Raw genomic sequence first — 80,922 nt, 5'->3', positions numbered from 1 at the left:
CGATCTTCCTTCTGAATATCGAAGCTTACGTTCTCGAAGATCTGTCTGCCCTCGTAGGTCTGCCCGATCGCCTTCACTTCGCATAGCTTGTCGGGAAAGCGCAACCTCTCGTAGATGTCGGTAATCAGCACGTTAACGGGATGAGGCTCTACCCGCTTCTTGTTATCCGCCAGCTTCCGCGAGAGACGGTCTTTCGAACCGGACTTCCGGCTCGCGCGATCGTCGATCGCCTCGGATTCCATGAGCAGCAGCTCTTCCTCCCACTCGAATTGGCGATCCAGCTCCTTCTTGCGCATCTTCTTCTTACGGACGTAATCGGTGTAGTTGCCTTCGTATTCCTGGAAATGATAGTTCTCGATCTCGATCGTGCGCGTGACGACCTTGTCGATGAATTGCCGGTCATGCGACACCAGAATCAGGGCTCCCTTGAATCGGTACAACCACTGTTCCAGCCATGCGATCCCTTCCATATCCAAGTAATTCGTAGGCTCGTCGAGCAGAACGACATCGGGCAGCTCGATTAGCATCTTCGCGAGCGCCGCGCGGTTACGCCATCCCCCGGACAACTCATCGATGGGCTGATTGCGAGATCTCTCATTGAACCCTAGCTTCGTAAGCACCGTGTTGATCTCGATGGAAACGTTCCAGCCATCGAGATGATCCATCTGTTCAAATAACTCCGCTTGCCTTGCTAGCAGCGCATTCATCTCACTATCGTCGGTCACCACACCAAGCTTATCCCCGACTTCCTGTAACTCTTGTTCAATAAGGGCAACCTGCTTAAAGCATGCTTCTAGTTCTTGTTGAACGGACAAGCTTCCGCTGAGCTCCGAGAACTGAGAGAAATACCCGATTCTCACCTGAGGATCTATTTCCACTTTACCGGACGTCGGCTCTTCCTTGCCCATGATGAGCTTAAATACCGTCGACTTGCCGGAGCCGTTCCGTCCGATGAGGCCGATCCGTTCCCCTTGCATCACTCGAAAATAAATGTCGCGAAAGATCATGGACTCTTCATACTTCTTCGTGACGTTCTCCAACCGTATTACGCTCATGGCTATCACCTTTCTCGCTCCAACACTCTGAAGTAATTATACCACCCTGGCCCCGCAGATACTTCCTCCCCCGTAACCAAAAGACACTGAGGTTCTGTTCCTCAGTGTCTTTTTAGAAGGTTGTAATCTAAAGTAACTTAATCAGCTTTTCTAGCTCATCAACCCATCCTTTTGCAAGTTCAAAATCAGTATCTTTTAAAGCCAATTGTATTTTCATTTCAACTGCCTTTTTCTTTTGTTCCATTTCTAAATAGTCTTTATCAAAATGACTAGCATAAACCATCTGTCTAAATTTTCGCATACTCATTTTTCTGATCGTCTTATCCTCAATGATTAAAACATAATCCATACCGTTTACAACGGAATAGAAATCATGGGAAATCATGAGAATCGCACCTTTATAGTCTTCAATGGCTTTTTCCAACGCGATTTGTGTATAGGTGTCTAAATGACTTGTCGGTTCATCAAGAAGCAATACGTTTGCTCTACTGGCAGAAACCTTAGCCAATTGAAGGATGTTTTTTTCTCCGCCAGATAAAGATTTTATCTTCTGACTAACGATTTCTCCTTCAAAACCATAGTTTGAAAGATACAATCTGACCTCATCATACGTGTTAAATCCCGCATCAATGAATTCTTCTAATATTGTATTGGAATCATTTAACATTTCACCTTGAAGCTGAGATAAATAAGCCACTTTAGCGTCGGCATTTATTTCAATTGAATCATGATTATTGCTAAAGATTTCTCGAAGTAAAGTCGTTTTTCCGGTACCGTTTGGACCGATAATGGCCACTTTATCCGTCGTTTTTATCTCAAAGTTAACCTTGTCTAAAAGCAGCTCGTCAAAAGCAACACTATAATCATGGACCTTTACAACAATAGCGTCTTCCATTTCATTATCCATACCGAAACGGATATTCGGTTGCTTAATCTCAACGAAGGGCGCTTTAATTCTACGCGCTTCCAACCTCTCTTGAAAACTAACTCTAGCTTTTAACGCTCTACCTCTAGAGGCATCTGCATTATAAGTTGCAATAGTCCTTAGATTATTGATGATTTTCTCGTTTCTTTCACTCTCCTCCTGTTCGGCGAATGCGAGTTCTTGCAACTCGATTTTTGTCTGAAGTAAGGAGAAGTTATACTCCATATACCGCCCATCGAACTCTTGGATCTCCTTATTCTCAAGGTGTATAATTTTGTTAAAGCAATGATTCAATAAATATCGGTTGTGCGTAACAACCAGCAGCATTCCTTTGTAGGAATTAATCAGTTTTTTAAGCGCGTTTAGGTTTTCGAAGTCTAAAAATACATCCGGTTCGTCCATAATCATGAAGTCGGAACGATTAAGCATTTCCTTCATCACTTGAATAAGCTTGAATTCCCCACCGCTCAGGTCGGATACCTTATGATCTCTTCGCTTCATGAGGTTTGCTAGATTTAGCTGCTTATGAATGTTGCTTTCAAAATCATCCCCGCCCATTGCAGCAAATGCGTCTAAAGCGAATTGATACTTTTCCAATAACGGTTCTATATCCGATGAAGTTTCCATTTCCGTGCAAATCGATTGAATTTCATTTTGAATCTTTATACATCGTTCTCCTATATATTCAAACACTGTTTTTTCTTTAGTGTTGTCTAGTTCTGAGAACTGACTTACATATCCAATTGTGCAATCGGGGTCCATTTCTAATTTGCCATCGAAAAGATATCTTTCCGGGTCCATCAGTATATCAATCAATGTACTTTTCCCACTGCCGCTTGTTCCAATAAAAGCGCAATGTTGATCTTCTTCTAACGTAAATGAAATGTTGTTGTACAGTTCTTTTTGCGGAAACGAGAAGGATAAGCGTTCAACTTTTATCATCGTATTACCCTTTCTTTATAACTGAAATAGTGAGTATTATCAGTAGATGTTTGCAACATAAGTTTCAAGTTTGCCGTTGTTAGCGTAACACCGTTTACAACCAAACTCAATCCATTTGTATCCCCTCTGATTCCTGAATTCCCCTGCGCTCCATCGGTAGCATAAAGACCGTACTCGACGAGATTTTAAAAAGTCTCCAAGTATCTTACATTTTTTCGGCTTCCATACCATTTAACCACACCTTGCAAAAGAGATTTGTTCTAATACTACAATAGAAAGGCACCCGATTGGATGCCTTCTCTGTGGTGAATAAATGTTGATGCGATGCCCCCTTACCCCTTCGTTCCCTCTTCCATGCTCTTCTCGAGTTTCTTCGGGTTAGGCGGCAAAAACCGCTTACTTTCCAGCATTGGATCGCCGTCTGTGACGGCGGCCAGCCTCGCCGCTATGTCCGCGAGCATCGTCCTTGGATGGCGCACTGTTGACTTTGACTCGGTCCACCGCGACAGTCGCCGGTTCCGGCTTCGTAATTGTCATCGGGTAAGGATGATCGGTAATAACTGGGATTCTCTGCTTCGTCAACTTCTCGATTTCCTTCAGATAAGGAATCTCCTCGTTCTCGCAGAACGAAATCGCGATCCCACTTAAGCCCGCACGCCCAGTACGGCCGATCCGATGTACGTAAGTCTCCGCTATATTTGGCAAATTAAAGTTAATAACGTGCGATAGTTCCTCAATGTCGATGCCTCGTGCCGCAATGTCTGTCGCCACCAGCAAGCGTGTCGCACCGCTTTTGAAGTTATTCAGCGCCTCTTGTCGGGCATTCTGGGACTTGTCGCCATGAATCGCTTGCGCAGTAATCTTCACTTTCGTCAAGCCTCGCACTATCCGGTCCGCACCGTGCTTCGTACGGGTGAACACGATAGCGCTCGCGATCGACTTATCCTGTAGCAGATCGATCAACAGCGACAGTTTATTCGGCTTGTCCACATAATAGAGGACCTGCTTAATCCGCTCCGCCGTTGAGGAAACAGGAGTAATCTCAATTTTCACCGGATTCTTCAGCAAAGTGTTAACCAAAGATGTGATCTCAGACGGCATAGTCGCAGAGAAGAATAACGTCTGCCGCTTGGAGGGTAGCTTGGCAATGATTCGCTTCATATCATGAATGAATCCCATATCAAGCATCCGATCGGCTTCGTCCAACACCAGAATCTGCACGTGACGAAGGTCAACGAACCCTTGGTTCATCAGGTCGATCAACCGTCCCGGTGTTGCAATCAGAATGTCCGTGCCTTGCTCCAACAACTGCTCCTGAGCCCTCTGCGTGACACCACCCACGATCACGCCGCAGCGCACATTCGTGAAACATCCGTAAGATTTGGCATTGTCGGAAATCTGAATAGCCAACTCACGCGTAGGCGTCAGGATCAGTGAGCGTATAACGCGCTTACCTTTCGGGCGCCCCTGCTGTGTACTCAGCAGTTGGATGATCGGCAGCAAGAAGGCCGCTGTCTTGCCGGTCCCTGTCTGGGCGCAGCCAAACAAGTCACGGCCTGCCAGCACCGGGGGAATTGCCTGCTCTTGAATAGGCGTGGGCTGCGAATAATTTTCCTTAGCTATTGCTTTAATAATAGGGGGAATCAACTGCAATTGTTCAAACGTCATACGATCTCCTTCTTCAAGAACCAGTCTATACGCAGGTTTCTATACCAGTATTATACCCTAGAAAAGGAGTAGAACTGCACTTCCACTGAAATAGTGAAAACATTTGATAACCTGATCAACAATAAGACGGCAGAGTGGGGGCGATTTCGACATTGGCCGAAAAAAAGGTATCGATTGGCCTAACAATTAAATTCCGTCCGCATGTAGCTGGCAAAAAAATCGCATTACTTATGATACGGTTCAGCATACCATCTCTAAGGCGAAATTTTTTCGCCGCGATGTCAAACAGGGGTGTTCCATCTGTTTATGGGACACCCCTGTAGTTTATTATCATTATCTTCCAGCAGAAAGCATTAAAGTGTGGATATCACTTCTTTATGATACAATACTATTGTCGAGAGACAAGGAAGGAAATGAGATTAATGTCGATACTACAAGACGAGCAAGTAAATATAATCAATGAAAATCTGCAGGCAAAACTAGTACCTTCACCATTTGTATTGAATGGTCCTTCTGATCAACACAGCTTTCATAAAACACTTATTGATATGCAACTTCATAACCCTCAAAATAATAAAGATGAGACCTTCTTAAAAAGATTATCATTAATAGATACTGTTGATGGTGTTAAAACTGCTCAAAGCAACCTGGAAGCTCCGAAAAAAATCGCCAAAAGCTGGTCCTCTAATTACGGTACTCATGGCTGGCACAGATACGTTGGACGGTTTCCTCCTCACTTAATTCGTGCACTTCTAAATTACTTTCAAGCCGATTCGGATGATGTCGTCCTTGATCCTTTTTCTGGAAGTGGCACCACTTTAGTGGAATGTAGATTATTAGGTATACCTGCAATTGGAGTTGAAATATGTCCTCTTTCTGCACTAATTTCAAGGGCAAAAAGTCAATTTACAATAGAATTAGCCAATGCAATACCAAACTTAATTAATACCTACAAAGACTTTTATAATTCCAAATGGAATGATTTTTTAAATCAAAGGACATTTGACTTAATTTCTTACGAGGAGATTATTCTACGGGAAGGAAATATAATAGAGCCATTTGCCAACTTTGAAAAATGGTTTATTAAAGAAGCATTGCTTGGAACTTCCATAACCATCGAGTTTGCAAAAACACTTGAAGGCCAAATTCGTGATTTACTACTCGTTGCTCTCTCATCCAAGATGAGAAGTATCGGAAATATGGATGTTGATGTGGTTCGTGCTGAATATAGTAAAGAACCTCGCACAAATGTAAAGGTTTTTGACCTTGTTCACAAGCAACTTTTAAAAATGAGTAAGTCGATCATTGATTCCTTTAATACTCACAAGGGATTAATTAAGACACAACCAACAAATGTCATTGAACAAGATATTCTCAAAGTGACCGAAATCGAAGAAAATTCAATATCGCACATCATTACTTCACCTCCATATGGTGTTGAGGCGATTAGTTATCTTAGAACTCATCTACTTTCATATCGTGTTCTTGCTCATTTTTTAGGAACTGACCCTTATAAGTTTGGCGACAATGTAATCGGTTCAGAATTTTTACCTAAAGAAGCACCGAATGTCTCTCATTTTAATGTAGCTGACCTTAGCACCACGTATCTTAATTTCTTTAATTCATTATTGAATGGGGATCTTCCCAAGAAATTAGAATTACGAACTTATATGATGATGAAATTTTTCGAAGATATTAGCATCGTAACATCCCGTTTGGGTCGATGGTTAAAAGTTAACGGAAAAATTGCTTTCATTATTGGTAATAACAAAATAGGTGACACTATTATTCCAACACATGAGATTATTACCGAGATTTTTGGTGCCTATGGTTTAATTTTAGAAAAAACAATTAGTCACAAGCTGAAGACAAATAATAGTAACTCCCAAGTACCTTGGCAGGATCGGATTATTGAAAATGAGTATTTATTAATTTTTCACAAAACAGGGGAAACACGATGAGGGTCACTGAAGGCTTTATTCATGTGAGTATGCGAGATTTTCTTAAAAAGAACGGTTGGACATTGATCGCTGGACAATATCCTGGTGGAAGTGATGATGAACTAACTGCTCTTAATGTTATGGATCCAACTTTGGCACGTGATCAAAGTCCTGATCCACGAAGGCATAGTTATGGCAAATTAGTCCCTGACCTAATAGCCTATAAAGATGGTTCACTACTTGTCGTAGAGGCTAAACCAAAATTTTCGTTAGAAGATCAACAAAAATTGATTTACCTATTGTCAGAACGAAGGAACGATTTTATTTCCTCATTGGAGAAATTTGCAAAGGAGAGGAATTTTCCAGTGCTCTTACCAATTGGAAATTTACGATTTATACCTACTTTAGCCTTCTCAGCATCAGTGAAAAAATATCCAAAAGAGCCTGGTTTCCTGTACATCAGAGTTTCTGGATTAGATCAAGCTTATTTAGAATAATAGGGAGTTTTTAGGATGATCGAAAGTGAAAGTTTGCTAACACTAAGGACAAACATTAGCGAAGTAGATTGGGAGTTCGCTTCAGACGATACACAATATCTTACTCATAATATTCATCGATATTCGGGAAAATTTATACCACAGATAGCAAGGACAGCTATTGAACTACTTACAATACCGGGAGATACAGTATTAGATCCCTATATGGGCTCTGGTACTACACTTATTGAATCAACACTCCTTTCACGAAAGTCTGTCGGTGTTGATTTAAATCCATTAGCAGTACTCATATCAAAAACAAAAGTTACACCAATAGCTGAGCATAAATTAACGGATCTTAAGCAGCATTTCTTAGTTTTATGTGAAAGTCTCGATTTGTACTTTAATCCAACACTATTTATTCCACCCATTCCTAATATTGAAGAATTAATTGTATCTGCGAAGCAAGATCATCGATACAATAATCCATGGTATACCAAGTGGTTTCAAAATCCCGTATTAATTCAGCTACTCGTATTAAAGAGAGAAATCGAATCCCTTAGTGATCAGGATTTAATTGACTTAGCAACTGTTGCCTTTAGTGATATTCTAAGAAGATCAAGCAACGCTCATACTGGATATCCGAATGTAATGTATGATAAAAATGCTAAGGAACGCGCGCTGCCAGCAAAAGTGTTTTATGATTCACTAGTTGATGTGATAAATAAGGTTAGTACATTAACACAACAAGAATTTTTTGATGCAAAACCAGTAATAATACATGGCGATGCCCGTTGCCTACCTATACAAGATAATTCCATTGATGCTGTCATATCTCATCCCCCCTATATTGGGGCAATACCGTACGCAGAGTATGGCTCATTAAGTTTGGGGTGGTTAGGACATGATTGGAAATCATTAGACGAAGCTTTGACTGGAGGAAAGAGGCAATCAAGTAAGGTTGTACCTAGATTTGAAGAGGGATACTACGAAATGTTATCCGAATCTTTCCGTGTTTTGAAGCCTGGAAAATCAATATTTTTGATGGTAGGTAACCCCGTGGTTCGTGGAGAAATAGTAAAGCTGGATGAAATGACGGAAAAATTTGCTGAAACTTTAGGTTTCGAACTTATTGAAAAGGCAACACGTAAGGGTGTTAATAGAAGAGCAAATAAGATGGGAGATGAAGTTTTATTCTTTTTCAAAAAACCTCAGGGCTAAACTCCCTGAGGTTTTTGAATTTGCTCAAATAACCATTTTACTTGATCGATAGGTACCATCCCATGATATTCAGTTTCTCCGGAATCCTCCATTCTATCTGCTCCTGTTACCGCAACACCAAAAACCTCTCCATTTCTTAATAAACCAGGCCCACCACTATTTCCAGCGATAATTGGTCCACTTATCAAAATTCTTCTGACTGTTGATACCATCCTAAACCCACTTATTGCACTCATAACTATAGTACCAGTATCACCAGGTCTATAATTTGGAAATCCGGCTACAAATACTTCATTAAAATGATTCAATTCAGCATCCCAGCAAGGGTCAAAACCTTTAATATGTTCCAGTTCAGGTATCTCAAGGATTGCTAAGTCTAGTACATCATTTGAAGCAACAGTTTTAATATTGTATTTTTTGGAAATATTTTTTTTAGTAAAAGCTTTAGTTCTATCACTTAATACATGTGCACATGTTACAAATCCAATACCATTAAGTTTAAATGCAGTCCCTTGTTTCGTTTGATTATCACATTCTAAAATAACGATACTATCTAAAATATCAACTGGGAATAATATAGGCTTCTCAAATCCAGTTCCCTCATTAACTTTAAGTAACTTCGTTTGTCTCCATCGACCAGTCTGATCTTCTCCACCTTCTACTATTTCGTCCCTGTATAACTCAAAGACAAACGAACAAAAGTTACATCGTAATAAGTGGTACTCGGCAAACATGTCATAGTTATGCCCTGTTTCCTCATCAGTTATATAGTCGGTTTCAACATAATCGATCGTATCCATTAGTTTGGGTTTATGGTCTCTTTTACAACTGGGACAAGTAATAACAGTATCAAAACAGGCACTCCCTGTACTCACCATCTATAATTTCCCTCTTACAACAAAGTCATCTTTAAATAGGATGCCATCAGCTACAGTTTTATAGATCCGAACATCTTTTCTTTCTTTTCCGCTATATGCAACTACATTCCACATTTCCTTTGTAATATTAGGAAAGCGGAGTATTAAACACGTTTTGCCTTGACTTTTAGCTATATAAAGATATCTATATAGTAATGCCATTCCCGTATATGGATCTGATCGTACATATGTCATCCCAACATGATACAGTACAATTTGATCATATGGAAAACTTGGTGTATCAATTCCTGTAGATTTAAAAAAGGTCTTGGTGTCTGAAATGGTAACTGAGTCTGGTGGATTGTCATATTGCTCTGGCTTTGTTACTTTATTTTTTATAAATTCTTTTCGCTCTAAAAGTTGTTGTGCCTGAAACTTAGATTCAATAATAGCTTTATGTACATCTTTAGGTCCTAACTTAATAAAAAACTCAAAAAACATTTTCAAATACTCCCGCACTCGATTATCTTTCGAGGGATCTTGTAATATTTCACTCTTGCTATCAACCGGCCAATTAATCGTCGTGATAGCAGAATTATTGATATCCTGCATAATATCCAGGGCTTTAAAAAGACGTAAGTTCATATACCGAGGTCCTTCTGTAGCTCCACCGTGTTTTCTTGCTACGTAAGGCCCAAAATAAACTAGTGGAACCCTTGCCTCTGCGGCCGCAGCTAACCTGGCAAACCTTTGACCGACATTATGGCCACTTGGTACCTCTATGGTTCTTTCTAAGACTAAAATTGGGTTACCATCAAAAGTTAGAATAATGTCAGGCCTATCATACTTTAGAACACCTTGTAATTTTGTATTTCTAATTGTTGCTCCTGTTATTGCCTCTAACGACGCTTCACTCAAATATGGGTGTAAAGATTTGAACCAAATTCCTTCTTGTATGTCGTCAAAGTAAATCTTTAATGATTTTTTAAATTCAATAATAACATCCATTTGAAAGCTCCTAAAAAATATATTTTGTATACCACTAGTGCAACAATCCCAAGAAAATATTACTTATTTCTTATTTTTCAATATATCAATTCCTTGATGAAATATCCATAAAAACCAGCTAGGGACATAAATATCTCATGTGAAGTAACTGAAAGCATATTGTTTAATAGAGCGAATTACCGGAATATCTGTGATAGCAATAAGAGTTGTTGCCTTATCCGCAAAGTCTTTAATTGATGAACCTAGGATATAGCCGTAGTCATCTGCGAAAATATATCTATCATGAAAGTCTTTTGATTTAACTATGCTTATGCTGCCTCGTTGAGCTCTAAATTTCTCAGCAACAAGTGGAGCATCTCCCTGCATTTTTGAAGTTAATATTTTAATACTTACAGAGATTTCAACGCATTCGAGCATTAGAAAAAGTGAGTCATCAATGTAATTGTCGATAATTATCAATTCCTTCTTCGCACTTGCAAAAATCCCCTTAATAGTCTTGTAGGCATCATATTGCTTACCCTTTTCATAAAACTGAACTTGTTCTTCTAATTCTTCTTTTAAGTTGTATTTAAGCGATTCCCATGTTTGGTCAAACCAAAGTTGCTCATGCATTTCAAGGCTTCTCCACTCCGGATTCTTAAGCCCTTCCTGAAGCGTTACTTGGTCATAATGCTCATCGATATCTTTATAATAAATTTGTACCTTATCTTTAATAACATCAAAACCGATATCTTGTAAAAATTCGTTCTCGATTGTTGATACCAGCTCTTCTATTTGGTTAGTAATGCTGTTGTAGCCGAATTCATGAATTAGAAATAAGTAAGGGACTTGTCCCCTTATAAAAAACTTAAAATGAGCGAACCCGAACCTGTTGCCGAATCCAACCTTATCTTGCTCAATAAACATTTCTTTCTCTATAAATATTCCTTTCCGGCTCTCGGAACTCAAACCGTAACTAGATTTAAATAGGTTGCTAAGTATGTAATGCTTTGAACTGACTCCCCACATTTTTTGGTAACTTGCTAATTTGAAATAAGACCTTGCAAAGTAATCCATATTCCTTATCAATTCCTCATTCGATAACTGGCTCAATATAATATCGCTGCCAGAATAGCGGCTACATATGATTTCCGCCAGTTGCTTAAGCTCAGCTAAGCTTACATCTTCATAATTTATTCGAATTTTTGATAGAATGGTATCAAAAGTTTGCTGATAATTGTTTGTCATATCTTCACCCGCGTTACCCTCGTCTAGGTATTATCTCCCAGTATTGTACCAGTTTTCATAGACAGATTTCTACAAGCAGTTAAAAGTTTACCTTGTCAATCAAGGTTCAACACTAAATATTTTTTCGCTGAAAAATATACAAATTCAATCGAATTAAGGCCCCTCCGTTTAGGAAGGGGCATTTATCGTTTCCTTCCGTAAAACGGATTACTACGATATATCAGGATTCATATTACAAGTAACATGGGGGCCCTGTGACAGTAAAAGATAGGAAGATCGTAGCTACGCATCAAGCTGATAGGCCTATCCCAGGCCCACTCACTTAATTGCACGGGGACTTGCCTTGATTAACGAATGTAACTACATTTTCCGTTTTGTCATAAAGCTTAGGCATATATCATGAATATGGATTCATGCGAGAGGAGAGGATTTGGTAAAAAAAATACAATGGTTAATCGCTTTATTAGTTTTCAAATTCTTGGGAAGGGAGCCTGCAACATTGAAATCAGGGAAACGAAACGGTTACCGAAATTTTAACGAAGACGAACTGGAACTCATTTTTATCGAAGTATTGGAGGGCAGCGGTACGCTGAAAGAAAGGGCAGCGAAGATGGCACGCAGGCTGGGGAATCGCTCCTACACGAACATGCTCAGCAGAATGCGAAAGATCGAGGAGGACATTAAGAAAGATACGTTGGCAACAGGCGGACACGTTTTGGAGCATCAGCCTGCGACAAACGGGAGCGTCCGACAAACAAAACAGATTGACTGCCGATCATGGGAAGATCTGCTCCTTCAAAAACTCAGAGAGACGTTTGATCGAAACGGAGATATATTCGGATCTACCGACTCTCACGGTAACGTGTGGGTCATGTGTGTAACGGCAATCCCGTACCATGCATCAAAAACGTCATTTCTTCCTGTCTCCCTTCAAGCCCCCTCTCAATGTACATTTCGAACGCTGAATGACCGTAACCCCACCCATTTCGCCCGAGTCCTACTTCGCACGACTGATCCGCGAAACGGGACAAGCCCTTTTGTAGACGGAAGCGATTTTTGTTTCCACATTGATGAAGAAGGCCAAATTGCGGAGTTCGTTTGGGAGGAGACCTGCTTCGAGGATGGACCGAAGTTTCATGGTGGCGACGTCCCAAGTGCGCTAACTTGGGCCACGGAGATGTCTGTTCCGCTCTACGTCCAATTCCACGACCCGTTCCTCACTCCCGAGCAAAATGAGGAGATAAACGGTCATAGAGACGAGGCAACCCCGCCCTTGACTGAGCAACAATCAGAGGATGACAAGCTTAAGGACGACGATATAGAAAATTGGATATAATAATCATTTCCTTGGAGTGAACAATCAATGACCCTAACGATTACGGAAAAAGAAAAGCGTACTCTTGCAGCATTTGTTACCGAACGGCTCGATGAAGTCATGCGCCTGTTTCCCTTTGCCAAATATCCGACCGAACCGCTGAATGAGTGGCGACGGATTTTCTGCGATCCGGGAGCGATTCCCCTTGAAGCGGTCCGGCAAGCGCTCGCCTGGCACTTCGGAGGGTGGCAACGAAAGGACCTCGCCCTTACCCACCGAAAAGTCATCACGGAAGTCACCAAAGCCTGGCCTGAGTTCGTCAGCATTGCCGACCAGAAACCTGAGCAATTGTTCGGCTTTTGGCAGACCAAGCTGACCGACTGGAATCACGGTTTCGGCGCAGCGGCTTTCTTTCTACACCTTCAACAACCGGTCTCGTTCGAAATAGCGGATCGGCATCGAATAGAAGCCATGTATGATCTGCTGGGAGCAATTAGCCAAGAAGAAAAGGCCCTCCCTGATCTTACCTTCGACAACCTTTTGAACTACACAAATTTCTTCCGCTCCCTTCTCCCCAAACTATCTTACGGCGACGATTCCCCCGTTCTGCTCGACCGATTTCTTAAGGCGCTCGGCAATCGACACGCGTACAAATTTGTGCCTGCTGACTATAAATCGACGGAACCGACTATTCGCTCCTTTTCCTGGGATGCCGCCATCTCGAACCGCTTCCGTCTGGATCAAATCGTCCATCGTTCCAATGTCGATATTCTGTTCGCCTGTTTTTTACTGACGTTGGAATCCGAGAAGCTCTCACATGAGGGTTTGACGATCGCCGAAGTCATCGATCGGCTGCCACTCGGTACCGGTGGGCTTTGCAACCCTGCGAGTTTCAATTATGCTTTGGTCGCGCTCTTCGGCGGGCAAAAACAGCGTGACTACTGGGTTTTCCAAAAACCAGAACTTAGCCATTCCTTTACCGCTCAAGCCAACCAATCCACGCGAAACATGCGCTTCTACCTCTCCCATGCTTCGGAAAAGCTCTCCGTCAATCCCAAGTACGTAAAAGAGGTCAATTGACCGTATAAATAATGAAAAATTTCGAAGCATACCTCCCTGAACGAGCGGGAATAAGAATTGCTCGTCCAGGTAGACACATCCCATCAGTTACTCGCCGCGACTTGGCGATTTCTCCACTCTTTCGGTGAGGCGATCCACAATTATATTGTCCGGCGTGTAATGATTGCCGTATACACCGTCGAGCGCAGTATGAAGACGAGCTACTGGACGTCAGACTCGCACTTCTTCCATTCGCATTTTCCCACAAAACCGCTCCTACTGCGGGAACAAAGCATTAGAGTAGACGTAGACGTCTGCGTCGATGTCGACAACTACGCAGATATTGATTCAGACATTCCGTCACCTGAAACATACAAAGGAGTGTTGTAAGCATGAGTAGATCGTTCAGCCTTTCCGAAGCTGCAAAGAAAGCGAAAGAACAGAGAAATATTTGGTCCTTCGAATACCAGAACGCCGACGCTCGGAAAGAGGCGATAGCAATCGAACCATCCAATACGGAAGATTTCACTGACGGCCAAGAAACAGCGGAGCCGGAACGGTTGAGCGATGACGACAGTGTCTGCGTTCTTGCCGCAACCTCTAAACCACGAGTGGCCAAGCCGGTCAAAGGACCAGGTACAGCCCAAGGACCAAAACCCGTACTACGCCCTAAGTCAACATCCGCACCCATGCAACAAACGGCCGAACTGGCAGTCGAAAGGCAACAGTTCTGCCAAGCTAGTACCACTGAAAGTTCAGACCCAGTCGCCAGACCGCTAGAGCGAAAAACGCAGCCTTTCAACGAGCGGTACGAGCGGATCACGACGTACCTGGAGAAGCCGCTGTTCCGACGCGTTCACGACCTGCACCAGCGCGGCGAAATCGCCAAGATCGCCGGGATCTTCAACGCTGCCGTCCGGGATTATCTCGATCGGTACTACCCAGACAAAGACAAGTAATTATAAAACGATAAAACGACCCGATTCCGTCATGGATCGGGTCGTTCATTTCATTTTCCTTTTCTCGGCATCGATAGTCGCCATAATGTCTTTCGCCATTTTGCGGACAAGCTCGATTTCTTCCATGCTCCGCTCCTCCAAAAATGCTCCAAGCAGGCGAATAACATCCCGCTTGCCCTCGAGCCCCTTACCAGCTTCCAGCTCACCAAAGCGAAACGCATCGATTGGCTCGGCATTTAGAGCCGTCATGATCTTTTCCAACGTTTCCAGAGCGATGTTCCGCTCTCCTCGTTCCACTCCGGCCAAGTATGTATCTATCATGTCTGCCCGTTCCGCAAGGGCAGCTTGGGTAAGTCCCCTTTCCTTGCGCATTTGCCGCAGACGTTTCCCTACGAGGACCTTTAGCTTCGACATCACATCACCTATCCTTCTCATTCTTATGGTAGAGAAGGATACTTGCACTCTACAGGATATCTAATATTCATAAATTGTTGTTTCTGAACTTATATGTTTTGTATAATCGATGTAGGTCCTAAGGATTACCAGAGAACTACTCAATTTGACCGCAGTTATTCCTTTTAGAACAATGGGGTGATTGTATCTAGCATTGGAGTTGCATTTCTGCATCACGAAATCGAATAAATTCAAATAAGGGGTTACAAAGATGATCCTACTGTACTTCCCAGGCTTCGTGCTGTCGGTTCTACTTCTGCTCGTCGGCCTCGTCAAGCCATCTCTTGTGTTACGCTGGGGAAGCAAACGGACTCGCGGGCGCTCATCGCTGCTGTACGGCATAGCCGCAATCACTTTTGCCACAGCAATGGTTGTAGTGACGCCGGACTCCCCTTCCTCCGGGCAATCGTCTGCCACGAAGCTCGCGCCGGATGAGCCGACCAAGCCCATTAACGAGAAACAGCCTTCGCCACCGGCTGATCTACCGGCCAACGGCAAAGAGTCGGCAAATCCCAAAACCGTCCGCATTGAGCTTGCCGAGCGTCATCGCTCCCAGCCCACGTTTTACGAAGGCGAAGTCAATCAGCAAGGCCAGCCTCACGGCAATGGAACCATTACCTACACGACGACGGACATGAACAAAGAGACTCGCGCCATCACCGAAAAAACACATGTGCTTTACAAAGGCCAGTTCACGAACGGCATTTACGACGGGATAGGCACCCTGTATCGCGACACTTCGGGAGCCGTCGAATTCAGCGGCGTGTTCCGAAACGGAGAAAAGACTCTCTATCCGTTCGAGAACGAGTTTTACTACGACAAGGGGAAAATCTCGTTCTACGGCGATCCTGCCAAAACGAAGGCTGGGAAAACGATGAAAGTTTTCTACTTAGGTGGCAATCTGTACTATTCCGGCGCATGGGAAAATAAGCAGCCCAACGGCAAGGGCACCCTATACTACAACATCTTTCCCGAGCAAAAGCAGGCCGAAGGAACTTTCAAAAATGGCAGTCTAAATGGAAAAGGAAAGATGTTTCACGAAAACGGACAAGTATGGAGAGAAGGCTCTTTCTCCGCAGGCCAGTTGGACGGTTCAGGGAAAACGTATCACAGCAATGGAAATTTGGAATCCGAAGGAACCTTCAAAGAGGGGAAGCTGCATGGGAAAGGAAAAACGTATCACGAGAACGGCAATCTGGATGGCGACGCCTCTTACGAGGAAGGAAAGCCGATAGGCAAGGCAAAAATTTACCATAAGAACGGCAAACTCGCCTTCGAGGGCACTTTCGATCAAGGCATGTTCAAGCCGCACGGTATCTACGGCAACGGCATCCTGTACCATGAAAACGGCAAGATCATGTACAAGGGCGAGTTCAAGGCAAGCAAGTATCACGGCAAGGGTACACTTTACAACGATTCCGGCGACGTGATCCAGGAGGGCCAATGGAACGAGGGGCAGTTTGTCGGCGGCTAACTCCGCTCCCCCCTTTCCGGAAATGAAGAAGTCATACCATAGACCATAGAGAAGGAGTCATTCCCATGAAAAAACTGACAACCATTCTGGCCAGCGCCTTTTTCGCTACGGCCTTTTTCGCTAACGTCTCGTTCGCCAGCGACCTCAACATGCGCGTCGAGGGGCAGCCTGTTCAATTCCAATACGGAAGCCCGTTCATCGACAATGGCAGCAGCCTCGTACCGCTCCGCGACCTGCTCGTCTCCCTCGGCGTGAGCAACGACGACAAGAGCATTGTCTGGAACGGTGACGAGCAAAGCGTCACGGCCATCAAGGGTGACAAGACAGTCAAGCTCAGCGTGGGGGCCAAAGCCATCTTTCTGAACGGTGAAATGTACAGGGAACTGGACGTTCCGGCTCAAAACGTCGACGGGCGCGTCTACCTTCCGGCCCGCGCCGTGGCCGAGGCGTTCGGCTACTTCGTCGATTTCGATGGCAACACTCGGACGATTCTCGTTCAGGAAGTCCCGTTCGGCGGCGGTGTCAAAGCCGACGATTTCGTCGATCCCGTCGTGGCGGGCAAGTCCCTCGCCAACATTGAAACGGCCCTGAACGCATTTGCCGGGTTCTCCCTGCCTGCCGCCAGCAAAGACGCGCTGGAACGGAACGCTGCCGCATTCTTCGCCCCGGATCGCTCCCCGCTCTCGCTGGACGAACTCGACACCTACGTGTCCGAAAGCGATCTGGCGAAAAATCCGGCGAAGTACGCTGGCGATATTCTCGCCTACTCCTCCGTCACGCTCGATACCGTCCGCGAGATGGAGATAGACAACGGGGAAGTCGTGACCGGAGCAGTCGGCCACACGGGAGGCACGTACAGCCAGTTGCTTGAGAAGTGGCAGGACAGCACTTACTTTCAGATTTTCTACGCCGGTTCGACCGACGTTTCGAAAGGCGATAAGGCCACAGTCAAGGGTATCGTAGTCGGCGAGACGACGATCGAGCTGACCAACGCCCAAGGTGCACGCTTCGTTCAACCCATGTACGTCATGGTGGCGGGCAACCTGTTGACCACGGGGGCAGAGTACGATTACCGAATGGAGCGATCCCGTCAAAATCCCGGTGAGATCGTCATCCCGGAACTGGATAACCAGCCGACCCACGCGCAAAAAGCGCTCAACCAACTGTCCGTCAATCTCAAGGGCGGAAAACTGGAAATCATCGACGAGCTATCCAGCGACTTAGAAATCTTGGAACTCAAGATCATGGACTACGCATACAAACTATCTAAACCGATTCGCATACCGAGCAAATACGACGGCGGGCTAGCGATCGAATTGTCTGCGTTCGTCGATGGCAAAGGCAATGCTTTCGTGCCGCAGTCTGGCGAAGGTTATTTCATCAAAGTCGCCACGAACGCCGGTGAGATCGCCCGATTTGAAAGTCATGATCCGAACTCGCAGTCCAAGGCTGACGAGAGGGTGCTGCAAGCGCTGAACGATCTGTTGGGTGGAGCCAAGTTCGATAGCGGCAAACTGGTGCTGGAGTTCCCGACGACACAAACCTTTAAAATCCAAAAAGTTACAATCGACTCGTCGTACACCTACACACCGGCAAAACCGATCGACGTCTCGCCAGCGAGCCCAAAAGTCGAGATTCCGCTGAGCGAGGTCCGCAACGCGTTTGGGCAAGCCTTCGTCCCGAAAAAGGAGGGCCAATGGAGCCTGACCCATGGCGTGACGATCTCGACCAACTACGGCGACGTCAAGAAAAGCGCCAGCGACGAGACGAAGAGTACGACGCCCGCTTGCCCGAACTGCCAACAGCAGGTCGGGGGCGGCAGCCTTTCCCCTACTTCCGGGACGAGTGACTCCAACACCCGCCTGAACACAGCCGACCCGAATCCATTCGTTACCAAAGATCAAGTTGACGATTCGGGATCAAGGCTTAACGCGACTGATCCGAGCAACTTTCTCAGGGAAGATCAGCCCGATGACGCAGCTTCAAGGCTGAATGTAGCTTTTCCTGACTAACAGCGTCTGACCCGCTGTTGTAATTATATAATGAACTTCTGTTCAATTATTACATTGACAAACATTGTCCCGACGGACGATGTTTCTTTTTTTGTGATTTCAATTTACATCCACGTTACTCCTTTTTGGTCTCTCCTCGACTGGGAAAAACGATATACTGTAGATAAGATTCCATAACAACTTACAAGGAGATTCATTCTATGAGTCGCGGAAAAAAAACACACTTTTCGGATGCAAATTTGGAAGAATTGCTGAAAGATCTGAATTGGGGAAAGAGCAGCTTTGAGAACCGCTTCAAAAGATTTTGCGATGCTTACGGATTTGAGTACGAGGGCTATAATATGTTCAAAAAGGACCCCGAAGATCCTAACAGTGAATATGAATTTAGCTGGCAGTGGTACCCTCTGCTGCAATGTTTATTGAAGACACTTCCGTTACATCCCTTTTTTCGAGCAAATACCCAGGAACAGAATATAACCACAACCACTATTACACAGTATTACGAAATCTTGCTGGATGAAATAGAATTGTTGCCAAACCATCTGAAGTATGAAATTATGTCTCACCCTGCATATCAAAGTGCTCTGAAAGAAAAGTTTGCGTCAAAGCACTTAGCGGACAAAATTGCGGAATTTATCTCAGCTATATCTATAATTACAAATCAAGAACGTCCAGACATTATGATTGAACTCATTCGAAAGCTGGATGAGTGGATCTATTCAGCTTTTAAAAATAACTACTCGCTATCAATGGCCAGGCAAAGTTTTCATGAACATAATGCCGATCTAATTAATGAAATGATAGATCGTGATAATGAAAGAAAACCCTCTTCTAGACTAGATAACGAAAATGTCCGCCAAGAAGCACACACCAGCGAAAAAAATAAAAGGGTATACTTCAATCAGTCCCAGCTAGATTCTCTTCTTGCTTTAATCCTGGACCGTCAGCTCGTGCAAGATAAGTTGCCTAAGCCAAAGAGCAATATGACACCTAAAGAAAAAAGCATGCGAAGAAAAAAACAGGAACACATAAAAGAGAAAAAAGAACTCGTTTATTTGGATATTGGTCAACTGCTTAAGACACTCGATGAGTACGAACTTAATATAAAAAACGATGATGAATTTTTTTCTTTTCGTGAGGCCTATAATCTCTACCTGCAAAAATCGTCACAGTTTACAGAGAATTATATGAACCAAATTGACACCATCGTTGCAAATATTAAACAGTGCAAGTATCTCAATAATACTGCAGAAGAAAAAATTAAAGCAGTCAAAAAAACATTTGAAACGATGACTACCGAGCAGAAAGAAACAGCAAAACAGCAGTATATCGCTAATCGCCGGGCTGAGTTACAGACCATTATTGAACGATGTCAAAAGGAAATATCCGCTTTAGATACGGAAGACTCCCCTATGTACGAAATTTCAAGGAATCAAAAACAAGCGGATATTGAGTATGTTCGCTTTTGTGAAACCGTAAGGGAGCACTCATCACAATTTGCCCCAGCTTCACAATCTTTTCTTGGCCAACTTATTGCCCCTGCCTTCCATTTTTCGAATGACAAACCCAAGGACCTGTAGAGCACATTTACTGTGCTCTTCTTTTGTCCCACTGTTCAAATAAACAACTTCACTGATTCCTCACATCGCTCATGATTCAATCCGCCCAATGTTTTTTAAAATGTTGGGTCGTAAATGCCCAGCGCCAAGCCCTCGTCTAAAATGAAGTCATGGCCCACTCGGCAGGCTGCTCCCAAAAACGGGACTCATTCCGCCCAACGTTTTTTTGAATGTTGGATCGTAAATGCCCGGCGCTAGGATCTCGTCTAAAATGAAGTCATGGCCCACTCGGCAGGCTGCTCCCGAAAGTGGGACTCATTCCGCCCAATGTTTTTTTGAATGTTGGGTCGTAAATGCCCGGTGCTAGGATCTCGTCTAAAATGGAGTCATGCCCCGCTCGACTGGCTGCTCCCGAAAGTGGGACTCATTCCGCCCAATGTTTTTTTGAATGTTGGGTCGTAAATGCCCGGTGCTAGGATCTCGTCTAAAATGGAGTCATGCCCCGCTCGACTGGCTGCTCCGCCGAGCACAAATAAATTCGGCAAGCGTGTACTCCTTGGGGAGCATCCGTTCGAGTACGCAAAGCATTCCAATCGCTCCTTAAAACTTCATAGCGTTGTTTATGATTCGGGCAGTACATACGAGCGGTTGAGTAGACTTATTTTTCCTACTATTCACATGCGTTTAATCAAATTTAGGTGGTGCATAAATGATACGAAATCGCTCTCCCCCAATTTTCCGCCAGTACCAACGTCGCGCATCATAACATCGGAATGGCAACGATCTTGCCAAGAAAGGGGTATACATGGAAACCAGCAGCAACAATCAAAGCAACGATCTCCCGCAGGATGCTCCAGAGCAACAGAAATTCGACGATTTCGTTCCGCTGAGGGTCGAGTACCAAAGCAAACGCTCGTCCGGAGTAAGCTCGTTCACCGCTGTCAACACAAATAAATTCGGCAAGCGTGTACTCCTTGGGGAGCATCTGTTCGAGCACATCGGCTCTCCAGCCCGCGTCCAAATCACTTTTAATTCGGTCGGGATCTGCATTAGCGAAGCTCTTCCGAGTGGCGGGACGCCTTTCGTTATACGAAAAGCTGGCAAGCGGCCTTGCGTGTATTCCGTCCAGCTGGTCGACACGCTTACGGCGATGTTCAAACTGAGCTTCGATGGCCGGAGCAGCATTTCTTTTTACGAAGTCGATTGCTTCAGCAAAGACGGCGTGCCAACGGCCTTTGTTCCGCTTAGACAAGCGGAACAGCAGCTGGAGGCTAAGCCCGCTTCTAATGAACAGGAGCAAGAGCCAGAGATTTCGTCTAAGGATCAGGAAACGGATCTTTGAAGTCTCTTCTCCCCTTGTGGGACTCGGTTCTCGGTTCTACCGGTGTACGTGGTCCTCCGCAAAAAGCTATCGTGCAATACGCAATGCCAAAGATGCGGGAGGCAACACGCATCATAAGAGAAAAAAGCCAGGCGTGAGAGCCCGGCAATAAAAGTGAATAGGCGGCGTTCAGGCATTACCTGAACGGTCCTGCCATTTATCTTAACATAACCGAAACATTCGGAACTATCATAAATTTACGGAGGTCTTGTACATGCCACCCATTAAAAGAATTCAACCTGTTCAGAAAACCTTAGAGCAGCCGCCTAAAATCGTCAATCAATCTCTCTCACTTGTACGCCCGGTTCAGGATTACCTAAAAGATGATCGCTACCTATCCGAAATCGCCGATGCTCAAGTCGTTGAGATCAACGGCAAGCCAATGCTACGGCTCGGAACGAAAATTGCGGATGAGGACGGTTACGAGCAAGCCGAAACTTTCCTACTCAAGCCCGATTTCCGTCATCAGTCGACCTCCTTTTACAAGCTTCTTGAAATAACCGGCTGCATGCCAGATCGTGGAAAAGCCCTCGCTGTCGACTCTCTCATCGGTCAGCAGGTGATGCTTTCGCTCAAAACTGTAACTAAAAACGGCAACATCTATACAAACATCGATGACGTCGAACCCGTACCAGATGAGGAAGGCGATGTTGATGTAGACGTAGATGTAGATGTAAATGTAGATGTTAATGTCGACGACTCCGAAGATTGATTTTCCAAACGGTCCGCCTTCTCGAGGGCGGAACCGTCTAAATTACTCTTTTCAGGAGGCGATTCTACTGACGACCCAACACAATAAAATCCGGCAAGCTGCGTTGCAGTATGCTCGATTAGGCCTCCGCGTCATTCCTTTATGTTCCTATGACCATAAAGGAATGAGCGAAAGGCATCGTCAATCATGTCCCAATCCGGGAAAGGTACCGCTGCTCGGAAATTGGACGAACAAAGCAAGCGACGTCCCTGGTACTGTCGACCAATGGTTTGACAAATACAGAACGGCCAATGTTGGTGTCCTTACCGGCGTGGCAGGCGGCATCGTCGCCATCGATGTTGACGGTGATTACGGACATAAGCGGCTTGTTGAAATCTCAAGCGGGGAGATACCTGCAACCTGGGAATTCACCACTCCGGGAGGCGGGCACCGCTACCTTTTTCTTGCTCCTGAATATACACCTTTAAGAAAGTATTCGGATGCGCTTCCCGGTACAGACCATCAGGAGATCGCTTTTCTCGGCGACCACCATCAGACCGTCATGCCCCCATCACAGCACAAGAACGGTGGCACGTACGAATGGGTCGAGGGACGTAGTCCCGACGATATCGAAATCGCCCCCGCACCGGATTGGATGATTCTAAAGATGTCCCTCGCCGCTGCCGCAATTGGACTTTTCGACGAGGATGACACGAATCCTTCGCCGTACGATAGACCTGATCAGCCCGAGAAACATCATCTGGACAGTGGACAAAAACCGATTAATCTCAGGCCAGAGTCCATTTCGAGTAAGCCAAGAGCCGACAGTATTTCGAGCACTCTCAAAACCAACTCGGAAAGCGAGAAAGCGAGGATTCTGAGGGACAAATGTTCAAAAGTGGCGGAAGCTTGGAAGCTGCAGAGCGGCGTTGGGTGCGACTGGCATACGTGGTTTCGCACGGCTTCCCTTCTCGTCAAAGCCGGAGCACTTGACGATGCGTTGGCCTTCTCCGAGCTCTCCCGCAAGCACAACGAATACAGCCGCTCCGAAATCGAGGGCATGACCCGAAAAGCGTTCGGACCTACGCGCTGCACTACGCTCGGCTGTGACGCGGAGCAGATCAAGAAATGCTTCGGCAAATTCAAGAAAAACGACAATAATGAAATCACGAACAGCCCGGTCGCCTTCCTCAAGGCTGAAAAATCGGCATATTCAAACGATATCGCCGAACTTGTGGAGAAGTTCACCAGCTACCGCGTGCGCTTTGGGGCGATCGGAGAAGTGGGAACCAATAAGGAAGGCGAAGAAACATTTAAGCCATTCGCCAATTTTGTTCCGGTTCCTTTGGAGGACGTGTGCCTCGACGACGGAGCTACCCAAGAGCGCTGCTTCGTGATTTCCGGTCGGCTGCTTGACGACGATAGCGAACTTCCTCCGCGTCGGGTAAGCCATCTAGATTTCCATGAACCGACCAAATGGGTCATACACTGGGGACTGAGACCAACCATTTTTCCCGGCAACCAAAATAAGGAAAGGGTGCGTCATACCGTGCAACTACTATCGCATGGCGTTAAGAATAGTGTCGTTTACACACACTTGGGATACCGCAAAATCGGGGGCGAGTGGAGATACCTCCATGCCGGGGGATGCTCAGACGACGACAGCGTGAAGGTCGAAGCGGATTCCAGGCTCAGACGGTACGTCCTTCCCTCCAAAGAGAAGGATCCCATCGTTGCCATTCAAAGATGCTTTTCCCTTCTTGGAATCGCAAGCGAGCGCGTGACGCTGCCCCTGCTCGCCACGATGTTCCTGGCTCCTCTTTGCGAAATTTTGAGAAAAATCGGACTGGAGCCCGCCTTCGTAGTTTGGCTTTTCGGCCAAACGGGAGCGAGAAAGTCCACGATCGCGGCGCTGTTCATGTGCCTGTTCGGAAACTTTTCCGCGAAGAGCCCACCAGCCTCTTACAAAGATACGGCCCTTTCGCTCGAAAGAAGGGGTTTCGCCTGCAAGGACAGCGTCCTCTGGATCGACGACTTCCACCCGACGCAGAACCCGCTCGACGCCCGAAAGATGGAACAGACGGCCCAGTCGCACATTCGGTCGTACGGCGATCGTGTTGGGAGAGGAAGGCTCGATCCTAACGCAAAGCTGAAGGCGGACTACCCCCCGAAAGGACTTGCGCTTGACACAGGAGAACAGCTTCCTGACGGTCACTCCAGCAACGCCCGTCTTCTCGGGATCGAGTTGCTGCCCGAGGACGTGAATCTAGACAAGCTCACGGAAGCCCAAAGACTAGCACCTCAACTCGCTGAGGCAATGCTCGGCTACACCCGCTGGCTCGGAAATCGGATGTCTGACGTCGATTTCGACCGGCATCTCGAGGAACGGTTCTTCGCTCTGAGAAGCGAAGCGGAATCCTCCCGGTCGCACGGAAGGATTGCCGAGACGGTCGCGTGGCTCCGCTTGGGCCTGGAGTGCCTGCTCGACTACGCTGTCAGCGTCGGCGCTGTGACGCCCGAGGAAAAGGAAGTCCGTCTCATGGACGGCTGGCGAATCTTGCTCTCGCTCGCGGACGGACAGAACGATACCGTCCGGGAGTCGATGCCGGTCACGCAGTTCTTGGATACCGTCTCGGAACTGCTGCAAAACGGGACCATTCACGTCCAGGTCTTGGATAGCCGTTTCGAGTCCGAGGAAGATAGCTTGAGACGCACAGGGAAGCATGTCGGCTGGCGTGACGAGCATTTCTACTACTTCCTTCCGAAAGTCCTGTACAACGAAGTCAGCTCATTCCTCGCCAATCAGCACGAGCACATCCCCCTCAAAATGTCGGCACTCTGGAAGCAGCTCGACGTGGAAGGAGCACTCACAACGGAAACGTACCTGGAGAACGGTGCAGAGAAAGTCAAAAGGGTTCGGCGCAAAACCATCGGGGGTGTGAGGGTTCCAGCGCTCTGGGTCAAGAAAGAATGTGTCTCCGAACCGGATGAGTCCGAGGCGCGAAGGCGCGACGTAAGAAGCCGTGCTGCCATCAGGCAGACTGAGGCCGGGGACCTTTTTGACCAGGGCTGAAGGGGCTGAATCCCCCTTCGCACCCCCCTCTTCAACACCTCGGGGGACCGCAACAGACGATGAAACATAAAGGAAAAAGAAAACATAACCCCCCACCCCCCCTGACTTGTTTTGAAAACCTCGTGTGTGGCCATACCAGCCGGATGTGAGCCGACTCCGACCCAGGTGTCCATTTTGGGGGTGGGGGGATGGGGTTGGGGGACTCCGGGACAGGCGAGGAAACCGGATTTATACATTTTTCGGGAATATATCATGATCTTGATGTCTATCGAATTCTAGAGAGGAGCAAGATTCATGAACATTCTTCAGTCCAAAGCTGACCTGCTTGCAATCGATTCGAATGTTTACCCGGAGCCGTTACGTCGTTTCGCAAGCGAACTTCTCCAGTCAATTGATTATGAGGTTGACCCCGAGGAGCAGGAAGAATTTCTACTCCGAAACCCCATCATTCTATGCGAGCCGGGTGATAATATTACCGCTTTGTTGGAAGCAAGCCCGTTTGGCTACGAGTACATCGAGCGGCTTGATCTTGAAGGCGTAACAGTTTTTCGGGCCGGTGTACTTCTCGATAATGAATGGTTTGTCCAATATCTGATTCCTGAAGAGGCGATCGACGCCGAAATAGCAAGATGGTTGGATGAACATGCTTCGGCTGGAGGTGCTGTTCGATGAGTAAGAAAGACGCTGCAAAACGCATCGAGATCGTCTCCCTTCGGATGGTAAAGGAAAGGACATCTCTTCTCTACCCGAACCGTATGATCCGAACGCCGGAAGACGCCGCAAACTTGTTCCGGCAATTCATCGGCGATTGCGATAGGGAATCGTTTTGCATCCTTTGCCTAAATACAAAAAACGAGCCGACCGCGTTGCACCAAGTATCGACCGGTACACTAAACGCTTCGCTGGTGCATCCACGCGAGACTTATAAGCTCGCTATTCTCGCAAACTCGGCCTCGATCATCGCCGCCCATAATCATCCTTCCGGAGAAGCTACTCCGAGTCCGGAAGACGTTGAGATTACGGAGCGGCTTCGTGACAGCGGAGCGTTGTTGGGAATCGACTTTTTGGATCATCTCGTCATCGGTGATAACAATTTCGTGAGCATGAAAGAACGGGGGCTGATGTAGGTGTTCCCGAGGCATTCACGTTACGTCTCGCATCTAGCAAACGAAACTCTTCCTCCCGACATCCAGTCGATTCTCTGGTCCATCGTTGACCGGGATTTAGCAGAAGGACGAGAGCTTGACTACTTGCAAGTATTTACACTGTCAATCGTCCGTATCGAAAGCTACACCTACCAGCGCATCCGGCAGAAGCAAGAGAAGCCGGAGCGTAAGAGGATACACGATATTTCCGGAGTCAAGGTGCCCCTCTCCGGCGTCACAGTCTGGATCATCGACAGCGACACATACTGCACCATGCTGCTGCCGGAAGATTATTGAGGCGATGCATATGAAAAAAGCAATCATCGCATTCATAATGGCAACTACCCAGCTTATTCTTGAAATCATCGACCATCGAAAAAAGAAAAAATGAAGGAGCGATCATTTTATGAATAATACTTCAAACACTGAAGCACGCTTAACACTTGCTCTCGACCTGCTCAGCGACATGATCTTGAAGCACTTGGCCAAACAGGCGAGCCCAGAACTACGGGAAGTCACGCTCTCCATCATGGAAAAGGAGACGGAAGATCAGCTCGACTTTGAAATGACGAGCGAGTTGCTCGGCACGACTCACTTCCAGGTTCGTACCATAGCATGATTCCGATCTCTAACAAACGCGCTGCGCTGTATATTCGGGTAAGCCTTGAGGAGCAAACGCGGCACGGTTTTAGCGTCGAGGGACAATTAGTCGAACTCAGGCAATATTGTAAAGCCAACAATCTCGATATCCATGATGTTTACATCGACGGCGGAGCTTCCGGCAGCAAAACAGCCGGACGTCCCGAACTTGGGAGAATTCTAACTGACGCAGATCAAGGAAAATTTGATCTGGTACTTATTTGGCGGGTTAGCCGACTTTCTCGAAACTTTACTGATCTGCTTAACATCGTCGAGCATTTAAACCGCAGCAAGGTGAAGCTCTGCAGTCTTAACGAGCATTTCGATACGGGTACTGCGCTCGGACAATTCATCCTCCAGATGATCGGTGCTGCAGCAGAGCTTGAACGGGTCAACATTACGGATAATCTTCGCATCGCCATGAATCAAAGAAGTAAGCTCGGTATCTGGAACGCAGGAAACAACGTTCTTGGCTACCGCTGGACCCGTGATCCTAATACGAACAATGGTCAAGTAGAAGTTGTGCCGGAGGAAGCCAATCTGGTCAACCACATTTTTGAGTGGTACGCATCTGGTGACTTGGGATTTAAAGCCATCTCCAATCGCCTAAACCGTGCCGGACATCGTACGAAGCTGGGCAATCCTTTCAGCATTCATGCCGTTAGAAACATTCTGAACAACTGCAATTACATCGGAATGGTACGCTTCTGCAGGAGCGAAAATATCCGCACAAAAGGGGCTGTTCAAGTCGGTTGGGCGAAGGGGGACCACGCAGCGATCGTCGATCTGGAACTGTGGAATTTTGTCCAGAATCTCCTCTCCGAACGGTTTGCGCCGCCATTGCGAAAGATTGACCGCGCCTTTCCGCTTGCAGGCCTGCTCAAATGCCCGCGCTGCGGCAAGAGCATGGTCCCTTGGCACACCGATCGAAAACGTAAAGACGGCACAAGCCATACGAACTACTATTATCTTTGCTCCACTTACAACTCCAAAGGAACAGCAGGATGTCGCCCCAATGTCGTTAGGGCCGATAAGGCGGAGCAATGGTTTTTCGAGCAGATTCGAATACTGCTTTCCGCGCCAGAAACGTTTGAGAAGATCGTCGCGGCGACAAACGCGAAGCAACAAAGCGACACAACGCCTTCATTGGAGGAAGTTCGGCAAGTTGAAAAGCTGCTGAAAGAACTTGCTCAGCAGAAGGAAGAACTGTTTCGTTCGTTTGAATCAGGGCGTATATCGAAAGAAGAGTTCACTTCCGCCATTATTCATACAAAACAGCAATTAATGGAAACGCAAGCGGCTAAAGAACGTATGGATGATGCACTTGCCGCTTCTGAAAGGGCCGTTGTAAATCCTGATCATGTCCGGGCTGCCCTTTCTCGTTTGCGTCAAGTCTTCGATTCGAGTTCAGAGAAACAGCAAAATCGGTTACTCCGGCTTCTGGTTGACAAGATTACGATGCCGGTAGATCGCGATATCCAGCGTGCAACGATTCACAGCACGAACGCCTTATTGAATTTACAAATCCCAACTTTAACGGAGGTTAATTAACCTATGAATCCAAACCGTAATCATCTTGATAGACCCATCGTTGTAGCCCTATACATTCGAGTAAGTACGGAAGAACAAGCCGAGTATGTCTATTCCATCGACGCCCAAAAGCAGGCGCTCCGTCAATACTGTGAGGAGACGAACCGTGTTGTCTATGAGGTATATTGCGATTGTGGCAAAAACGGGACTAGACCGGAAAAGCGGGATGCACTTCAACGTCTTCTTTGCGATGCACAGAATGGGTTATTTCAAGAAGTCATCGTGTGGAAAATAAACCGCTTGGCTCGCCGCGCTTTCGATCTGCTAAAAATCGTAAACAAACTGACCGACCACCAAGTCGGGTTCCGTTCCATTACGGAGAGTCATTTCGACACGACGACGAGCATCGGAAAGTTCAGCCTTCAAATGCTGGGTGCTCTTGCCGATCTGGAACGTCAACAATGCTTCATGAACCGGAGGTCAAAATGCTAGCAGCAAACCAGCTCAATCGTCCCATTGTCGTAGCTCTCTACATTCGGGTAAGTACAGCCGAGCAAGCCGAGCTTGGGTACTCTATTGGTGCCCAGGAGCAGGCTCTCCGTCAATACTGTGGGGCGACGAACCGCGTTATCTACGATGTCTACTGTGATGCGGGTATTACCGGAACCAGTATGACAAAAAGACTCGCCCTTCAGCGTATGATGAGCGATGCCAAAAAGGGACTTTTTAGCGAAGTAATCGTGTGGAAGATCAATCGCCTAGCTCGCCGCAATATCGACCTGCTCCAGATTGTTGAGGAACTTTCAGATCATCAAGTAGGCTTCCGCTCACTAACGGAAAGCATGTTTGATACTACAACGAATTTTGGAAAGTTCGGGCTTCAAATAATGGGTGCGATTAGCGAGCTCGACCGCAACAACATCTTGGAAAATGCTCAGATGGGACTAAAGCAACGGGCTCGTACAGGCAAGCATAACACGAGAGCGCCGCTGGGCTACCGGGTAGTCATTCTATCTCAAAGCGGGCGAAAGCGGAATACGAAAATGGAGGTCGTCCCGGAAGAAGCTGCGATTGTTCGAAGAATCTTCGAGCATTACGCATCCGGTCACGGGCTTCGTTCCATCGCTAATTCCCTGAACCGAGACGGCCATCGAACCAAGAAGGGAAATCCCTTCACCATCTGCGCTGTCAGCGACATTCTCGACAACGCCTTTTACGTCGGGAAAGTCACTTACCTTAAACATTTGGATTGGAGCAAGAAGCGGCGAAAGGGTAAGAACGCGAACCCCATCGTCTCCGACGGAATGCATGAGCCGATCGTTCCCCATGAACTTTGGGAGAAGGCGCGATTTCTGCGGCAGCAAAAGTCTGTCGTCTCAGAAAAACGGTTCCACGGAGACTTGCTTTTAACTGGACTACTCCGCTGCCCCTCATGCGGCTCGGCCATGACTGGAAGCAGAACGAACAACAAAGACAAGAACGGCAACCCGGTTCCACGCTTTTACTACTCGTGTTCAAAAATGCGCAGTTCTGGAGCGGTAGTGTGCCGTGCTAACAGCATCCGCAAAGATGTCGCGGAAGACTATCTATTTGTGAGGCTCAAGGAAGTGCTTGCAAAGCCGCACATCTTGAGAGGAATAGTTAAGGGAATCAATGAGCGGAAGGAGAGCAGCTTAAAGCCGCTTCAGGAGGAGCTGTCCTCTGTTAATGCGGGAATCGAGGAGATAAAGGCGAAGAAGAATCGGCTGATCGAACTTTATGAAATGGACGACTTCGACAGCGCGTTTGTATCCGAGAGGATCAAGAAACTTGATTCCGACTTTGATCAGCTGTGCTCACGGAAGGCTGAAATCGGGTATTTGCTGAGCGGAGATCACTCCGAATCTGTTCCCTACAAGACCGTCCATTCGCTCATCGAACGATTCGAACACCTGCTAAGGTATTCCAATCCCGATCAGCGAAAGACACTGCTTCATCTAATCATTAGCAAGATCACGGTCACAAAAGATAAGAAGATCGAAAAAATCGAAATGATCTTCGACGAAAAGACAAAACACCATTTTTTAAACGCAGCCCCTTCTGCCCCTAACACGGCGGAAGGGGCTTTTCCATTTTCGGACGGAAAAGCCCCACGACTTGAGCAAGCTCTGACAATCACGATTTAATCCAGCCGGATCAGTCAAAAAAGGGCGGGAGCATTTCTCGCTTTCGTCCTTCCTCTACCGGATATTCGATTTGGAGGCACACGAAAATGAATGGTTTCTACAAAGAGACAATTTCGCCGCGATCGTTCATCCTCGCGAAGTGTATCCGTGCCGCCATCAAACGTTCCTCGGCTTCCGCAGCTTATGTCCATAATCATCCTAGCGGCGCCCCCACTCCTTCGCATGAAGACATTGCGCTTACAAAACGTCTTTCCGAAGTAGGATCAATCATTGGAATCGATATCCTCGACCATGTAATAATCGGCCATGATCGGTACTGCAGCTTGAAGGAGCAAGGACTGTTCTAACATTCAAAGTGTTACGTCTTTTATCGAATTAACTGGTCTCTTCTTCGCATCAATGATAACGAGTTAATCTTCAGAAGAATTCTATAGTGAATTAGAATAGGTACGAAGGAATTGAATAGCCTTATGTCGAATGTATGTTCTTATTAAATATCAATTCGTGGTGGCGGTGATTTCAATAAAAAATAATCTTTTATTTTGTGAATACGATATGAGCGCGGTTATAGCGAATCAGGAAAAACAGATTCGTGAGGGAATCTCATCATACGATCCTAATAAACTCTTGAATACTCCTGACGAAGATTTAATTGACTACTTCTACAACAAATTAAATATCAATCCCCTTATTTTACATGAGGACCAGATAACCGTGGACCAGAAAGAAAATCGAATTGATGTTAGCCGAGAACATTCTCGTTTTATCTACGATAGAAGCCGTCCAGTATATATGACAGGAACTGAAATCATTCTTGAGGTACCATTTAGCGGAGATTCTGTCCTCTTTAAGTGTAGACCATCCACTTTTAACTTTAATCCTCCTCCAGGAGAAGTACATGGACAAACCTTGTATATATCTGTACAAACCTTAGACCACAACTCGGATTCAATAAAAAAGGAACTGGAAAGCAGACTTCGTTCTGTACAAGAATACATTTCTTGGATTTCAGACGATATTCACCCATGGGATAAATCCATACGACAGAAAATTAATACTTGGATATCTGCAAGAAAAACTAAGCTCCTAAAAGACCGTGGGCTTGCGGCCTCACTCGGATTTCCCATGAAACCTAAGGAAAGTGCGTATTTGACTTTTGCAGCTCCGGATGTTAGAAAAAAATTACCGGTCAGCCAACCTCCTGCAAGCTCAAAACCATATATGCCAGAACCTGTTCTAGGATCGGATGATTACGAGCACATTCTAGGAATAATATGTAAAACTGCGTCAATGCTTGAGAGAAGCCCGCACACATTCCGAAATATGGGGGAAGAGCAACTTAGAGATCAATTTCTAGTTCCTTTAAATAGTCACTATGAAGGTCAAGCGACAGGAGAAACATTCAATTTTAATGGTAAAACAGACATTTTAATACGAGCCCAAGAAAAAAATATTTTTGTTGCAGAATGCAAAATATGGAGGGGCCAGAAATATCTTAGTGATGCCGTCGATCAACTTTTAGGATATTCCACGTGGAGAGATACAAAGACAGCACTGATTATTTTCAACAGGAACAAGGAACTAACCAATGTTTTAAATAAAATTCCCGTTACTCTTAAAAGCCATCCAAACTTCAAGCGAGAATTGCAGATTGCCGAAGAAACTTCGTTCAAATATGTTTTTAACCACAGAGATGACTCAAGTCGAGAATTAATGTTGACAGTTTTAGTATTTGAAGTTCCTCAGTAGACCTTCCATTCCCCGACCAGAGTAGAGGTGATCTCTTATGCCAAATATGAACTGGGCTGTACTTAACTCATTACAACTTGGAAGGTATGCTGAATATTTCGCCAAGATGGAGTTCGCATCGCATGGACTCGAGGTATTTTCCTCAGAGGTCGACGATCGAGGAATAGACTTCATAGTAAAAGACAAAATGGGGCGATTCTCAGAAATTCAGGTCAAGTCATTAAGGGGAACCGGATACGTTTTTGCTCAGAAAAGCAAGTTCAATATTAGCAATCCTAACCTGTACATGGCCCTCCTGATTTTCAAAGAAGGCCAAATGCCTGATTTCTTCTTGTTACCGTCTGAAGCTTGGAAAGTACCGAATGAGGTTTTTGTTGACCGAAATTATGACAAGCCAGGACAAACAAGCAAACCCGAATACGGAATTAACATTTCAAACAAAAACTATGAAATCTTGGAGATCTTCAAATTTGAAGAGTCCATCAAAGACTTCCTACTGGCCCCCTAGAATTCAATGGCGTTTGAGGAACACGCATCAATTTCACGTCGAAACAACGCCCATAAGCCCGCCTGCGCAATAATCTTCCCCCGAGGTGGCCCGACCTCCACCCTGCCCTTCGGGGGCACGTTTCCGCGCCCAGCAAGAGTTTAATACCAAAAATTTCGCCTCACTTATGATACGGTTCCCCCCGCATAATCTTAAACCCCCGATAAACCTGCTCCACCAGCACCAGCCGAATCAGCTGATGCGGGAACGTGATCCGCCCGAACGACAGCTTCTGGTCGGCCCGCTTCAGCACGTCGTCGGACAGGCCGTTGGACCCGCCGATGAGGAAGGTGACGTGGCTCTTGCCGTAGGTGCCGAGGCGCTCCAGCTGCGCCGACAGCTCCTCTGACGTCCACAGATGGCCGTCGATGGCCATGGCGATAACGTGGGTGTCGGCCTTCAGCGCCGCCAGGATGCGCTCGCCCTCCTTCTGCTTCACCTGCTGCTCCTCCGCCTCGCTCATCCGCTCGGGCGCCTTCTCCTCGGCGACCTCGGTGATGGTCAGCTTCGCGTAGGCGCTGAGCCGTTTGGCGTATTCGGCTATCCCGTCAGTCCAATATTTCTCCTTCAGCTTGCCGACCGCAATAATATGGATGTTCATCCTGCACCGTCCCTCATCTCGATTCAATCCAATCGCCAAACAAAAAAGAAGGGAGCCCCCACAGGCCCCCCGCTACAGCTCATATCACCAAAAATTGCGGTTTGTTCCCGCACCGTTCGCAGGTAGCCGGAGGCTCCCAGGCGGTAAAGCTCACTTTGTTCAAGTCGTAGATATCCGGCGCTTCCTCGTACTCGTCGACGAACATATCGATCGCCAGCTCTACGTGTTCCTTGCATACGACAAACATGAATCAGTCCTCTTTCTTTTCGCCCAGTTGGACCGTTACGGTCGCTTTTTTACCGCCGCGATAGTACGTCACCTTGATCGGGTCGCCGATCTTCTTGTCTCCGTATAAGTATTGGCGCAGCATCACGTTGTTCGAGATCGGCTTGCCGTCCAGCTCCGTGATGACGTCGTGCGTCGCCAGTCCCGCTTCCTTCGCAGGGCCTACCGCATCGATGACGATAATCCCATTTTTGACCGAATCCGGGAGTTTTAAAACTTCGATTCCCTTGAAAGCCCGAAGCGGCTCGCTAGTAATGCCGATGTACGGCCGCTTCACCTTGCCGTACTCGATCAGGCTGTTGATTGTTTCCTTGGCGGAGTTGATCGGGATCGCAAAACCGAGCCCTTCGACGCCCTTCTCAGCCACCTTCATGCTGTTGATGCCGACCAGCTTGCCCTCCAGATTAATGAGCGCGCCGCCGCTGTTGCCCTGGTTAATGGCCGCATCCGTCTGGATCACGTCCATCTCCCAATCGTAGTTGCCGTCTCCGGCGAACGAGATCGGGATCTTCTGATGCGGCGAGCTGATGACGCCGACAGTCGTCGTCTGCGCGAAGCGCAGGCCGAGCGGGCTGCCGATAGCGATGGCCGTCTGGCCCGCCTTCAGCTTATCCGAATCGCCGAATTCGGCGAATACCTTAAGTCCTGCCGCGTCGATCTCGATCACCGCCAGATCGGTAATCATATCTTTGCCCGTCATCTTCGCTTTCCGGTGCTCGCCATTGGCCAATATCACTTCAATCTGCGTAGCCGATTGGACCACGTGGTTGTTCGTTACGATGTAAGCTTTATCTCCGTTTTTCTGGAACAATACGCCGGAGCCGATCCCCAGGCTCTGAGCATCGCCGGCGCCTTCTTCCTTGATCGCGCTTATAATGCTCACTACCGCCGGCTTTACCTGCTCCACCGCGCGGACGACCTGGTCTTCCTTCATCTGATAGCTGTCCCCGGTCGCTAGAACCGGTACGGCCGCCGGCTGCCCCGGCTCATCCCGGTGCGTGCCCAGCCCGATTAAGAGCGAAGCCAGCATAATCGCTGCTGCGCCTCCCGTTACCGCAAATAACGCCACTCTTCCATCCTTGCTCCTCGACACGGCGGGAACGGCGGAACCGTTGTGCGTCCAGCGGCTTTTACGGGGCAGCTTCGTTGTGTAGAAGTCGTCATCAAACAAGCTCATGCCCGTTTCTCCTCTCGGAAGACTTCGCTCTCTATTTTCACTCATTTTTCTGGCTGAAAAAAAGAGGAATGTTTTCGCGTCTAGCGGCCTATACTACCTATAAGAACCGCTCCCTCCATTTTACTAGATTTGCAGCGAAAGTTCGAGCCGGATTCACTGGAAAAGGAGAGAAATGTTTATGAACCGTATTCGTTCCCATCTGGATGAAGTGAACCTCATCGCCAAGCTTGCCGATCTGAAGGAAGAGCATTACCGCAACACGCTGCTCGTCACCGCACTGATGGATCTGCTCATCGAGAAAGGCGTTCTGTCCCGCAGCGAGATCGAAGCCCGAATGGCCGCCGTCGATCAGATTATGAGTCAGGACCCAGCCTATCCCATTTCGTAGCCCGGTCGAAATACGTGTCCTTCAGCTCGACTTTCCGCTCGTCGGCCTGAATGCCGCGCTCCTCTAATATGTTATTCACGGTCAGTTTGGCCAAATCCATCAAGTTATGATCGCGGCTCAAATGGGCGAGATACACCGTCTCCGTCTTCCCGGTCAAAATGTCGCACAGCGCTTCGCCCGCCGCTTCATTGGACAAGTGTCCGGTATCGCCGAGAATGCGCCGCTTGATGTTCCACGGGTATTTGCCCATCCGCAGCATTTCGATGTCATGGTTCGATTCCAGGATGATCGCATCGGAGTCGGCGATCTTCTCCTTCACCTTACTGCTCACATAGCCGAGGTCGGTTGCGAGACTCAGCTTGGTGTCTCCGTCGTGGAAACAGTAACCGACCGGCTCGGCCGCATCGTGCGAGATCGGATAAGACTCGACCTGCAGCCCGCCGAACTCGACGACGCTTCCGGTCTCCATGACCTTGATTTTCTCTTCCGCCAGCGCGCCTAGATGCTTATTCAGCGCTTCCCACGTCTTCTCGTTGGCGTACACCGGCAAGTCGTGCTTGCGCGCCAGCGCGCCGACTCCTTTAATATGGTCGGAATGCTCGTGGGTGATCAAGATCGCGTCCAGCTCCGAGCCCTTCACGCCCCGCTCTTCCATCAGCTGCTCGATCTTCTTGGCGCTGAGGCCCGCGTCGACGAGCACCTTCGTTCCTTCATGATCCACCAGCAGCGAATTGCCTGTAGAGCCGCTTGCCAGTACTGTATAGCGTAATGTCATTGCCAGTTCCCCTCTTGTTCCCGTTCTTCAGTTCCCGCACCCGTTCTTATGGCTTGCTCGCATCCGTTCGCGGCGCATTCTCCACATCCCCGCGGAACCCGTGCACATAATACATATCTCCGTTGTCCAGCGCTACGCGCCACGTCGGGAACGTCGGCAGCGTCGACCATTCCGTATCGAAAAACTGCCCGTGATACCCCAGACGGATATCCGTCACAACCGCCCCGTTCGGGAAATATTTCTCCGCCAGCGTCCGCAGCACCGTGTAAGCCGAGATGACCTTCTTCTCTTCCTTCGCTTCGGAGCTCGTATCGACTTCTACGTATGCCTGACGATAACCGGTTACTTCCCCGCCGGTAATGAACAGCTCCAAATTAATATCGAACAGCGGATAGTCGCCCACGAGCTGGTTCATCATAAACAAACCTTCCTTGCTCGTAGTCCGGTCATAGCTGTACGACTCGATTTTGGGAATCCCCCGGTTAGACAAATCCTTCAGGGAGCCCTTGCTTAGAAACAAGTTATAGCGGATCGGAGCAGACAGCTTCACTTTACGGCCGTATGACTCATCCTCCACCGCCTTGACCACTATTTCCCGCATCTTCGGGGTTTCCTTCGGCACTTCGGCCGCCAGCTTCATTCCCCGGCTGATCATAATCCGGTTTAATTCCTCGGCAATATCGGCCGAAGCCTGCTTCGACTCGCCGATGTTCAGCTTGCCGCTCCACAGCTCATAACCGAGCAACAGGTTCAGTCCCAGAAAGGACAGGATCAATATCGTTTTGGCCCGGCTCCAATCCATCGCTGCCGCTCACCCCCGTTCCTGCTTGCCGCCTCTTATTTCAAAATATCGTACGTCCCGTCGCGCAGCTCGACAGCCCATACCGGATTCAGGTCCATCACTTTGTCGCGGAGAACCGGCTGATACGCCGGCGTCACGGACACGACCAGACTTCTGCGCGGATAGCCGTTCACTAGCTCGTCCAGCGCTTTGCCGCCTTCGAGCTTCTGCAGCGATCTCTCGACCTGCGCCGAATCGAGCATCAGCAGCGATCTTTCGTAGTTCGCGATCACCCGGTTCTGCAGCACGATCCGGATCAATCCGAAGTTCTCGCCCCGGTCTCCGATGATCGGGAACGAATCATAGTATTGGCGGAACGTGAACAGCTGCCGCCCGATCACCTGCGACTGCGGGATCGATCTCGCCATGAAGCTGCCGTTCCAGCCTCCGTGCTGGTTAATAAACTGAACCGCCGCATTCAGATTCTCTCGAATATCGTTGCGGCTGTCGACCGCCGGCACCGGGTCGGAATAGTTCATCCATAGCTGATCGGGCCGGATCTGCAGCCCTCTTTTACCGTCGGTGTATATTTCCGAGCCGTCCTGCTTGCTGAAATTCCGCGTATTGCGCGGATCGACGAACAGCGTTTTCTGCAGCTGATCGATCGGAATCGTGTTAACCCCGATCCGATACTTCGGCACCTCGATCGGCTGGTCCGGCAAGTAGAAGTCGTCCTTGTAATGATAACTCGCCTGAAGCTCGCCGAAACCGACCATCTGCTCGACATTTTTACTGTTCAGATCGGCACGGGCCTCATAGGTGCTGTACTCGGTCTGGAAAAACGTACGGACGTCCTCCACCTCGCGGTTTACATAAATCCAGATCCGGGTGACCGCTTCTGTCTCGAGAGGAAGATCGCCCTTCAACTGAAACACCGTTCTTAATATGCTAAACGGAATCCCTCCGCGGAAACGAACCTCTACACCAGTCTGTTTGTTGCGGATTTCCTCCCAATCGATTCCGGACAAAATAGGCGCATTGCGGCGGATGTTATCGAACGTCCGGCCTTTTAGCGTCTTCATAATCTCCTTGAAATGCAGATGGTTCGGGTACAGCACCGTATGCGTCTGTTTCCCCGAGTGCAGCACGATCTGCTCCGGGAACAGCAGCTCCTCCGCCGTCATCTGAGTCCCGATCACATCCGTCTGGACGTATTCCGTAGGAATAGCCGGGCCGGGCCTCGGCGAGCTGAATACGAGCATGTAGCTTTGCAGCAGGCTTCCCAACACAAGTGCAACCAGCAGCCAAGACTTGAATCGCTCCATTACCCCGTATCCCCCTCCGTCTGCTGGATCGGCAGTGCAAAGATGACGCGGGTTCCCTGATTCAGCTCCGATTCGAGTGTAATCGTTCCCCCGTGCGCCTTCACTATTTCCCGGGCAATCGACAGTCCGAGCCCGGTCCCCCCCATATTTCTGGAACGGGCTTTGTCCACCCGGTAAAACCGGTCGAATATACGGGAGAGATCTTTCCGCGGAATGCCCATCCCGTTGTCCTGTACCATCACTTCCAGCCAATCCTTGCCGGTTTGTCTAGCCCCGATCACAATCGCTCCCCGTTCCGGGGTGTACTTGATCGCATTGGAGACGAGATTATCGAGTACCTGATCGATCTGATCGCGATCCAGCAGCATGTCCTGAATGCCCGGTTCTATGTCCAGTTCAATCGAAATTTCTTTCTGGTCGAGCTGAAACGAGAACCGGTCCGCCACTTCCTCCAGCATATCCGGTACGTGAGTCAGCTCCTTGCTGATCAGCGCCTTGCGGGAGTCGAGCCTCGACAGATGCAGCAGATCGTTGACCAGCCGGATCATCCGTTCCGTCTCATTGCGCATTACGCCTACAAAACGGTGAGCCAATTCCGGGTCATCGAGCGCCCCGTCATCGAGCGCCTCCAGATAGCTTTTCATCGTCGTCAAAGGCGTACGCAGCTCGTGGGACACATTCGCCACAAATTCACGCCGCGCATCCTCCAGCTTCTCCTGCTCCGTCACATCGTGCAGCATCGCGATCGTACCGGTAATGCCCTTATCCCGGCGGTGAATGGACGTAAAGACGACCCGCAGCCTCAAATCCCCCTCTTCCTCATTGGCGATTTGGATACTCGCATTGTGCTGCTCCCCCTTCACCTTGCCTTCGATGTTGCCGTCCGGCATGCCGAGCAGCTCCGTAATATCCTTATCGGTCACATCCTGGCTTCCGATGTTCAGCATTTGCTTCGCCCGGCGGTTCACGACGATGACTTTGCCCTGGTCGTCGGTCGCGATCACCCCGTCGTTCATATTGGACAGGACGGAGGCGAGCTTTTCCTTCTCCTCTTCGATCGACGATAACGCTTCCTTCAGCCGGTTCGTCATATGGTTGAACGCATTGCCGAGCTGGCCGATCTCGTCGGGCCCTTCCACCAGCATCCGCTGATTGAAGTTGCCGTCGGCGATCGCGGACGCTTGCTTCGTAATCGCTTTGATCGGATTGGTAATCGTATGCGACAAAATAACGCCGAGCAGCACGGTCAGCACGAGCGCGATACCGGTTCCGGACAAAAAGATTTTGTTGATCCGGTTCATCGTTCCGTACAGTGATTCCATCGAGGCGACGATATAGATCGCCCCCATCACCTTGGCGCCTTCGCCGATCGGCTGGGCGACAATTTTTCGCCGGGTTCCGTCGGTATCGACCGTTTCCGATTCGATATCTTTGATGCCCTGCAGCGCGGAAATAACCTCTGCCTGCAAATTTTTCTGGCCGATTAACGATTTCTGACTCTGAGAGGACGTGGTCAGCACGATCCCGTTGGCGTCGATAATCTGAATCTCCGCGTCGCTGATGTTGAACAGATTCGTTACGATCTCGTCCAGGTCGGCGTACGTTTTCTTCCCTTCCGCCGTCGCTCCGGCCTCCTGGCTCGCATTCAGAAACGGCTCCGCGAAGTTGGCGAGCAGGTACGCCTGCTTGCTCAGCGAATCGGTAAAATTATCGATGAACGACCGCTCCATCGTGCGCACGAAGTACACGCCGATCAGCTGCATCGCCATCAGGATCAGTAAGACATAGATAATGATGATCTTGCTCTGGATCGACTGGAAGAACCTCGTTCCTCTCAATAGGGAGCGCCTCCTGCCTTCGGGTTGCGCATCATATAGCCGAGCCCTCGGCGCGTCATAATGTATTCCGGACGACTCGGGTCGTCCTCAAGCTTCTCGCGGAGACGGCGGATCGTCACATCGACCGTACGCACGTCGCCCAAATATTCAAAGCCCCATACGGCCTGAAGCAAATGCTCCCGCGTCATCACCCGTCCGCAGTTTTTGGCCATATAATGGACAAGCTCGAACTCCCGGTGCGTCAAATCGAGCGTCTGCCCGTCCTTGTACACCAAGTACATATCCGTATCAATCATCAGCCGGTGTATGCGCAGTCCCGTCGGCTCCGCGGCTTCCTGCTGGTTTTGCACCGACTTGGTCTGCCGGCGCAGATGGGCCTTCACCCGGGCCAGCAGTTCCCGCGTTCCGAACGGCTTGGTGACATAATCGTCGGCCCCGAACTCCAGCCCCAGCACCTTGTCCACCTCAGAATCTTTGGCCGTCAGCATAATGATCGGCGTATCCTTCTTCGCCCTCACTTCGCGGCACACGTCCATGCCGTCCTTGACGGGAAGCATAATGTCCAGCAGGATGAGGTCCGGATCTTCGGAGAACGCCAGCTCCACGGCTGTCCCGCCGTCGAATGCACAGATGACCTGGTACCCTTCCTTCTCCAGATTAAACTTTAATATTTCTGCGATCGGCTGTTCATCGTCGACGACCAATATTTTTCCGTACATCCTCTTCACCGTCCATTCGCATTTCTCTCTTTATATTACCATAGAACCGGTTTCAAATCGCAATCGTTCGGGTAATAGGAAATATCCCCCGGCTTCACATAGAAAAAGAGGCATAAAGCTGACTTCGGTCAGCTTCATCCCTCTGGATTCGTACGATAGAACTTGCATTTGCAGATAAATAGGATCAAAACGATAGCAGCTTAGCGGGATAAAAACTTGAGCGGGTTCTCGGCCGTACCGTTGCGCTGAATCTCGAAGTGCAGGTGAACGCCCGTAGAGAATCCGGTATCGCCCATGATTCCGATTTTCTCGCCTTTTTCAACGATTTTGCCTTTAGACGTCTCAATCTTGCTCATATGGCCGTATACGGTCACATAACCGTTCTTATGGTCAATCACAACTTTGTTGCCGTATCCGTCGCCTTTGTCGCCGGTATAGGTCACTACGCCGTTATCGGATGCTAAAATGTTTTTGTTACCCGTAATATCGATGCCTTTATGCATCTTGCCCCAGCGCATTCCGAAATAGTCGGAAAGCTTCGCGCCGACGACAGGCCACACGAACTTGCCGGTACCTTCTCCAAGAATCACTTTCGTTCCCTTTTTGGCGTATTCCGGAACCGGTTGCTCGACGACTTCCTCGCCGACCATCTCTTGATCCAGCATATAACCGTTACCCTTCGTAACGAGGAACGTGACCTTTTTCATGCCGTTTTTGCCGGGTTTGATCGTCTTCGTCTCGCCGGCCCGCATCGTATCATCTTTCTCGTAGATGATCTCGTGCTGGATTTCCTGATTTTCGACGACCTTCTCGACCGTCCGGACCGTAAGCGCCGGCTTGAGCACCGTTACGTCGAGCACGTCGCCTATCCGGATTTTATCGTCTTGAATCCACGGGTTTTTCTCGTAGATCACTTGCTTGGAGATGCCGAGCTTCTTGGCGATACAGCCGACGCAGTCACCCTTCTCGACCGTATACTTGGACGGTCCGACGTTGCCGGTCTCGAGCTTGGTCACCAGATCGTCCGGCTTCATCACCTGATCCGGCTTAATCTCGGTAATCTTCATGTCGACCTTCTCGAGGAAGTCGACGGATTGGACGACAGGTTCGCCGACGGCTGGCTCCGGCGCGACGGATAACACCGATACGCGGCTCCCGTCTTTTTTCTGAGGCAAATATTTGTTCTTGATGCGGTCGAGAATCTCGTCCGCCGTTTCCTTATCCTTCACAATACCGACCGTCTGTTCGTTCACGACCAGCTCTACGCCCACGGCATGCGCTTTCAGCAAGCCGTCCAGGCTCGTCAGAGCCGCTTGATCGTCGCTTTCGATTTTGTAAGCCTTTTCAGCTTTGTAGGCGACCTCATCGGAATTAAGAACCATATGTACATTAGGGTTATCCTCTTCGAGCTTCTTGACTTTCCCGATAATGTACTCTTCTACAATCTTAGGGTCGCTGACCGTGCCGGCCATCTGATCCCCGACATATACGTGGTATACCTCATAGGTATGGAGCTTTACATATTCATTGCCTCCGACAGAGATTGAGGCCAATATTCCGAGAGCGCCTACGCCTTGCAATAACCGGAGCTTATACGTCCTTAGCAGGGATTCTGTGCGGTGTAGAGGACGTTGTTCCCTGAGTTGTTCAGTCAAGCTATTATATTGGGCTTTGCTAAACAGACGCTTTACTTTGCCAAGCGCGTTCTTCGCCCAACCTTTCTCCTTGAATGAGTTCATGAATTTCTCCTCTTACATTGGTTTTTAATCGAAACTTGGCAACATTCGGCAACAGCCGACACCAATGTTTCTACTTTACCACAGTCTGTCTATCATTTTCAACCTGCTGCGGCAAAGACCTGTGAGAGGATCGTGAAGGGGCTGTAAAGTGTCTCGGTCGTATCCCCGCTCCTGTCCGTAGAACTGGCGGTTCTAGTATTTGTTCACAATGCCTATTAATTTTTCGAATTCATCGGGTTTTAAATAGTTTTCCACGATCTTCTCGATCTCCGCAAGCTCCGCCGAAGTAATGCCGTCCTCCATCATCGCGGACAATTGCTGCAGTTCCTCCTGGGGCAACCTGGAGATGAGTAAGGAAAATACGGTCGTCTTGTCTTCCTCCGAAAGTTTTTCGCGCTTCGTCTGAAACTGTTCTGCGCTCATCACCACTTTGTCCTTCTGCGAAGCTTCCTTCGAGCCGGATCTGGACCAGACGGCGACGGCGTCGTCCGGCGGCGGTGTCGTACCCGTCCCTGTGCCCGTTTTGGTACTCGTATCCGGACTCGTATTCGTACCCGTCTGAGGCTTCGGCGCGTTCTCCTCTCGGTCTTGCTGCGTACCTCCTTGCCCTACTATATTCGACTCCGTCCACAATTTTGCAACAAATTCTGAAAGTCCAAGCTGTTTTTCCGGCAAAACCGCCTGAAACGGCTTAATCAGCTCCTGTACATAGTGCTGGACCACATAAAAAGTCGTAACGACCGAGATACTCGCAGCCACGACCGCCGCAACCAATACTTTGCCGAGCCAACCGAAAAATTTCATGATGACCGCCTCCATCTTCCGCGCTTCCCTTGAAGCAGGTTGTCCGAATAGCACCAGTATTGACGAAATCTCCCCACTTGAAACGGTAAAAGGCGGAAGCGGACCAAACAACGGCCGGCGGCACTAGCGCCTGGACACGCAAAAAAGCCGCCCGTACGGCCCAAGGCCGGTACAGACGGCTTATTATAATGTCCGCTTGCGCGATTACGCGTAAACCGGACGTACCAGATTCGTTTGCTCCCGGTTGCGGCCGACCGAGAAGATTGAGATCGGGATGCCGGACAGCTGCGATACCCGCTCTACGTAATGTCTGGCCGCCTCGGGGAGATCTTCGAGCGACTTCGCGCCGGAGATGTCTTCCTTCCAGCCCGGAAGCTCCTCGTACACCGCCGTGCACTCGGACAGCATCTTCAGGCTCGCCGGATAATAATCGATCTTCTCCCCGCGGTATTCGTAATGGGTGCAGATCTTGACCGTATCGAGACCGGACAAGACGTCGATCGAGTTCAGCGACAGTCCGGTAATTCCGCTGACGCGTCTTGCGTGACGGACGACTACGCTGTCGAACCAGCCGACACGGCGCGGACGTCCCGTCGTCGTACCATATTCGTTGCCCTTCTCGCGAATCCAGTCGCCCGTCTCGTTGTTCAGCTCGGTCGGGAACGGTCCGTCGCCTACGCGGGTCGTGTACGCCTTGGCAACGCCGATAATTTGGTGAATCTTGGTCGGGCCTACGCCCGAGCCGATGCATACGCCGCCGGCGGTCGGGTTGGACGACGTAACGAACGGATACGTGCCTTGGTCGATATCGAGCATAACGCCTTGCGCGCCTTCGAACAATACGCGCTTGCCCTGATCGATCGCATCGTTCAGCACGACGGACGTATCGGTTACGTACTTGCGGAGGAACTCCGCATATCCGAGATATTCTTCCAGGATCGACTCCACTTCAAGCCCTTGGCCGCCGTATACCTGCTCGATCAGCGTGTTTTTCTCCGCTACGAGGTGGCGCAGCTTGCGCTCGAACTCCTCGGCGTCCATCAAATCGGCGATACGGATGCCGTTGCGGGCCGCCTTATCCATATAACACGGACCGATCCCTTTGCGGGTGGTGCCGATTTTGTTCGCGCCTTTGCGGTCTTCCTCCAGACCGTCGATCAGCAGATGATACGGCATGATCACATGCGCGCGATCGCTGATTCTGAGGTTGTCGGTTGTAAAACCGTTATCGTGAATGTATTGGATCTCTTCGATCAGAGCGGCCGGATTAATCACCATGCCGTTGCCGATCACGCAAATCTTGTTCGTATAGAAAATTCCCGACGGAATCAGGTGCAGCTTATACTTCTTGTCCTCGATCAAAATCGTATGTCCGGCGTTGTTCCCGCCCTGATATCGTGCGACTACTTCAGCGGACTCCGCCAAAAAGTCGGTTATTTTGCCTTTCCCTTCATCGCCCCATTGGGATCCGACTACAACTACGGTTGACATGCACATACCCCCATTTAAAGGTGTGACGAGCACCGAGATCACCGCTTTGTCTCGTCAAGGCGGCCATGTTCAGTGTACCAGTCGGCCTATTCAAAGTCAAATAAAAAGCGAACAATCACACAGTAGTCTGCGCGATTGTTCGGAATTCATACATATTTCCTATAAAGGGACCGATAAGTGCCGCTGCTTCGTTCCGTTTGCCGGTACCAGCACGTTATCCGGCTCCTGCCGCCGCTTCCTGGTGGGAACGGTCGAGGCTTACGAACTTGTTGAAGTTTTTCAGGAATGCCAGCTCGACCGTCCCGACCGGACCGTTCCGCTGCTTGGCGATAATAATCTCGATGATGTTTTTCTTCTCCGACTCTTTGTCGTAATAATCGTCCCGGTACAGAAACGCTACGATGTCGGCGTCCTGCTCGATCGAGCCCGATTCCCGAAGGTCGGACATCATCGGACGCTTGTCCTGCCGCTGCTCGACGCCCCGGCTTAACTGCGACAGCGCGATGACCGGCACGTTCAGCTCACGGGCGATCTGCTTAAGCGTCCGGGAGATCTCGGATACTTCCTGCTGCCGGTTCTCGCCCGCTTTGCCGCGGCCGTGAATCAGCTGCAAGTAGTCGATCAGAATCATGCCAAGCCCCTTCTCCTGCTTCAGCCGGCGGCATTTGGCGCGAATATCCGCTACTGTTACGGACGGTGAGTCGTCGATATAGATGTTCGCTTCCGACAACGTCCCGATCGCCATCGTCAGCTTCTCCCAGTCGTCGCCTTCCAGGTGACCGGTCCGCATGCGGGTTGCATCCACGTTGGCCTCTGCGCAGATCATCCGCTGAACGAGCTGCGCGGCGCCCATCTCGAGACTGAAGATGGCGACCGTCTCCTTGGCCCTCACGCCGACATTTTGCGCAATGTTCAGCGAGAAGGCCGTCTTGCCTACGGAAGGACGAGCCGCCACAATGATAAGGTCGGAACGCTGGAAGCCCGAGGTCATCTTGTCCAGATCGGGAAATCCGGACGGGATGCCGCTCGTGCCGCCTTTATTGGCATACAAATACTCGACTTTCTCGAACACTTCCATCAGCACGTCGCGGATCGCGATAAACCCGCTTCCGGACTGGCGCTGAGAGATTTCCAATATACGCTTCTCGGCGTCGCCGAGCAAGCTTCCGACATCTTCTTCCCCCGCGTAGCCGTCGGTGACGATCTGCGTGGCCGTCCGGATCAACCGGCGCAGCATCGATTTCTCCTCGACGATCTGCGCATAGTAATCCACGTTAGCGGCCGTCGGAACGGCGCCTGCCAGCTGGCTGAGGTAGCTGACCCCGCCGATATGTTCAAGCTGCTGGTTGTCTTGAAGACGCGCCGTCAGCGTGATCAGGTCGATCGGCTCGTTCTGCTGCGCCAGCTCCAGCATGGCACCGAATATATGCTGGTGCGAGGTGCGGTAGAAATCGTCGCTTCCGATCCTCTCCATAACGGTGATCAGAGAATCGCTATCGAGCAGGATGGCGCCGAGTACCGCTTGCTCCGCTTCCAGATTTTGCGGAGGGATGCGGTTTTCCAGTAGTAGTTCCCCGTTCATGCCGTCTCCCTCTTTCGTTTCTATATAAGTTGAACTATTGATTTGAAGTGCATTCCATTGCGAAAAAAATTGCTTGAAGCTTCAAACATCTTGTTTTGAGTGTCCCGGATTAGATTGGCCTTCGGACTGTTGACACTCAAAGCCAAAACTCGCTTTCAAGCTAATTTCTTTTCTCCATTGCATTTAGCTAATCACAGAAGTGTAATAGTTCAACTTATATACCTTCCTTACTCCTCCGTAACCTGCACGCGCAGCTGCGCCGCAACGTCCGGGTACAGCTTCACCTTCACCGTCATCGTTCCGAGCGAACGGATCGCATCGGCCATCTCGATCTTCCGCTTATCGAGGTGGATGCCTTTCTTCTCCAGTTCTTCGGCGATCTGCTTGCTCGTGATCGAACCGAACAGCCGGCCTCCTTCGCCCGCCTTCGACTTGATGACGACGGTCATCTCGTTCAGCTTGGCGGCAAGCTCCTGCGCATCGGCCTTTTCCTTCTCCTTGCGCTTGTTTTCCGACTGCTTTTGATGCTCCAGCTGTTTGACGTTGCCTTCTGATGCGATCGCGGCAAGCCCTTTGGGCAGCAGGAAATTGCGGATATATCCTTCCGACAAATCTTTGATTTCACCTTTTTTGCCTTGTCCTTTAACGTCCTTCAGAAAGATCACTTTCATTCGAACAACCCCTCCTCTTCATCCATTTCCTTCAGTACTCGTTTCAGCTTGGCGAGCGCCTGCTCCACCGTGCCTTCCAGCTGTGTGGCCGCGTTCGTCAGATGGCCTCCTCCGCCCAGCCGTTCCATGATAACCTGGACGTTGATCTGTCCGAGCGATCTGGCGCTTATGCCGATCAGCCCGTCAGTTCGTTCGCTGATGACGAAGGATGCCATAATATCCGTCATATTAATAAGCGTATCCGCAACTTGCGCAATGAGCAATTGGGAATATTTGCGCCCCGGCGTCGTGGTCGCTACCGCAATATGACCGTACAGCATCTCCGCATGCTTGATGATCTCCGCCTTGCGGATGTACTGCTCCAGATCTTCCTTGAGCATTCGCTGGATAAGCGCGGAATCCGCTCCGCTTCTTCTCAGGAAAGAAGCTGCCTCGAACGTGCGCGCACCCGTACGGAGCGCAAAACTTTTCGTATCGACGACGATGCCGGCGAGCAGCGCCGTAGCTTCCAGCACGTCCATCGACAGACGTTCGTGGAAATATTGCAGCAGCTCGGTCACCAGCTCGCACGTAGACGAGGCATACGGCTCCATGTAGACGAGGATCGCCTCGCTGAGAAACTCTTCGCTCCTCCGGTGATGGTCGATGACCATAATCCGGTGCGTCAGCTGCAGCAGCTTCGGTTCGGCTACCATCGAGGCTTTATGCGTATCGACGACTACGGCGAGACTGCGGGGCGTCGTGATCTGCATCGCCTGCTCCGGGGTAATGAACCACCGGTACAGCTTCTCGTCCTCCTTGATCGCTTCCATCAGCTTCTGGATCGAAGGATTGATGCCCTCGAGTACGATGTAGCCTTCCTTCTGGCTGACCTGCACCGCCTTCAGCACCCCGATGGCCGCTCCGATCGAATCCATGTCCGGGATACGGTGGCCCATGATGATGACCTTATCGCTGTCCCGGATCAAGTCGCGCAGAGCGTGGGAGATGACGCGAGCTCTTACCCGCGTGCGCTTCTCCACGGCATTGGACCGGCCTCCGTAGAAGGAGAGCCGCTGTCCGACCTTCACCGCCGCCTGGTCGCCGCCGCGGCCGAGCGCCATATCCAGGCTCGTCTGCGCCAGCTGGCCGAGCTCGATCAGGCTGTCGACGCCCGCGCCGATCCCGATGCTGAGCGTCAGCGGCAGCTTGTGCTCGATCGTCAGGTCGCGGACGTCGTCCAGAATCTCGAACCTCGACTGCTCGAGCTGCCGGAGCGATTTGTTCGTCATGAAGATGAGGAACCGGTCGGATGCGGTACGACGAATATATACGCCGTTTTTCTGGGCCCATCCGGTCAGCTCGCTCGTCACCTTGGCCAGCATAACGCTGCGGCTCTGATCGTCCATCCCCTGGGTTGCCTCGTCCAGATTGTCGAGCATCACGATGCCGGTCGAGATTCGTTCCTCTTCATGCTTTTTGGACAACGCCGAAAAAGCGGTTACGTCCTGGAAATAAAGCAGGCGGTGCTCGGCCTTCACCTGCACCTGGAAAATCTTTTTGCCTACGGCCAGCTCCAGCTTGCTTTCCTTCTCGTCCTTGCCCTTAAGTCCGGGCAGCACCTGGTGAAGGTGCTCGCCGATCACCGATTCGCGGTCCAGCATCTCGGCTACAAATCCGTTATGCCATTCGATCGTTTTCTCTTCGTCATACAGCACGATGCCGATCGGCATTTCATTAAATACTTCATTTCCTGCTTTTTTGATCCGATGGGACAGCGTTGCGACATATTCGTTCAGTCCTTTGCGAAACGTCCGTTCCGCCGCCAGCGTGTAATACGCGAGTACCCCGCCCGTAACAAGCCCGGCCGCTCCCAGCATCCAGTCGAAGAAAAAGAGGGCAACCGACAACAGGAGGATGACGACCTGCAACCAATAAATATGAAGGCCGTGCCAACGATTCAACAAGTACTTCGGCATACGTCTTCTCGCTCCTACATGTCTATGATTTCTTCATTCTGCTGCGGATCGGAAAAGCGACGTCGAACAACCCAAGCAAGGTGAACAGCTGAATAATTCCCGGCAGCAGCAATAGCAGGAACGCCGACACGATCACCAGTATGACCGGAACGGCCTTCGACCACCCTTTCACATCGGCCAGGAAAAAGAAAAACGCAAAAGCTTGAACCGTAAAAGCCGCCATGAGGATCGGCATCACGTTAAGCAGCATCATGACGATCATAGAGCCGTCGGGCTCCAGGAAGATCAAGTTCAACACAAGCGCAATCAAGTAATACCAGACGAACGATTTGGGAAGCATCCATTCCTTCGCAGGACGCAGTCCGGGAATCGACTCGCCGCTGCGGTTCAGCACTTTGCGGGCGAGCCAGTGGGTGATGACGCTGTAGTACACCGATATTCCGATCAGATACAGCGGAAGCATCTGTACCATCACATCGATAATCTGATCGATCATCGTAGCCGGAATCAGCTCTCTAAGCTCGGCAGGCACAGTCTCCAGGCTGCTTCTCATAAACTGCCGGATCTCATCGGTAACCTGAACCCCGAACAGCGTCAGCAGAAGCAGAAAAACAAGCAGCTGCGCGAGAAACGCTACCGTACCGCCCGTAATGACCGATCTGGCGGACGATTTCTTCTTATACAGCACACCCATCACAATAGCGGGGATCAGCAGCCCGAGCGAAAAGACGACAGCTACCGTTCCTAACGTTCCGCTTCCGAACATGGAGGTGACGGCATAAAGGGCAAGCAGCGACAATACATAATAAACGACGAACTTCTTCGTATCCAGCCGGACGAACAAATAGACCACCGGGATCATAGCCAAACTCATCGCGACCATGACCAGCGGGGTAGACAGCAGCAAGAGCAGCACCACCAGGATGAGGCTCCACAACAAGGCTTGCCTGTTCAACAAACGTCACCTCTTAACGAACGAATCAGGTTGTTCCGTCCTTCGCGCCTTGCACGACCGGCCCCATTCGGTTATGAAACAAATTATAGCATAAACCGTTGGCACTGTCCTGTCGTCGCTCCCAGCCGAAAAAAACGGCCGTTATTGCAACGGTCCGGCAGGGGAACGCGTACCGGGAGTCGAATTTAGTATGTCATCTAGATCCACCATGTATCGGAGGAACGTAAATGAAAGTAAAACGCCCCTTATCTTCCCTACTGGCCCTCGTCCTGCTGCTTACCGTATGGGTCCCGGCCGCCCTCGGAGCGGAAGCCAAATCTTCGGCGCCCGAGACCTACGTCTCCTTCGGCGATTCGCTGACGATCGGCTTCGAACCCGGCATGACGCTTGAGTCCGTCCCTTACGGTTTTGTGGACCGCCTATACGAGCAGGCGCTGATGCGCGGCCGGGTCCAATTGACCAACTACGGCATCGGCGGCATGACCAGTACCGGACTGAATAAGTTCATCCAGGCCGTCGCTGACGAGAAGACCGTCAGGGCAGCCGATTTGCAGCCTTCATTCGCAGATCCGAGAGCCGACCAGGTCGTCAGCAATACGAAGCAGATCAAGGCCGACATTGCGGCCGCAACGCTTATTACCATTACGATCGGCGGCAATGATTTCGGCAAGGAGATTATAACCGAGGTCGATACGATGAGCGACGAACAGCTGGCTGCTTTTACGGATAATTGGATGAAAACCTACACGGAGAATTTGACCGCTACCCTTCAAAATATATTCGCCATCAACAAAAATGTCCGGGTGTACGTAGCGGATCAATATTCGCCCGCTCCCCGGCTGTACAAAAATTACGACAAGCTGCAAAAGTTAAAAGATTTGTTCTCCGCCACTTTGGGGCAAATCACTCAGAAGTTCCAAAAGGACGGATTCCAAGCAACCGCCGTATCGGTAGCCGATTCCTTCGTCGGCAGCGAAGGGACGTATACCCATATCTCGCAGAAGGACATTCACCCGAACCAGGACGGTTATCAAGTTATCGCCGAACAATTCGCCAAAGCGATCTGGGGCGAATACCGTAAAGATATGAAGCCGACCGAGCCGATCACCGTCGTTGTCGGAGGCCATACCGTAAATACGCCTCACCTGCCGGCGTTATTGCAAGACAGCACATTCGTTCCGCTCCGCGAATATTCGGAGGCGCTCGGGGCTGTCGTCAGCTGGGACGACACGACAAGGACGACTACCGTCCGTTACAAAGGCAACGCGGTTGCCCTCGACATCGGTTCAACGTCGATCTCCGTTAACGGCGTACCGCAAACGATTACCACCGCTGCCCCATATTCGTATGAGAGCGCCGGGGAGACGAAAACGTACGTTCCGCTCCGGCTCATGGCGGAAGGACTCGGCTTCGATGTCCAATACGTCCCGCAGAGCCGGACCGCTTATATTAATCCCTGAACAGTCAAAGGGGCTGCTCCGAAAGTGTCCGCATGATACGAGAATGTCCGAATTTACACACGAAAGGACCTCACATCTCCCTGTAAAGTGGAGGCTGAGGTCCTTTTTCTCGAGATAATCGGGTCAATGTCCTATGGATTGATACCAGACCGGTCAGCGGGCTTCCAGCAGCTCCCGCATCCGTTTCCTGGCCCGGTGCACCAGCGTCTTGACCGCATTCTCCGATACGCCGATATGCTCGGCAATCTCTTTGTACGACAGTCCCCGCTGGGCGAGCATAAGCAGCACGGTACGGTCTCTCGGCTTCAGCTCGTTCAGAGCGCGGCCGATCTCCATCCGCAGCTCCGCCCCCATTGCAGCGCCTTCCGGCGACATGTCGAGCACGGGCATTTCCGGAACCGAGTCCAGCGGAACATGGACGGCTCTCCGCTTTTTACGCCACTGGTCTACGAACAGGTGGTACCCCGTCTTAAACAGCCACGCTTTGGCCGTATCCGGCTGCACCTGCTTCTCGTACATCCGGACGAACGTCTCCTGGGCCAAATCGGCCGCATCGCTCTCGTTGCCCGTTCTTCTAGCCAAATAGCGGTGCAACGGTACCTGGTATAAATTATATATGTTTTGGAACGTTTGTTCTCCACACCGATTCATATCCGGCCAGCCTCTTTCTTCTCCTATTCGCTTACGAGTTTCATTGTAACTGGCAAACCTTAAGGAGAAATGACCGGAATTCTTAACTTTCTCTTAAAATGTCGAAAAATATGTATGTTCGGTTTAAAAACAAAAAAGACAGAGCCCGTAAGCTCCGTCTTTCTGCTGCTCCGTACCTTGTACAGACTACTCCGTCGTATAAGGCAGCAAAGCGATTTGACGAGAACGCTTGATCGCGACTGTCAGCATGCGCTGATATTTCGCGGACGTACCCGTGACACGGCGTGGCAAAATTTTGCCGCGCTCGCTGATGAATTTCTTCAGCGTTTCGATGTCTTTATAGTCAATGTGAGTAATTTTATTTACAGTGAAGTAGCACACTTTGCGGCGCTTGTTGCGTCCGCCTTTTTTCGAGAACTTACGTTCGCTGCGCTCTTCTCCGCCATCACGTCTGTTGTTCATGCGAGATTCATTCCTTTCTGCCTAGAATGGCAAATCATCATCGGATATATCGATGGGTTTTCCGTCGTCCGAGAATGGATCCTGATTGTCCCGCGTACCGCCATATCGGCCGCCGCTGTTACCCCCACCGCTACCTCCGCTGTTACCGCCTCCGCCGCTATTTCCGCCGCCTCCGAATTCATCCCGGTTCGCGCCGCCGCTGTTCGCCGATTCCAGAAAACGTACGTTATCAGCGATAACTTCAGTCACGTATACCCGTTTGCCTTCGTTGTTGTCGTAGTTGCGGACTTGAATCCGGCCTTCGACTGCCGTCAACCGGCCTTTGCGCAAGTAGTTCGCGCACGTTTCCGCCAATTGCCGCCAAGTGACTACCGGTATGAAGTCGGCTTCACGCTGGTTTTGCTGGTTCGAGAACGGTCGGTCTACCGCAATCGTAAACTGCGTAACAGCTACGCCTGCTGGCGTATATCGCAGCTCCGGATCACGTGTAAGCCTGCCGATCAGAATAACACGGTTCAACAATCGAAACCCCTCCCTAACGATCGACTACATCACTTACGAACGATTAAGCTACGTCTCTGACGATCAGGTAACGAACGATTTCATCGGAAATCTTCATTACACGATCAAGTTCAACGATAACGTCATTAGTCGCGTTGAAATGCACCAACACGTAAATCCCGTCACGGAACTTGTTGATCTCATACGCTAGACGGCGCTTGCCCATTACGTCGTGCTTTGTAACTTCGCCACCGTTGTTGATGATGCCTTGGAATTTCTCGATCGTCGCTTGAACAGCATCTTGCTCGATGTCCGAACGAATGATGTACATCACTTCATATTTGCGCATGAATATTCACCTCCTTTTGGACTTAGCGGCTTCCGAATGGTTCGGAAGCAAGGAGCGGGCTTTGCTGTCAAAACTCGCACCATATAACTATATCAAAACCTTCTCTTCAATACAAGTCGAAATGAATGGTTGTCCCTTCTCAACTCATTGGCAGAACACCCAACAACTTCTTCAAGAAACGATCGGCAATCACAACGCCCTTTTATAAAGAGAAGTACTCTGAAGCACGTCTTATAAGGAAGAGTAAAATACATGCACACTCGTCACAAGTGAACTATTACTTTAACGCGTTAATTCGCGAAGTTAAAACCCATGAAAAAAATGGTCGCTCCGCTTCGAATGATTTCGGCCGCACTTTCGCAACCTAATCTCATAACGAAGCGCGTTTACCTCAACCGAATCCTTAGTCTGAACCTTGGTGGCCGGCTTCGATCTGTATCCATTCTGTCCAAGTAACCGGAGGTGAAACCAGTGGGAGAGCAAACCGAGTTTAAGCCGGGGATGAGAGCTCCGAATAACGGAACCTATATCGAGATCGGCGAAAATGATTTTCATATGGGCATCACGAACCCGAAGCAGATTCAAATGAAGGAAGGCGACAAATTTCCGGAGACCACCAACAAGGACCGGAAATGGACCCGAAAAGGGAATGAATAATTCTATGTAAGAGGCGCCGGCTCAAGGCGTCTTTTTTGATCCAGAAGTTACAAGTTTTCAGCGGAGCTGAGTGTTTCTGCTCGTTAAGTGATATCGTCGTTCGGTAAAGGCGTCCGGCCGGTCTTCTTCGTTTACGCCTTTACGTTTGTGCGTGGAGGCAATGGGTACCTTCTCTACCTCCGCTCGTTGATAAGCCGCGCAGAAAATCTGTTCCTTCTCTTCGGAAAGTTATTCACATGTGGATAACCGCAGAAAAACAAAAAAATGCTGCTATTTTTCCTTGTCCACAGTTTAAGAGCTGTGGATAATACTTCCCTTACTTCCCCTACTCTTCGCGCATCCTCTTCTGACACGTTCGTTTGCTCATTAACTATTTGCTGCTTTTCTGTCTCCCCTTTTTACGGCCGCCTATACCGCTTGCTCGTTATTTTTCTTATGATCTTCAGTTACTGCTTAATCAACTTTTTCCCCATTAATTTTGCTGCTACTTGCTTTCTGTGCTTTCTGTGCTTTCTGCTACCTTCTTCCACCTTCTTTTGCCTTCTCCTGCTTTTCTTCTGCATCCCCTCCCTCTTCCTCTACTCTATAGATCGCTTCCGCAGATCGCTCCCTCGGCAGGTCCATCATTCCATTATCCTCTGCTTCAGACTGAAGCCGCCTTAGCGCGTTTGCCGGCCTTCTCAGCGTCATGCATATACATCCCAGTCCCAGGGACCTCTCAGCCCTCTCCATGCATTGAGGCGCTTCCCAGAGGCCTTGTACGCCTTATTGGTCTTAGTTCCCAGGAATCCTTGTGAAATAAGCTAATTCCGTGTTATTCGCACTTTTATATGCGCCAAAAAACTAAAAAAGCGATTCCCGGGGGAATCGCTTGATTGGTGTATGTATGGCGGAAAGGGTGGGATTCGAACCCACGCACGCCTTGCGACGCCTAGCTGATTTCGAGTCAGCCCCCTTGGGCCTCTTGGGTACCTTTCCGCATCGGCCTATGTCACTCAAAAATGAGGACAAGAGCAATTATAGCACACTCATTTCACCTTTCGCAAGTAGTCCAATCGATATTAATAAAAGATTTTTTAGTGCTCTTCCGGACCGGATTGCGCCGGATCGGACGCAGCCTGACGCAGCACCTTTTTCATCTTTTTCTCGAATTCGGCGCGCGGTATCAGAACGCTGTGCTTGCAATGGACGCACTTGATCCGGATATCCATCCCCATCCTTATGATCTCCCATTCATTCGTTCCGCATGGATGCGGTTTTTTCATTTGTACGACATCGCCCAGATCAAACTGTTTTCTTTCCACGTCTTCCCTTCCCCTCCTGCGCTTTATCCGATCTTCTTCAGACCGTGCTGCTCCAGCGAACGCATCAGCTCCATATTAAGCAACCGTATAACCTCCGGCTGGGCGTTAGGGCGGCACTCCGCCGTTATACGCATCGTTACGTCCGTATTCGTTACCGCTTGAACGCCGAGAATCACCGGTTCCTTCACAATCAGGTCGCTATGATGATACACCTCTTTGGCCGTATCCTTCGTAATCTCCATCGCTTTCTCCAAGTCCGTATCGTAGGCAACGGTTACATCGAGAATCGCTAAGGAATTATGCGTAGAGAAGTTCGTCACTTGGGTAATTAGACCGTTCGGAATAATATGAATTTCTCCGCTGGCGCTGCGCAGCCGGGTTACGCGAATGCCAATTTCTTCGACTGTTCCTTTATTGGCCCCGGTCTGAATCACGTCTCCTACTGCGAACTGATCCTCGAAAATAATGAAAAAGCCGGTAATCACGTCTTTGACCAAACTTTGCGCGCCGAACCCGATAGCAAGGCCGAGAACTCCGGCGCCGGCCAGGATCGGAGCAAGATTGAACCCGAATTGGGATAAGATAAGGATGATAACAAAGAAATTTACCGTATAGGTGATTACATTTCCGATGAGTCTGCCGATCGTATTCGTCCTTCTCGGATCGAACTTAAGCGGACTTTTTTCTCTTTCCCTTACCATATGAGCGACAGCCCGTCTTGTAATGGCCGTCACCGCCCGGCCAGCTGCGTAAATCACCAATACTTTTATCGCTACCGTCAGCCAAACGGTCCAGTTAGCGGGGCTAACGATATAATCCCACGTCTCCCGCTTAATTTGTTCCCAGCCGCCGATCTTCAACAGAAGCGCCATGATAGGTTCGCCTTGCATCCGCACTCTCTCCCTTTTACGGATTCGCTCCGTCCATCAATTCATACATTTCATTTATTTGTCTGAAAATTCCGCGAATTTCCACCTTTTCGCTCCGGATGATCGACTTTACTTGCTCATAGTGCTCACCCGGAAATTCGATCGATAACGCGCAGCCCGCCGTAATTTGTTTGGGGGTCGGCCTTATGTCAATCTCTACATCCGCATACTCCAGCAGCATCTCCGTCCGGAGTGCCTGCTGGGTCGAGTCGAATGCGATCAGCATCGTTTCCATATGTATACCTCCGGCCGGATAACCCGAAAATGTTTGTCCGATTCTCTCGATTCCAACGTATAAACAAGCTCTCATATTCGTATACTAGGAAGAAAACCAGAACTTACCGTTTACAAGAGATTTGGCAGCCATATGTCTTTAACATGTGGAACGCTGGCTCCATCAACATCATGAAACCTTTCTTTCGCATATTGTGCCGCAGACTGCTCTGATTAAGCTTGTCATTATCCTCAACTATTACGCTTGTCAGGAGGAGCACTCATGAAATTTCCACTCGGCTTTCTAAACAAAACCGATACGGCCTCAACCCGTTTTAATTACAGCGATGCAAACGTGGTCGAGGCACTGACACAGCGGCTATACCAGTATTTTACCCAAGTCCCTTCCCGTCGGCAAATTGTTTTCGTCTGTATCGGCACTGACCGCTCAACCGGCGATTCTCTCGGGCCTCTAATCGGCACTCAGCTTCGCAAATATCATTATAGCGGTTTACACCTATTCGGTACTCTCGACGAACCGGTACATGCGATGAATTTAGCCGATACGATTGCAGAGATCGATCGTCTGTACGACTCTCCGTTCGTCGTTGCTCTGGATGCATGCCTCGGTCAGGTGTCCAGCGTCGGCTGTATTACGGTGGCGGACGGTCCGGTGAAGCCTGGTGCCGGAGTTCAGAAAGAGCTTCCCCCGGTTGGGGATATGCACATTACGGGCATTGTTAACGTCGGCGGCTTTATGGAATATTTCGTTCTCCAAAATACTCGTCTCAGCGTAGTCATGAACATGTCCGAGATCATTTCACGCTCCATCTTCCGTTCACTTCTCATTGCGAGACGGATTACTTCCGCTCAAGTGCCGAACATCGACTAATCGCTTCTTCCTCTTCAGGAGTGAGTCTATATTGAGATTGCCCTGCCGTAATCGGTTTTGCGTACATAAATGTGTCGTCCCGGTTATGTATGCCGGTCAGCACCACCCCGTCCTGACGCTCGCTTAGGATGGCTACAGAAAAACTCATTTCGGCTCCCAGATCGCCGAATGCATTGTACCGGTAAACGCCCACGTGCGCTTTCATCGACTTCAATGCTTCCTCGATCGATTGGAGCCGATTTTGATTGCTGCCGCTTATTTCGGTTAACTTGTCGATTCTCTCTTGCACTTGCAACAGCGCTTCTTCCACATTCGTTACTTGAAGTCCACTCATCATTTTCGTGTATGTTTTTCTGAGCTTCTTTAACTTTGCTGAAAGCACGATGACGAATAGGAAGAACAAAATCGTGATCAAGAGCATTAGTGCGAGTAATACGGACGGTTGCAGCGAATTCAGCCATTCGTTCATGCTTTTGTTCCTTTCTGAACTTTATTGGTGCGTTAGCTCCCCTTTTACTGCTCTTAAGTGATTATCCGCTGCGAATATACGCAATTCGGGAAATGTTCTTTATCTAGTCTCTTCCCCTCAATTAGCACCTGCAAGCCTATCCCCCATTTTAAGCAACATTTATGATTTCCCTTAAGGAACCCAAATCTGTTGTTTGGTTTATCGCATCTGCTTGTAATGCTTCGCGATCTCGCGCATAGCCGCAACAAAATCGTTGATTTCGCCATCTGTCGTATAATAGCCGATGCTTGCTCTTACCGCTCCTGTCCCTTTGGAACCTGCCGCCTCATGCGCCAATGGTGTACAATGATAACCCGAACGTACGGCAATGCCGAAACTTTGATCCAGGATAAACGCGACTTCCGAGCAATCGGCCTTATCGAGCACGAATGCGGCTATTCCAGTTTTGGGTTCGCCGAGAGCCGGACCAAGCAGCTTGAGCCCATCGATCGATTGCAGCCCTTCCATCAGTGTTTGAATTTGCCGCCATTCTTTAGTATGGATCGCCTCGACTCCCTCATTCAGTAATAATTTGACTCCTTCCTTCAGACCGGCGATTCCTACCGTATTGGGCGTTCCTGCTTCGTATCGGTCGGGACGCACGCTTGGCTGATTGATTTCCTCCGATTGGCTGCCCGTACCTCCGTGAAGCAGCGGTTCCAATTCAAGCTCCGGATGGAGATAGAGCCCCCCCGTCCCCTGAGGGCCTAGCAGCCCTTTATGGCCTGGAAAGGCTAACATATCGATTCCCATCCGCTGTACGTCTAAAGGAATAATCCCGGCCGTCTGGGCGGCGTCAACGAGCAGCTTAATTCCTCTCCCCTTGATCGCTTCTGCGATTTGCTCAACCGGCAAAATCGTCCCTAGCAGATTGGAGCTATGGTTACATACGACCAGCGTCGTATTGGATTGAATGGCCTGAATCACATTTTGAACATCAATCTGCCCGGTTACATCCGCTTCAACATAAGTTACTTGTACCCGGTAGCGCTGCTTCAAATATTCCAGAGGTCTTCTAACCGAGTTGTGTTCCACATTGGTGCAAATAACATGATCTCCTTCTTTGACAAATCCTTTGATCGCCTGATTGAGTGCCATCGTCGTATTTAAAGCATAGCTGATATCGTTCGGATTTTTGATCTGAAACAGTTTGGCCAAAGCACTTCTCGTTTCGAACAACACACGACTGGCTTTGACAGCCATCTGATGGCTTCCACGCCCTGGATTGGCCGAGGCTTCCAGTAAGCATCGGTTCATCGCTTCCCATACGGCAGGCGGCTTCGGCCAAGACGATGCAGCATGATCGAAATATTTAACATCCATCGCTACTTCCTCCTTTTGCACTGAAATTCCGTTTTACAGTCCAAAAAGCATACCTCATCATGACCCCAGGGTGGGATACATCTTTGGTATGCTCTGGCCCTTACTATCTTTAGCTTATTTTCCCCTGAAGCAGCTCCAGCAACCGTTCCAAATCATCCTTCGAATAATAAAGCAGTTCAATTTTTCCTTTATCGTTTTGATGCTTAATTTTAACAGTAGTCCGGTAACGGTCCCGCAGCGTTTCCTCTACCTGATTGATGTACGGGTCTTTCCTCTTTTCTTTGGTCTTTGCTTTTTGAGGCTGCTTCTCGTCTTCCATCTGCTTGATGTAATCCTCAAGGAAGCGAACGCTCCATTCGTTCTTAATCGTCAAGTTTGCAAGCTCTTTTTTCAGCTTATCGTCCTTAACTCCCACGATTGCTCTGGCGTGACCCATCGATAATGTTCCACGTGAAACATGTTGTTTAACTTCTTCGGACAACTGAAGTAGCCGCAAAAAGTTAGCAATATGAGAGCGGCTCTTGCCGACTTTCACCGACAACTCTTCTTGAGTGTACTGGAATTGGTCGACTAGCGCTTGATACGCATTCGCTATCTCGATCGCATTCAAATCCTCACGCTGCACATTTTCAATAAGTGCAATTTCCATAACTTGCTGATCGGTAAACTTGCGTACAACTGCAGGAATTTTCTCCAGACCGCATTGCTGGGAAGCGCGGAATCTTCTCTCCCCTGCTATGATCTCGAATCCTCTTAAGACGATTCGAACGATAATCGGTTGAATAACGCCATGTTCCTTAATCGATTGAGCCAATTCATTAATTGAATCTTCATTAAAATTTTTACGTGGTTGGTAAGGGTTCGGACGAAGCTCTTTCAAAGGAATTTCGATCACTTTATCATCTTCATTTACATGAAGTGACGGGATAAGAGCATCTAATCCTTTACCGAGTCGTTTACTCATAGGAGATCACTTCCTTCGCCAATTCCATATAAACTTCCGCGCCTTTGGAGCGCGGGTCGTACGTTATGATGGATTCCCCATGACTGGGCGCTTCACTCAACCTCACGTTACGAGGGATAATCGTTTGATACACTTTTTGCTGAAAATACTTCTTCACTTCTTCGATAACTTGAATTCCCAGATTCGTTCTGGCATCAAACATCGTCAGCAGAACGCCCTCAATCTGCAGCGTCGTATTGAGATGTTTTTGCACCAAGCGAACGGTATTCAACAGTTGGCTAAGTCCTTCGAGCGCATAATACTCGCATTGGATCGGAATGATCACCGAGTCAGCCGCGGTCAAAGAGTTAATTGTTAAAATACCCAACGATGGCGGACAGTCGATCAAGATGTAATCAAACATATGATTGACCAGATGAAGCGATTTCTTCAACCGCACTTCTCTGGAAATCGTCGGGACAAGCTCGATCTCCGCACCTGCGAGCTGAATCGTTGCCGGGATAATTTTCAGATTCGGTATAGCCGTATCTGCGATTGCGTCCTTCGGATGAACATCATTAATGATTACATCGTAAATGCAGTGCACGACATCCGCTTTATTGATTCCAATCCCGCTAGTCGTATTGCCCTGCGGATCGATATCTACAAGTAATACTCGTTTGCCCAGCGTGGCCAAGCAGGCACCCAGATTGACGGAAGTCGTCGTCTTCCCGACTCCGCCCTTCTGATTTGTAACAGCTATTATTTTAGCCAACATGTTCACCTCAATCAATAATCCATCCACAGCAATGCCGTGAATTCCGTTCCATGAACACAACGCTCCGAAAACCGTTATGTATAGTTTCTTATGAAAGCAGAATCGAACTGAATGTATTAACCCGACAATACTTCAAAGTGCAGACTTTTATCCAACGATTCAAGCCATCTACCCTACATAAGATTCTACAGAACGCACCGATTCACGCGATGGAAGCTTCAGGTCATATAACAAGTAATGAATCGCCTCTCCCCGTATTCCATGAGGAGCGACCGCGGTTTAGCAAGTTTTTTCGTGAACCATTTCACTCTAGGGACTCTAGCAAACTTAACTTTTGCATGCGGGAAAAACGTGTTCAACTGCACAGGAAACTATACTTTCCTATGTTTCAAAAGCGCAGTTCTTCAACGAAGGACACTCGGTTCCCAAGTAAAAAGATCTCCTCTTCGTTCTCCGGTTAAACCAGATATCCTTACTCGAATTTACTTACAGCGCCTACTCCAATCAAACGAATGAAACGATACAAGTTTAGTTAGCACTAAAGTTATCCATACCACATAGAGTCATCGTCATTGATTGCAACGTCATCCGATCAATATAATAACTCAAAACCCAACAAATCCCTTATCAACAACCAAACATCGTTTACAAAAAAACGATAATTACAAAGCAAGCCTATCTTTTATCATACCACGTTGGCCCAGTAGGCGAAAGCTTCTTCTCATAGAATTCGCAGAAAAATGTCGGTTTGTGCACATAAAGTCCACGATAAAATCCAAATATCACTTACTTTCGATGAATAGCTTAGCGTAAAATAGCGATCCTCTTCCGCCCCTTTGGTCTCTTGCCTCAGCCCCGCTCATGTGCCGGAACCAATAAAAGCGAAAAAGAAAAGCCCCAACATATGGAGCCTCGAGCCGAAGTGTTTCATCTATGTTATTCTTTAGCCATAGCTAATGTTTTTTGGGGATGCGGATAATGAATTCGTAATGATCGTCATGATCCTTCTCATCGGTTTTAATATGCAGGCCGGAACCAGCCACCATCTCTACCGATTGCCGAATCGTATTTAAGGCTAGCCGAATATCTTTGGAGTACGATACACGCTTGCTTTTCTTTATAGCCGCGGCTTCTTTGTAGAAATTAACCCGCGCCTCTGTCTGTTTCACGTTTAATTCTTTCGTAATGATGTCATCCAGAACTTTCATTTGCAACTCTTCTGTATCTAGAGCAAGCAAAGCCCGGGCATGTCTCTCGGTAATTTTCCGTTCCAAAAGCGCCTGCTTGACCGGTTCGCTTAAGTTGAGCAGCCGAATTTTATTCGCAATGGTAGACTGACTCTTCCCTAATCGCTGAGCTAAGCTTTCCTGCGTCAAGCCGTGAATCTCCATTAATTGCTGGTAGGCCACAGCCTCTTCAATCGAGGTAAGGCCTTCCCGCTGCAAATTTTCTATGAGTGCGATTGAAGCCGCTTGAGCGTCGTTAAATTCTCGTACGATAGCAGGAACTGTGTCCATGCCAAGCTTGCGGACCGCACGCCACCTGCGTTCACCCGCTATGATTTCAAACTTTTGGTTCCGGACTCGTACGACGATAGGCTGAATAACGCCGTGAGTTTTAATCGTTTGGCACAACTCATCGATGCGTTCGTCATCAAAAATGGTTCTCGGCTGATAAGGACTCGGCACAATTTCATGAACCGAGATGTTTTTGACTTCCTCCTGGTTCGTACGATCCGAGAATCCGAATAGTTTGGAAAATTGTTCTTTCATATGGAAACCAATCACCCTATTCCTTTCCATGCAATGAACGCATAGACCGAGGGTACACCGTCCAGATCGAGCGGCTGCCGCGATGTCGTTCTATGATTCGACCCTTTATGTATAGAAGCAGAACTATTGAACGTTCCATGAAACTAAGAAATGACGCAAAGCTGACGGATAACTAACGACACTTCATTCATATCCCAAAATCCAACCGTTCACTTTACATACTAGCCGTACGTAACACGAAGATACTCCTCTGAGCTTTTGATTCGCACAAGACGACAATTCAATAAGACCACCCTGGTTTACCCATCACTTTAGGAAGCCTCTTTCCTGTCGATTCCTTTACAGCCTACTCTAACAAATGAGGATCGATAGCTTGGACGGATTGAGGCTTCACTACCCTGTTTCAATTTTACATCTACTATAATAATTCTCCAGATGCAGCCATATTCCTGCCTCCAAATCGGAAACATTTGCAAATGTTTCACGTGGAACAATGTACCCTGCAGCGTGCCGAATGAGTCTAAACTTTCCCAACCAAAGGTTGCTTTAAAGGTGTGCCCGCTTTGCGAGGATATTTCCTCGGAGTCGCCGCCAGCTTGCGAATGACAATGATATGTCTGAGCGACTGCTCGACAGGAAGCTCGAAACGATAATTCGCCTCCACCTCTCCGCGAAGCTCTTTGAGACTATACTTCGCTTCCAGCAATTCGTCTCCGGGGTCCGATCCTTTCATTGCAGCAAACATTCCGCCTCGCTTGACAAAAGGTAGACAAAATTCGTTCAGAACGTTCATCCTCGCTACCGCTCTGGCGGTTACTAGATCAAAGCGCTCCCGCAGCTCCGGTTTTTGCGCTTCATCCTCTGCCCTGCCATGTACGCAACGCACTTGATCCAAACCAAGCGAATCGACCAAGTGATTCAGAAATTGAATCCGTTTGTTCAACGAATCGATTATGGTTACTTGAAGATGGGGGAACATAATCTTCAATGGAATGCTCGGAAAGCCGGCGCCGGAACCGATATCCGCCAAAGTGCGGACGTCCGTCAACGGCACATAAAAGCTGAGAGAGAGCGAATCGTAAAAATGTTTCAAATACACTTGCTCCCTCTCCGTAATCCCTGTCAGGTTCATCTTCTCATTCCATGAGACAAGCTCACGAAAGTAGATCTCGAACTGATTCCACTGCGTATCCGTTAAGACCAACTGTCGTTGCCCGAGCAGCTCTGTAAAAAATGATTGTACTTGATCCATATGCAGCCTCAGCCTCGTGTTGCAGCAGTTTTATTGTAGTTCTCCATGTAAACGAGCAGAATGGAGATGTCGGCAGGTGTAACGCCGGATATACGCGAAGCTTGGCCGATCGAGATCGGGCGAATTTGCGACAGTCTTTGCTTCGCTTCGTTTGCAAGACCGTGAATGTCGGCATACGGCAAGTCCTCCGGAAGCTTCTTCTTCTCCATCTTGCTTAGCCGTTCGACATGGATCAGCTGCTTCTCGATATATCCTTCATACTTAATTTGGATCTCGACTTGCTCCTTCATCTCTTCATTTAATTCAAACGGTGAAGGAGACAACGTTTCGATGTGACTGTACAAAATTTCCGGACGACGAAGGAGCGAAATTAATTCAACCGCATTATTTAACGGAACCGTTCCCGCATCCGTCAGCATTTGCTGGACATGCGGCTCCGGACGTATTTTCGTCGTCTTGAGACGATCGATTTCCATAGCTACGGTTGATTTTTTATGTTCAAACTTCTTGTATCTCTCTTCAGAGATCAAGCCGATCTCGTAGCCGAGCGTTGTGAGGCGCAAATCCGCATTGTCATGACGAAGCAGCAACCGGTACTCCGCACGCGAAGTGAGAAGACGATAAGGCTCGCTCGTCCCTTTCGTGACGAGGTCGTCGATCATGACCCCGATATATCCTTGCGAACGCTCCAGGATAACCGGTTCCTTCCCTTGTACTTTCCGCGCTGCATTAATTCCGGCCATAATCCCTTGCCCTGCCGCTTCTTCATAACCGGAAGTTCCGTTGATCTGGCCTGCGGTGAACAGACTCGGTACGTGCTTCGTTTCCAGCGACGGCCACAGCTGCGTAGGCACGACGGCATCGTACTCGATCGCATAGCCGGTACGCATCATTTTTACATTTTCAAGTCCCGGTACCGAACGTAAAATGCTGAGCTGAACGTCTTCCGGCATACTCGTCGATAAACCTTGCACATAATACTCCGACGTATGGCGCCCTTCCGGTTCCAGGAAAATTTGGTGCTTCGGCTTGTCGCTGAACCGGACAATTTTGTCTTCAATCGAAGGGCAATACCGCGGCCCCGTTCCCTCGATCGCCCCAGAGAACATCGGCGCGCGATGCAGGTTGTTGTTAATAATCTCGTGGGTAGTCGCCGACGTATACGTCAGCCAGCAAGGGAGCTGCTCACGGGCAAACGGCTGCGTTTCATAAGAAAAGTATTTCGGCTGCTCATCGCCCGGCTGAATTTCCATTTTGGAGAAGTTGATCGTTTCCTTCTGCACGCGAGGAGGCGTTCCGGTTTTGAATCGGACGAGCTCCAGGCCGATTTCTTTTAAGTTCTCGGACAGTTTCAAGGACGGCTGCTGGTTATTCGGGCCGCTTTCGTACATCAGATCGCCCATAATCACTTTACCGCGCAAATAGGTGCCGGTTGTCAGTACAACCGTTTTGGCAAAATATTTCGCCCCCGTCTTCGTAACGACACCCACACATACGCCGTCTTCCAGGATCAGCTCTTCCACCATGCCTTGCCGCAATGTAAGCCGCTCCTGCTGCTCGATCGTTTCTTTCATCGTATGCTGGTACAAAAATTTATCCGCCTGTGCACGCAAAGCGTGAACCGCCGGTCCTTTCCCCGTATTCAGCATCCGCAGCTGAATAAATGTCTTATCGATATTACGCGCCATCTCGCCGCCGAGCGCATCGATTTCCCGGACTACATGGCCTTTGGCCGGCCCTCCGATCGAAGGATTGCATGGCATAAACGCCACCATATCGAGATTAATCGTCAGCAGCAGCGTCTCACACCCCATTCGGGCGGCCGCAAGCGCCGCTTCACATCCGGCATGGCCGGCGCCGATTACGATCACCTCGAATCGGCCTGCATCGTAACTCATACGGAAAACCTCCTTTACCTTTGAAAATTATATTCACTTCCACTATTTCTTATAAAATCCATAAATTACTTTCCAAGGCAGAACTGGGAGAAGATCTGATCGATCAGCGACTCGCCTACGGAGTCTCCGACCAGCTCCCCTAAGCTCTCCCAGGCACTCCGGATATCGATTTGAATCATATCGATCGGAATCCGCTGTTCGGCGGCGCTCCGGCCTTCCTCTAACGAGCGCAGCGCCTGTTTTAACAGGTGAATATGCCGTACATTGCTTACATACGTTATATCGTTCGATTCCAGCTGACCGCCGAAAAACAACTTCCCGATCGCTTTCCCGAGCCGGTCGAGCCCATCGTTTTCCTTAACCGACATCATCACGATCCGGTCTTCCGGAAACCTTTCCTTTATATAAGATAAATCGGCCGCCGGAGGCAAATCCGACTTGTTCAGCACCGCGATGCTTTGCTTATCCCGGACTTCCTCGATAAGCCGGTATTCTTCCTCATGAAGCGGTTCGCTGCGGTTCAGTACGAGCAGGATCAGATCGGCGTCGGTCAGAGCGTTTCTCGACCTCTCCACACCAATACGCTCCACCACGTCCTCCGTTTCGCGGAGACCTGCGGTATCGAGCAGCTTGAGCGGTATTCCGTTCAAATTGACGTATTCCTCTATCACATCTCTCGTCGTTCCCGGAATATCGGTGACGATCGCCTTGTTCTCTTGCGCCAGCGCATTTAATAAGGAAGACTTGCCTACGTTCGGTCTGCCGACGATCGCCGTTACGATTCCTTCGCGGAGAATCTTCCCCTGTTCGGCCGTGCGGAGCAGCCGTTCGACCTCCGCAATCGACTCGCTGCACTTGTCTTGAATATAGTTGCTCGTGAGCTCTTCGACATCGTGCTCCGGATAGTCGATATTGACCTCAATATGCGCCATGAGCTCTACAAGCCCGTGCCTTAGCACTTTAACCTGCTTCGATAACGTCCCCTCGACCTGCTTCAGCGCGATCTTGAATGCCCGGTCCGACTTGGCCCGGATCAGATCGATAACGGCTTCGGCCTGGGTCAGATCGATCCGTCCGTTCAGATAAGCCCGTTTCGTAAATTCGCCGGGCTCCGCCAGCCTCACGCCTTGCTCCAGGACGAGATCAAGCACCTTTTTGACCGAAATAATGCCCCCATGGCAGTTGATCTCCACGACGTCCTCCATCGTAAAGGAACGAGGCGCCCGCATCACCGTGACAAGCACCTCCTCGATCCTCTCTCCGGTCGACGGATGGACGATATGGCCGTAATGAACTGTATGGGTCGGAACGTCTTGCAGCTTGCCTTTAAATGAAAAGATGCGATCCGACAGCTCCACCGAGTCGGGGCCGCTTACGCGGATCACGGCAATGCCCCCTTCGCCGGCCGGAGTCGCAATAGCCGCTATCGTATCCGTTAACATATCCGTACACCACCTTTCTCTTGCTGCCGTTTCTTACTGTCCGCTATTGCTCCATTGACCCGGATAAACGCCTGCCAGCGTCTTGAAGGCTGGGGGTTATCGAGATGTAGAGCCACTTCCACGATATATTTTCTGATAAATAAACAAAAACAATGACTCCCGCCTTACACGAAGTCATTGCATGAAATACGCGCGCTATGGAGCGCGACAAGTCGGTCATCCATCGCCGCTCCTATCTCAGTGCGATAACGACTCTTCGGTTCGGCTCTTCCCCTTTGCTGAACGTCTTGACATCCGGATGGTTTTGCAGCTGTGAGTGAATCACTTTGCGTTCCTGCGAAGACATCGGCTCCAGCACGACCTCTTTGCGGCTGCGGATGACCCGCTTGGCGAGACGATCCGACAGCTCCTCCAGCGTCTGCTTCCGGCGCCCCCGGAAATTTTCCGCATCCAGCACGATCCGCAAATGGGAGTTCGAATACCGATTGGCTACGATATTGACCAGATATTGCAACGAATCGAGCGTCTGCCCTCTTCTGCCGATCAATATGCCAAGCTCCTTGCCGCTCAAATTAAACTGTACGCCGTCATCGGTATGTTCACGATCGATTTTCACTTGGATGCTCATAGTCCGAAAGACGTCTTCCAGAAACGCGACGGCCTCCTCCAGCGCGTCGGGGATCAGTTCCAGCTCCACCTTCGCGTCTTTGGCGCCGATCAGGCCGAAGAGCCCCTTGGAGGGCTGCTCCAGCACCTGCGTCTTCACCCTCTCCGGCGGTACATTCCATTGGGCCAGTCCGGATTTTATTGCTTCCTCGATCGTTTTACCCGTGACAACGATTGTTTTCATTTCGATAGGCCACCCTTTTGATTTGATCTACCGTATAGAAAATAAGATTGCACGACCGTAAACATGTTGCTGTAGACCCAATACAACGGCAAAGCCGAAGCAAAGTTCATCGACATGACAAAGATCAGGATCGGGAAAATGATCATGAGGCTTTGCATCTGCGGCGTCATTTGAGTAGCCATTACTTTTTGCTGCAGCCAGGTTGTGGCGGCCGCAAGCGTCGGAAGCACGTAGTACGGGTCCGGCGTGCCGAGCTGCATCCACAGGAACGTGTGCGAGCTGATCTCGCCGTTACGAACGATCGCGTTATAGAGCGCAATCAGAATCGGCATCTGTACGAGCAGCGGCAAACATCCGGCGAGCGGATTGACGCCGTTCTTCTGAAACAGCTTCATCGTTTCTTCCTGCTGTTTCTTCGGATCGTCCTTGTACTTGTCCTTGATCTTCTTCATATCCGGCTGGATCGCTTGCATCGCCTTGGAGCTGCGGTATTGCTTCAGCGTCAGCGGAAGCACCAGGAACCGGATAATAATCGTGACGACCAGGATGGACAAGCCGTACGAGCCCCACATATTGTTGGCGAACCAGTCCAGCAATGTAGAAAGCGGATGCACGAAATAGCGGTCCCATATCCCGTTCTCCGGGTTAATCGGATTGTCATGCGGCGACATGGTGCTGCATCCGGACAGCACGAGCAGTGCAGCCGCAAAGAGCAGCATAAGTTGTATACGACGACGGGCCAAAAGTAACGTCCTCCTAAAATCTTTATCTATTAAGCTGCTCCGGCGGAAATCTCCTGTCCGGATAGCTCGGGAAAGGCACCGAAACGGACGTGAAACGGCCCTCCTATCCAACTTCAACTATACCACATGTTGGACGGCAAAGAAAATAATTTGTCCACAAGCCGGACCGGTTCGTTACGACGGATTTCGGATCATTTGAGCTCGTTTCAGAACGTGCATCAGGCTCTTCTCCATCGCTTGGTAATCCATCTCCACCACAGGCTTTCTGGCGATCACGACAAAGTCGTAATGGGATCGGATCTTCTGCTCGTTCAGACGAACGATCTCCTTCAACACCCGGCGGATCCGGTTGCGCACAACCGCACTCCCCAGTTTCTTGCTGACCGACACTCCCATCCGGAACCTCTCGATTCTCGGATTGGGCAGACTATACACGACATATTGCTGGTTAGCCGCCGATTTGCCGTAGCGGTATATTTTATTGAAATCTTCCCTGCGGGTCAGCCTCAGTTCTTTTTCCATCTACAGTCACCATCGTTTCGAAAACGCATACGAATCTATCGTTCACACTTGATCGCGAAAATAAACCGCCAAAGGGCCGCAATAAAAAGAAAAGACCACCTTGAAGTGGCCTTCCGTTACGCGCTGATAACTTTTCTTCCTTTTTGGCGGCGGGCTTTCAATACTTTGCGGCCGTTCTTCGTGCTCATTCTTTTGCGAAAGCCGTGCACTTTCTTGCGCTTGCTTACATTTGGTTTAAATGTAGGACCCATCTATCGCACCTCCCCTTGGGATTTCGAAACTTCCGGTCGTCCAAAAACGCCTCTATCCATTAAATCACTTCCACCCCCAAAAGTCAATTCGCCGCTACTTGAAAATTTTGTGCGGCTCTCTCCCTCTTTTTCGGCGACGGATCCACAGCCCGGCAAAAGCTCGTTTGCCGTCGGTTTGTCCACCTGTGCATAACTTTATAAGGAACAAAACCGGATTTTGTCGCATTCTACACAGCGTATAAACAATATGTAGTGCTGTTGACAACTTTTACGCACAAGGGATTGATATTGTGGATAATGTTTGAAAACACGCGCCAATTCTGCTATCATGATATTGTTTTCGGTTGTGGACAGTCTTCGATCGCCCTCGGATTATCAACAGCTTGTGGATAACTTTGTGAACAATTTTCCCCTTTCGATTTTTTCAAATTTCCCGCTTTTGCGACTTATGTGGATAAGTTTCGACATCATCCTTGCGATGATTTCTATAGCCTGTTTTGGCGTCCGACCGGCAACGAATATAAGGAGTGAACAAACTGTGGACGGATCTACCCACGATTTATGGCAACAAGTGTTGTCCGTAATCCAAACAAGATTGAGCAAACCTAGCTTCGACACTTGGCTGAAATCGACGAAGGCATCCGTGTTCACTGAAACACAGCTGACGATCTGCGCTCCGAACAATTTCGCCCGCGAATGGCTGGAGAGCCGTTATGCCAAAATGATTGCCCATACCGTGTTCGAATATACAGGCCGGGAAGTCGAAGTGAAGTTCGTGCTGCAAGATACGGAGGCTCCTGCGGCCAAACCCCCGCAGACTCCCGCTCCCCAGCCTGTCCGGCAGCCGCCGGCGCTGGAAGACGGCAGCATCTACAATTTGCTGAATCCGAAATATACGTTCGACACTTTCGTCATCGGTACGGGGAACCGCTTCGCTCACGCCGCCTCGCTGGCCGTCGCCGAAGCGCCCGCCAAATCATACAATCCGCTGTTCCTATACGGCGGCGTAGGGCTCGGCAAGACGCATCTGATGCATGCGATCGGTCACTATGTCATGGAGCATAACCCCGGAGCGCGCGTGCTGTATATCTCGTCCGAGAAATTCACGAACGAGTTCATTAACGCCGTCCGAGACAACCGCGGCGAAGATTTCCGCAACAAATACAGGACGATCGACGTGCTGCTGATCGACGATATCCAGTTTCTCGCCGGCAAGGAAGGGACGCAGGAAGAATTTTTCCATACGTTTAATGCGCTGCATGAGGAACGGAAACAGATCATCATCTCGAGCGACCGCCAGCCTAAAGAGATCCCGACACTGGAAGACCGGCTCCGCTCCCGCTTCGAATGGGGACTGATCACGGACATTCAGCCTCCCGATCTCGAGACGCGTATTGCGATTCTTCGCAAAAAGGCGAAGGCCGAGAACCTGGATATCCCGAACGAAGCGATGATCTATATCGCCAATCAGGTCGATACGAACATCCGGGAGCTCGAAGGCGCGCTGATCCGCGTCGTCGCCTATTCCTCCCTCATTAACCAGGACATAACGACGCATCTGGCGGCCGAAGCTCTTAAAGACATCATTCCGTCGAGCCGGCCCAAGATGATCACGATCCAGGACATCCAGCAGAAGGTCGGCGAATTTTACAACCTCAAGCTGGAGGAGTTCAAAGCGCGCAAAAGGACGAAAGCCGTCGCTTTCCCGAGACAGGTGGCGATGTATTTGTCGCGCGAGCTGACCGACTATTCGCTTCCCAAGATCGGCGAGGCGTTCGGCGGCCGCGATCATACGACAGTTATCCATGCCCATGAGAAAATCGCCTCGGCCGTCCAGCAGGATCAGGACTTGTACAAGATTATTCAGACGATATCCGACAAAATTAAAAATCCGTCCTCTTGACAACTTGAAGCCTATGCACAATCTATTCACATGTGGATAGGCTTTATCCGTCAGGTCATTTCGACACTTATCCACATATTCAGGGCGCCTACTACTACGTGCACTATAAAAGATATATACTTATGAATAAAAGGGCGTGTTCGCCCAACGAGTTCCGAGACCTGTATTTCGGCGAATGATACGGAACCAGGCATGCGTTATTCGCATCGCCCGCTTTCCCCTGTCTCCGGGGACATTCGTCATGTACTCCATCCTATGCAGCAAGCGGAATCCTTTAGAACCGGGAGTTGAAATTGATGAAACTGAACATTTTGAAGGACGATTTGAACGAATCGATCCAGCACGTCTCCAAAGCAATCTCCAGCCGGACGGCAATCCCGATCCTTACCGGCATCAAAATAGACGTCCAGCCGAACGGAGTCACGCTAACCGCCTCCGATACCGAGATTTCAATCCAAAGCTTCATCCCGCCAGAAAAAGACGGGACCGCTACGGTTGAAGTCATCACACCCGGAAGCGTTGTTCTGCCCGCCAAATTTTTTACGGAAATCATCAAAAAGCTGCCGTCCCGCGATGTAACGATCGAGGTCAAAGAAAATTTCCTGACCTGGATCCGTTCCGGCTCCGCCGAAATCCAAATCGTCGGACTCGATCCGGAGGAATATCCGCTTCTGCCTCAACTCGAGGAAAATGAGGTTCTTAACGTCTCCAGCGATCTGCTGAAAGCGATGATCCGCCAGACGACTTTTGCGGTGTCCACCAGCGAGACTTCCCCGATCCTCACAGGCGTCCTGTGGAATTTCAGTCAGGACAGGCTGAAGCTGATTGCCTGCGACCGGTTGCGGATGGCTTCCAGAGAATCGCATATCGATTCGAACAACAGCCTGAATTTCCAAAATATTGTGATCGCCGGTAAAAGCCTGAACGAGCTGAACAAGCTGCTTCCCGATCAAAATATGATGGTCGATATCGTAGTTGCGAACAACCAGGTGCTGTTCAAGATGGATACGATCCTGTTCTACACCCGGATGCTCGACGGCACATACCCGGATACGTCCAAGCTCATTCCTCAGTCGTTCCAGACCGAGCTGACCATCGATACGAGGAAGCTGGCCGATGCCATCGACCGCGCTTATTTGTTGTCCCGGGAAGAAAAGACGAATATCGTCAAAATGACGCTGAAAGACGAGAATACCGTCGAAATTTCCTCCAGCTCGAGCGAGCTTGGCAAAGTGAAGGAAGAGATCGACGCTCATACCTTATCCGGCGAGCTGCTCAGCATTTCTTTCAACTCCAAATATATGCTTGACGCCTTAAAAGTAATCGACAGCGACTATATCCAAATTTGTTTCCGCGGGGCGATGCAGCCGATCATCATGAAGCCTGAGGATCATTCCAACATGCTCCATCTGATCATGCCGTACCGGACTACGGGCTGAACGGAGAACTGATCATGAAACCGATAGAAATTACGACGGAATATATTACGCTCGGACAGTTTCTAAAATTAGCCGACTGCATCTCGACCGGCGGACAAGCCAAGCCGTTCCTGCTCGAAACCGCCATCCTCGTCAATGATGTGGCTGAGAACCGCAGAGGGCGCAAGCTGTACCGGGACGACCGGGTGCAAGTGGAAGGATGCGGCGTTTTTGTAGTGACCCGCCGCTAGGAGGAACGTTCTTTGTACTTGAAAAAGCTTTCGCTGCGCGATTATCGCAACTACGAATCCGTCGAGTTCGCTACCGAAGGAGCCGTCAACCTGTTCGTCGGTCCGAACGCCCAAGGGAAAACCAATCTGCTTGAAGCGATATTCGTGCTGGCTCTCACCAAGTCGCACCGGACGCATCAGGACAAGGAATTGATCCGCTGGGGCGCGGACCGTACGATGCTGTACGGCGAACTGGACAAAAAGTACGGTCCCTGCACGCTGGAGCTGACGCTGACGGGCCAGGGCAAACGGGCGAAGGTCAACGGGCTGGAGCAAAGAAAGCTGAGCGATTTCATAGGTTCGTTAAACGTGGTGATGTTCGCTCCCGAAGATTTGAATATTGTCAAAGGGTCGCCGGGCATTCGCCGCCGGTTCCTTGACATGGAGATCGGCCAGGTGCAGCCGTCCTACTTGTACGACCTGTCCCAATACCAGAAAGTGCTCGTTCAACGCAACAATTTGCTGAAGCAGTCGTTCCGCGATAAAGCTCCGAATGCGACGATGATGGACGTCTGGAACGAACAACTTGCAAGACTAGGTATTAAAATCATGAAAAAACGTCAAAACTTTATAAAAAAGCTGCAAATTTGGGCGGAATCGATCCATCACGGCATTACGAACGGCTCAGAGAAGCTCTTGATTGCGTACAATCCCTCTTTCGGCTATGACGAGACTTTCGAAGAAACTGTCTTATTTGAACAATTTATGATAAAGTTATCACAGGCAGCCGACCAGGAAATTCGCCGCGGCACAACGCTGTACGGTCCTCACCGGGACGATCTGGCCTTCTTTATCAACGGCAAAGATGTACAAACCTTCGGCTCTCAAGGCCAGCAGCGGACGACCGCTCTATCGCTGAAACTGGCTGAAATCGAATTTATTCAGGAAGAAGTGGGCGAATATCCGATTCTCCTGCTTGATGACGTTTTGTCCGAATTGGACACTTACCGGCAAACCCAGCTTCTCGAGACGTTCCAGACGAAAGTGCAAACGTTCATCACGACGACCGGCGTAGAAAGCCTACAGATGAACCGATTGGGGAACGCCTCCATTTTTCATGTGCGCAACGGCCAGCTGGTCAACGACTAGCACACTGTCAGACCTTACACGGCGAATTGACAAGTCGTTCTGGCACCCCACCCGGCCAGCCGATTCCAAGCCACAAAGTCTGCTCTGACTTTTGCTGCTAGCGCGGAATTGCCCCTCAGTCCGCACCCGTTGACATTACCGGAACCTGCCGTAGTTTTGCATATAAACGTCTGTCCTACAGCGAAAAACGGGAGCTGATTCGTCATGTTCATTCATTTGGGCGGAGAAAAAATAATACGCGCGTCCGAACTGATCGCCATTTTCGATCTGTCGATCGAGAAGTCTTCTAAAATATCGAAAAGCTTTGTTCAGCATGCCCAAAAAGAACGAAACGTCGAAGTGATCGGTGAAGAGGAATGCAAGTCACTCGTCGTAACGAAGTCCAAAGTCTACTATTCCCCCATCTCCTCCACCACTTTGAAAAAAAGGGCCAATGTGTTATTGGCGAGCGATGTCGAGATATTTTCAAATCAAAGAAGTAGGTGACAAAAGCAAATGACAGTCAACCAACACGCATATGACGAAAGCCAGATCCAGGTGCTAGAGGGCCTCGAAGCGGTCCGCAAGCGCCCGGGGATGTATATCGGGTCGACGAGCACCCGGGGACTGCACCATTTGGTTTGGGAAGTGGTAGATAACAGTATCGACGAAGCACTGGCAGGCCACTGCACGACGATCCAGGTCATCGTTCACAAAGATAATAGCATTACCGTCATAGATAACGGCCGGGGAATACCGGTCGGCGAGAATACGAAGCTGAAAAAGTCGACGCTTGAGGTTGTCCTGACCGTCCTTCATGCCGGCGGCAAGTTCGGCGGAGAAGGCTACAAAGTATCCGGGGGGTTGCACGGGGTAGGCGTATCCGTAGTGAACGCGTTATCGGAGCAACTGATCGCCAAGGTAAAGCGCGACGGACACATTCATTTGCAGGAGTTTCGTCGGGGGGCGCCTCAGCACGATCTGAAAATTGTCGGCGATACCGAAGAGACGGGAACGACGATCACGTTTAAGCCTGACCCCGAGATTTTTACCGAGACGACGGAATACGACTATGATGTGCTGCAGTCCCGAATCCGGGAGCTCGCTTTTTTGAATAAAGGCATCGAGATTCAGCTCATCGACGAGCGGGACGATGTCTCGAATACGTATAAATATGACGGCGGGATTATCTCCTTCGTCGAATATCTGAACCGCAACAGGCAAGCGGTCCACGAGCCTCCGATCTACATCGAGGGCAACAAGGACAATATCAACGTCGAAATATCGCTGCAATATAACGACAGCTACAACGAGAACATATATTCGTTCGCCAACAATATCAACACCCATGAGGGCGGAACGCACGAATCGGGCTTTAAAAGCGCGCTGACCCGGATCTTGAACGATTACGCCCGCAAGTCCAATTCGATCAAGGACAGCGATTCCAACTTGTCCGGCGATGACGTACGGGAAGGCCTCACGGCCATTATTTCGGTGAAAATTCCGGAGCCTCAATTTGAAGGGCAGACGAAAACGAAGCTCGGCAACAGTGAGGTTCGCGGTATCGTCGAGTCTTTTTTTGCGGACAAGTTCGAAGAGTTTCTCAACGAGAATCCGGCGATTGCCAAGAAGATCGTAGAGAAGGGCATCCAAGCGGCCAGAGCGCGGGAAGCCGCCCGCAAAGCCAGAGAGTTGACGCGCCGCAAGAGCGCGCTCGAAGTCAGCTCCCTGCCGGGCAAGCTGGCTGACTGTTCGTCCAAGGACGCTTCGATCAGCGAAGTATTCATTGTCGAAGGGGATTCCGCAGGCGGATCGGCCAAGCAGGGCCGCGATCGTCATTTCCAGGCGATCCTGCCGCTGCGCGGTAAAATTCTCAACGTAGAGAAGTCGCGCCTGGATAAAATTTTGTCCAATGCGGAGATTCGGGCGATCATTACGGCACTCGGCACAGGAATCGGCGACGATTTCGACCTGGCCAAAGCCCGTTACCACAAAATCGTGATCATGACCGACGCGGACGTCGACGGCGCCCATATCCGGACGCTGCTGCTGACGTTTTTCTACCGGTACATGCGCAGAATTATCGAAGCCGGTTATATATATATCGCTCAACCGCCCCTTTTCAAGATCGAGCGGAACAAGACGATCCGTTATGCCTATAACGAGAAACAAAGAGATGCGGTCATCCAGGAATTCGGCGAAGGCGTAAAGGTGAACGTTCAGCGCTACAAAGGTTTGGGTGAAATGAATCCCGGGCAGCTGTGGGAGACGACGATGGATCCGGAGAGCCGTACGATGCTGCAGGTCAGCATTCAAGATGCCATTGAAGCCGATACGTTGTTCGATACGCTGATGGGCGACAATGTCGAACCGCGCAGAGATTTTATCCAGCAGCACGCCAAGTATGTGAAAAACCTGGATTATTAATTCACTGCCAGATTGGATTTGCTAGAGAAGCTTTCAGGAGGTTTCCATGTCCGAAGAAAAACATTCGCAAGTAAGAGATATCGACATCGGCACAGAGATGCGCACGTCGTTTATGGATTATGCAATGAGCATCATCGTCAGCCGTGCTCTGCCGGATGTACGGGACGGGCTGAAGCCGGTTCACCGCCGCATTTTGTATGCGATGTCCGAGCTCGGTATGGCTCCGGATAAACCGTACAAGAAGTCGGCGCGGATCGTCGGGGAAGTCATCGGGAAATATCACCCGCACGGTGATTCCGCGGTTTACGAGACGATGGTCGGTCTGGCGCAGGATTTCTCTACACGCTACATGCTCGTCGACGGTCACGGCAACTTCGGTTCGGTCGACGGAGATTTTCCGGCCGCTATGCGTTATACGGAAGCCCGTCTGTCCAAAATATCGATGGAGCTTCTGCGGGATTTGCAGAAAGAGACGGTCGATTTCGTACCGAACTACGACGGCGAAGAGCAAGAGCCTTCAGTACTGCCTTCCCGTTATCCGAACCTGCTCGTTAACGGTTCTTACGGGATCGCGGTAGGGATGGCCACGAGTATTCCGCCTCATAACCTCGGCGAGGTCATCGACGGCGTACAGATGATGATCGACAACCCGGACGTGACGCCGCTGGAGCTGATGCAGGCGATCAAAGGGCCGGACTTCCCGACGGGCGCATTCATTTTGGGACGCGAAGGGATTCGTCAGGCTTACACGACCGGCCGCGGCTCGGCCACGATGCGGGCCAAGGTGAACATCGAGGAAGTCAACAACAAAGCCCGGATCGTCGTTTACGAAATTCCTTACAAAGTAAATAAGGCCAGACTTGTCGAGAAAATTGCCGAGCTGGTTCGCGATAAAGTAATCGACGGCATCACGGACCTGCGGGACGAGTCCGACCGTAACGGCATGCGGATCGTTATCGAGCTGCGCCGGGATGTGAACCCGAACGTTGTGCTGAACAATTTGTACAAGCATACGCCTATGCAGTCCAATTACGGGATTATTATGCTGGCGCTCGTGAACGGTGAACCGAAGGTGCTGAATCTTCGGGATATGATCTATTATTATTTAAAGCATCAGCAGGAAATTATACGCCGCCGTACCGAGTACGATTTGAAAAAGGCGGAAGCTCGCGCTCATATTCTCGAAGGGCTGCGGATCGCACTCGACAACCTGGATGAGGTCATCGCGTTAATTCGTTCTTCGCGTACGACCGAGATGGCGAGAGACGGACTCATGAACCGGTTCAGCTTGAGTCTCGAGCAGGCCCAGGCGATCCTCGATATGCGTTTGCAGCGCCTGACCGGACTGGAACGCGAGAAGATCGAAGCGGAGTATGCCGAATTGATGCAGAAAATCGCCGAATACAAAGCGATCTTGGCCGACGAGCAGCTTATTCTCGCCATTATCAGCGAAGAGATGCGCGAGATTAAGGAGAAGTTCAGCGATGAACGTCGCAGCGAGATTACGATCGGCGAAGAAAGCATCGAGGACGAAGATCTGATCCCGCAAGAAGATGTGATTATTACGATCACCCATTCCGGGTATGTGAAACGTCTGCCGGTTACGACTTATCGCAGCCAGAAGCGCGGGGGCAAAGGCGTCGTCGGGATGGATACGAAAGATAAAGACTTTGTCGAACATTTGTTTGTGTCGAATACGCACCAGTATTTGATGTTTTTCACGAATAAAGGGAAGGCCTACCGGCTTAAAGCGTACGAAATCCCGGATTTGAGCCGTACCGCCCGCGGGACCCCTATCATTAACCTGATCCAGATCGAGCAAGGCGAGACGGTTAATGCGGTGATTCCGATCGAAAGTTTCGATTCCGAGCAGTATTTGTTCTTCGCGACCAAAAACGGGATTGTCAAAAAGACGCCGCTCGACGACTACTCCAACATCCGGAAAGCCGGCCTGATCGCGATTCATCTGCGGGAGGACGACGATCTGATCGGTGTGAAGCTGACGGACGGCAAGCAGGAAATCATTATGGGAACGAAGATGGGGATGTCGATCCGTTTTCCGGAGGACGATGTCCGCCCGATGGGACGTTCTGCAACCGGCGTAAAAGGGATTTCGATCTCCGATAACGATGCTGTTATCGATATGGACGTTGTGGACATGAACGACGACGTGCTGATCGTAACGTCCAAAGGGTACGGCAAACGGACGCCGATGGAAGAATACCGGATTCAGACCCGCGGCGGCAAAGGCATCAAAACGTTGAATATTACGTCCAAGAACGGGCCAGTCGTCTGTCTCAAGGTCGTCAAAAACGAAGAAGATCTCATGATCATCACCGCATCGGGGACGATTATCCGCACCAGCATGTCCGGCATCAATACAATGGGACGGAATACGCAGGGAGTCAGACTCATTCATACCCGCGAGGATGATGAAGTGGCGACTGTCTCCAGGGTGGAGAAAAACGAAGAAGCGGCGATCGATATGGATTCCGAGTCCGAAGACGGAGAATAAGCGCGAGCTTTTGCCCGATTGAATAATCCGATACGCAAGGCAGGGGAAGTTTGATGGCGGTCGTTCCCGTTTCCCAGTTGAAGCTTGGCGATAAAATCATCGAGGATGTACTAACGAAACCAGGCAGCCTCTTGTTCAGAAAAGGTCAAAGCGTTACACCGCGGGAGCTGGATATACTGCGTGCTTTTCTAATTCCTTCGGTTATGATCGAAGGCAAAGAGCCGGAGGCGGAGTCGCCCGAAAAAGCCGAAGAGGCCAAAAGTGAAGACTCGTCCCAAGTCCAGTTTCATGCCGAATATGACAAGATGGTTCAACTGCTCAAAAAAGTGTTCAAAGATTCTTCGTCCGTCCAGATAATTCCGATTCTAGAGATCCGGACCGGCTTGGAGCAGCTAATCTCCAAAATTCAGCAGTACAACATTTTGACGTTTACACCCAAGATGCTGAATATGGAGGAGTATATTTACCACAATAGCATTATGGTTGCGCTGACTTCGTATATGCTGGCCAAGTGGCACGGCTTTCAGAGCAAGGACTGGATGCCGATCGCCCTTGGCGGGCTGCTTCACGATATCGGCAATGCGAAGGTGGACCCGGCCATTTTGGCCAAGCCTTCAAAGCTGACCCCGCCGGAAGTGGAGGAAGTACGCCGCCATACCGTATACGGCTACGCGATTCTCAAAAATATACCTTCGCTCAACGAAGGCTCCAAGTTGTGCGCGCTGCAGCATCATGAGCGGGAGGACGGCTCCGGTTACCCAATGGCGGTCAAAGGGGACAAGATCCACCCTTATGCCAAAGTGATAGCGGTCGCCGATATTTTTCACGCGATGACCAGCCACAGAGCCTACAAAAAAGCGGAGTCGCCCTATCAGGTGCTGGAGCAGGTACAGAAGGAGTCGTTCGGCAAGCTGGAACCGACCGTTGTATCCACCTTTATCAATAAAGTGACTCAGTTTCATAACGGGACTGTAGTACGACTGAGCGACGACAGTGTCGGCGAAATCATCTTTACCGACCGGGCTAATCCGACGCGTCCGATGGTCAACGTGAACGGGGCGATTATTAACCTGGCGGTTGAACGGAAACTGTATATTCGGGAAGTAATTTAAATATAGTCGAAGCGGGTGCCGGGATGCGCCCGCTTTTTGTTTGGAGCGATTGTGCGAGGTACAATGGAGATAGCTGGATGTTTTCAAAGAAAGTAAAAATAGTAGTTGACTTAAGGGGACAAGCATGATAATCTATTCCTTGTCGCCAAAAACGACAGCAAGCATTCAAAAAAAAGATTCAAAAAAAAGCTTGCAAAGATATAGGCGACTGTGATATATTAAAGAGGTCGCCGCAAAACGGATGACAACGAAACGAAAGAACATTTTGTTCCTTGAAAACTGAACAACGAGCGTGCAAGTGACGATCTCGCAAGAGATCAAAACAAGTCG

The 80,922-nt window shown here is 49.5% G+C and carries 75 protein-coding genes, 1 tRNA gene and 1 pseudogene; 33 read left to right on the top strand and 44 right to left on the bottom strand.

Annotation, left to right across the window (positions count from 1 at the left end):
- The 3 genes from PV433_RS11995 to PV433_RS11985 form a co-directional block, all read right to left on the bottom strand.
- The coding region (locus tag PV433_RS11995) for an ABC-F family ATP-binding cassette domain-containing protein (protein ID WP_332072372.1) at positions 1-1,055 on the bottom strand (1,055 nt) is incomplete at its 3' end.
- 127 nt (positions 1,056-1,182) lie between these two features.
- Positions 1,183-2,922 carry an ABC-F family ATP-binding cassette domain-containing protein gene (locus tag PV433_RS11990; protein WP_332072371.1) on the bottom strand — a complete coding sequence of 580 codons (1,740 nt, stop codon included), beginning with the start codon at positions 2,920-2,922 and terminating at the stop codon, positions 1,183-1,185.
- 396 nt (positions 2,923-3,318) lie between these two features.
- Positions 3,319-4,590, bottom strand: a complete 1,272-nt coding sequence (locus PV433_RS11985; protein WP_332072370.1) for a DEAD/DEAH box helicase — start codon at positions 4,588-4,590, stop codon at positions 3,319-3,321.
- A gap of 422 nt (positions 4,591-5,012) precedes the next feature.
- Here PV433_RS11985 and PV433_RS11980 point away from each other — a divergent pair, with 422 nt between their 5' ends.
- Genes PV433_RS11980 through PV433_RS11970 form a run of 3 tightly spaced genes read left to right on the top strand, consistent with a single transcriptional unit; the run spans position 5,013 to position 8,227 of the window.
- Entirely contained in the window at positions 5,013-6,551 is a 1,539-nt protein-coding gene (locus PV433_RS11980) for a DNA methyltransferase (protein WP_332072369.1), read from the top strand.
- Positions 6,548-7,027: a hypothetical protein gene (locus PV433_RS11975; RefSeq protein ID WP_332072368.1), complete on the top strand. Its 480-nt coding sequence runs from the start codon at positions 6,548-6,550 to the stop codon at positions 7,025-7,027. Before PV433_RS11980 ends, PV433_RS11975 begins: the two co-directional genes overlap by 4 nt.
- A gap of 15 nt (positions 7,028-7,042) precedes the next feature.
- The gene (locus PV433_RS11970; protein ID WP_332072367.1) at positions 7,043-8,227 is read left to right on the top strand and encodes a DNA methyltransferase; all 1,185 of its coding nucleotides are present in this window, start codon (positions 7,043-7,045) and stop codon (positions 8,225-8,227) included.
- Here the strand turns inward: PV433_RS11970 and PV433_RS11965 are convergent.
- From PV433_RS11965 to PV433_RS11955, 3 genes are all read right to left on the bottom strand, one after another.
- The gene (locus PV433_RS11965) at positions 8,224-9,105 is read right to left on the bottom strand and encodes a S1 family peptidase (RefSeq protein ID WP_332072366.1); all 882 of its coding nucleotides are present in this window, start codon (positions 9,103-9,105) and stop codon (positions 8,224-8,226) included. The two genes, PV433_RS11970 and PV433_RS11965, sit on opposite strands and share 4 nt — an antisense overlap.
- On the bottom strand, positions 9,106-10,092 hold the full coding sequence (locus PV433_RS11960) for a hypothetical protein (protein WP_332072365.1): 987 nt from the start codon (positions 10,090-10,092) through the stop codon (positions 9,106-9,108). It abuts the gene before it with no gap.
- Between the two features lie 135 nt (positions 10,093-10,227).
- A complete protein-coding gene (locus tag PV433_RS11955) occupies positions 10,228-11,319 on the bottom strand; it encodes a hypothetical protein (RefSeq protein WP_332072364.1) in 1,092 nt (363 codons plus the stop codon).
- A gap of 430 nt (positions 11,320-11,749) precedes the next feature.
- Here PV433_RS11955 and PV433_RS11950 point away from each other — a divergent pair, with 430 nt between their 5' ends.
- The 3 genes from PV433_RS11950 (at position 11,750) to PV433_RS11940 (ending at position 14,652) form a co-directional block, all read left to right on the top strand.
- Positions 11,750-12,655, top strand: a complete 906-nt coding sequence (locus tag PV433_RS11950; protein WP_332072363.1) for a hypothetical protein — start codon at positions 11,750-11,752, stop codon at positions 12,653-12,655.
- A gap of 27 nt (positions 12,656-12,682) precedes the next feature.
- Positions 12,683-13,714 (top strand): hypothetical protein, encoded by a 1,032-nt coding sequence (locus tag PV433_RS11945; protein WP_332072362.1) that lies wholly within the window; start codon positions 12,683-12,685, stop codon positions 13,712-13,714.
- A 371-nt stretch (positions 13,715-14,085) separates the two neighbouring features.
- Positions 14,086-14,652, top strand: a complete 567-nt coding sequence (locus PV433_RS11940; RefSeq protein ID WP_332072361.1) for a hypothetical protein — start codon at positions 14,086-14,088, stop codon at positions 14,650-14,652.
- Between the two features lie 45 nt (positions 14,653-14,697).
- Here PV433_RS11940 and PV433_RS11935 read toward each other — a convergent pair whose 3' ends face one another.
- On the bottom strand, positions 14,698-15,066 hold the full coding sequence (locus tag PV433_RS11935) for a helix-turn-helix domain-containing protein (protein WP_332072360.1): 369 nt from the start codon (positions 15,064-15,066) through the stop codon (positions 14,698-14,700).
- 250 nt (positions 15,067-15,316) lie between these two features.
- Between PV433_RS11935 and PV433_RS11930 the strand changes: the two genes are divergently transcribed.
- The 3 genes from PV433_RS11930 (at position 15,317) to PV433_RS11920 (ending at position 20,171) form a co-directional block, all read left to right on the top strand.
- Positions 15,317-16,579, top strand: coding sequence for a toxin-antitoxin system YwqK family antitoxin (locus PV433_RS11930; RefSeq protein ID WP_332072359.1), 1,263 nt, complete (start codon positions 15,317-15,319; stop codon positions 16,577-16,579).
- A gap of 65 nt (positions 16,580-16,644) precedes the next feature.
- The gene (locus PV433_RS11925; RefSeq protein WP_332072358.1) at positions 16,645-18,591 is read left to right on the top strand and encodes a copper amine oxidase N-terminal domain-containing protein; all 1,947 of its coding nucleotides are present in this window, start codon (positions 16,645-16,647) and stop codon (positions 18,589-18,591) included.
- A gap of 200 nt (positions 18,592-18,791) precedes the next feature.
- Complete coding sequence (locus tag PV433_RS11920; RefSeq protein ID WP_332072357.1) at positions 18,792-20,171, top strand: hypothetical protein; 1,380 nt, start codon at positions 18,792-18,794, stop codon at positions 20,169-20,171.
- 739 nt (positions 20,172-20,910) lie between these two features.
- Here the strand turns inward: PV433_RS11920 and PV433_RS11915 are convergent.
- On the bottom strand, positions 20,911-21,402 hold the full coding sequence (locus PV433_RS11915) for a hypothetical protein (RefSeq protein WP_332072356.1): 492 nt from the start codon (positions 21,400-21,402) through the stop codon (positions 20,911-20,913).
- 343 nt (positions 21,403-21,745) lie between these two features.
- Here PV433_RS11915 and PV433_RS11910 point away from each other — a divergent pair, with 343 nt between their 5' ends.
- The 12 genes and pseudogenes from PV433_RS11910 to PV433_RS11855 all read left to right on the top strand — a co-directional run bounded on the left by PV433_RS11910 (position 21,746) and on the right by PV433_RS11855 (position 33,031).
- Positions 21,746-22,243, top strand: coding sequence for a hypothetical protein (locus PV433_RS11910; RefSeq protein ID WP_332072355.1), 498 nt, complete (start codon positions 21,746-21,748; stop codon positions 22,241-22,243).
- Positions 22,215-25,295, top strand: a complete 3,081-nt coding sequence (locus PV433_RS11905; protein WP_332072354.1) for a bifunctional DNA primase/polymerase — start codon at positions 22,215-22,217, stop codon at positions 25,293-25,295. Before PV433_RS11910 ends, PV433_RS11905 begins: the two co-directional genes overlap by 29 nt.
- Positions 25,296-25,589: 294 nt before the next feature.
- Positions 25,590-25,967, top strand: a complete 378-nt coding sequence (locus PV433_RS11900; protein ID WP_332072353.1) for a hypothetical protein — start codon at positions 25,590-25,592, stop codon at positions 25,965-25,967.
- Positions 25,964-26,422, top strand: coding sequence for a JAB domain-containing protein (locus PV433_RS11895; RefSeq protein ID WP_332072352.1), 459 nt, complete (start codon positions 25,964-25,966; stop codon positions 26,420-26,422). Before PV433_RS11900 ends, PV433_RS11895 begins: the two co-directional genes overlap by 4 nt.
- Positions 26,423-26,737, top strand: a complete 315-nt coding sequence (locus PV433_RS11890) for a DUF960 family protein (RefSeq protein WP_332072351.1) — start codon at positions 26,423-26,425, stop codon at positions 26,735-26,737.
- Between the two features lie 109 nt (positions 26,738-26,846).
- Complete coding sequence (locus PV433_RS11885) at positions 26,847-27,059, top strand: hypothetical protein (RefSeq protein ID WP_332072350.1); 213 nt, start codon at positions 26,847-26,849, stop codon at positions 27,057-27,059.
- Positions 27,056-28,630, top strand: a complete 1,575-nt coding sequence (locus PV433_RS11880; protein ID WP_332072349.1) for a recombinase family protein — start codon at positions 27,056-27,058, stop codon at positions 28,628-28,630. The genes PV433_RS11885 and PV433_RS11880 overlap by 4 nt, the downstream gene beginning before the upstream one ends.
- A 3-nt stretch (positions 28,631-28,633) precedes the next feature.
- Positions 28,634-29,101: a recombinase family protein gene (locus PV433_RS11875; RefSeq protein ID WP_332072348.1), complete on the top strand. Its 468-nt coding sequence runs from the start codon at positions 28,634-28,636 to the stop codon at positions 29,099-29,101.
- Entirely contained in the window at positions 29,095-30,774 is a 1,680-nt protein-coding gene (locus tag PV433_RS11870; protein ID WP_332072347.1) for a recombinase family protein, read from the top strand. Before PV433_RS11875 ends, PV433_RS11870 begins: the two co-directional genes overlap by 7 nt.
- A 115-nt stretch (positions 30,775-30,889) precedes the next feature.
- Positions 30,890-31,121, top strand: a pseudogene (locus PV433_RS11865) (JAB domain-containing protein); the annotation flags it as partial.
- A gap of 157 nt (positions 31,122-31,278) precedes the next feature.
- The gene (locus PV433_RS11860) at positions 31,279-32,523 is read left to right on the top strand and encodes a hypothetical protein (RefSeq protein ID WP_332072346.1); all 1,245 of its coding nucleotides are present in this window, start codon (positions 31,279-31,281) and stop codon (positions 32,521-32,523) included.
- A 37-nt stretch (positions 32,524-32,560) separates the two neighbouring features.
- Entirely contained in the window at positions 32,561-33,031 is a 471-nt protein-coding gene (locus PV433_RS11855) for a DUF4365 domain-containing protein (RefSeq protein ID WP_332072345.1), read from the top strand.
- Positions 33,032-33,191: 160 nt separating this feature from the next.
- Here PV433_RS11855 and rlmH read toward each other — a convergent pair whose 3' ends face one another.
- The 3 genes from rlmH to PV433_RS11840 all read right to left on the bottom strand — a co-directional run bounded on the left by rlmH (position 33,192) and on the right by PV433_RS11840 (position 35,133).
- Entirely contained in the window at positions 33,192-33,671 is a 480-nt protein-coding gene (rlmH, locus tag PV433_RS11850) for a 23S rRNA (pseudouridine(1915)-N(3))-methyltransferase RlmH (protein ID WP_332072344.1), read from the bottom strand.
- 79 nt (positions 33,672-33,750) lie between these two features.
- Positions 33,751-33,918 (bottom strand): CxxH/CxxC protein, encoded by a 168-nt coding sequence (locus PV433_RS11845; protein WP_190924046.1) that lies wholly within the window; start codon positions 33,916-33,918, stop codon positions 33,751-33,753.
- 3 nt (positions 33,919-33,921) lie between these two features.
- Complete coding sequence (locus PV433_RS11840) at positions 33,922-35,133, bottom strand: S1C family serine protease (protein ID WP_332072343.1); 1,212 nt, start codon at positions 35,131-35,133, stop codon at positions 33,922-33,924.
- Between the two features lie 178 nt (positions 35,134-35,311).
- Here PV433_RS11840 and PV433_RS11835 point away from each other — a divergent pair, with 178 nt between their 5' ends.
- Positions 35,312-35,521: a hypothetical protein gene (locus PV433_RS11835; RefSeq protein ID WP_190924050.1), complete on the top strand. Its 210-nt coding sequence runs from the start codon at positions 35,312-35,314 to the stop codon at positions 35,519-35,521.
- On the opposite strand, the gene PV433_RS11830 is transcribed toward PV433_RS11835, so the two are convergent.
- The 12 genes from PV433_RS11830 to PV433_RS11775 form a co-directional block, all read right to left on the bottom strand.
- A complete protein-coding gene (locus PV433_RS11830; protein WP_332072342.1) occupies positions 35,487-36,296 on the bottom strand; it encodes an MBL fold metallo-hydrolase in 810 nt (269 codons plus the stop codon). The genes PV433_RS11835 and PV433_RS11830 overlap by 35 nt on opposite strands.
- 46 nt (positions 36,297-36,342) lie before the next feature.
- The gene (gene yycI, locus PV433_RS11825) at positions 36,343-37,098 is read right to left on the bottom strand and encodes a two-component system regulatory protein YycI (RefSeq protein WP_332072341.1); all 756 of its coding nucleotides are present in this window, start codon (positions 37,096-37,098) and stop codon (positions 36,343-36,345) included.
- Positions 37,099-37,133: 35 nt separating this feature from the next.
- A complete protein-coding gene (locus PV433_RS11820) occupies positions 37,134-38,402 on the bottom strand; it encodes a YycH family regulatory protein (protein WP_332072340.1) in 1,269 nt (422 codons plus the stop codon).
- Positions 38,402-40,240: a cell wall metabolism sensor histidine kinase WalK gene (gene walK, locus PV433_RS11815; protein ID WP_332072339.1), complete on the bottom strand. Its 1,839-nt coding sequence runs from the start codon at positions 40,238-40,240 to the stop codon at positions 38,402-38,404. The genes PV433_RS11820 and walK overlap by 1 nt, the downstream gene beginning before the upstream one ends.
- The gene (gene yycF / locus PV433_RS11810) at positions 40,237-40,959 is read right to left on the bottom strand and encodes a response regulator YycF (RefSeq protein WP_332072338.1); all 723 of its coding nucleotides are present in this window, start codon (positions 40,957-40,959) and stop codon (positions 40,237-40,239) included. Before yycF ends, walK begins: the two co-directional genes overlap by 4 nt.
- A gap of 200 nt (positions 40,960-41,159) precedes the next feature.
- Positions 41,160-42,698 (bottom strand): peptidoglycan DD-metalloendopeptidase family protein, encoded by a 1,539-nt coding sequence (locus PV433_RS11805; RefSeq protein WP_332072337.1) that lies wholly within the window; start codon positions 42,696-42,698, stop codon positions 41,160-41,162.
- A gap of 192 nt (positions 42,699-42,890) precedes the next feature.
- Positions 42,891-43,502, bottom strand: a complete 612-nt coding sequence (locus tag PV433_RS11800) for a hypothetical protein (RefSeq protein WP_332072336.1) — start codon at positions 43,500-43,502, stop codon at positions 42,891-42,893.
- Positions 43,503-43,706: 204 nt separating this feature from the next.
- A complete protein-coding gene (locus tag PV433_RS11795) occupies positions 43,707-44,993 on the bottom strand; it encodes an adenylosuccinate synthase (RefSeq protein WP_332072335.1) in 1,287 nt (428 codons plus the stop codon).
- Positions 44,994-45,207: 214 nt separating this feature from the next.
- Entirely contained in the window at positions 45,208-46,575 is a 1,368-nt protein-coding gene (gene dnaB / locus PV433_RS11790) for a replicative DNA helicase (protein WP_332072334.1), read from the bottom strand.
- Between the two features lie 227 nt (positions 46,576-46,802).
- On the bottom strand, positions 46,803-47,246 hold the full coding sequence (rplI, locus tag PV433_RS11785; protein WP_332072333.1) for a 50S ribosomal protein L9: 444 nt from the start codon (positions 47,244-47,246) through the stop codon (positions 46,803-46,805).
- Positions 47,243-49,204, bottom strand: a complete 1,962-nt coding sequence (locus PV433_RS11780; RefSeq protein WP_190924070.1) for a DHH family phosphoesterase — start codon at positions 49,202-49,204, stop codon at positions 47,243-47,245. Before PV433_RS11780 ends, rplI begins: the two co-directional genes overlap by 4 nt.
- A 22-nt stretch (positions 49,205-49,226) precedes the next feature.
- A complete protein-coding gene (locus tag PV433_RS11775) occupies positions 49,227-50,159 on the bottom strand; it encodes a DUF2232 domain-containing protein (RefSeq protein WP_332072332.1) in 933 nt (310 codons plus the stop codon).
- A gap of 227 nt (positions 50,160-50,386) precedes the next feature.
- On the opposite strand from PV433_RS11775, the gene PV433_RS11770 reads away from it, so the two are divergent.
- Complete coding sequence (locus PV433_RS11770; RefSeq protein ID WP_332072331.1) at positions 50,387-51,619, top strand: stalk domain-containing protein; 1,233 nt, start codon at positions 50,387-50,389, stop codon at positions 51,617-51,619.
- Between the two features lie 153 nt (positions 51,620-51,772).
- Here PV433_RS11770 and PV433_RS11765 read toward each other — a convergent pair whose 3' ends face one another.
- From PV433_RS11765 to rpsF, 4 genes are all read right to left on the bottom strand, one after another.
- Complete coding sequence (locus PV433_RS11765; protein ID WP_190924076.1) at positions 51,773-52,270, bottom strand: RNA polymerase sigma factor; 498 nt, start codon at positions 52,268-52,270, stop codon at positions 51,773-51,775.
- A gap of 186 nt (positions 52,271-52,456) precedes the next feature.
- Entirely contained in the window at positions 52,457-52,732 is a 276-nt protein-coding gene (rpsR, locus tag PV433_RS11760) for a 30S ribosomal protein S18 (protein WP_190924078.1), read from the bottom strand.
- 21 nt (positions 52,733-52,753) lie between these two features.
- Positions 52,754-53,254: a single-stranded DNA-binding protein gene (ssb, locus tag PV433_RS11755; RefSeq protein WP_190924080.1), complete on the bottom strand. Its 501-nt coding sequence runs from the start codon at positions 53,252-53,254 to the stop codon at positions 52,754-52,756.
- A 43-nt stretch (positions 53,255-53,297) separates the two neighbouring features.
- Positions 53,298-53,582 (bottom strand): 30S ribosomal protein S6, encoded by a 285-nt coding sequence (gene rpsF / locus PV433_RS11750; RefSeq protein WP_332072330.1) that lies wholly within the window; start codon positions 53,580-53,582, stop codon positions 53,298-53,300.
- A 471-nt stretch (positions 53,583-54,053) separates the two neighbouring features.
- On the opposite strand from rpsF, the gene PV433_RS11745 reads away from it, so the two are divergent.
- A complete protein-coding gene (locus tag PV433_RS11745; protein WP_332072329.1) occupies positions 54,054-54,239 on the top strand; it encodes a YjzC family protein in 186 nt (61 codons plus the stop codon).
- Between the two features lie 516 nt (positions 54,240-54,755).
- On the opposite strand, the gene PV433_RS11740 is transcribed toward PV433_RS11745, so the two are convergent.
- The 5 genes from PV433_RS11740 to PV433_RS11720 all read right to left on the bottom strand — a co-directional run bounded on the left by PV433_RS11740 (position 54,756) and on the right by PV433_RS11720 (position 56,707).
- Positions 54,756-54,929: a hypothetical protein gene (locus tag PV433_RS11740; RefSeq protein WP_332072328.1), complete on the bottom strand. Its 174-nt coding sequence runs from the start codon at positions 54,927-54,929 to the stop codon at positions 54,756-54,758.
- A gap of 197 nt (positions 54,930-55,126) precedes the next feature.
- Positions 55,127-55,217 (bottom strand) — tRNA-Ser (locus PV433_RS11735).
- 98 nt (positions 55,218-55,315) lie between these two features.
- The gene (locus tag PV433_RS11730) at positions 55,316-55,543 is read right to left on the bottom strand and encodes a DUF951 domain-containing protein (protein ID WP_332072327.1); all 228 of its coding nucleotides are present in this window, start codon (positions 55,541-55,543) and stop codon (positions 55,316-55,318) included.
- Positions 55,544-55,566: 23 nt separating this feature from the next.
- Complete coding sequence (locus PV433_RS11725; RefSeq protein ID WP_332072326.1) at positions 55,567-56,433, bottom strand: mechanosensitive ion channel family protein; 867 nt, start codon at positions 56,431-56,433, stop codon at positions 55,567-55,569.
- 16 nt (positions 56,434-56,449) lie between these two features.
- Complete coding sequence (locus PV433_RS11720; protein WP_332072325.1) at positions 56,450-56,707, bottom strand: DUF3343 domain-containing protein; 258 nt, start codon at positions 56,705-56,707, stop codon at positions 56,450-56,452.
- A gap of 261 nt (positions 56,708-56,968) precedes the next feature.
- Here PV433_RS11720 and yyaC point away from each other — a divergent pair, with 261 nt between their 5' ends.
- A complete protein-coding gene (yyaC, locus tag PV433_RS11715; RefSeq protein WP_190924089.1) occupies positions 56,969-57,577 on the top strand; it encodes a spore protease YyaC in 609 nt (202 codons plus the stop codon).
- Here the strand turns inward: yyaC and PV433_RS11710 are convergent.
- The 12 genes from PV433_RS11710 to rpmH all read right to left on the bottom strand — a co-directional run bounded on the left by PV433_RS11710 (position 57,546) and on the right by rpmH (position 69,859).
- Positions 57,546-58,046, bottom strand: coding sequence for a DUF4446 family protein (locus PV433_RS11710; protein WP_332072324.1), 501 nt, complete (start codon positions 58,044-58,046; stop codon positions 57,546-57,548). The two genes, yyaC and PV433_RS11710, sit on opposite strands and share 32 nt — an antisense overlap.
- Before the next feature lie 198 nt (positions 58,047-58,244).
- On the bottom strand, positions 58,245-59,408 hold the full coding sequence (locus tag PV433_RS11705; protein WP_332072323.1) for an aminotransferase class V-fold PLP-dependent enzyme: 1,164 nt from the start codon (positions 59,406-59,408) through the stop codon (positions 58,245-58,247).
- A gap of 109 nt (positions 59,409-59,517) precedes the next feature.
- The gene (locus tag PV433_RS11700; protein ID WP_332072322.1) at positions 59,518-60,372 is read right to left on the bottom strand and encodes a ParB/RepB/Spo0J family partition protein; all 855 of its coding nucleotides are present in this window, start codon (positions 60,370-60,372) and stop codon (positions 59,518-59,520) included.
- The gene (locus PV433_RS11695; protein ID WP_332072373.1) at positions 60,365-61,126 is read right to left on the bottom strand and encodes a ParA family protein; all 762 of its coding nucleotides are present in this window, start codon (positions 61,124-61,126) and stop codon (positions 60,365-60,367) included. The genes PV433_RS11700 and PV433_RS11695 overlap by 8 nt, the downstream gene beginning before the upstream one ends.
- Before the next feature lie 956 nt (positions 61,127-62,082).
- A complete protein-coding gene (noc, locus tag PV433_RS11690; RefSeq protein ID WP_332072321.1) occupies positions 62,083-62,901 on the bottom strand; it encodes a nucleoid occlusion protein in 819 nt (272 codons plus the stop codon).
- 520 nt (positions 62,902-63,421) lie between these two features.
- Positions 63,422-64,153 (bottom strand): 16S rRNA (guanine(527)-N(7))-methyltransferase RsmG, encoded by a 732-nt coding sequence (rsmG, locus tag PV433_RS11685; RefSeq protein ID WP_332072320.1) that lies wholly within the window; start codon positions 64,151-64,153, stop codon positions 63,422-63,424.
- Between the two features lie 8 nt (positions 64,154-64,161).
- The gene (gene mnmG / locus PV433_RS11680) at positions 64,162-66,051 is read right to left on the bottom strand and encodes a tRNA uridine-5-carboxymethylaminomethyl(34) synthesis enzyme MnmG (protein ID WP_332072319.1); all 1,890 of its coding nucleotides are present in this window, start codon (positions 66,049-66,051) and stop codon (positions 64,162-64,164) included.
- 65 nt (positions 66,052-66,116) lie between these two features.
- Positions 66,117-67,493, bottom strand: coding sequence for a tRNA uridine-5-carboxymethylaminomethyl(34) synthesis GTPase MnmE (mnmE, locus tag PV433_RS11675; RefSeq protein WP_332072318.1), 1,377 nt, complete (start codon positions 67,491-67,493; stop codon positions 66,117-66,119).
- Positions 67,494-67,725: 232 nt separating this feature from the next.
- Positions 67,726-68,343, bottom strand: a complete 618-nt coding sequence (gene jag / locus PV433_RS11670) for an RNA-binding cell elongation regulator Jag/EloR (protein ID WP_332072317.1) — start codon at positions 68,341-68,343, stop codon at positions 67,726-67,728.
- Positions 68,340-69,062 (bottom strand): membrane protein insertase YidC, encoded by a 723-nt coding sequence (yidC, locus tag PV433_RS11665; RefSeq protein ID WP_442951509.1) that lies wholly within the window; start codon positions 69,060-69,062, stop codon positions 68,340-68,342. The genes jag and yidC overlap by 4 nt, the downstream gene beginning before the upstream one ends.
- 198 nt (positions 69,063-69,260) lie before the next feature.
- Positions 69,261-69,608, bottom strand: a complete 348-nt coding sequence (rnpA, locus tag PV433_RS11660; RefSeq protein ID WP_190924109.1) for a ribonuclease P protein component — start codon at positions 69,606-69,608, stop codon at positions 69,261-69,263.
- 116 nt (positions 69,609-69,724) lie between these two features.
- Positions 69,725-69,859, bottom strand: coding sequence for a 50S ribosomal protein L34 (rpmH, locus tag PV433_RS11655; RefSeq protein WP_110841751.1), 135 nt, complete (start codon positions 69,857-69,859; stop codon positions 69,725-69,727).
- Positions 69,860-70,397: 538 nt separating this feature from the next.
- Here rpmH and dnaA point away from each other — a divergent pair.
- The 8 genes from dnaA to PV433_RS11615 all read left to right on the top strand — a co-directional run bounded on the left by dnaA (position 70,398) and on the right by PV433_RS11615 (position 80,592).
- A complete protein-coding gene (dnaA, locus tag PV433_RS11650; RefSeq protein ID WP_332072315.1) occupies positions 70,398-71,762 on the top strand; it encodes a chromosomal replication initiator protein DnaA in 1,365 nt (454 codons plus the stop codon).
- Positions 71,763-72,058: 296 nt separating this feature from the next.
- Complete coding sequence (gene dnaN / locus PV433_RS11645; protein WP_332072314.1) at positions 72,059-73,201, top strand: DNA polymerase III subunit beta; 1,143 nt, start codon at positions 72,059-72,061, stop codon at positions 73,199-73,201.
- A 14-nt stretch (positions 73,202-73,215) separates the two neighbouring features.
- A complete protein-coding gene (gene yaaA / locus PV433_RS11640; protein WP_332072313.1) occupies positions 73,216-73,431 on the top strand; it encodes a S4 domain-containing protein YaaA in 216 nt (71 codons plus the stop codon).
- Between the two features lie 12 nt (positions 73,432-73,443).
- Positions 73,444-74,559, top strand: coding sequence for a DNA replication/repair protein RecF (gene recF / locus PV433_RS11635; protein ID WP_332072311.1), 1,116 nt, complete (start codon positions 73,444-73,446; stop codon positions 74,557-74,559).
- A gap of 204 nt (positions 74,560-74,763) precedes the next feature.
- Positions 74,764-75,045 (top strand): extracellular matrix regulator RemB, encoded by a 282-nt coding sequence (remB, locus tag PV433_RS11630; RefSeq protein ID WP_190924117.1) that lies wholly within the window; start codon positions 74,764-74,766, stop codon positions 75,043-75,045.
- 9 nt (positions 75,046-75,054) lie between these two features.
- Positions 75,055-76,965 carry a DNA topoisomerase (ATP-hydrolyzing) subunit B gene (gene gyrB, locus PV433_RS11625; RefSeq protein WP_332072310.1) on the top strand — a complete coding sequence of 637 codons (1,911 nt, stop codon included), beginning with the start codon at positions 75,055-75,057 and terminating at the stop codon, positions 76,963-76,965.
- Positions 76,966-77,011: 46 nt separating this feature from the next.
- A complete protein-coding gene (gyrA, locus tag PV433_RS11620; RefSeq protein ID WP_190924120.1) occupies positions 77,012-79,480 on the top strand; it encodes a DNA gyrase subunit A in 2,469 nt (822 codons plus the stop codon).
- 53 nt (positions 79,481-79,533) lie between these two features.
- The gene (locus PV433_RS11615; RefSeq protein ID WP_332072309.1) at positions 79,534-80,592 is read left to right on the top strand and encodes an HD-GYP domain-containing protein; all 1,059 of its coding nucleotides are present in this window, start codon (positions 79,534-79,536) and stop codon (positions 80,590-80,592) included.
- Positions 80,593-80,922 lie beyond the last annotated feature (330 nt).

Origin of the sequence: Paenibacillus sp. GYB004 (assembly GCF_036577605.1) — a bacterium.
Taxonomy (GTDB): domain Bacteria; phylum Bacillota; class Bacilli; order Paenibacillales; family NBRC-103111; genus Paenibacillus_AB; species Paenibacillus_AB oceani.
This window is presented reverse-complemented; position numbering and strand designations above follow the sequence as displayed.

Bases quoted from the DNA above. Each gene is read 5' to 3' on its own strand.
- PV433_RS11990 (WP_332072371.1), bottom strand. From the start codon at position 2,922: ATGATAAAAGTTGAACGCTTATCCTTCTCGTTTCCGCAAAAAGAACTG.
- PV433_RS11985 (WP_332072370.1), bottom strand. From the start codon at position 4,590: ATGACGTTTGAACAATTGCAGTTGATTCCCCCTATTATTAAAGCAATA.
- PV433_RS11980 (WP_332072369.1), top strand. From the start codon at position 5,013: ATGTCGATACTACAAGACGAGCAAGTAAATATAATCAATGAAAATCTG.
- PV433_RS11975 (WP_332072368.1), top strand. From the start codon at position 6,548: ATGAGGGTCACTGAAGGCTTTATTCATGTGAGTATGCGAGATTTTCTT.
- PV433_RS11970 (WP_332072367.1), top strand. From the start codon at position 7,043: ATGATCGAAAGTGAAAGTTTGCTAACACTAAGGACAAACATTAGCGAA.
- PV433_RS11965 (WP_332072366.1), bottom strand. From the start codon at position 9,105: ATGGTGAGTACAGGGAGTGCCTGTTTTGATACTGTTATTACTTGTCCC.
- PV433_RS11960 (WP_332072365.1), bottom strand. From the start codon at position 10,092: ATGGATGTTATTATTGAATTTAAAAAATCATTAAAGATTTACTTTGAC.
- PV433_RS11955 (WP_332072364.1), bottom strand. From the start codon at position 11,319: ATGACAAACAATTATCAGCAAACTTTTGATACCATTCTATCAAAAATT.
- PV433_RS11945 (WP_332072362.1), top strand. From the start codon at position 12,683: ATGACCCTAACGATTACGGAAAAAGAAAAGCGTACTCTTGCAGCATTT.
- PV433_RS11940 (WP_332072361.1), top strand. From the start codon at position 14,086: ATGAGTAGATCGTTCAGCCTTTCCGAAGCTGCAAAGAAAGCGAAAGAA.
- PV433_RS11935 (WP_332072360.1), bottom strand. From the start codon at position 15,066: ATGTCGAAGCTAAAGGTCCTCGTAGGGAAACGTCTGCGGCAAATGCGC.
- PV433_RS11930 (WP_332072359.1), top strand. From the start codon at position 15,317: ATGATCCTACTGTACTTCCCAGGCTTCGTGCTGTCGGTTCTACTTCTG.
- PV433_RS11925 (WP_332072358.1), top strand. From the start codon at position 16,645: ATGAAAAAACTGACAACCATTCTGGCCAGCGCCTTTTTCGCTACGGCC.
- PV433_RS11920 (WP_332072357.1), top strand. From the start codon at position 18,792: ATGAGTCGCGGAAAAAAAACACACTTTTCGGATGCAAATTTGGAAGAA.
- PV433_RS11910 (WP_332072355.1), top strand. From the start codon at position 21,746: ATGCCACCCATTAAAAGAATTCAACCTGTTCAGAAAACCTTAGAGCAG.
- PV433_RS11905 (WP_332072354.1), top strand. From the start codon at position 22,215: ATGTTAATGTCGACGACTCCGAAGATTGATTTTCCAAACGGTCCGCCT.
- PV433_RS11900 (WP_332072353.1), top strand. From the start codon at position 25,590: ATGAACATTCTTCAGTCCAAAGCTGACCTGCTTGCAATCGATTCGAAT.
- PV433_RS11895 (WP_332072352.1), top strand. From the start codon at position 25,964: ATGAGTAAGAAAGACGCTGCAAAACGCATCGAGATCGTCTCCCTTCGG.
- PV433_RS11885 (WP_332072350.1), top strand. From the start codon at position 26,847: ATGAATAATACTTCAAACACTGAAGCACGCTTAACACTTGCTCTCGAC.
- PV433_RS11880 (WP_332072349.1), top strand. From the start codon at position 27,056: ATGATTCCGATCTCTAACAAACGCGCTGCGCTGTATATTCGGGTAAGC.
- PV433_RS11875 (WP_332072348.1), top strand. From the start codon at position 28,634: ATGAATCCAAACCGTAATCATCTTGATAGACCCATCGTTGTAGCCCTA.
- PV433_RS11870 (WP_332072347.1), top strand. From the start codon at position 29,095: ATGCTAGCAGCAAACCAGCTCAATCGTCCCATTGTCGTAGCTCTCTAC.
- PV433_RS11855 (WP_332072345.1), top strand. From the start codon at position 32,561: ATGCCAAATATGAACTGGGCTGTACTTAACTCATTACAACTTGGAAGG.
- rlmH (WP_332072344.1), bottom strand. From the start codon at position 33,671: ATGAACATCCATATTATTGCGGTCGGCAAGCTGAAGGAGAAATATTGG.
- PV433_RS11845 (WP_190924046.1), bottom strand. From the start codon at position 33,918: ATGTTTGTCGTATGCAAGGAACACGTAGAGCTGGCGATCGATATGTTC.
- PV433_RS11840 (WP_332072343.1), bottom strand. From the start codon at position 35,133: ATGAGCTTGTTTGATGACGACTTCTACACAACGAAGCTGCCCCGTAAA.
- PV433_RS11835 (WP_190924050.1), top strand. From the start codon at position 35,312: ATGAACCGTATTCGTTCCCATCTGGATGAAGTGAACCTCATCGCCAAG.
- PV433_RS11830 (WP_332072342.1), bottom strand. From the start codon at position 36,296: ATGACATTACGCTATACAGTACTGGCAAGCGGCTCTACAGGCAATTCG.
- yycI (WP_332072341.1), bottom strand. From the start codon at position 37,098: ATGGATTGGAGCCGGGCCAAAACGATATTGATCCTGTCCTTTCTGGGA.
- PV433_RS11820 (WP_332072340.1), bottom strand. From the start codon at position 38,402: ATGGAGCGATTCAAGTCTTGGCTGCTGGTTGCACTTGTGTTGGGAAGC.
- yycF (WP_332072338.1), bottom strand. From the start codon at position 40,959: ATGTACGGAAAAATATTGGTCGTCGACGATGAACAGCCGATCGCAGAA.
- PV433_RS11805 (WP_332072337.1), bottom strand. From the start codon at position 42,698: ATGAACTCATTCAAGGAGAAAGGTTGGGCGAAGAACGCGCTTGGCAAA.
- PV433_RS11800 (WP_332072336.1), bottom strand. From the start codon at position 43,502: ATGAAATTTTTCGGTTGGCTCGGCAAAGTATTGGTTGCGGCGGTCGTG.
- PV433_RS11795 (WP_332072335.1), bottom strand. From the start codon at position 44,993: ATGTCAACCGTAGTTGTAGTCGGATCCCAATGGGGCGATGAAGGGAAA.
- dnaB (WP_332072334.1), bottom strand. From the start codon at position 46,575: ATGAACGGGGAACTACTACTGGAAAACCGCATCCCTCCGCAAAATCTG.
- rplI (WP_332072333.1), bottom strand. From the start codon at position 47,246: ATGAAAGTGATCTTTCTGAAGGACGTTAAAGGACAAGGCAAAAAAGGT.
- PV433_RS11780 (WP_190924070.1), bottom strand. From the start codon at position 49,204: ATGCCGAAGTACTTGTTGAATCGTTGGCACGGCCTTCATATTTATTGG.
- PV433_RS11770 (WP_332072331.1), top strand. From the start codon at position 50,387: ATGAAAGTAAAACGCCCCTTATCTTCCCTACTGGCCCTCGTCCTGCTG.
- PV433_RS11765 (WP_190924076.1), bottom strand. From the start codon at position 52,270: ATGAATCGGTGTGGAGAACAAACGTTCCAAAACATATATAATTTATAC.
- rpsR (WP_190924078.1), bottom strand. From the start codon at position 52,732: ATGAACAACAGACGTGATGGCGGAGAAGAGCGCAGCGAACGTAAGTTC.
- rpsF (WP_332072330.1), bottom strand. From the start codon at position 53,582: ATGCGCAAATATGAAGTGATGTACATCATTCGTTCGGACATCGAGCAA.
- PV433_RS11740 (WP_332072328.1), bottom strand. From the start codon at position 54,929: ATGACGCTGAGAAGGCCGGCAAACGCGCTAAGGCGGCTTCAGTCTGAA.
- PV433_RS11725 (WP_332072326.1), bottom strand. From the start codon at position 56,433: ATGCAAGGCGAACCTATCATGGCGCTTCTGTTGAAGATCGGCGGCTGG.
- PV433_RS11720 (WP_332072325.1), bottom strand. From the start codon at position 56,707: ATGGAAACGATGCTGATCGCATTCGACTCGACCCAGCAGGCACTCCGG.
- yyaC (WP_190924089.1), top strand. From the start codon at position 56,969: ATGAAATTTCCACTCGGCTTTCTAAACAAAACCGATACGGCCTCAACC.
- PV433_RS11710 (WP_332072324.1), bottom strand. From the start codon at position 58,046: ATGAACGAATGGCTGAATTCGCTGCAACCGTCCGTATTACTCGCACTA.
- PV433_RS11705 (WP_332072323.1), bottom strand. From the start codon at position 59,408: ATGGATGTTAAATATTTCGATCATGCTGCATCGTCTTGGCCGAAGCCG.
- PV433_RS11700 (WP_332072322.1), bottom strand. From the start codon at position 60,372: ATGAGTAAACGACTCGGTAAAGGATTAGATGCTCTTATCCCGTCACTT.
- noc (WP_332072321.1), bottom strand. From the start codon at position 62,901: ATGAAAGAACAATTTTCCAAACTATTCGGATTCTCGGATCGTACGAAC.
- rsmG (WP_332072320.1), bottom strand. From the start codon at position 64,153: ATGGATCAAGTACAATCATTTTTTACAGAGCTGCTCGGGCAACGACAG.
- mnmG (WP_332072319.1), bottom strand. From the start codon at position 66,051: ATGAGTTACGATGCAGGCCGATTCGAGGTGATCGTAATCGGCGCCGGC.
- mnmE (WP_332072318.1), bottom strand. From the start codon at position 67,493: ATGTTAACGGATACGATAGCGGCTATTGCGACTCCGGCCGGCGAAGGG.
- jag (WP_332072317.1), bottom strand. From the start codon at position 68,343: ATGAAAACAATCGTTGTCACGGGTAAAACGATCGAGGAAGCAATAAAA.
- yidC (WP_442951509.1), bottom strand. From the start codon at position 69,062: ATGCTGCTCTTTGCGGCTGCACTGCTCGTGCTGTCCGGATGCAGCACC.
- rnpA (WP_190924109.1), bottom strand. From the start codon at position 69,608: ATGGAAAAAGAACTGAGGCTGACCCGCAGGGAAGATTTCAATAAAATA.
- rpmH (WP_110841751.1), bottom strand. From the start codon at position 69,859: ATGGGTCCTACATTTAAACCAAATGTAAGCAAGCGCAAGAAAGTGCAC.
- dnaN (WP_332072314.1), top strand. From the start codon at position 72,059: ATGAAACTGAACATTTTGAAGGACGATTTGAACGAATCGATCCAGCAC.
- yaaA (WP_332072313.1), top strand. From the start codon at position 73,216: ATGAAACCGATAGAAATTACGACGGAATATATTACGCTCGGACAGTTT.
- remB (WP_190924117.1), top strand. From the start codon at position 74,764: ATGTTCATTCATTTGGGCGGAGAAAAAATAATACGCGCGTCCGAACTG.
- gyrB (WP_332072310.1), top strand. From the start codon at position 75,055: ATGACAGTCAACCAACACGCATATGACGAAAGCCAGATCCAGGTGCTA.
- gyrA (WP_190924120.1), top strand. From the start codon at position 77,012: ATGTCCGAAGAAAAACATTCGCAAGTAAGAGATATCGACATCGGCACA.
- PV433_RS11615 (WP_332072309.1), top strand. From the start codon at position 79,534: ATGGCGGTCGTTCCCGTTTCCCAGTTGAAGCTTGGCGATAAAATCATC.